Here is a 111,824-nt window from a genome sequence, read left to right as displayed (position 1 = left end):
TCTGGCTGCCGTCGCGCCAGCGCACGATGTAGTTGCCGGTGTAGCGGGGTGCCGGGCGGGTGGCGGCCGGGGTGGCCGATGGCGCCGATGCGGACGCAGCAGCCGGCTCCGCCTGGGCGGCGGGGGCCATGCCCAGCATCGATCCAAATAGCACCAGCAGCGCTGGCACGCCTGACCGGGTGAGTGAGTTCAGCTTGGGGCGCGGCATCTGTGCTCCTGTGGAGTCGTGGTGATGCGAACTGCGGGTTGCTGCCTGAACTGCTCCTGTGCTGCGGGTGCTTCGGATGCTGCGGGCTCTGCGGGTACTGCGATCGTTTACTGCTTGGGCATGTCCTGGCTGACCGGCATGTCCCGGCTGGCCGGCATGGCGCGATGCGGCCGCAGCGTGCGGTCGGCCGTGGCCGATTCCACGCGCTGCGCGGTCTGCAATGTGGCCACGGCCTGGTCCATCGTCACGTCGGCCGATGTGGTAATGGCCGTCACCAGCCAGACGCCAGCAGACATCGGACGCTTGACGACATAGCGCACCGGACCGGCCACCTGGGCCAGCAGCTTGCCCGCGTCCTCGGACGCCGTCACCTCGGGCGGCGTGAACTTGACCAGGATGTCGCCCAGCGCGCGGTCGTCGGTGATGCTGCCGCGCGGCGGCGCGAACGACTCGGATTCCGACGCGCAGCCGGTCAAGGCGGTCAGCACGGTCAGGCTTGCCGCCACCAGCGCGGATGTGGCCGCGTGGCGGCCGAACCGGCGGGCAACCGCGCGGCGCTTCGATGGCAGGTTGCCATGTGTCATCGGTTTGAAACTCCTGTTGCTATGTTCGTGACGGCCTGGCTCAGCCTGCCGCTCGGCGTGACTTGCGGCCAGCTTCGCGTCCGGCATTGGCCGCCTGCGCCGATGCGCGGGCGCCTTGCGCCAGCATCTCCTCGGCGTGTTGCATGGTCGTGGCAGTCACCGTGGCGCCGCCGAGCATGCGCGCCGTCTCGTTGACGCGGCCGTCGGCGTCGAGCATGCGAATGCGCGAGCGCGTGACCGCGCCGGACTTGTCCGTCTTGCTTTCCTTGCTGACCAGCAGGTGCGTGCCGGCCTGCGCGGCCACCTGCGGCAGGTGCGTGACGCACAGCACCTGGCGCGAGCGGCCCAGTTCCTGCAGGCGGCGGCCCACCACCTCGGCCACCGCGCCGCCGATGCCGGTATCGACCTCGTCGAAGATCAGCGTCGGAGTGGGGGCGGCCTCGCTGGTGATCACCGAGATCGCCAGGCTGATACGGGCCAGTTCGCCGCCCGATGCCACGCGGGCCAGCGGCCGCGCACTGACGCCGGCATGCCCGGCCACTAGGAATTCCACCTGTTCCAGCCCATGGCTCTGGCCTTCGTCCAGCGGGTTCAGCGCCACGGCAAACGCGCCGCCAGCCATCGACAGCCCCTGCATGGCGTCGGTCACGGCGGCCGACAGCGCCTCGGCGGCCACCTTGCGCGCGGCCGACAGGTGCTTGGCCAGCGTCAGGTAGGCAGCGCGCGCCGCGGCTTCGCGGGCCAGCACCTTGTTCACGTCCTGGGCGGCCTGCAGGTCGTCGAGTTGCTGGCGGCGTGCCAGCAGTTCGTCGGACAACTGCTCGGGCGGCAGGCGGTACTTGCGTGCGGTGTTGTGCAGCACCTGCATCCGCGCTTCCACTACCTGCAGCCGCTCGGGGTCGAGTTCGAGCCGGTCGACGTAGCGGTTCAGGGAATGCGCGGCTTCCTCGACCTGTACCAGCGCGGGATCCAGCGCAGCCAGCACGTCGCTCAGGGCCGGGTCGACATCGGCCAGTTGCCGCAGCCGGTGCACCACGCCGTTGAGCACCGACGTCACCGAGCCATCAGATTCGGACAGCGCGTCGAGCGCGGCGCGGCTGCCGTCGATCAGGCTGGCCGCGTGCGACAGGCGGTTGTATTCGGACTGGATCTCTTCCCACTCGCCGGGCTGCGGCGCCAGCTTGTCCAGCTCGCCAACCTGCCATTCCAGCCGCTCGCGTTCGAGTTGCATCTCGCGGGATTGGTGCTCGACGGCCTCGCGCTGCTTCACGCAGGCACGCCAGGCGCGCCAGGCTTCGGCCACGGCGCCGGCCTGTTCGGTCAGTCCTGCGTGGGCGTCGAAAAGCTGGCGCTGGGCGTCGGGGCGCAGCAGTTGCTGGTGGGCGTGCTGGCCGTGGATGTCGACGAGCTGGTCGCCCACTTCGCGCAGTTGCGCCAGCGTGGCGGCCGCGCCGTTGATGAACGCCTTGCCACGGCCCGAGGCGTCGACGGTGCGGCGCAGCAGCACGGTGTCGCCTTCATCGTCGCCGGCGCCGGCCAGTTCGCGCTCGGCCAGCCAGACGTCCAGAGCAGGGTGGGTCTGGAACGTGGCGCTGATGCTGGCGCGTGCCGCGCCTTCGCGCACCACGCCGGCATCGGAGCGTTCACCAAGCACCAGGGCCAGCGCGTCGATCAGGATCGACTTGCCCGCGCCGGTTTCGCCGGTGAACACGGTGAAGCCGGCCGAGAAATCCAGGTCGAGCGTATCGACAATGACGAAATCGCGGATGGACAGGCTGCGCAGCATCTTGAGCGGTGGGTGGCGTCAGGCGGAAACGGGAAGGGTTGGGGGCTCAGAGCCGGTTGTCTTCGGTCGGATATTCGTGCCAGTGCAGCTTCTTGCGCAGCGTGGCGTAGTAGTTGTAACCCACCGGATGCAGCAGGTTCACGGTCTTGGCCGAACGGCGCACGACGATGCGGTCGCCCGGCAGCAGCGACGCCAGCGACTGCATGTCGAAGTTGACGCTGACATCGCGCGCGCTGGCCACCTCGATCGTGACCTCGGCGTCGTGCGGCAGCACGATCGGACGGTTCGACAGCGCGTGCGGGGCAATCGGCACCAGCACCAGGCCCGACAGCGTGGGATGCAGGATCGGGCCGCCCGACGCCAGTGCATAGGCCGTGGAGCCGGTGGGCGTGGACACGATCAGGCCGTCCGAACGCTGGTTGTACATGAAATGGCCGTCTACAGAGACGGCCAGTTCCACCATGCCCGAGATACCCGAACGGTTGACCACCACGTCATTGAAGGCCAGGGCCGAGAAAATCACGGCATCGTCGCGGATCACGCTCGATTCCAGCAGCATGCGCGATTCGGCTTCGTAGTGCCCGGCCAGCATTTCGGGCAGCGTCGTCGTGACATCGTCGAGCGGGATGTCGGTCATGAAGCCCAGCCGGCCATGGTTGACGCCAATTACCGGCACGTTGTGGCCGGCCAGCTGGCGCGCCAGGCCCAGCAGCGTGCCGTCGCCGCCCAGCACCACCGCCACGTCGGCCTGGCGGCCGATTTCCTCGGGCGTCAGCACCGGGTAGCCGGTCAGGCCGGTGGCCATGGCGGTCTCGCGCTCGAACACCACGTCCTGCCCGAGCCGGGAGATGCAGGATGCCAGTTCCTCCAGCGGACCTTCGATCCCGGCGGTCGAGTGCCGGCCCACCAGGGCAATGGTCTTGAACGGAGCGCGCGGGGCGCTGGTCTTTGAGGGGGCAGACATGGCGGGATTAGAACATACCGGCATGACCATTGCCAGCTTCGGCCGGATGGGCGCCCGCCGCACCATCGGATGGCGTGGCCGGCGCCCGAACCGGCCAGTTTTGATTAAAATCCCTGCATCATGGACGAACGTTCAAAAACGCTTCTCAAGACCCTGATCGAGCGGTACATCGCCGAAGGGCAGCCCGTGGGCTCGCGGACCCTGTCGAAATATTCGGGTCTGGACCTGTCGCCGGCCACCATTCGTAATGTGATGTCCGACCTCGAGGAGATGGGTTTCATCGCCAGCCCGCATACGTCGGCCGGCCGCATTCCCACGCCGCGCGGCTACCGGCTGTTCGTCGACACGATGCTGACGGCGCGCCCGCTGGAAGGGGTGCCGGGCCTGTCCGCCGAGCTGGCCGAGCTCAAGGACCAGATCCAGGGCCAGATGGCCAGCCAGCAGCTGGGGCCGCAGCGCATGATCACGGCGGCGGCGCACACGCTGTCGAACCTGTCGCACTTTGCCGGCGTGGTGATGACGCCACGGCGCGCCCAGGCATTCCGGCAGGTGGAATTCATGCGGCTGTCGGACAAGCGCATCCTGCTGATCATCGTCAGCCCCGAGGGCGACGTCCAGAACCGCATCATCCAGACGGAGTTGTCGTACACGCCGGCCCAGCTCATCGAGGCGGCCAACTTCTTCAACACCCACTACGCGGGCATGAGCTTCAATGCCGTGCGCGACCACCTGCGCGGCGAACTGCAGGCGTTGCGGCACGACATGTCGACGCTGATGCAGGCGGCCGTGGAGGCGGGCAGCAACGCCATGGCCGAGGACAACAGCGAGCAGGTGGTCATCTCGGGCGAGCGCCGGCTGCTGGAAGTGGATGACCTGTCGTCCAGCATGGACAAGCTGCGCCGGCTCTTTGACGTGTTCGAGCACAAGACCAGCCTGCTGCAGTTGCTGGACGTTTCCAGTCACGCGCAGGGCGTGCAGATCTTCATTGGCGGCGAAAGCCAGCTTGTGCCGCTGGAGGACATGGCCGTGATCACGGCGCCGTACGGCGTGGATGGCCAGATCGTCGGCACGCTGGGCGTGATCGGCCCCACGCGCATGGCCTACGAGCGCGTGATTCCGATCGTCGACATCACGGCAAGGCTGCTGTCGAGCGCACTGAGCCAGAACTCCTGAGGCGTGGCCGGTGTCTGTCCTGTATTGGACGGCCCGGCCGCGCCTTGCCAGAATGACCTCCCGGATTGATTTCCCATTGATTCCCCGAGTGCCAGCGCCCCGGCATCCGACACCGGAAACCCCATGACGTTTTCGCCCGAACCGGCGTACCAGCACGGCCAGCCGCCGCGCACCGCGATCCTGCTGATCAACCTCGGCACCCCCGACGCGCCCACGCCCAAGGCCGTGGGCCGCTACCTGAAGGCATTCCTGTCGGACCCGCGCGTGGTGGAGATCCCGCGCCTGGCCTGGCTGCCGATTCTGCACGGTCTGATCTTGCCGTTCCGCTCGCGTGCATCGGCCATGAAGTACGAATCGATCTGGCTGCGCGAGGCGCATATGACCGGGTCGCCGCTGCTGGTGCATACCGAGCGCCAGGCGCACGCGCTGCAACTGCATATGCAGAAGCTTGGGCACGACGTGACCGTGGCCTGTGCCATGCGCTATGGCAACCCGTCGATCGGGTCGGTCATGGAGGCGCTGCGCCGGCAGGGGACCGAGCAGGTGCTGGTGCTGCCGCTGTATCCGCAGTTCTCGGGCACCACCACGGCCACGGCTTTCGACGAGCTGTTCAGCGTGCTGGCGGGCTGGCGCAACCAGCCGGAACTGCGGCTGGTGAAGCATTTCCACGATCACCCGGCCTATATTGCGGCGCTGGCCGCGCGGGTCGGCAGCTACTGGGCCCAGCATGGCGTGCCCGACTTCGCGCGTGGTGACAAGCTGATCCTGTCCTTCCACGGCCTGCCGCGGCGCCTGCTGGACCTGGGCGACCCCTATCACTGCGAATGCCTGAAGACCGGGCGGCTGCTGGGCGAGGCGCTAGGCCTGCAGCCGGGCCAGTACCAGGTGACGTTCCAGTCGCGCTTCGGCAAGGCCGAATGGCTGCAGCCCTATACGGCACCCACGCTGACGGAACTGGGCAAGGTGGGCACCCAGCGCGTGGATGTGTTCTGCCCGGGCTTTCCGGCGGACTGCATCGAAACGCTGGAGGAAATCGCCATGGAAGGGCAGAGCGAGTTTCGCGTGGCAGGCGGCAACGACTTCCATTTCATTCCTTGCCTGAATGATTCGGAGCCCTGGATTACCGGTCTGGCAGCTATTGCCTTGCAGCATCTGCAGGGTTGGCCGCTCGACCAGCCGCACCCGCATGAGCTGGAGGCGCGGCGCAGCCGGGCCCAGACCCGGGGCGCGGCGGCCTGAGCCGGGCATGAGAACGGCGCGGAGGATTTGACGATGCAAGTGGATTTCGAGGCGGATGCGCGCATGCGCATCGACAAGTGGCTGTGGTGCGCGCGGTTCTTCAAGACGCGCTCGCTGGCCGCCGACGCGGTGGAGCGCAGCCGGGTGACCGTCAACGGTCAGCCGGTCAAGAATTCACGCGAGGTGAAGCCCGGTGACACCGTGGTGCTGGAAGCCCATCAGCAGCGCTGGGAGGTGGTGGTCAAGGGCGTGCCGGCGTCGCGCGGGGCGGCGCCCATCGCGCAGAGTACCTACGAGGAAACGCCGGAAAGCCAGGCCCGGCGCCAGGTGGAGGCTGATCGGCGGCGCATGCAGCCGGAGCCCACCGCGCAATTGCAGGGGCGGCCGACCAAGCGCGACCGGCGCCGCATCGACAATTTCAGGGAATAGACCGGCCGGGAAAAAGCAGAACGACAGCGCGCCGCCGCGGCAAGGCTGCCGCGGCCCCGGTATGCCAATGGCGCGGGTCAGCGCACGAACGGCACGATGTAATGCTTGAATACGGCCTTGCCGCTGCCATACTCGGTGTCGCGCGGTGACACCGCTTCAGACAGGCAGATAAAGGTCGTCATCGCCGACAGTGCGGCGATCACACATAAGGTCACGACAGGCAGCTTGTGCATGGTGAAGCGTCCTAAAGATGCACCGAATTGATCCACCTTTTTGCTCCCGTTATTTTTGTCATTTTTTCCTGCTTTGAATCTTAGTGTTTGCGTTGCAGCAAATCAATGAACACCAGATTTCATAAAACAGGCCTTTGTAACGGCGTATTTCTGAGTCTCTGAACCCGCACACTTGAAAAACTGGAACGGTGTCGCCATGTGCGGCTAGACTTGGCCGTTTGGCATCCGATCCACCCCTGGTCCGCAGGCGGCACGAAGCTGGCGCGGACCCGTGAATTTGCTTTTTAGATACGAATCGACATGGAAGAACAGAATCAGACGCCCGACATGAACACGCAGCAGGCAGCCAATGCCGGCGCTGCGCAGGCGCCCGAGGCTGCGGCAGCCGGTGCCGACGACATCGCACGCCTGACCCAGCAAGTGGCCGACCTGGAAGCCAAGGCCAAGGAACATTACGACATGTTCCTGCGTGCCACGGCGGAGGGCGAGAACATCCGCCGCCGCTCGCAGGACGAAGTGTCCAAGGCCCACAAATTCGCCATTGAAAGTTTTGCCGACAACCTCGTGCCCGTGATGGACAGCCTGCAGGCTGCGCTGGCCGACAACACCGGTGACCTCAAGAAGCTGCGCGAAGGTGTGGAGCTTACGGCACGTCAGCTGTCGGCTGCGTTCGAACGCGGCAAGATCGTCGAGGTGAACCCGGTCGGCGAGAAGTTCGATCCGCACCGCCACCAGGCCATCTCGATGGTGCCGTCGGAGCAGGAGCCGAATACGGTGGTTGCGGTACTGCAGCGTGGCTACACGATTGCCGACCGCGTACTGCGCCCGGCGCTGGTGACCGTCTCGGCACCGCGCTAAGCGTACTGGTTGTTTTGGTTTGAACAACGCCCGGTGGCCGCAAGGTCTCCGGGCGTTGTTGTTTCCGGGAGGACACGATGTCCGATGCGCAAGAACCCCACCTCGACCACCGCGCCTTCGACGCGCTCGACATGCAGCCGGTGGACCCCGACACGATCGACGCGGCGATTGCCGGCGCCGGGGACGACCTGGTCTGCGTCTTTTTCTGGGGCGTGGACTGCTTCAACTGCGAGATGGCCAAGAAGGCGATGCTGGCCGATCCAGACAAGCTGCGCGCATTGAACCTGCGCTGGCTGCACACCAACGTCTACGCCCATCCCGAACTGGGCCGGCGCTTCGGCCTGCATGGCATCCCCGTGTTCATGTTCTTCCACAAGGGCAAGAAGCTGGGGCGCGCCACGGGCTGGCACGGTCACGGCCAGTTCGCGGCGGCGGTGGGCAATGCCCGGCTCAAGGCCGAGGGCAAGCCGCTGGCCGGCTGATCAGCGCGACAGCGCGTAGCCGATCCGGAACTGCCACGGCGTCTTCTGGTTGTAGTACAGCAGGCTCTCGCCGTAGCCGTAGAAGAAGCCAGCCATCAGGAAGCCCGCAGTGCCGGGCAGCAGGCGCGCCAGCGGGTAGGTGAGCTGGGTATCGACGCTGCCATAGCCCTTGCGCGTGCCCTTGCGCAGCGTGGCGGCCAGCTCCCAGGAATCGGGCCGGCCGTAGGCGATGTTCAGGTCCATGTAGCCGCGATAGTGCGCGATGTCCTCGTTGTCGCTCTTGCCGACGTAGGCGTAGACCTTGGGCGCCACGCGCCAGTGCCAGTCGGTCTGGTCGCCAAAGTACATCGTTGGCTTCACGAATACCGTGTTGACGGCGCGCGAGTCGTCGCCGGCGCGGCCGTTCGATTCGTGCTCGAAGCCGGTGGCAATCGACATACGGCTGATCAGGCTGTTCTTCACTCCCGTATCCGACAGGTAGTAGTACAGGCTGGGCCGGTAGTTGGTGTCCTTGAACGGGCGCGAATCGCCGGCCAGGTCCCACAGCGAGAACTGCGTGTAGGCGAAGTAGAGGTTGTCCAGCACCGACTTCGAGTTGGGATCCTCGCCCTCGAAGATCCGGTACTTGAAGCTGATCTGGAACTTGGCGTTGGCGCCGTCGTGTGCGCCGAACATGATGTACATCGGCTCGTTGAACGACAGGCGCTGGGCGTCGCGCAGGTCGGCCGGCGCAGGCGGCGGGGGCGTGTTGCCGGCCGCGACGATCGGGGTGACCGGAGCTGCATCGGTTGGCGTTGCCGCAGGCGTGGCGTCGGTGGCCGGGGTGGCGGGCTTTGCCGCCACGGGTGGTGCGATCTCGCCGGGCAGCGGCGCGCGATTGAGCGAAATCAACACCGGAGCGGCGTCGATGCCGGTGACATCGAGGCGCACCTGGCCGCGCAGGCCAGCCGGCCACGCGGCGCTGTAGCTGATCGTACGGTTTTCGCCCGGGCGCAGGTTCAGCACCGACGGGCCGCTGCCCACGCGCTTCAGTTCCATGCGGACCGGCGCGGCGAGGTCGCCCGATGCGTTGACCTGCAGCGTTTCCGGTACGGCGTAGCGGCGCGTGTCGGCATCGGCGCTGACCAGCAGCGTCAGGGTCAGCGGACGGGTGCCGTCGATCTGGCGTGGGGGCTGCAGCAGTGAGACCGCGCCCTGCGCGGCGCTGGGCACGGTCACGGCACAGGCGATGGCCAGCGCGGACAGCAGCGGGGCGACAACGCGCCGCTTGCCGGGGCGCGCGTGAAGGGTGAGAGGCATGGAGCGACGTCACGCCGCACCGGAAGGCACTACCGAGAGAGGACCCGGTGGTGCTGACGTGACAGGAAGTTGCGACCGGGACAGATTAGCATGCGTCGCAGCCGTCGCTTGTCAGTGTTCGTCGGACAGCGGCTAGCCTGCCGCGCGCCTGCGGATGTCGTCCACGTAGGCCTGTCCGTCGGGCGGCATGCCGTTGCGCTGTGCATTCCAGAGCATCTGGCCCAGGGCTTCCATGATTTCGTGCTGGGCCGAATGCGGGGAATCGAGCCGGCGGCTCAGTGCCTCGTAGGCGGCACGGATGCCCGGCGGCTGGTCGATCGACACCTGCTCGGAGATCGACAGGTGCATGGCCAGGTGCAGGAACGGATTGGTCTGGCCGGCTTCGGGCGTGTAGTCCCGGGCGACCGCGCCTTCCGTGTCGTCAAGCTGGTCGTGATATTCGGGATGCTGGTCGATCCAGTCGACCGCGATCGCCTCTAGCGGCGTGAGGACACTGCCCGCGACGCGCTTCTGCCAGGCTTCGCAGAAGAAACGGCGGACTTCTTCTCTTGAGGGATTGAACATGATGGCCGCTATTGTAGTGCAGTGGTCCGAACGCTGCCGGGGCCGGCGCGGCCCTGAGTAGAATGCGATCTTTCCGACCATTGTTGCCAAAATGACCGTCTCCGCTACCGGTACCCTGGGCCAGGCTCGCGACAAGCTCGCGGGCGTGTTGCTGATTGCGGTATCCGCCAGCGCCTTTGGCGCCATGGCCATCTTTGCGCGCTTTGCGTATGCGGCCGGGGCCGATGTCTATGGCCTGCTGGCCGTGCGCTTTGTGCTGGCAGCGATTGCCATGGGGTTTGTCATGCGTGCGCGCGGCATCGCGCTGCCGCCGTGGCGCCGGGTGCTGGCGCTGGCGGCGATGGGCGGCATCGGCTACGTCGGCCAGTCATATTGCTTCTTCACGGCGCTCAATCACGCGCAGGCCAGCCTGGTGGCGCTGCTGCTCTATCTCTATCCGCTGTTCGTGACGCTGCTGGCGGCGGTCTTCCTGAAGGAACGGCTGACCACGCCGGCCGTGATCGCGCTGGTGCTGTGCTCGGTGGGCGCCGGGCTGACCGTGGGCGGCGGGGAGGGCGAGCCGCTCGGTATCGCGCTGGGCTTGGCGGCGGCGGTCATCTATTCGATCTACATCGTGGTGGGCGCGCGGGTGACGGCGGGCGTCAATGCCATCGCCACGACCACCGTGATCTGCTCGGCCGCGGCGCTGGTCTATGTGACGGTGGGCATCGTGCGCACCGGCGCCGGCGTGGCGCCGCAGTTCCCGGCTACGGCCGGCGGCTGGCTGGCACTGGTGGCGATTGCGCTGGTGTCGACGGTGCTGGCGATCCTGACGTTCTTTGCCGGGCTGCAGAAGCTGGGCGCCGCCAAGGCGTCGATGCTGTCGACGCTGGAGCCCGTGGTGACCGTGGTGCTGGCGGCCGCGCTGCTGGGCGAGCACATCGGCCCCACGCAGGCGGTGGGCGGCGGCCTGATCCTGCTGGGTGTGCTGTGGCTCACACGCCGCGCCAGCGGCACGCCCGCCCCGGATGGCGCCGACGAACGGAATTGAACGGCTTCATCAAAGTGCTTGTGGGTGACGGCTGGCGGCTTGGGTACAATCGCGCTTTCTTCCATCACAGAACCCGGAAACCGCGCAATGAAATCCGTCGATCAGGCTCACATCGCACAATTGTTCACCGAAGCCCGTACCCATAGCGTATGGCAGGACAAGCACGTGGACGATGCGCCGCTGACGCAGATCTACGAAGCGATGAAGTTCGGCCCCACCGCCGCGAACAGCTCGCCGGCCCGCATCGTGTTCGTGAAGTCGGCCGAGCAGAAGGCCCGCCTGGTGGATTGCGTGTCTGCAGGCAACGTGGACAAGACCCGTTCGGCACCCGTGACCGCGATCATCGCCTTCGACAACGCGTTCCACGACCAGCTGCCCAAGCTGTTCCCGCACGCCGACGCGCGCGCCTGGTACGCCGGCAACGACGCGAAGATCGCGCGCGATGCGCTGATGAACAGCTCGCTGCAAGGCGGCTACTTCATCCTGGCCGCCCGTGCGCTGGGCCTGGACTGCGGCCCGATGGGCGGTTTCGATGCAGACAAGGTCAACGCGGCGTTCTTCCCGGACGGCAAGTGGTCGGTCAACTTCCTGATCAACCTGGGCTACGGCGTGGCCGAGAAGCTGCATCCGCGCCTGCCGCGCCTGTCGTTCGACGAGGCTTGCCGCATCGTCTGATCGGGATCGGGACTTCCCGGCAGAAACAAAAAAGCGACCCGCAGCGGTCGCTTTTTTTCATGGCCGATCGGCTGGAAGGTCAGGCCGTCCACTCCTGTACCGGATTGCAGGCCATGTAGCGCACCGGCTCGGTGATGCCCAGCCGGGCGCGTGCAGCCTCGATCGGCTCGTGCAGCAGCTTTTCGTAGTCCTCGCCCAGCAGCCAGACGGCGCGGCGGCCCATCCGGTAGCCTTCGAGCACCGCGCGGGCAAAGGCCAGACTGTGCGTCACGCGCCAGCTTTTCAGCGACGCGGCAAGGGCGATGAAGGCCCAGCCCTGGCCGCCCGTCTGCGCGTAGCTGAACGCCACCAGCGCGGCTTCACCGAGGCTTTCGTCAGCGCGATAGCCGGTCAGTACGTGCCAGATATCGTGGATGTCGCGTGTCCGGCGGCCAAACCACATGTAGGCGTCCTCGACGATCGGCTCCTGGTTCAGGTTCGACACCTTGGCCAGCCCGTCGGCGCTATAGCCAGTCTTCTCCAGGAACGCGCGATAGACCGCGCCCACCGTGCCCGGTGCGAAGCTGGCGATGTAGGCCGGGTCCGTCAGCTTTTCCGCCAGTTCGATGCGCTGGTAAGCCATGCGCCGGCCATCGGGCGTGCTCAGCAGCCGGCTGTAGTTGCGGGGCATCGACGGGCCGTTCAGCGCGCGCATGATCTTGAACACCTGCTCGGTGTCGTTGCCGTCGGCCAGCAGGCGGCGAATGGCGCGGAACGCGGTAGGCAGGTCGCGCCTGTAGGGATTGAAACCGGTGGAGGAAGCCATGGGCAGGGTCCTTTCGGTAAGAGCGTGTCTGACGGATCAGGCGGTGGCCGGTTCGCGTAGGCTGGCGGCCGCGGTGCGGACAAAATCGATGCTGGTCTGGATCGCGGTGACTGGCAGCATATGCCCGCCCGTGACCAATGTCAGCCGGGTGCCCGGCACGCGGGCGACAAAGTCCTCGCCATTTTGGCGGTAGTCGAGAATGCGGTCTTCCCGGCCGAAGAGAATGCTCACCGGCACGCGCAGTTCGCCGTAGCGCGCCACCACGGGCGGCAGGCTGTGCGCGGCGCCCATCAGGTCTTCGGACGCGCCCAGGAAATGGCTGGGGCGCAGCGCCAGCAAGCCGCCGCCGCGCACGGGAAAGTCGGCCGGCACGGCGTCCGGGCCGAAGACGATATCCATGACCTGTTCCCGATTGCGGATTGACATCGGAATCAACAGCGTCCACGCGACGAGCTTGCGCATGGCCGCGCTGGGGATCGTCATTGCCTTGAACACCGGCGAAATGGCTTCGGGCGGATGGGTGAGCGGGGCGATCAACGCCAGCCCGCCCACGCGCTCGGGGTGATAGGTGGCCAGCGCCAGCGCGATGGCACCGCCCAGCGAATGGCCCACGACCAGCGGCTTTTCCAGTCCGAGGCGGTCGATCAGCGCGGCCAGCGTATCGGCCTGCGCGCGCAGGTCGGCCGGCGCGCCGGGCTCGCGGGTGGACCAGCCCGCGCCGGGCCGGTCCACAGCGACCACGCGGAAGTCACGGGCCAGCGGCTCGACCATCCCATAGGCGAAGTTGGCAAGCTGGCCGGACAGGCCGTGCACCAGCAGCAGCGGCTGGCCCTGGCCTTTCTCGACCACATGCAGGCGCGCGCCGGGCACATCGACGAAGCGGCCCGTGGGCGGCAGACCGGCTTCGATCTTGCGCACAGTCTGGCGCGTGAACAGGGCGAGCAGGATCAGCGCGGCGACGGCCAATGCCGCCACGGCGGCGATCAGCGTGAGGAAGATGGTCAAGGTTGGGCCTCGGCAATCGGATCGTTGGTGGGCACGGTGGCGGCGGCGACGCGGTCGAACTGCAGCACGCCGTCGTCAATGCGGCCATGGCGAATGGTCAGCATGTCCATCAGGTAATTCTGGTACACGCGCCACGGTTTGCGCAGGCCCTGTTTGGGCAGCACCGACGCGGCACGCTGGACGTAGCCCGAGGTGAAGTCCAGGAACGGCACGGTTTGCACGGATGGGTCCAGCGTCGGCATGGCCATGCGGTAGCCGCGCCGGTCCATGAACCGCAGCAGGCGGCAGACGTATTCGGCGGTCAGGTCGGCCTTGAGCGTCCACGACGCATTGGTGTAGCCGAACGCCAGCACCAGGTTCGGCACGTTGCCCAGCATCATCCCCTTGTACGCCAGCGATTCCGACGGCCGGCGCGGCTGGCCGTCCACGGTCAGCGCGATATCGCCCAGCATGTTCAGCTTCAGGCCGGTGGCCACGACCACCACATCGGCCGGCAGTGTCTGGCCGGATTTCAGCACGATGCCGTCAGCCGTGAAGCGTTCGATCTGGTCGGTCACCACCGACGCACGCCCGCTACGGATCTCGCGGAACAGGTCGCCATCGGGCACCAGGCAGACGCGCTGGTCCCACGGGTTGTAGCGCGGCGTGAAATGGGTGTCGACGTCGAAGCCCGGGGCCAACTGAGCCGCCGCCATGCCGACGATGCGTTCCTTGACCTTGGCCGGCCGGCGCCGTGCCAACTGGAAGAAGAACATGCCCAGCAGCACGTTTTTCCAGCGCGTGGCGCGATAGGCCATGCGCTCGGGCAGCACGCGGCGCAGCTTGTGGGCGATGGCATCCTCGCCGGGGCGGGTCACGATGTAGGTGGGCGAGCGCTGCAGCATGGTCACGTGCGCGGCGGTCTCGGCCATGGCTGGCACCAGCGTCACGGCGGTGGCGCCGCTGCCGATCACCACCACGCGCTTGCCGGTGTAGTCCAGCGAGGGGTCCCAGAACTGCGGATGCACCATGCGGCCCCGGAAATCCTCTTCGCCCGGGAACGTGGGCCGATGGCCTTCGGCGTAGCTGAAGTAGCCGGCGCAGACGTACAGCAGCCGGGCGCGCAGGCGCTGGCGGCTGCCATCGGCGGAGCGTTCGGCGTCGATGGTCCAGCAGGACTGGTCGCTGTGCCAGGCGGCGCCCACGACCTTGTGGCCAAAGCGAATGTGCCGGGCGATGTCGCCTTCCTCGGCGGTTTCGCGGATATAGGAAAGGATCGACGGACCGTCGGCAATGGCCTTGGCGCCGCGCCAGGGCTTGAAGCGATAGCCCAGCGTGTACATGTCGGAATCGGAGCGGATGCCGGGGTAGCGGAACTGGTCCCAGGTGCCGCCAATGGCGTCGCGGGCTTCCAGGATGGCGAAACGCTTGTCGGGGCAGCGTTGCTGCAACTGCCGGGCGGCGCCGATGCCGGACAGGCCGGCGCCAACAATCAGTACATCCAGGACAGCGTCATCGGAACTCGGGGCGCTCATGACGGAACCGGGGGCGAGTTGGTATTCTGACAACATAGGTTGTCAGAAGCCATCTGACAATAGGGAATGTCATAATGGCCGCCATGACCACCGAGCTTTCTCCCGCCCGCCGCTATCGCGGCGCCGAAGCCGACGAACGCCGCGCCCAGCGGCGCGAGCAGCTGATTGCTGCCGCCGTGCAGGTCTACGGCGAGCGGGGTTACCAGAGCGCCACCGTCAAGGCCGTGTGCGAAGCCGCCGGGCTGACCGAGCGATATTTCTATGAATCGTTCGCCAACAGCGAGGCATTGCTGCTGGCGTCGTATGAAACGGTGACCCACCGCCTGCTTCATACGCTGGAGCGGGCGGCGGAAGAGGCCGGCGGCGACAGCCAGCACCGCGTGCTGGCCATGCTGCGCGCCTATTTCGGGGCGCTGCAGTGCGAACCGCGCTCGGCGCGGGTGTTCCTGGTGGAAATCCGTGGGGTCAGCAAGCTCGTGGACGAGGCGCTGGCCGTGTCGCTATGCGATTTCGGCGCCTTGCTGGCGCGGACGCTGGGTCCGGCCAGATCGACGCCCGACCCGATGCTCGCGGCCGGCGTGGCCGGTGGCATCGTCCATGTGGCGCTGTACTGGATCCGCAATGGCTATGCGCCCGATGTCGATACCGTGGCGCGCACCGCGCTGCAGCTTGCGCTGGTACTGAACCAGCGCTGATTCCTGACTTTCAGACGCTCGGCGCCGGGGTTTTCGGCTTGAACTCGCAGAGCGGCTCGATGGCGCAATGCCAGCATTCGGGCTTGCGCGCCTTGCACACGTAGCGGCCGTGCAGGATCAGCCAGTGGTGGGCGTCGTGCAGGAATTCGGTCGGCGTCACCTTCAGCAGCTTCTGTTCCACGGCGTCGGGGTTCTTGCCGGGCGCCAGGCCAGTGCGGTTGGCCACCCGGAAGATATGCGTGTCCACCGCGATGGTCGGCTGGCCGAACGCGACGTTCAGCACCACGTTGGCCGTCTTGCGGCCCACGCCCGGCAGCGCTTCCAGCGCCTCGCGCACGGGCGGCACCTTGCCGTCGTGCTGCGTCACCAGGATGCGGCAGGTCTCCATCACATGCTTGGCCTTGGTCTTGTAGAGGCCAATGGTCTTGATGTACTCGATCAGCCCGGCCTCGCCAAGATCCAGGATCTGCTGGGGGGTGTGGGCCACCGGATACAGCTTGCGCGTGGCCTTGTTCACGCCCACGTCCGTCGCCTGGGCGGACAGCAGCACGGCGATCAGCAATTCGAACGGCGAGCTGTATTCGAGCTCCGTCTCCGGAGTCGGATTGACCTCACGCAAGGTTTCGAAAATGGCAAGGCGCTTGGCGGGATTCATGAGCGGTGACCGTCGTTATCGCTGTTATCGTTCTGGTCGGCCTTGTCCGTCAGGCCAAGTCTGGTGCGGCGTTCCTCGGCGGCGTCGATCTGGGCCTGCACGGCCGGCGAGACGTCCTCGGTATTGCGAGGCTTGACCGCCGCGGCCTTCTGCCGCGCGCGCTCGATGGCGGCCTGGATGATCGCTTTCTTGCGGGCCTGGGCGGCCTGTTCGGCTTCGCTGGCGGCGGCTTCGGCCTGCAGCGCTTCGAGCTTGGCAGCGGCCTTGGCGGCCAGGCGCGCGTCGTTCTCCTCGCTCTCGCGCACCAGACGAGCCTTGCGCGCAACGTAGCGCGCCTGTGCGGCGTCGGCCTGTTCCTGCGACCACGCGGCCCAGCCGGTCTTTTCGCCGGTGACCGGAATCATGGCGATGCAGTCGACCGGGCAGGGCGCCACGCAGAGATCGCAGCCTGTGCACCAGTCGGGCAGCACGGTGTGCATCTGCTTGGGCGCGCCGACGATGGCGTCCACCGGGCAGGCCTGGATGCAGAGCGTGCAGCCGATGCACAGCGATTCGTCGATCAGGGCCACGGCGCGCGGCTGTTCCACGCCGCGTACCGGGTCCAGCGGCTGGGGCACGGTTTCGAGCAATGCCGACAACCGGACGATGCCCTCGGCGCCACCAGGCGGACAGCGGTTGGGCGCGGCTTCGCCGGTGGCCATGGCCTCGGCATAGGGACGGCAGCCGTCGAACCCGCACTTGGTGCACTGGGTCTGGGGCAGCAGGGCTTCGAGACGATCTGCCAGGCGACTGGCGTCGGCGGCGGTTGGGGAACGGGTCACGACGGCGAAACGGAATTCAGGGGGGGACGGCTGGAATAATGCGCGCCTCTGTGGGCGTGTGTGCGGCAAGGATTATCCCCGATTTCGCCGCGCTGCAGAAAAGGGGATCATGCGGCGTCATCCATTCGGGAAGAGGGGCCCGGGGCGGATGACGGGCTGTGCCATAATCCGCGCAACTGACAGATCAGATATTCATGTCGAACGAGCCAAAAACCAAGCGGGATCCTGAAGGCACGCGCCGGCGCATCATGGCGGCTGCTACCGAGGAGTTTGCCAAGGGCGGGCTGGCCGGCGCACGCGTCGACCAGATCGCGCGCCGGGCCGAGACCAACGAGCGCATGCTGTATTACTACTACGGCAGCAAGGAAGGCCTGTTCCTGGCCGTGCTCGAAAAGCAGTACGCCGAGTTCCGTGCCGCCGAGGAGCAGTTGCATATCACCGACGAAGATCCGGAGGCGGCGGTGCGCAAGCTGGCCCGCTTTGTGTGGGACTGGTATTACGCCCATCCCGAATTCATCCGGCTGGTGAACAGCGAGAACCTGCACGAGGCGCGCCACCTGAAGAAGTCGGCACAACTGCATCAGCTGATCAATCCCATCGTGGACGTGCTGGCGGAGATCATCCGGCGCGGGCAGCAGCAGGGCAAGTTCCGCGACAACATCGACGTGCCCCAGTTCTATCTGACGATCTCGGCGCTGGGCTACTACGTGCTGTCGAACCGGTACACCATCAGCGCGGTCATCGGCCGCGACGTGGCGTCGGAAGAAGAACATGCGCGCTTTGCCGACCTGCACACGGACATGCTGCTGTCCTACCTGACCAACCGGTAGTCTGATTCGCCTCCCCAAATGAAAAACGCCCGCGAGAGTCTCGCGGGCGTTTTCCTATGGCTGCCAGTCCGGATCAGTACTTGCGGATGAAGTCGCGCAGTTCCGGATAGATGTTCTCGCGCCAGCGACGGCCCGAGAAAATCCCGTAGTGGCCGCACTTCGGCGCGGTGATATGTTGCTTGCGCGCCTTGGCGATGCCGGCGCACAGGTCATGCGCCGCAGCGGTCTGGCCGGCGCCCGAGATATCGTCGAGCTCGCCTTCGATGGTCAGCAGCGCCGTGCTCTTGATGTCCTGTGGACGCACCGGATCGCCGTCGATTTCCCACGTGCCGTTGGCCAGGCGGAATTCCTGGAACACCTCGCGGATCGTGTCGAGGTAGTACTCGGCAGCCATGTCCAGCACCGCGTTGTACTCGTCGTAGAAGCGCACGTGCGCTTCCGCGTCGTCGGCGTCGCCCTCGATCAGGTTCAGGTAGTAGTCGTAGTGCGACGACAGGTGGCGGTCCGGATTCATCGCCACGAACCCTGCGTGCTGCAGGAAGCCCGGGTAGACCTTGCGGCCATGCCCCGGATAGTTCGCGGGTACCGTGTAGATCACATTATTTTCGAACCATTCGAACGACTTGTTCGTCGCCAGCGAATTGACAGAGGTCGGGCTCTTCCGGGCATCGATCGGGCCACCCATCATCGTCATGGTGCGCGGCGTCTTCTCGCCGGCCGAGGCCATCAGCGAAATCGCCGCCAGCACCGGTACGGTGGGCTGGCAGACCGAGACCACGTGCACGTTTTCGGCGCCGATATGGCGGATGAATTCCTGGATGTAGTAGATGTAGTCCGACAGGTGGAAAACGCCGTCTTCCACCGGGACCATGCGGGCATCCACCCAGTCGGTCACATAAACCTTGTGATCCTGGAGCAACGTGCGCACAGTGTCGCGCAGCAGCGTGGCATGGTGGCCGGACAGCGGCGCGCAGACCAGCACCACCGGCTCGTCCTTGAGCAGCTTGATGGTTTCCGGATCGTCGGCGTAGCGCTTGAAGCGCACCAGCTTGCAAAACGGCTTTTCCAGCACGGTTTGCTCGACGATGGGGATGTCCCGGCCGTTGGACCGAACCGCCTTGATGTCGAAGGACGGTTTTTCGTACTCCTTGCCGAGCCGGTACAGCAGCTCATATCCGGCTGCCATGCGGGGCGCGCCCGGCAGCAGGGAAAGGGGGCTGAGGGGATTCGTAAATGTCTTGGCGGTCGCCTGGGCCCACGCGGTCAGCGGGTTCAGCATCGAGCGCTGGAATTCATGCAGTTGATAAAGCATGCTGGTACCTGTCTAACCTTTCATGTCGCGAGTGCTTGTCGCGCAACCGATTATGCACGCAATCGAACGATCGTGCTTTGCAGCATATTCTTCAAAGTTACTTCGCCAAGCGCTGAAAACAATAGGACATTGGCGCTAAATCCGGATGACACCGGTCTGCAGGAACAAAAAAGGCGACCGGAGTGGCCTCCAGGTCGCCTTTGGCACCGCCCCGTGGGGGCAGGTGTTGCTTTTTAGTACACGGCGGCGATGGCGTTCACCACGGCGTCGATGTTGCGGCTGTTCAGCGCGGCCACGCAGATGCGGCCCGTGCCCACGGCATAGATGCCGTGTTCGTTACGCAGGATATCCACCTGGGCCGACGTCAGGCCCGAGTACGAGAACATGCCGCGCTGCGCCTTCACGAACGAGAAGTCGCCCGGCACGCCCTTGGCAGCCAGCTTGTCCACCAGTGCGTTGCGCATCAGCTTGATGCGGTCGCGCATTTCGCCCAGTTCCTGCTCCCACATGGCGCGCAGTTCCGGGCTGTTCAGCACGGTGGCCACCACGGTGCCGCCATGGGTCGGCGGGTTCGAGTAGTTCGTGCGGATCACACGCTTGATCTGCGACATCACGCGCTGGGCTTCTTCCTTGCCCGTCGTGACGATCGACAGCGCGCCCACGCGCTCGCCGTACAGCGAGAAGCTCTTCGAGAACGAGCTCGACACGAAGAACGGCAGGCCCGATTCGGCAAACAGACGCACGGCGGCGCCGTCCGGCTCGATGCCCTCGGCAAAGCCCTGGTAAGCCATGTCCAGGAACGGGATCAGGTTGCGTTCCTTGACCAGTTCCACCACTTGCTTCCACTGGGCGTCGTTCAGGTCCACGCCGGTCGGGTTGTGGCAGCAGGCGTGCAGCACGACGACCGTGTTGGCCGGGTACGACTTCAGCGATTCCACCATGCCGGCGAAGTTCAGGCCGTGCGACGGGGCATCGTAGTACGTGTAGTTGACGACCGGGAAGCCGGCGGCTTCGAACAGCGCGCGGTGGTTTTCCCAGCTCGGGTCGCTGATGGCGACCGATGCGTTCGGGTACAGGCGCTTCAGGAAGTCGGCGCCGATCTTTAGGGCGCCAGTGCCGCCAAGTGCCTGAGCCGTCACAACGCGGCCTTCGGTGATCAGGGCCGAATCCTTGCCGAACAGCAGGGTCTGCACGGCCTGGTCGTAGGCGGCGATGCCCTCGATCGGCAGGTAGCCACGCGGGGTGGCAGTGGTCAGGCGGGCCTTTTCGGCTTCCTGGACGGCGCGCAGCAGCGGAATTTTCCCTTCGTCGGTGAAGTACACGCCAACGCCCAGATTCACCTTGGTGGGACGCGTATCGGCATTGAATGCTTCATTCAGGCCCAGGATCGGGTCGCGCGGGGCCATCTCGACGGCAGAAAACAAACTCATTTGGGATCTCGTGGTCAGCTGTGTAACAAAACGGAGGGCGTAGAATGCTTCGAACTGCGCTGTGGCTGCGCCGGCACCGGCGGCTACTGACACTACTGACAAAACCTGACAGTACCCTCAGGCAAACTGGGCTTGAACCGGTGCGCGCAACCCCAAGATTCTAGCGCAAGCCGCCAGCATTCCTCAGGTTTTTCCCTACGTTTATGACGAATCTCGCCGAAGTCGCCCCGCCCCTGGACGAAGACAAATTCGTCACGTTTCCAGGGTCGCCGTTCCAGCTCTACCAGCCGTACCTGCCCGCGGGTGATCAGCCCGAAGCCATCCGCCAACTGGTGGAAGGGGTGGAGGACGGGTTGTCGTTCCAGACGCTGCTGGGCGTGACCGGATCCGGCAAGACCTTCACGATGGCCAATGTGATCGCCCGCATGGGCCGGCCGGCCATCGTTTTCGCGCCAAACAAGACGCTGGCGGCGCAGTTGTATTCGGAATTCCGCGAGTTCTTTCCGCGCAACGCGGTCGAGTATTTCGTCAGCTATTACGATTACTACCAGCCCGAGGCCTACGTGCCGCAGCGCGACCTGTTCATCGAGAAGGACTCGTCGATCAACGAGCATATCGAGCAGATGCGGCTGTCGGCCACCAAGAGCCTGCTGGAGCGGCGCGACACGATCATCGTGGCGACGGTGTCGGCGATCTACGGTATCGGCAATCCCAGCGAATACCACCAGATGATCCTGACGTTGCGCACTGGCGACAAGATCAGCCAGCGTGACGTGATCGCCCGGCTGATCGCGATGCAATACACGCGCAACGAGACCGACTTCCAGCGCGGGTCGTTCCGCGTCCGTGGCGACACACTCGACATCTTTCCGGCCGAGCACGCCGAGATGGCGGTGCGCGTGGAGCTGTTCGACGACGAGGTGGATTCGCTGCAGTTCTTCGATCCGCTGACCGGCCGCGTGCGGCAGAAGATTCCGCGCTTCACGGTCTATCCGTCGAGCCACTACGTGACGCCGCGCGAGACCGTGCTGCGCGCGATCGAGAACATCAAGCTGGAACTGCGCGAGCGGTTGGACTTCTTCTACAAGGAGAACCGGCTCGTGGAGGCGCAGCGCCTGGAGCAGCGCACGCGCTTCGACCTGGAAATGCTGTCCGAGCTGGGTTTCTGCAAGGGCATCGAGAACTATTCGCGGCACCTGTCGGGCGCCCAGCCCGGCGAGCCGCCGCCGACGCTGGTGGATTACCTGCCGCCCGACGCGCTGATGTTCCTGGACGAATCGCACGTGCTGATCGGGCAGTTGAACGGCATGTACAACGGGGACCGCGCGCGCAAGACCACGCTGGTGGAATACGGCTTCCGCCTGCCGTCGGCGCTGGACAACCGGCCGCTGAAATTCGACGAATACGAGCGCAAGATGCGCCAGGCGGTGTTCGTGACAGCCACGCCGGCCGCGTACGAGCGCGACCATGCGGGGCAGGTGGTGGAGCAGGTGGTGCGGCCCACGGGGCTGGTCGATCCGATCATCCACGTGCGCCCGGCCACGACGCAGGTGGACGACCTGCTCAGCGAGATCCACACCCGCGTGCAGGTCAACGAGCGCGTGCTGGTGACCACGCTGACCAAGCGCATGGCCGAGCAGTTGACCGAATTCCTGTCGGAAAACGGCATCAAGGTGCGCTACCTGCATTCCGATATCGATACCGTGGAGCGCGTGGAGATCATCCGCGACCTGCGGCTGGGCACGTTCGACGTGCTGGTGGGGATCAACCTGCTGCGCGAGGGCCTGGACATTCCCGAGGTGTCGCTGGTGGCCATCCTCGATGCCGACAAGGAAGGCTTCCTGCGTGCGGAACGGTCGCTGATCCAGACCATCGGCCGCGCGGCCCGTAACGTCAATGGCACGGCCATCCTGTACGGCGACCGCATGACCGATTCGATGAAGGTGGCGATCCACGAAACCGAGCGGCGCCGCGTGCGGCAGATGGCGTTCAACGAGGCCAACGGCATCATTCCGCGCGGCGTGGTCAAGCGCATCAAGGACATCATCGACGGCGTCTACGATGCCGACGAGGTCAAGGCCGAGCTGTCGGCCGCGGCCGAGCGGGCAAAGTACGAGGACATGAGCGAGAAGCAGGTGGCCAAGGAAATCAAGCGCCTGGAGAAGCAGATGCTCGACCACGCCAAGAATCTCGAATTCGAGAAGGCGGCCCAGGTACGCGATCAGCTGGCCAAGCTGCGTGCCCAGGTGTTCGGGGCCGGGGCGGAAGGCGACCATCTGCTGCCGCCGTCAAGCTGAGGGAAGACCTGACCGGCGCCCGATGCACATGGTGCGCCACGGCATCCTATAGTGTTTAGGCAGTCCGCCCAGCGCGGGACGCCGGATCACGATCAGGGAGTGTGCCATGGTGACACAGTTCGAATATGGTGGTTATACGGTGGTGGCCCGCGCAATCGCGCATGCGGGCGGTGGCTTTGCCGGGGTGTTGACGATTGCCGACGCCTTTGGCGAGCCAGGCGGACCGACTTTTGAAACGGAAACAGGCACGGCGGAAACGCCAGAGGCGGCGCTTGCCCTGGCTGAAGCCGAAGCCATGCGAACCATAGATGCCGGCGAGGTCAACTAGCCCCCGAAAACAGCCGGCACGTCAGGAGACACACTGATGTCGTACAGCAGTGATTGGAAGAAGAGGGTTTTCGAGACGCACGAGATCCAGGTGCAGGTGAAACCCCGGTCGCCCATCGAGTGGGACTACACGGTGCGTGTCTGTCGCAAGGGCACGAATATCCGCGCCGCCGACACGCTCGTCGAATCGTCACCGCCGAGCGAGCACTACAAGACTCCCGAAACCGCCGAGGCCGCCGGCTTTGCGCGTGGCAAGCTGCTGGCGGAACGGCTCTAGCGACACTGCGCACCGGCGTATGGAAGCGAGGCGGTAGAATCGCGCCGATGAAGAAATACGCCATCCTGATGTGCTGCATGGGAAACATCTGCCGTTCACCGACGGCGGAGGGCGTGCTGCGCGCCAAACTCGAGGCGGCCGGCCTGTCCGACCGCGTCGAGCTGGACTCCGCCGGCACCCATGACTATCACGTGGGCCGCGCGCCCGACCCCCGCAGCCAGCGCGCCGCGCTGCAGCGCGGCTATGACCTGTCAGCCCTGCGCGCCCGGCAGGTGGTTGTCGCCGATTTCGATCGCTTCGACCTCATCCTGGCCATGGACCTTCACAACATGTCGACGCTGCGGCGTCTGCGTCCCGAGGTCGATCCGGCCAGATTGCGCCTGCTGATGAGTTTCGCCACGCAACATCGCGTCGAGGAAGTACCCGACCCGTATTACGGCGAGGGAGATGGCTTCGAGACCGTGCTCGATTACGTCGAGGACGCCTGCGATGGCGTGATTGCCCTGGTGCGGCGCGAGTTGGCCTGAACGTGGCCTGACGAAGATCCGGCACGCCTGCTGTGTCGGAGATCGACAAGCGTCACTCCGAATAGTTGTTTCCTCAGCACTGGGGGCGCCCATCGTTATTGGGCATGGAATAGTGCGTTGCATCAGTTGGTACTTGACTGATTTAGTCGGGATATCTTAAACTCGACCGAAATTCTCAAGTATTTTCCTCTCCCCGAGCATCATGAGACTGACCACCAAAGGCCGTTTCGCGGTAACCGCCATGATCGACCTGGCCATGCGCCAGGATCAGGGACCTGTCACGCTGGCAGGCATCAGTCAACGTCAGAAGATTTCCCTGTCGTACTTGGAGCAGCTGTTTGGCAAGCTGCGCCGTCACGAGATCGTGGAAAGCGTGCGCGGTCCGGGCGGTGGATACAGCCTCGCGCGCAAGGCCGAGGACGTCACGGTGGCGGACATCATCATCGCCGTGGACGAACCGCTCGACGCCACCCAATGCGGTGGGAAGGGCAATTGTAACGGAGACGACGGATCCGGGCGCTGCATGACCCACGAGCTATGGGCCACGCTGAACCAGAAGATGGTCGAGTACCTGGACTCCGTGTCGCTGAAGAATCTCGTTGACCAGCAACGCGCCCGCCAGCCGGCGGTGCTGCACGACATGCGCGAGGACGCCGCGCAGCAACCGGTGACGGTGTCGCGCGGCAAGGGCGAAAAGCAGGAAAAGCCGGCGCGCGCCCGCGTGGTCAACTCGGTGTTCAGCCTTGCACAGTCGTAAGCAAGATTGAAGCACCTGCATTAAACTATCGGTAGGCAGTACGCGATTAGCGATCCCTATAAGGCAGTCATAACGATGAGCACCCCACATTTCCCGATCTACATGGATTATTCGGCCACCACGCCGGTGGACCCTCGCGTAGCGGACAAGATGATTCCGTACCTGCGCGAGCAGTTTGGCAATCCGGCGTCGCGCAGCCACGCTTACGGCTGGGACGCCGAGCGCGCCGTGGAAGAGGCCCGCGAGCAAGTGGCGGCGCTGGTCAATGCCGACCCGCGCGAGATCGTGTGGACGTCGGGCGCGACCGAGTCGGACAACCTTGGCATCAAGGGCGCGGCCAACTTTTATTCGGGCAAGGGCAAGCACATCATCACCGTGAAGACCGAGCACAAGGCCGTGCTGGACACCACGCGTGAGCTGGAGCGCCAGGGCTTCGAGGTAACGTACCTCGACGTCAAGGACGACGGCCTGATCGACATGGACGTGTTCAAGCAGGCGCTGCGCCCGGACACCATCCTGGTGTCGGTGATGCTGGTGAACAACGAGATCGGCGTGATCCAGGACGTCGAACAGATTGGCGAGATCTGCCGCGAGAAGGGCATCATCTTCCATTGCGACGCCGCACAGGCAACCGGCAAGGTCAAGATCGACCTGGCCGCGCTGAAGTGCGACCTGATGTCGTTCTCGGCCCACAAGACGTATGGCCCGAAGGGCATTGGCGCGCTGTACGTGCGCCGCAAGCCGCGCGTGCGCATCGAAGCGCAGATGCACGGTGGCGGTCACGAGCGCGGCATGCGCTCGGGCACGCTGGCCACGCACCAGATCGTGGGCATGGGCGAAGCATTCCGCCTGGCGCGCGAGGAAATGGCCACGGAAAACGAACGTATCCGCATGCTGCGTGACCGTCTGTGGAACGGCCTGTCGACGATGGAAGAGGTGTACCTGAACGGTTCGCTGGAACATCGCGTGCCGCACAACCTGAACGTCAGCTTCAACTTCGTCGAAGGTGAGTCGCTGATCATGGCCATCAAGGACGTGGCCGTGTCGTCGGGTTCGGCGTGCACGTCGGCGTCGCTGGAGCCGTCGTACGTGCTGCGCGCCCTGGGCCGCAACGACGAACTGGCACACAGCTCGATCCGCTTCACGGTCGGCCGTTTCACGACCGAAGCCGAAGTCGACTACACCATCGAACTGCTCAAGAACAAGATCGGCAAGCTGCGCGACCTGTCGCCGCTGTGGGAAATGTTCAAGGACGGCGTCGATCTGAATTCGATCCAGTGGGCAGCGCACTGATTGCGGCCCACGGCAAAAACAAGAACCCCATAAAAATTCGTCAGAGGTAACCAAAATGTCTTACAGCAACAAGGTTCTCGACCACTATGAAAATCCGCGTAACGTCGGTTCGTTCGACAAGAACGACGACGCGGTGGGTACCGGCATGGTCGGCGCCCCGGCCTGCGGCGACGTGATGAAGCTGCAGATCAAGGTGAACGAAGCAGGCGTGATCGAAGACGCCAAGTTCAAGACCTACGGCTGCGGCTCGGCAATTGCCTCGTCGTCGCTGGTTACCGAATGGGTCAAGGGCAAGACCGTGGATCAGGCGCTGGAGATCAAGAACACCCAGATCGCTGAAGAACTGGCGCTGCCGCCGGTGAAGATCCACTGCTCGATCCTGGCGGAAGATGCCATCAAGGCAGCCGTCGAGGATTACAAGAAGAAGCACGGCGGCGCCGAGCAACAGGCTGCCTAAAGCGGCATTTTCCGCTTCAGATGGTGAGTGAGTCCACGCGGGGCGGCGTTCGCCGCGCGTGGCGTTCGACAGCAAGGCAAAGATGATCACAATGACCGAAAAGGCGGCGAAGCACGTCGCCCGCTACCTGGAACGTCGCGGCAAGGGCGTGGGCCTGCGCCTGGGCGTGAAGACCACCGGCTGCTCCGGGCTGGCGTACAAGCTCGAGTATGTGGACGAGGTGCTGCCCGAGGACCAGGTTTTCGAGTCGCATGGCATCAAGGTGATCGTGGATCCGAAGAGCCTGGCGTATATCGACGGTACCGAACTCGATTTCGCGCGCGAGGGTTTGAACGAGGGCTTCAAGTTCAACAACCCGAACGTCAAGGACGAGTGCGGCTGCGGCGAGTCGTTCCGGGTCTGATGGCCGGTGCCGCGCCCGGATCGGCAACCGATGCGAGGGCGGCAACACGACAAGGGGCGGCATGACCGCTCCTTTTTGTTGTGATTGTTTTGGAAAGACGCGCTTTGAAAGACGATTTTTTCTCGCTGTTCGGGCTGCCTGCCCGGTACGAAGTGGACGAGGCCGCGCTGGATGAGGCGTACCGCACCGTCCAGTCGCAGGCGCACCCCGACCGCTTTGCCAATGCCGGCGATGCCGAGCGGCGCGTGGCCATGCAGTGGGCCGCGCACGCCAACGAGGCATACCGCACGCTGCGCCAGCCGCTGAAGCGCGCGATCTACCTGCTGCACCTGCGTGGCGTCGACATCCAGGCCGAGAACAACACGGCCATGGCACCCGCGTTCCTGATGCAGCAGATGGAATGGCGCGAGGCGCTGCAGGAGGCCGTGGAAGCGCGCGCTGTCGACCAGCTCGACGGCCTGCTGCGCGAGCTGCGCACCGAAAAGCGCGAGCGCCACGCCGCGCTCGGCAAGCTGCTCGACGACGCCGAAAACGAAGCCGCCGGCGCCGCCGCGCGTCAGCTGATGTTTATCGAGAAGATCGAACACGACGCCAGCGAGGCGATCGATCGGCTCGAAGATTAGAAGATTCTCATGGCACTGCTCCAGATTTCCGAACCCGGCATGTCGCCGGCGCCGCATCAACGCCGGCTGGCGGTGGGTATCGACCTTGGCACCACCAACTCGCTGGTGGCGGCCGTGCGCAACAGCATTCCCGAAGTCCTGCCCGACGAGAACGGCCGCGCGCTGCTGCCGTCGGTGGTGCGCTACCTGCCTGGTGGCAATGCGCACATCGGCTACAAGGCCCAGGACGAGGCGGTACGCGATCCCAAGAACACCATCATCTCGGTGAAGCGTTTCATGGGACGTGGCCTGCGCGATGTGGCCAATATCGAACACAGCCCGTACGACTTTGTCGATGCGCCGGGCATGGTTCAACTGAAGACCGCCGCCGGCATCAAGAGCCCGGTCGAGGTATCGGCCGAGATCCTGGCCACGCTGCGCCAGCGCGCCGAGGATTCGCTCGGTGACGACCTAGTGGGTGCCGTGATCACGGTGCCCGCGTACTTCGACGACGCCCAGCGGCAGGCCACCAAGGATGCGGCCCAACTGGCCGGCCTGGACGTGCTGCGCCTGCTGAACGAGCCGACGGCGGCTGCCATCGCCTACGGTCTCGACAACGCGGCCGAAGGCATCTACGCGGTCTATGACCTGGGCGGCGGTACTTTCGACATCTCGGTGCTCAAGCTGACCAAGGGCGTGTTCGAGGTGATGTCGACCGGCGGCGATTCCGCGCTGGGTGGCGACGACTTCGACCAGCGCCTGCTGTGCTGGGTCGTCGAGCAGGCCAGCCTGCAGCCGCTCTCGGCCGAAGACACGCGCCTGCTGATGATGCGTGCCCGTGCCGCCAAGGAAGCGCTGTCGGCCAGCGACACCACGGTGATCGACGCCGTGCTGACCACAGGCGAGATCGTGCACCTGCCGCTCGACGCGCAGACGTTCATCGAGATCACCGCGCACCTGGTGCAGAAGACGCTGGCGCCGGTACGCAAGTCACTGCGCGACGCGGGCGTGACGCCCGAGGAGGTCAAGGGCGTGGTGCTGGTGGGCGGCGCCACGCGCATGCCGGCCATCCGCAAGGCCGTGGGCGAATATTTTGGCCAGCAGCCGCTGACCAATCTGGACCCGGACAAGGTAGTGGCGCTGGGCGCGGCCATGCAGGCCAACCTGCTGGCGGGCAACCATGCGCCGGGCGAGGACTGGCTGCTGCTGGACGTGATTCCGCTGTCGCTGGGCGTGGAGACGATGGGCGGCCTGGTGGAGAAGATCATCCCGCGCAACAGCACGATCCCCGTGGCGCGCGCGCAGGAATTCACCACGTTCAAGGATGGCCAAACGGCCATGGCCATTCACGTGCTGCAAGGCGAGCGCGAGCTGGCCAGTGACTGCCGGTCGCTGGCGCGCTTCGAGCTGCGCGGCATTCCGCCGATGGTGGCGGGCGCCGCCCGCATCCGCGTGACCTACCAGGTGGATGCCGATGGCCTGCTGTCGGTATCGGCACGCGAGACCAATTCCGGCGTGGAAGCCTCGGTATCGGTCAAGCCGTCGTACGGCCTGGCCGACGACGATATCGCACGCATGCTGCAGGACAGCTTCCGCGAAGCCGAGCACGACATGAAGAGCCGTGCGCTGGCCGAGGAACGCGTGGAGGCCGAGCGTCTGGTGGAAGCCACCACGCGCGCGCTGGAAGTCGACGGCGACCTGCTGTCGGCCGACGAGCGCACTGCCGTGGAAGCGCAGATGGTCCGGGTGCGCGAGATTGCGCGCGGCGAGGATCACCACGCCATCAAGGCTGCCGTCGAGCAACTGTCGCACGGCACCGACGAATTTGCCGCCCGCCGCATGGACCGCTCGATCAAGAGCGCGCTGGCCGGCAAGAAGGTGCAGGAGATCGGCTGAACGCCGGCGCTGCAAACTGAAAACAGGAAAGAAATGCCACAGATCATCGTTTTGCCCCACGTCGAATTGTGTCCGGAGGGCGCCGTTTTCGAAGCCAACACCGGCATCAGCATCTGCGACGCGCTGCTCAAGAACGGTATCGATATCGAGCACGCCTGCGAGAAGTCGTGCGCCTGCACCACGTGCCATGTGGTGGTGCGCGAAGGCTTCAGATCGCTCGAGGATGCCGAGGAAAAGGAAGAAGACCTGCTGGACAAGGCGTGGGGCCTGGAGCCCAATTCGCGCCTGTCGTGCCAGGCTATCGTGGCCGACGCCGACCTGACCGTCGAGATTCCGAAATACACGATCAACCACGCCAAGGAAGGTCACTGAGCCATGAAATGGACCGACACTTTTGACATTGCCGCCGCGCTGTACGACAAGTTTCCCGACGTGGATCCCGTGAGCGTGCGATTCACGCAGCTGCGCCAGTGGGTGCTGGAGCTCGACGGCTTCACTGACCTGCCCGAGCGCTCCGGCGAGAAGATTCTGGAAGCGATCCAGCAGGCCTGGATCGAGGAAGCGCAGTAAGTGCAATAACTGCAGTAAGCGCTGTTCCGCATACCCTCTCCCGCCCGGGGGAGGGCACCCCCGCAGCCCCTAGAACCGGTATCCCACGCCCGCCAGGAACACGTCGGTATCCCGGTCATATCCGGTCACGGTCCTGTTCCAGGACACCCGCGCCAGCCAGTGCTGGTTGATGCGGTAGCTGGCCGACATCGTCAGTAGCCCCGACCACCGCGACGGCGCCTCCGATGCGTTGCGCCCCCGCTCGCTGAGGTCGATCGCATAGTACGGCCCGGCCCCCACCCCCAGCGTCACCGTATCCCGGAAGAAGGCGCGCTCCAGCCATAGCTGCGCGGCCACGCCATTGCGGCGCAACGCCGAGTTCTCGCCTTCGTTGATATAGCTCACCGTGCCCGACACGTAGCGGGCCAGGCCGCGCCGGTATTCCACAGCCTTGGCAAACGCCGTTTCGGAGTCGAACGTGTTCACGATGGTCTGGCCCAGGAACACGGTGATTTCGTTCTGCGTGACGTTGTCCGCGCGCGACGGCGGCGGCACCACCGGCCCGCCACGGTCCCCGCGATCGAGCTGGTAGCCCACGCCGATCAGCAATGTGTTGGTCTTGATGCTCGATGGCGTCTGCGCGCGGTTGAAGCGCGCCTGCAGGATCCACGGGCCGCCATTGACATACCAGGTGGCGGCCACGCTGGCCAGTACGCCCCAGCCATGGTGATCGTCGGAGCTGCCGTCGTTGTTGCGGTCGGTGGTGTCGAAGTAGCGGTAGGGGCCGGCGCCGATCGCTATGTTGAAGCGCCGGTCATCGAACGGGTAACGCCACCAGAGTTGGACGCTGTGGCCGTCGCGATGGTGGTTCGTGACATGGCCTTCGTTCAGGTATGAGAACGAGGCATACCAGTTCTCGGCCAGGTTGTGCTGGTAACTGTAGGTGTAGCCGTAGCTGGTTTCGCCGCCGACGTCGGAGCGCTGCAGGCCGCCCAGCACCAGCAGTTCCTGCGCGTGCAAGGGCGCGGCCCAGGCTGCGGCGCTGATGAGCAGGGCCGGGATGCGCAGGCGGCGCGTCGCGGTGACAAAGGCGGGGCGAAGGGGCATGGCGATGGCCGGCAGGGAGGCTGCGCCATCTTAGCAACAAGGGCCGGCCGATGGCCGGCCCTTTGTGTGGGCTTGGTAACCGACCCTGTTTCGGCCGGTTGCACAGGTATCAGCCCGTTACAAGGACGCCGCGCTCAAGATGCACGCGCTGGCCAACTTCCACCCCCGGCGGATTCTGGTACGTGAAGGTGCGGCGCGAGCCGTCGTCCATCTTCACGCTCACACGGTACGACTTGTTCGTGTTCAGCTTCTTCTCGGCATAGTTGCCGCCGAACCCGCCGGCCGCGGCGCCTGCCACCGTGCCCAGGATGCGGCCATTGCCGTTACCGATCTGGTTGCCCACCAGCCCGCCAACGACCGCGCCGCCAAGCGCGCCCAGGCCACTGGTCGGCTTTTCGGCTTCCACGACCTGCACGCCTGTCACGTGACCAGCGGTATGGCTCGGTTGCGCGGCGGGCTTCTCCTGCGGCTGGGCCTGTGCCTGGACCTGCGGGGGAGGCGGGGCGGTGTTGCGCGCCTGCTGCGCATCATAGGCAGGCGGTCGCGTGGTCGATCCCGGCGGCGCCGTCTCGGCTGTCACCGGAGCGGGCCCTTGCGGCGCGTTGTACGAGGCTTCGGTGGCCGGTCCCTGGTTGGCCTTGGTGATCGGCAGCACGCCGGTCACGGCAGCCACCGCGGTCAGGCTGGCTACGACCACGGCAACCGCGGCTGCGCCCACCAGCGGATGCAGGCGGCGTTGCGACGGCAGGGAAGGAAGGGTTTCCGGACCAGACATTGTTGTTCTCCGAGTCACCACGAGGGTGGATGCCTCCAGTCTGGCGGAATTACGATCCGTTTTCCGTTTGATTTTGTAAGGATCTGTAGCCGCGAAAGGGCTTTGGAATCAGTGGGTTACGGCGCGGGAGGGTGGGTGGCGACGAATGTCTGTAACAACCCGGGGGTAGTGCTCCCCTCTCCCGCACAGCGGGAGAGGGGTTGGGGGTGAGGGTCAGCAGTTCTGCTTGCCGACTAATCGCAATTAGGACCGCCATGCCCTCACCCCCGGCCCCTCTCCCACGTTGTGGGAGAGGGGAGAACTTCAAAACATTCAGCCGAGCAATCAGTCTTCCCGGCGCAGGTGCGGGAACAGGATGACGTCGCGGATGTTCGGGCTGTCGGTCAGCAGCATGACCAGGCGGTCGATGCCGATACCGCAGCCGCCGGTCGGGGGCATGCCGTATTCGAGCGCGCGGATGTAGTCGGCGTCGAAGTACATGGCTTCCTCGTCGCCGGCGTCCTTCTGCTCCACCTGCTTGCGGAAGCGGTCAGCCTGGTCTTCCGGATCGTTGAGCTCCGAGAAGCCGTTGGCGATTTCGCGGCCCGTGATGAACAGTTCGAAGCGTTCCGTGATGCCCGGCTGCGTGTCCGATGCGCGCGCCAGCGGCGACACTTCCACCGGATAGTCGACGATGAAGGTCGGCTCCCACAGTTGCGACTCGGCGGTTTCCTCGAACAGCACCAGTTGCAGCGTGCCCAGACCGGCGTTCAGGAACTGCGGCGCGCTGGTGTTGATCTTGAACTTGCCCTTCAGTTCGGCGCGCAGGAAGTCGGCGTCGGCCAGTTGCGCATCGGTATATTCCGGCGCGAACTTCTGGATGGCCTGGCAGATCGTCAGACGGTGGAACGGACGGCTCAGGTCCAGCTCGCGGCCCTGGTAAGTCAGCACGGCGCTGCCGCTGGCGTCGATGGCGGCCTCGCGGATCAGGTTTTCGGTGAAGTCCATCAGCCAGCGGTAGTCCGTGTAGGCCGCGTAGAACTCCATCATCGTGAACTCGGGGTTGTGGCGCGGGCTCACCCCTTCGTTACGGAAGTTGCGGTTGATCTCGAACACACGCTCGAAGCCGCCCACGATCAGGCGCTTCAGGTACAGCTCGGGCGCGATACGCATGAACATCTGCATGTCCAGCGCGTTGTGGTGCGTGATGAACGGCTTGGCCGCCGCGCCGCCCGGAATCGGGTGCAGCATCGGCGTTTCCACTTCCATGAAGCCGGCGTCGGCCATATGGCGGCGCAGCGACGACATGGCCTTGGTGCGGGCGCGGAACGTGTCGCGCGTCTCGGGCGATACGATCAGGTCCACATAACGCTGGCGGTACTTCGTTTCCTGGTCGGCCAGGCCATGGAACTTGTCCGGCAGCGGGCGCAGGCTCTTCGACAGCAGGCGCAGTTCGCGCACCTGCACCGACAGCTCGCCCTTGTTGGTACGGAACAGTTCGCCGCGCGCGCTGATGATGTCGCCCAGGTCCCAGTGCTTGAACGCCGCGTAGACGTCCTCGCCGACCTTGTCGCGGGTGATGTAGAACTGGATCTGGCCGCTGCCGTCCTGCACGGTGGCAAAGCTGGCCTTGCCCATCACGCGCTTGAGCATCATGCGGCCGGCGATCGATACTTCCACCGGGTTGGCTTCCAGCGCGGGCTGGTCGGTCTCGCCATACTGCGCGTGCAGCGTGCCGGCCTGGTGCGTCGGGCGGAAATCGTTCGGGAAGGCCACGCCCTGCTCGCGCAGGGCCTGCAGCTTCTCGCGGCGCTCGGCAATGATCTTGTTCTCGTCTACGGCAGGCGCGTCGGCGGCGGGCGCGGCGGCAGGCGTGCGGGTCGGTTCGGTCATGGTGTCAGCTTCAGTCGCGCCGGGCGGCGGCCCGGCGCGATGTTTCGGTTCAATAGTTGCGGATGTCGTCGAGTTCGGTCTTGCCGAAGTCGGCGCGCTCCATGTAAGCGGCAATGCGTTGCGCCACGTCGTCGGGCGATGCCAGCTGGTCGTTGGCCTTCAGGTCGCGGAACCGCTGCACCTGGGCAAAGTCGGCACCGCGGATGACTTCCTGCATGCCCGTGTCCACCACGCCCGGCGCCAGTGCCACGGCGCGCACCGCGCGGTCCTCGGCCAGGCCGGCGTACTCGGCGTTGACCGAGCGGATGAACATGTCCAGCCCCGCCTTGCCGGCGCAGTAAGCGCTCCAGCCCGGCACCGGGTTGCGTGCCGCACCCGACGAGATGGCCAGCACCTTGCGCGGGCAATCGAAGCGCGCGGTGGCATCGAGGAACGCGGCGGTCATCGTCATCGGCGTGACCAGATTGGTCTGCAGATGCGGCACCAGCGAGTTCTCGTGCAGTTCGGTGATCGGGCCGATCGGCTCGACCACGCCCGCGTTCAGGATCAGCGTCACGCTGGCCGGCGCGTTGTCCACGGCCTCCAGCACGCTGGACAGCCAGCCCGCCGACGGGCCCGGCTGCGACAGGTCCTGCAGGTGCCAGGCCACCGGCACGCCGCTGGCCGAGGCTTCACGTTCGAGTTCGGTGTTGCGGCTGCGGGCCACACCGATCACGCGGTTGCCGGGCTTGAGCAGCGCGCGCACGAGCGACGCGCCCAGGCCGCGCGAGGCGCCGGTGACGATGTAGAGGTGAGTGGTGCGGGACGTTCCGGTGGTCATGACATGGACCTTCTTTTGGGAGCGGCGAGTTCGGGATGAGGACTTGTTGGTATCCGGCGCACCGTCGCGCCGGCGATGTTGCCGGCATGACGGTGCGCCCGGGTCAGGCGGGTATTACAGGCCCTGTTTCAGGCTGGCCTCGATGAACGGATCGAGGTCGCCATCGAGCACCTTTTGCGTGTTGGACATTTCCACGTTGGTGCGCAGGTCCTTGATGCGGCTCTGGTCCAGCACGTACGAGCGGATCTGGTGCCCCCAGCCCACATCGGTCTTGCCGGCTTCGAGCTTGTCGGCCTCGGCCTGGCGCTTGCGCATCTCATGCTCGTACAGGCGCGACTTCAGCATCGACATGGCCTCGGCACGGTTGCGGTGCTGCGAACGGTCGTTCTGGCACTGCACGACGATGCCGGTCGGGATGTGCGTGATACGCACGGCCGAATCGGTCTTGTTGATGTGCTGGCCACCGGCGCCCGATGCGCGGTACGTGTCCACGCGCAGGTCGGCGGGGTTGACCTCAACCTCGAACGAGTCATCCACCTCGGGGTAGACGAACACCGACGAGAACGACGTATGGCGGCCGCCCGACGAGTCGAACGGCGACTTGCGCACCAGGCGGTGCACGCCGGTTTCGGTACGCAGGTAGCCAAACGCGTAGTCGCCCTCGATCTTGATCGTGGCGCTCTTGATGCCGGCCACGTCGCCCTCGGACTCTTCCAGCACCTCGGCCTTGAAGCCCTTGCGCTCGCAGTACTTCAGGTACTGGCGCAGCAGCATCGATGCCCAGTCGCACGCCTCGGTACCGCCGGCGCCGGCCTGGATGTCGATGAACGCGTTGGCCTGGTCCATCTCGCCCGAGAACATGCGGCGGAATTCCATATCGGCGACGATGGCCTCGAAGCCCTGTACATCGGCCTCGATCGATTCCAGCGTCTCGTCGTCACCTTCCTCGCGGGCCAGCTCGAACAGTTCGTCCGTGCCCGTCAGGTCTTCGGTGAGCTTGCCGAGCGTCTGGACGACGGCTTCCAGCGCCTTCTTTTCCTTGCCCAGGTCCTGGGCACGCTTGGGGTTATTCCAGACCGCAGCGTCTTCCAGCAGTCCGTTGACTTCGTCTAGGCGGTTTTCTTTGACATCGTAGTCAAAGATACCCCCGTAGATCTTCCGTTCGCGAACGGAGATCAGAGATGGCACCGGAGATGGCGTTGAGGCGTTCTGCTTCCATTGATATTTCCTGAAAATTCTGCGCTTGCAAAACGGGGAATTATAGCGGATTGGCGCCGCTAATCCGGCCCCAATGCTGAACTGTTCGCAACGCGAACGGTCCATTACGTGACTTTTGCCGCTTTTCCGTGGCATGTTCCCTTGTGACTTCGGCGACAATAGCGTCCACGATCAGGAGTTATCCCGCACGCATGACAGGAATTCACGCAATCCAACACGACCCGTCGCGCCCCGAGGGCGCCCGCCGGCGCACGCTGGGGCGCCTGGCCGCGATCTCGCTGGCCGCCATGCTGGCCGCCTGTGGCACCACGCCCAGCGAGCCGGCGCCGGAGGGCTACTACCGCGTGGAGCGGGGCGATACGCTCTATTCGATTGCCCGGCGCCATAACCGCTCGGTGAGCGACCTGGCGCGCTGGAGCAACATTTCCGATGCGGGCCAGATCGAGGTGGGCCAGCTGATCCGCGTGACGCCGCCCGCCGGCGCCGGCATTTCGGCCGCCAAGGCCGCCGACAAGCCAGCCGCCACGCCGGCCCCGCGCACCACCACCCCGGACACCCCGCCGTCAAAGCCGCCCGCCAGCGCCATCCGCCTGCAATGGCCGGCCGACGGGCGCGTCGCGGGCAGTTTCGCGCCGCCCGCGGAGAAGGGGCTGCGCATCGAGGTGCCGGCCGGCGGCAAGGTGCGCGCGGCCGCCGCGGGCTGGGCCATCCACGTCGGCACGCTGCGTGGCTATGGCCAACTGGTCATCGTCAAGCACAACGACGACTGGCTGACCGTGTACGGCAACCTGGACCGCCTGCTGGTCAAGGAAGGCGATCGCATCGCGGCCGGCCAGGACATCGGCAGCATGAGCCGTGCCAGCGAACTGCATTTTGAAGTGCGTGGGAATGGCAAGCCGGTGAACCCGGCGAGTTATCTGCCGTCGCGTTGAGGGTTTGATCTACCTCGGGGTTTGCTCCCCTCTCCCTCCGGGAGAGGGGAGCCAAATACACAAGACGCGCTCGCGCGCCTTACTGCGCGTGCTCCACCACCAGCTGCACGCGCGTCACGCCGTTGAACGTGTTGTTGTCCAGCCGATAGGCCACCAGCGCGCTGGCGCCGTCCAGCGCGTCGGCGTGGTTGAACCAGATGGCGTCAAAGCGCTGGCTGCCGCGCCCCAGTTGCAGCTTCAGGTGCTTGCCCTTGAGCACGGTCTGGCGCAGCACCTCGAACTCGCCCGAGAACGTGGGCGGCGGAAATCCCTGGCCCCAGACCTGGCCTTCCAGCATCGTCACGAATTCCGGGCTGAAGCAGCCGTCGTCGATATCGCCGTCGGTCTCGATCACGCGGGCCAGTTGCTCTTCGTTCAGCCATTCCCGACCCACGGCCTCGAACGCCTCGACGAAGGTGTCGAAATCCTTGGCGCGCACAGTCAGGCCGGCCGCCATCGCGTGGCCGCCAAACTTGACCAGCAGGCCCGGGTGGCGCTTGGAAACCAGGTCCAGCGCGTCGCGCAGGTGGAAGCCGGGAATCGAGCGGCCCGAGCCCTTGATATGTTCCTCGTCGCCCGGTGCGAAGGTGATGGTCGGGCGATGGAATTTTTCCTTCAGCCGCGAGGCTACGATGCCGATCACGCCCTGGTGCCAGGTTTCGTGGAACACGCTCACCGTGTAGCGCGACGCCGGATCGAGCCCGGCCAGCGGCTGCTCCAGGATCTGCAGCGCTTCCTGCTGCATGCCGGCTTCGATATCGCGCCGCTCGCGGTTCATGCCGTCCAGTTCCTGGGCGATTTCCCAGGCGCGGTTGGCGTCGTCGGTCAGCAGGCATTCAATGCCCAGCGACATGTCGGCCAGGCGCCCGGCCGCATTGAGACGCGGCCCCAGGCCGAAACCCAGGTCGAACGTGTTGGCACGCGGCGCCTCGCGGCCGGCGGCGCGGAACAAGGCCGCCACGCCGGCATGCATGCGGCCCATACGCATGCGCTTCAGGCCCTGGGCCACCAGGATGCGGTTGTTCGCATCGAGCTTGACCACGTCGGCTACAGTACCCAGCGCCACCAGGTCCAGCAGCGTCTGCAGCGGCGGCTGCGTTTCCTTGGTGTAGACCCCGCGCTGACGCAACTCGGCGCGCAGCGCCAGCAGCACGTAGAACATCACGCCCACGCCCGCCAGGTTCTTGCTCGGGAATTCACAACCGGGCTGGTTCGGATTCACGATCACGGCGGCATCGGGCAGCACGGCGCCCGGCAGGTGGTGATCGGTCACCACCACGTCGATGCCGCGCGCATTGGCCGCCGCCACGCCGTCGACGCTGGCAATGCCGTTGTCGACCGTGACGATCACGTCGGGCCGCTGTTGCGCTGCCAGTTCGACGATCTCGGGCGTCAGGCCGTAGCCGTACTCGAACCGGTTCGGCACGATGTAGTCCACCTGCGCGCCCAGCATGCGCAGCCCGCGTACGCCCACGGCGCAGGCCGTGGCGCCGTCGCAGTCGTAGTCGGCCACGATCAGCAGCTTGCGCCGCGCGGCGATGGCGTCGGCCAGGTAGGCGGCGGCGTGGTCGATGCCCTTCATCGCGGAAGGGGGCACCAGGCCGGGCAGCTCGGTGGCCAGTTCGGCCGGGTCCAGCACGCCGCGCGCGGACAGGATGCGCGCCAGCGTGGGATGCAGGCCAGCCGCCGCCAGCACGCTGGCGTGGTCATCGGAATAGGTGCGGATGGCAATCCGGGTCATGATCTGTCTTTCCGTGCGCTCAGGCGGCCATGGCCAGGTTGGACAACAGCGCGCGCCAGTCGCCGCGCGTGCCCAGGCCGCGCCAGAACTTGCGCAGGTCGGTGCGCGTGACCTTGAATTCGGCAAAATGGTTTTCGCCGCCCAGTACCAGCGTGACGGCCTGCACCTGGCCGGCGGCCAGCGCATCGAGCACGGGCTGGAACCAGTCGGCGTCCAGGGCGTGCATGCGGTCTAGCCACAGGCCCCAGTCGGACACGATATGGGCTTCGGTGGCGTTGTCCAGCAGGGACAGGACGCCGCCGTCCACGTTCGCCACATCGGCAAAGCGGGCCGGTTGCGGGCCGACGCGGCTGCCGGCGGCTAGCGCCAGGCCGGCCAGGAACGGGTCGCCGGTCAGTACTGTATCGGCCAGCTTGCGCGCGTCGGCACGCTTGCCGCCGCCGTGCAGCCAGACCGAATTGACCGGCAGGTTGCCCTCGGCCTCGCGGGCCTCGTTGACCGGATGACCGTGCCAGGTCATCTGGATCTCGTTCTGCAGCCGGCGCCAGTCGCGGGCACGCGGCCCGGCCTGCATCCAGATATCGATATTGCGGCCCGTGGCGCGCACCGGCGTGGTGGCTTCCAGTTCGCCAAAGGTATCCTCGGCCACGTACCAGCGGGCGGGGTGGGGCGCTTCGAGCACGATGCCGGACTCATCCAGCAGCTCGGCGATGGCGGCACGCAGCGTGTCGGCCTCGTCGGCACGGATGGCAAGCTGGTCGGGGTGCATCAGCACCAGATGGTCGCGCGCGGCGTGGATATGCACCGGTTGCAGGCAGGCCCAGCCGGCGCTGGCGTCAGCATCGGCCGATTCTGCCGGCAGGCCGGCGGCGGCGCGGTCGGCCAGGCGCATAAAGGGCGCAGTCGGCACCCGGGTGGTGTCCAGGCCGGCCCGGCCAGCCAGCCAGCGCTCGTGCGGCAGGGTGCGCAGGTACGGATCGTCGTGCGTTTCGCGGGGTCCCGGGGTGGCGCGCGTCAGCAACTTTCCGAGCGCGGGCAACTCCAACTGGCGCAGCAGCGCGCCAGGGACGACATCGTCCGTGGCGTCGTCGCCGGCGCCAGGCGGGACGGAAAAAGGCACAATCAGGGTCAGGTGCGTCATCATGGTTGCCGAGATTGTAAACTTCCGGCTGGCCGGCGCCAGTTTTCCGTCACCGATGGCGGCAAAACCGGCGTACCGGCATTTCCAGAACAACAGGATTCCTCTTGAACTTTCCTTACGAGTGGCAGATTGGCTGGCGATATACCCGCGCAAGCAAGCGCGCCAGCCGCAACACGTTCATTTCGTTCATTTCGATGATCTCGATGCTTGGCATCGCGCTGGGTGTGGCCGCGCTGATCGTCGTGCTGTCGGTCATGAACGGTTTTCAGAAGGAAGTGCGCGACCGCATGCTGTCGGTGCTTTCGCACATCGAAGTGATCGGGGCGGGCCCGCTGCAGGACTGGCAGAAGACCGCCGCCGAGGCCGAGCGCAACAAGGAAGTGATCGGCGCCGCGCCCTACGTGTCGGCGCAGGCCATGCTCACGCGTGACGATGCCGTGCGCGGCGTGCTGCTGCGCGGCGTGGACCCGAGCCAGGAACCCAAGGTGTCCGACGTGGGCAGCCAGTTCCGCGCGGGCAGCATGAACGCGCTGGTGCCGGGCGGCTTCGATATCGCGCTGGGCAGCGAGCTGGCCAATGCGCTGGGCGTGCGCGTGGGCGACAAGGTGACGCTGGTGGCGCCCCAGGGCACCATCACGCCGGCCGGCATCCTGCCGCGCCTGAAGCAGTTTACGGTGTCCGGCATCTTCTCGTCCGGCCACTATGAATTCGACAGCGCGCTGGCGCTGATCAACATGCAGGACGCCGAACTGCTGTTCCGCCAGAACGGCCCCAGCGGCGTGCGGCTCAAGCTGCAGGACATGCAGCGCGCGCCGCAGGTGGCGCAGGAGCTGGCCGGCACGATGTCCGGCGACCTGTACCTGCGCGACTGGTCCAAGCAGAACCGCAACTGGTTTGCCGCCGTGCAGACCGAGAAGCGCATGATGTTCATCATCCTGACGCTGATCATCGCGGTGGCGGCATTCAACCTGGTGTCGACGCTGGTCATGACCGTGACCGACAAGCAGGCCGACATCGCCATCCTGCGCACGATGGGCGCCCAGCCGCGCTCGATCATGAAGATCTTCATCGTGCAGGGCGTGGCCATCGGCTTCATCGGCACGCTGCTGGGCGTGCTGGGCGGCACGCTGATCGCCACCAATATCGACGTGATCGTGCCCTTCATCGAACGGGCGCTGCACGTGCAGTTCCTGCCCAAGGACATCTATTTCATTAGCGAATTGCCTTCGGACCCCCGCGTGAACGACATCGCCACCATCGGCATCATCTCCTTCGTTTTGGCCACGCTGGCCACGATCTACCCAAGCTGGCGTGCCGCCCGCGTGAATCCCGCGGAGGCCCTGCGCTATGAGTGATACGACGCTGATCCAGGAGGCGGTGGCGGTGACGCCCGCCGCGGTGCCTGCCGGCTCGCCGGTGCTCGTGGCCGAAGGCCTGACCAAGCGTTTCCGCCAGGGTGGGCTCGACGTGGAGGTGCTGCGCGGCGTGGACGTGCGGGTGAACGCGGGCGAGAAAGTGGCCATCGTGGGCGCTTCGGGCTCGGGCAAATCGACGCTGCTGCATGTGCTGGGCGGCCTTGACAATCCCGACGCGGGCCGCGTGGCGCTGCTGGGCAAGCCGTTCACGGCGCTGCGCGAAAAAGAGCGCAACATCGTGCGCAATCGCTCGCTCGGCTTCATCTACCAGTTCCACCACCTGCTGCCCGAATTCACGGCACTCGACAACGTGGCGATGCCGATGCGCATCCGTGGCCTGAACGAGCAGCCGGCGCGCGAGGCCGCGCAGGCCATGCTGGATCGGGTGGGGCTGGGTGGCCGCGCGAAGCACCGGCCAGGCGAGCTGTCGGGCGGCGAGCGCCAGCGGGTGGCCGTGGCGCGCGCGCTGGTGGGGCAGCCGGCCTGCGTGCTGGCTGACGAGCCGACCGGAAACCTCGACGACCATACGGCCGGCGGCGTCTATGACCTGATGCTCGAACTGTCGCGCACGCTCGGCACGAGCTTCGTGATCGTGACGCACGACATGGACCTGGCCGGACGCTGCGACCGCATTTTCCGGCTGCGCGACGGCCATCTGCACCCGGAACACTGACCCACCTGCGCCCCCATGTGGATCGATACCCACTGTCATCTTGACGCCAGCGAATTCGATGCCGACCGCGCGGGCGTGATCGCAGCCGCTGCGGCGGCCAACGTCTCCGGCATCGTGCTGCCGGCCGTGGCGGTGTCGAATTTCGACGCCGTGCGCGCGCTGGCCGGCGAAGGGTCGCGCTGCGTCTACGCGCTGGGCATCCACCCGCTGTGCACGCCAGGCGCGGGGCAAGCCGATCTGGACGCCTTGCGGCGCGAGGTGGCTGCGTCTATCGACGATCCGCGCCTGGTTGCCATCGGCGAGATCGGGCTCGATTTCTTCGTGCCGGGCCTGGACGCCCAGCACCAGACCTGGCTGTACACCGAGCAACTCAAGATCGCACGCGAATTCGACTTGCCTGTGCTGCTGCACGTGCGCAAGTCGCAGGACCAGGTCTATGCGCAACTGCGCCGCGTGGGCGTGAAGCAGGGCATCGCGCACGCGTTCAACGGCAGCCACGAGCAGGCCCGGCGATATGTCGAGCACGGCATGAAGCTCGGGTTTGGCGGCAATGTCACGTTCTCGCGCGCCAAGCAGATCCGGCGCCTGGCCAGCGAGCTGCCTATCGAGGCCATCGTCCTGGAAACCGACGCGCCCGACATCGCGCCTGCCTGGCTGTCCGACGACCAGTTCGGCGAGCAGCACAAGGCGCGCAACACGCCGGGCGAGGTGGCCGGCGTGGCGCGCGTCATGGCCGAACTACGAGGTGTGCCGGAGCCCGAACTGGCCAGGGTCATGTGGCGCAATTCGGTAGCCGCGCTGCCCCGGCTGGCCGCGTTCGCGGACGTCATGGCGCCGATTTAACGTATTGACACACCGACGCAACGTTCGGACACGTTTTTCCCTTCTTTCACGCGGTACAACACCCCCTTCGTGCAATGTCGTGACATGGCTCCGGAGGTGGGATGCGCCTGGTTCTGCTGGCGTTCGTGGCGGGTGGCTGGCTGCTGCAGCAACAGGCGGCGTTGCCGGACCGCGCGCAGTGGCTCGGCGCCTGCGGCGTGGCGCTGGCCTGCGCGGCCGCGCTGCTGGGCCGATGGCAAAGGGCCAGGGTCGGTGCACCGGCCGCGCTGGGTGCCGCGATTGCGCTGGCCGCGCTGGTCGGCTTTGGCTGGTCGGCATGGCGTGCCGATACCCGCCTTGAGCGCTGGCTACCACCGGAGATGGCGGGCCGCGATCTCGTTGTCGATGGCATCGTGGCCGGGTTGCCCGACCAAGGTCCGCAAGGCAGCCGTTTCCTGTTCCGCATCGAACGCTGGCATGGCGATGCCGCCGCGCTTTCCTCATCCGAAACACTGCTCCTGACCTGGCGCGACCCGGCGTCAAATGCCTTGCAGCCCGGTCAGCGCTATCGGTTGACCGTACGCCTGCGGCGGCCGCGCGGTCTGGCGAATCCGCATGGATTCGACTACGCGTACTGGCTGCTGGCCGAAGGCGTGCATGCCACCGGCCATGTACGAGTCGGCACGCGGCTCGATGATGCCGGCCCGTTGCCATGGTCGGTGCGCGTGGCGATGTGGCGGGCGGCGATACGCGACCATCTGCGCGCCGCGTTGCCCGCCGACGCCCGCTACGGGCCAGTGCTGATCGCGCTGGTAATCGGCGACCAGCGGGGCATCGCCCAGGCGGATTGGGAGATATTCCGGCGTACCGGCATTTCACATCTGGTCAGCATCTCGGGTCTGCATATCACGATGATCGCGGGCGCCGCCGGCGCCTTGATGCGTGTGCTGTGGCGGCATTCATTCGGGCTGGCGCGGGTGTTGCGGCGGCCGTTGCCGCTGTGGTGGCCCGCGCAGCAGGCGGGGCTGGTGGTGACAGTGCTGGCGGCGCTTGGCTATGGGCTGATTGCCGGCATGCAGATTCCGGCGCTACGCACGGTGACGATGCTGGTGGTGGCGGCCATGGCGTTGTGGAGCGCACGGGCGCCGCCCGTGTCGGTGATGCTGGCATGGGCCGCTGGCGTGGCGGTGGCCATCGACCCGTGGGCCGTACTGCAGCCGGGGTTCTGGTTGTCGTTCGGCGCGGTGGCGGTGATCTTTCTCCATGCGCAGGACGATTCGATCGATACCCAGCCCGGCGTGCGGCCAGCGACGCCGGGCTGGCTCGCCAGGCTACGCGACGGACTCTGCGACGCGGCGCGGGCGCAGTGGGCGGTGACCATCGGGCTCGTACCGCTGACCTTGTTGCTGTTCGGGCAGGTATCGGTGGTGTCGTGCGTGGCCAATGCCGTGGCGATCCCGGTCGTGAGCCTGTTGGTGACACCGCTGGCGTTGGCCGGCGCCGCGCTACCGGTGGCGCTCGCCGCGCCGGTGCTGGAACTGGCCCACGCAGTGCTGTCGTGGCTGGCGGGCGGTCTCACATGGCTTGCCGCGCCCCGCTGGGCCGTCTGGGAAGCCGCGCACCCGGGCTGGTGGCGGACGGTGCTGGCCATCGCCGGTGTATGGCTGTTGCTGGTGCCGCGCCGGCCAGCGTGGCTGCGGTCCGCGCGGCGGGTGCCCCGCTGGGCGGGCGTCGCGCTCATGGTGCCGATGCTGATGGCGGGCCGTGCGCCCGTTGCCGATGGCGAGATCCGCATGACGGCGCTGGACGTGGGGAAGGGCACGGCGGTGCTGGTGGAGACGCGCCGCCATGCGTTGCTCTACGACGCGGGGCCGGCATACATCTCGGGGACCAGCGCCGGCGGGCAGGTCATCGTGCCATTTCTGCGCGCGGTGGGCGTGCGTGGGCTGGACATGCTGATGGTCAGTCATGAAGACGCCGATCACGCCGGGGGCGTGCGCGACGTCATGCATGCTGTCCCCGTCGCCGCGCGCCTGACAGCGGCGTCGGGCGAACATCGCTTGCTGGCGGGGCAGCGCTGGGATGCCTGCGTGGCGGGCGATGGCTGGGAATGGGATGGAGTTCGGTTCGACGTCCTGCATCCGTCTGAAGAGGACTTGCAGGCCGGGCACCTGTCGAGCAATGCGCGAAGCTGCGTGCTGCGCGTGGCCACCGCGCAGCGTAGCGTGCTGCTGACTGGCGATATCGGGGTGCGTGAGGAAATGGTGTTGATCGGCAGAGTGCCGGCGGACCAGTTGCGCGCCGACGTCCTGCTGGTGCCGCACCATGGCAGCGGCACGTCGTCGCATGTGACTTTCCTGCGGGCGGTGCGGCCAGAGCTGGCGATCTTCCAGCTGGGCTTCGCCAACCGCTACAGGCATCCGCGTGCGGATGTCTGGCGGCGTTACGAGCGGGCCGATGTGGATCGCTACCGGACCGATGAAACCGGAGCGGTCGCGGTGGAAACGGCTGGCGATGCGCTGGCGGTGACGCCGTTCCGGCAGCGGAATCGCCGATATTGGCGCGATGCGCCGCCAGCGCCGATCTGAGTCAAGCGGAGCGAATCAGCTCGCGCGGGCGGGTGTTTTTGCCGGCTTTGCCTGCTTGGCCGCCTTGGCTGGTGTTTTGGACCTGGTGCCGGTGCGCGCCTTGCTGGCAGCCTGCGCCTGCGTCCGCACACCTGGCGTCGCCGTGTCGACAGCTTTGCCGGTATCGCTGGCGCCGTCCTCGTCGCCGACCTTGTCGGCCCCGGGCAGCGGCGCCCGGTCCGCGCCGGCAATGCGGCGCTCGCGCAGATGAGCCTTGGCGCGCTGCAGGCCGGCGGCGACCGACTCCGCACGCTCAAGGGCCACGCCAGCGGCCAGCACATCGCCCAGCACGAGGTGGCAGATGCGGGACGTCATCGGCGTGTAGACCTCGCTGTCTTCCTCGACGTCGGAAAACACGCAGACGTTGGCCAGCTTGGCCAGCGGCGATCCGCTGTGGGTCAGTGCCAGCACGCTGGCGCCGCTGCCGCGTGCCAGCGTGGCGGCGGACAGCATGTCCCAGGTGCGGCCGCTGTTCGACACCAGCACGGCCACGTCGCCAGGGCGCAGCAGCGCGGCGGACATGCTGAAGACGTGCGAGTCGGAGTACGCGGTGGTGGGAATGCCCAGGCGGAAGAACTTGTGCTGGATATCGAGCGCGACGATGCCGGAGTTGCCGCAGCCGTAGAACTCGATGCGGCGCGCGCCGGCCAGCAGGCGGATCGCGTGCTCGATCTGATCGGCGGACAACGCGTTGCGCACCGTCATCAGCGTGGCGATGGTGCGGTCGAATACCTTGCCGGCGATGTCGGCGGGGCGGTCGTTCGCCTCGACGTCCTGGTGCACGAACGGAGTGCCGCCGCCCACGTTCTGGGCGAACTGGAGCTTGAACTCCTTGAAGCCGTCGTAGCCGAGCGCCGCGCAGAAGCGGGCGATCGTCGGCTGCGATACCCCGGCGCGCTCCGCCAGTTCCGGCATGGTCAGCCGGATGACGCTGGCGCCATGGCGGGCCACATAGTCTGCCAGCCGGCGTTCGGACGGGCGTAGCGTGTCGTAGACGGCAAGAATTCTGTCGCGCATGGTGAGGGTCGGGCGGAAAGCGTGGGAGTCTGGCGGTGGGCCGTGGAAGGCCGGCGTCCTGAATTTTGTAGAGATTCTACACACTCGCATCCCGATTTCGCAGTCCCGGAATAAGGTTTGCACCCTAGGATTTACCCCGATTTTCGCGGATTAAGCCATATACGCTGCCAGTTGAGACTTCCGGCGCTGCATGGCCCGTGGCTATAATGTAGAAAATCTACAGATTCTGGCACCTGCCTCGCGCCGGTCCGGATCGCCCCACGAGGACCCAATCCGCCATGACCCAAGCCGCAAAGGGCAATGTTCGGGCCGACATTTCGGCCGTCACGCAGCGCATCGTTGAACGCAGCCGCACCAGCCGCGCCGCCTATCTGGCGCGATGCGAGCGTGCGCAGCAGGAACTGGGGCCGCTGCGCGGCATGTCCTGCGCCAACCTGGCCCACGGCTACGCCGCGCTGCCGGCCGACGACAAGCTCAAGCTGCGCGTGGAGCATGCGCCGAACCTGGGTATCGTGACGGCCTACAACGACATGCTGTCGGCGCACCAACCGTACGAGCGCTATCCGGCCGTGATTCGCGAGGCCGCGCGCGCCGTGGGCGCGGTGGCCCAGGTGGCGGGCGGCGTGCCGGCGATGTGCGACGGCATCACGCAGGGCAACGCGGGCATGGAGCTGTCGCTGTTTTCGCGCGATGCCATTGCCATGGGCACGGCCGTCGCGCTGTCGCACAACACGTTCGACGCGGCGCTGATGCTGGGCGTCTGCGACAAGATCGTGCCGGGCCTGCTGATGGGCGCGCTGCAGTTCGGGCACCTGCCGGTGGTATTCGTGCCGGCCGGCCCGATGGCGACTGGCCTGTCGAACAAGGAAAAGGCGCGTGTGCGCCAGCTCTACGCCACCGGGCAGGTGGGGCGCGATGCGCTGCTCGAAGCCGAGTGCGAGGCTTATCACGGCGCCGGCACCTGCACGTTCTACGGCACCGCCAACAGCAACCAGTTCCTGATGGAAATCATGGGCCTGCATATGCCGGGCGCGGCGTTCGTGCATCCGGACAGTGGCCTGCGCGATGCGTTGACCACCGCCGCGGCCCAGCGCGCGCTGGCGCTGATTGCACGCGGGCGCGAGTACACGCCGCTGGCGCAGATCGTCGACGAGCGCGCCATCGTCAACGCCATGGTGGGCCTGCTGGCCACGGGCGGCTCGACGAATCACACGATCCACTTGGTGGCCATGGCGCGCGCGGCGGGGATCATCATCGACTGGAACGACTTTGACCGCCTGTCGGCCGTGACGCCGCTGCTGGCGCGCGTCTATCCGAATGGCTCGGCCGACGTGAACCACTTCCACGCGGCCGGCGGCGTGGCATATGTGATCGGGCAACTGCTGGAAGCGGGCCTGCTGCACGAGGACGTCAATACCGTGGTGGGTCGTGGCCTGGCACGCTACACCGAGGAACCGGTCATGACGGACGGCGCGCTGCGCTGGCGCGACGGCCCGACCACCAGTGGCGACGCAGCGGTGCTGGCGCCGGCTTCGGCGCCGTTTTCGGCCGAAGGCGGCCTGCGCCTGATGTCGGGCAACCTGGGCCGTGGCGTGATCAAGATCTCGGCGGTGGCCGCCGAACACCGTGTGGTGGAGGCGCCGGCGCGTGTTTTCGATTCGCAGGAGGCCCTGCAGGCCGCCTTCGAGGCCGATGAACTCAATCGCGACGTGGTGGCCGTGGTGCGTTTCCAGGGCCCCAATGCCAACGGCATGCCCGAACTGCACCGGCTGACCCCGGCGCTGGGCGCGCTGCAGGATGCCGGCCACAAGGTGGCGCTGGTGACCGACGGCCGCATGTCCGGCGCATCGGGCAAGGTGCCGGCCGTGATCCATGTGGGCCCCGAGGCGCTGGCAGGCGGTCCGCTGGCCCGGGTATGTGACGGCGACATCATTCGCGTCGATGCCGACGCCGGCACGCTGGAACTGGTGGGCGATGCCGCAACCCAGTCCGCATTTGCCGCGCGTACGCCGGTGCCCGCACCGGTGGACGACTTCGCGAACTTCAGCATGGGCCGCGGCCTGTTCGGCCTGTTCCGGCGCCACGCCCGCATTGCCGAGGAGGGCGGCAGCGCACTGGACCTGTCCGAGGCCGATGCGGCTGTCCAAACGCCTGCCGCCGTCGCACAATAGGCGGCGTCAGGACTCCGGTTTTCTCCGATTACTTCGTATTCCCCGGCATCCCGGTGCCGGGGCACCGCCGCGCCGCGCAAGGCCGGCGGCTACCGACAAGGGTGACAACACCACCCGATACCATGTTCGATGGAGCAGACATGATCTATATCCTGATGGGCGTTTCCGGCAGCGGAAAGACCACCGTTGGCCAGCTGCTGGCGCAGCAGCTGCACTGCGGCTTCCACGACGCCGACAGCTTCCATAGCGAGGCCAACAAGGCCAAGATGCACGCCGGCGTGCCGCTGACCGACGATGACCGCTGGCCGTGGCTCGACGCCATGCGCGCGGCCATCGACACCGCCCGCGCCGAGGGGCGCACCCACGTTTTCACCTGCTCGGCGCTGCGCCAGACCTATCGCGACCGCCTGACCCCGTCCGACGGCGGCGTGACGTTCGTATTCATGAAGGGCGACGCCGCGACGATTGGCGGCCGGCTGTCGGTCCGCTCGGACCACTTCTTCAACCCGGCACTGCTGCAAAGCCAGTTCGAAACGCTGGAAGAACCGGCGGACGCGCTGGTGCTCGATATCCGCCGCTCGCCCGAGGCGCTGGTCGGGGACATCCTGGCCAAATGCCCGCCGGAATCGGCGTCGTGCTCGGGGAAGGCCTAGTTTTTGTTTCTTGCTGATTGTTTTCTCCCCTCTCCCGCACGGCGGGAGAGGGGCCGGGGGAGAGGGCCCAGCGGTTCAAATTGCCAACGATCGGCAAGCAAAACCTCCGGCCCTCAACCCCAACCCCTCTCCCACCTTGTGGGAGAGGGGAGCCTGAAAGCGGGGGGGTCGAATACCCCGCTGGCAAGCATCTTGCTAAACCGTTTTCGCGTATCGGCGCATGTCTCGGGCATGCAACCCCTTGCGGGTTTTGCCGGTGCGGATATGCTGGAAGCGTCGACTCGACGAGGCATCGATAAACGGGTGGCCGGCGGTATCGTCAGGCAGCAAGCCGGGGAGTAGGCAGGCGGGAGACGGTACGCGGCAGGGGCGCCCACATCCACGAAGGAGCGGCCATCATGGCGGCGCGGTTTTTCGACGAGATGCTGGAAGGGCGAGAGGACGGCACGGTGACGGCCATCGAGGCTGGTCAGATGTTGCCGCCCGGGGCAGTTCGGCCCCATTACCGGAGCTTTGCGGACTGGCTGGGCCGGCAGTCCGCGGCGACGATGGACAACAAACGCGCCGAGGCGGACCTGATATTCCGGCGCGTGGGCATCACCTTTGCCGTCTACGGCGACAAGGACGAGTCCAACAGCGGCACCGAGCGGACCATTCCGTTCGACGTGATTCCGCGCGTGTTCCCGGCCAGTGAATGGGCCACGCTGGAACGCGGGCTGCGCCAGCGCGTGGCGGCCCTGAACCGGTTCATCCACGACATCTACCACGGGCAGGACATCATCCGTGCTGGCGTGATTCCGCCCGACCAGATCTACAACAACGCCCAGTACCGGCCCGAGATGCTCGGCATCGACGTGCCGCGCGACATCTATGCCCATTTGGCGGGCATCGATGTGGTGCGCGCCGGACAGGGCGAGTTCTACGTGCTGGAAGACAACCTGCGCGTGCCGTCGGGTGTGTCGTACATGCTGGAAAACCGCAAGATGATGATGCGGCTGTTTCCCGAGCTGTTCGCGCGCAACCGCGTGGCGCCGGTGGCGCACTATCCCGACCTGCTGCTCGACATGCTGCGCAGCGTATCGCCGCAGAACATCGCCGATCCCACCGTGGTAGTGCTCACGCCGGGCATGTACAACTCGGCTTACTTCGAGCACGCGTTCCTGGCCCAGCAGATGGGCGTGGAACTGGTGGAAGGCAGCGACCTGTTCGTCGAGGACGAGCATCTCTACATGCGCACCACGCAGGGGCCGCAACGGATCGACGTGATCTACCGCCGCGTGGACGACGACTTTCTCGATCCGCTCGTGTTCCGGCACGATTCCACGCTGGGCGCGGCCGGGCTGCTGTCGGTCTACCGCGCCGGCAACGTGACGATCAGCAATGCCATCGGTACCGGCGTGGCCGACGACAAGTCGATCTACCCGTACGTGCCCGACATGATCCGCTTCTACCTGGGCGAGGAGGCCATCCTGTCGAACGTGCCCACGTATATGTGCCGGCGTCCGGACGACCTGCAGTACGTGCTGGACAACATGGCGGACCTGGTGGTCAAGGAAACGCATGGCGCCGGCGGCTACGGCATGCTGGTGGGCCCCGCGGCCACCAAGGCGGAGATCGAGCAGTTCCGCGAAGTGGTCAAGGCCAGGCCCGAGCAGTACATCGCGCAGCCCACGCTGGCGCTGTCGACGTGCCCGACCTATGTGGAATCGGGCATCGCACCGCGCCATATCGACCTGCGGCCGTTCGTGCTGTCCGGCAAGGAGGTGCGCATGGTGCCGGGCGGCCTGACGCGCGTGGCCTTGCGCGAAGGGTCGCTGGTGGTGAATTCGTCGCAGGGCGGCGGTACCAAGGACACCTGGGTACTGGAGCGCTGATGTCGACCATGCCTGCCCCCATGCCTGTGCCTGAGCCCACGCCGGATTGCCGGGAGAACCGATCATGCTGAGCCGTACCGCCGACCACTTGTTCTGGATGGCCCGCTACACCGAGCGCGCAGAAAACACCGCGCGCATGCTCGACGTCAACTACCAGACCTCGCTGCTGCCGCAGTCGGCCGAGGTGGCCGAGCAGGGCTGGTGGGCCATGCTCGACATCTCCGAGCTGACCAGCGCCTACGATCACAAGTACGGCCTGCTGCACCGTGACGACGTCATCGACTTCATGGTGCGCGACATGACCAACCCGTCGTCGATCATGAGCTGCCTGCGCGCGGCGCGCGAGAACGCGCGTGCGGTGCGGGGGTCGCTGACGACCGAGGTCTGGGAAACCATCAACACCACGTGGCTCGACGTGCAGCGCATGATCGCTGAGGGCGAGCTGCGCGACGATCCGTCTCGGTTCTTCGAGTGGGTCAAGTTCCGCTCGCATCTGGCGCGCGGCGTGCAGTTCGGCACGATGCTCAAGGACGACGCGTTCCACTTCATGCGGCTGGGCACGTTCCTGGAGCGCGCCGATAACACCGCGCGGATCCTGGACGTCAAGTTCCAGGCGTCGGGGCGGGCCAGCAATGACGATAGCGATCCGAATCGCGAGCAGAACGATTTCTACCACTGGGCGGCCGTGCTGCGGTCGGTGTCGGGTTTCGAGGTCTACCGCAAGATCTACCGGGCCGTGATCACGCCGCAGCGCGTGGCCGAACTGCTGATCCTGCGGCCGGACATGCCGCGCTCGCTGGTGTCGAGCATGGACGAGGTGGTCGCCATCCTGGCGCTGGTGGCCAACCAGCAATCGTCGGAAACCGAGCGGCAGGCTGGTAAACTCCACGCCGACCTCAAATACGCGCGCATCGACGACATCTTTGCCGTCGGGCTGCACGCCTACCTGACCAGCTTCCTGGAGCGCATCGGCGATCTCGGCAATGGCATCAGCCGGGACTTCTTGGTTCCGCTGCTGGCCGCCTGATTGCTGCCCCGGGCGCCCGATGCTTCACGCGTCGGGCGCATGAAGCCCTGGCAGGTGCCGTGCTGTGTGCGCGATACGCATCGTGAAATACAGGATCCACCACAAGACCGTCTACCGATACACCGAAGCGGTGCGCCGCAGCGTGCACGAACTGCGCCTGGCACCACGCTCGGGGCCGCTGCAATCGGTAGAGACCTGGCAGTTGTCCGCCCCGGGCAACCTGTCGGAAGCACGCGACGGCTTCGGCAATATCGTGCACAACTTCACCATGGCCGGGCCGGCCCATACGATCGCCATCACCGCCACGGGAGAAGTGGAAGTGAAGGCCGGCGAGGGCGACCATTGCGGCTTCGTTGACACGCCCGAGGCGGGCGAGTCGCGCGTGTCGCCGCTTTACTTCATGGCGGCTACGCCGCTGACGCAGGCGCCTGCCGACATGCGGGCATTCGCCGCGCCATACCTGGCCGCCGGGCACGACGCCCCGGCGTTGCTGGCGCTGGCCGGCGGCATTGCCGACCGCGTCCGCTACGAGGCCAATACCACCGATGTCGGCACGTCCGCCGCCGAAGCGTTCCGCAAGGGCAGCGGCGTGTGCCAGGACCAGGCCCAGGTCATGGTGGCCGCCTGCCGCGCGCTGGGCGTGCCGGCCCGCTATGTCAGTGGATACTTCTATGACCCCGCCGCGACGGCACTGGCCAGCCATGCCTGGGCGGACATCTGCCTCGACGCCGACCAGGGGCTCTGGTGCAGCATCGACGTCACGCACCGATGTGTGACAGATGCGCGCCATGTACGGCTCGCCGTGGGGCGCGACTATGCGTCGGCTGCACCGATCCGGGGCATTCTCGAAGGCGGCGCCGGCGAGACGCTGGAAGTCGATATCGCGATCACACCCGCTGCCTGACGGGTTTTCAAACAGTTTCCGTTTCCCCCGAGCGGCTAGAATGCAATCTTGCCGTCGCCAATAACACACAACATGACGTACTGCGTAGCCATGCGGCTGGATGCCGGCCTGGTATTCCTGTCGGATTCCCGAACCAATGCCGGTGTCGATGCCATCTCCACCGCGCGCAAGATGACCGTCTTCGAAGAGGCCGGCGACCGCGTGCTGGTGCTGATGACGGCCGGCAACCTGGCCATCAGCCAGTCGGTGCGCCAGTTGCTGGTGGACTCGCGTGACGAGAAGCGCTCGTTGTGGACCGCCCGCGACATGTTCGAGGCCGCCACCATCGTCGGCGACGCCGTGCGCGCCGTGCACAAGCGCGATGCCCATGCGCTGCGCGAGGCCGGCATCGACTTCAACGTCAGCATGATCTTTGGCGGCCAGATCCGGGGCGAGCGCACGCGGCTGTTCAATATCTACGCGGCCGGCAACTTCGTCGAAGCCACGCCCGAGAACTGCTACTTCCAGATTGGCGAAGCCAAGTACGGCAAACCGATCATCGACCGCGTGGTGGCGCCGAACCTGCCGCTGGGCGAGGCGGCCAAGTGCGCGCTGATCTCGATGGACTCGACGCTGAAGTCGAATATCTCGGTGGGCCTGCCGCTGGACCTGCTGGTCTACGAAGCCGAAACGCTGCAGGTGACCCGCTTCGTCAACATCGACGAGAAGAACGCCTATTTCCGCATGATCCGCGATACCTGGGGCCAGCGCCTGCGCCAGGTTTTCGGCGAGATCAACAACCCCGAATGGGATGCCGGCCAGCCGGCCGAGTTTCCGCTGGCGCGTGACGAGGCCGACCGCTGGGGCCAGCCCGTGCGGGCACGGCGCGACCACCGCTAGGCAGGCCTGGTAGAGGAAAACGTCTACGCGCATGGCCCCGGCGCGGCGCCGAACGGGCCGATCGCCGCAGTACACTTTGCGGCGATCCGATCTTCACCTTGCCCCCGACCCATGCGCGACATCCTGCTGTTCTCCCACGCCAACGGTTTTCCAGTACCCACGTATCGCAAGCTGTTCGGCGCTCTGGAAGACGATTTCGAGTTGCGCGCGGTCGAACGCTATGGCCACGATCCGAAGTACCCGGTCACGCGGGAATGGCCCAACCTCGTGGATGAACTGCTGCGCGAGATCGGCCGTGCGCGGCGTGAAGGTGCCGATGACCGCAAGGTCTGGCTGGTGGGGCATTCGCTGGGCGGATTCCTGTCGCTGATGGCCGCGCTGCGCGAGCCGCAGCGCGTGCGCGGGGTGGTCATGCTCGATTCGCCGATCATCGCCGGCTGGCGGGCTTCGCTGCTGCGTGCGTCGCAGGTGCTTGGCCTCGACGAAAAGCCAAGCCCCGCCGCCGTGACCAAGAATCGGCGCACGCACTGGCCCGACACCGAATCGGTGTGGACCCATTTCCAGGCCAAGCGGAATTTCCAGGTCTGGGACCCCGAGGTGTTGCGCGACTACGCCGAACTCGGCACCGAGCCCACCGGCCGCGCTGCCGAGCGCCGCCTGCGCTTCGACCGCGACGTCGAATACCGCATCTATCGTACGTTGCCCACCAGCCTGGGCCGCCGCGTGGCGCATGGCGCGCCGGTGCCGGTCAGCTTTGTGGCAGGCACGAAATCGCGCGAAATCCGCCAGGTAGGGCTGGGCGCCACGCGCAAGCTCGTGGGAGACCGCCTGCGCTTTGTGGAGGGCGGGCACCTGTATCCGATGGAGCGGCCGCTGGAGACCGCCGGCGTGGTGCGCGACCTGATCGCGCAGATGCGCCAGGGCGGGCACTGAGTCTACCTACCTGCCTGCCGGACGCTTGAGCGGCGCATGCGCCGCAGCGGCGGGGAGGGCGCGCAGGCGGGGACGCAGAGGCACTACGGGGGGCCGGCGTCAAGCCGTCCATGTCACAAAATCCGGGTCGGCGGCGGGCGGGGTCTCATGTATAATCCCGATTTCCCCGGCAAGCTCGGTTTATGACCAAATTCGTCTTCGTCACCGGTGGCGTCGTCTCTTCTCTCGGCAAGGGCATCGCTGCTGCTTCGCTCGCGGCTATTCTCGAGTCGCGCGGCCTCAAAGTCACCCTCCTCAAGCTCGATCCCTACATCAATGTCGACCCCGGCACGATGAGCCCTTTCCAGCATGGCGAGGTGTTCGTGACCGAGGATGGCGCCGAAACTGACCTGGATCTGGGTCACTACGAGCGCTTTGTTTCGGCCAAGATGCGCAAGTCGAACAACTTCACGACTGGCCAGATCTATGAGTCGGTGATCCGCAAGGAACGTCGCGGCGAGTATCTCGGCAAGACCGTGCAGGTGATTCCGCATATCACCAATGAAATCCAGGCATTCGTGGAACGCGGCGCGGCCGCTTCGCACGACGGCAAGGCCGACGTGGCGCTGGTTGAAATCGGCGGCACGGTGGGCGATATCGAATCGCTGCCGTTCCTGGAAGCCGCGCGCCAGATGAGCCTGCGCATGGGCCGCAACCATTGCGCGTTCGTGCACCTGACGCTGGTGCCGTTCATCGCCAGCGCTGGCGAGCTCAAGACCAAGCCCACCCAGCACTCGGTGCAGAAGCTCCGTGAAATCGGTATTTCGCCGACCGCGCTGCTGTGCCGCGCCGACCGTCCGATTCCGGACGACGAGCGCGCCAAGATTTCGCTGTTCGCCAACATCCCGCAAGACGCCGTGATTTCGGTGTGGGATGCCGACAGCATCTACAAGATCCCGCAGATGCTCAACGAGCAGGGCCTTGACCGCCTGATCTGCGAGGAACTGCGCCTGGATCCGAAGCCGGCCGACCTGTCGATGTGGCAGAAGCTGGTGAACGCGCAGGAAAACCCCGCGCACGAGATCAAGATCGGCATGGTTGGCAAGTACGTCGACCTAACCGAGTCGTACAAGTCGCTGATCGAGGCCTTGCGCCACGCCGGCATGCATACGGCCACGCGCGTCAATATCGAGTACATCGATTCCGAGGAACTGGAATCGGGCCATCTCGAAGTGCTGCAGCCGCTGGACGCCATCCTGGTGCCGGGCGGTTTCGGCAAGCGCGGCACGGAAGGCAAGATCCGCGCGATCCAGTACGCCCGCGAGAACAAGGTGCCGTACCTGGGCATCTGCCTGGGCATGCAGCTGGCCGTGATCGAGTTCGCGCGCCATGTGGCAAGCATGGGCGATGCCAATTCGACCGAATTCAACGTCGAAACCGAACACCCGGTGGTCGCACTGATCACCGAGTGGGTGGACCGCGAGGGCAAGGTGGAACAGCGTTCGGCCGAATCCGACCTGGGCGGCACGATGCGCCTGGGCGCGCAACGCGTGCCCATCCAGTCCGGCACCAAGGCCGCGCAGATCTACGGCGCCGAAGTCAACGAGCGCCACCGTCACCGTTACGAGGTCAACAATCACTACGTGCCGCAGCTGGAAAAGGCGGGCATGGTGATTTCGGCGCGCACGCCGACCGAGAACCTGCCGGAAATGATGGAATTGCCCGAGTCGATGCACCCGTGGTTCGTCGGCGTGCAGTTCCACCCGGAATTCACGTCCACGCCGCGTGACGGTCATCCGCTGTTCAAGGCCTACGTGGAAGCCGCGCTGGCCGCGCAGCAGCGCAAGGGCGCCTGACGCGTCGCGACGAAGGAGATAAGCCATGAAACTGTGCGGATTCGATGTCGGTCTCGACAAGCCGTTCTTCCTGATCGCCGGCCCGTGTGTCATCGAGTCCGAGCAGATGGCGCTCGACACGGCTGGCGAGCTCAAGGCGATTACCGGCGAGCTGGGCATCCCGTTTATCTACAAGTCGTCGTTCGACAAGGCCAACCGGTCGTCGGGCAAGTCGTTCCGTGGTCTCGGCATGGAAAAGGGTCTGGAGATCCTGGCCACCGTGAAACGCGAGATCGGCGTGCCCGTGCTGACGGACATCCACGAGATCGACGAGATCAAGCCCGTCTCCGCCGTGGTGGACGTGCTGCAGACGCCGGCGTTCCTGTGCCGCCAGACCGATTTCATCCGTGCGTGCGCCCAGAGCGGCCGTCCGGTGAACATCAAGAAGGGGCAGTTCCTGGCGCCGCACGACATGAAGAACGTGATCGACAAGGCGCGCGATGCGGCCCGCGAGGCCGGTCTGCCCGATGACGTGTTCATGGCCTGCGAGCGCGGTGCCTCGTTTGGCTATAACAACCTCGTCTCGGACATGCGCTCGCTGGCGATCATGCGGGAAACCGCAGCGCCCGTCGTGTTCGATGCCACCCACTCGGTGCAGTTGCCGGGCGGGCAAGGCACCAGCTCGGGCGGCCAGCGCGAATTCGTGCCGGTGCTGTCGCGTGCCGCGGTGGCCACTGGCGTGGCGGGTCTGTTCATGGAAACCCATCCGGACCCGAGCAAGGCGATGTCCGACGGCCCCAACGCGGTGCCGCTGTCGCGCATGAAGGAACTGCTGGCCGTGCTGAAGGACCTGGACACCATGGTCAAGCGCGCCGGCTTCCTGGAAGACAACTTCGGCTGGCCGGCCTGCGCCTGAGCCACCTGCAGTACCCGCCGCCCGCGCCTGTCGCGGGCGGATTCGCTTCTGGACGTTGCGCCGCAGGTGAATGCCTGCCGGCAATGACGCACCAGTATCGAAAGACAATACAAAAGATTCGGAGATAGCGTATGGCCACCGGCCTTATCATCGCGTACGTCGACGTGACGGATCCCCAGCAGTACGAAGAGTACAAGGTGCTTTCCACGCGGGCCATGCAGGCCCATGGCGCGGAAGTCCTGGTGCGTGGCGGCAAGACCGAACGGCTGGAAGGCGACCTGGCGCCGACGCGTGTGGTGGTGCTGAAGTTCCAGAGCTACGAGGCCGCGAAGGCGTTCTACGACAGCGAGGAATACCTAGCGGCGCGCAAATCCCGCGAGCATTCGGCAAAGATGAACATGATCGTCGTGGAAGGCGTCTGAGACTTTCATCCGTCATCTGGCACGTAGAAGATTCACGAAGATTCAACAGTCCTGAGAGGAAATATGAGTGCAATCGTAGATATCATCGGTCGCGAGGTGCTGGACTCGCGCGGCAATCCCACTGTCGAGTGCGACGTGCTGCTGGAGTCGGGCGTGATGGGCCGTGCCGCCGTGCCGTCGGGTGCATCGACCGGCTCGCGCGAAGCCATCGAACTGCGTGACGGCGACAAGGCCCGTTACCTGGGCAAGGGCGTGCTGAAGGCCGTCGAGCACATCAACACCGAGATCTCCGAAGCGATCATGGGCCTGGATGCGTCCGAGCAGGCGTTCCTGGACCGCACGCTGATCGAACTGGACGGCACCGAGAACAAGGCACGCCTGGGCGCCAACGCCATGCTGGCCGTGTCGATGGCCGTGGCCAAGGCTGCCGCCGAGGAAGCCGGCCTGCCGCTGTACCGCTACTTCGGCGGTTCGGGCGCGATGCAGATGCCGGTGCCGATGATGAACATCGTCAACGGTGGCGCGCACGCCAACAACAGCCTGGATATCCAGGAATTCATGATCATGCCCGTGTCGCAGACCAGCTTCCGTGAAGCCCTGCGTTGCGGCGCCGAGGTGTTCCACGCGCTGAAGAAGATCCTGGCCGACAAGGGCATGTCGACGGCCGTGGGCGACGAAGGCGGTTTCGCGCCGAACTTCTCGTCGAACGAGGAATGCCTGAACACGATCGTGCAAGCCGTCGAGAAGGCCGGCTACAAGATGGGTGACGACGTGCTGCTGGCGCTGGACTGCGCCGCGAGCGAGTTCTACCACGAAGCCGAAGACGTCTACGCGCTGGAAGGTGAAGGCCTGAAGCTGTCGTCGACGCAATTCGCCGACTACCTGGCCAACCTGTGCGACAAGTTCCCGATCGTGTCGATCGAGGACGGCATGGCTGAAGGCGACTGGGAAGGCTGGAAGACGCTGACCGACAAGCTGGGCAAGCGCGTGCAGTTGGTGGGTGACGACCTGTTCGTGACCAACACCAAGATCCTGAAGGAAGGCATCGAGAAGGGCATCGGCAACTCGATCCTGATCAAGATCAACCAGATCGGTACGCTGACCGAGACGTTCGCCGCCATCGAGATGGCCAAGCGCGCTGGCTACACCGCCGTGATCTCGCACCGTTCGGGCGAGACCGAGGACAGCACGATTGCCGACATCGCCGTGGGCACCAACGCTGGCCAGATCAAGACCGGCTCGCTGTCGCGTTCGGACCGTATCGCCAAGTACAACCAGCTGATCCGCATCGAGGAAGACCTGGGCGATATCGCCACGTACCCGGGCAAGAGCGCGTTCTACAACCTGCGCTGATGCCTTGAGCCAGCAGGCGGTCTGACCGCAAGCTGGCCATGAAAAACGCCGCCACCGGTTGCTGCCGGGGCGGCGTTTTTCGTTTCAGGTGTGGCGATTGTGCCGATATCGTGCGCTCGATGCACCGTTGTTGCGCTTTGTAGCGTCTTTTGCTTTGCAATCCGCGCCCGCTTGATGGATCATTGGTGCCCATTGGATTTGCCCGCCCGGGCAGCCGTTTCCATTGCGCCTATTGCCCCGATGCGCCTGATTTCGCTGCTGTTGTTCGTGCTGTTGCTGGCCATTCAGTACCCGCTCTGGCTGGGCAAGGGCGGCTGGCTGCGTGTTTGGGACCTGAATCGCCAGGTCGGCGAGCAGGCTACCCACATTCAGGCGCTGAAGTTGCGCAATGCCAAGCTGGAAGGGGAAGTAAAGGACCTCCAGGACGGCACCGGCGCCATCGAGGAGCGCGCCCGCTACGAGCTGGGCATGGTCAAGGACGACGAGGTTTTCGTCCAGTTCGTGGCTCCGGCCCCGAAGGTCAGCGCCACGCCGCCGTTGCCGCCGCCCGCCAATTCCGTCGCCGGACGCGGCGGCCACTAGGCTTCATCGGCCAAACGCCGGCTACCACCAGCCGCCGTAGGGGTACCCGCCGTAGCCATAGGCCGGGAATCCCAGACCCACACCGGCACCCCAGCCACTACCACCCCATCCGCCGCTGCCCCAGCCGCCATAGAGGCTCAGGCTCGTGTTCGGATAGTAGGCAGCTCGGCTCCATGCGGCGGCCGACTGCTCGCTGGCCATCACCGCGGCCTGTTCCTGAAGGATCTGCTGATTGAGTGCGCCTAGCCGCTGGCGCTGCGCGTCATTGAGCGGAGCGGGAGGAATCGCGTTGTCGGGCAACCGCGCCGTGGCGGGCACACCGTTGACGTCACGCGGGACTGGCGCCGCGCAGCCCGTTGCCAGGGCAGCCACTGCCAGCGCGCTGGCCAGTGCAAGGGCGGATCGGGAACGAATGGTCGCTGTCATGTCGGACTCCGTTCGAACGGCTACAAGCATGCCATTGGACCCCGCGACGGGTGTGTGTGGTTCCGTACGGAGGGGTTTTTCCATCGGACCCCGTAGTCTTTCCCCTCTCCCTCTGGGAGAGGGGCAGGGGTGAGGGCAGGCGGCTCAAACTGTGACGAATCGCAATTTGAACCGCTGCGCCCTCACCCCCAACCCCTCTCCCGCGCGGGGGGAGAGGGGAGCAAAACCAGGCAAATCAAGCCAAACCAGGCAAACCTAGGCCAACCAGCCAGCCTCAATGCTGCTGCTTCGCGCCGTCACCCGCACCCGTGGCCACCGGGGCGGTGAACAATTGAGCCGCATCCACCGGATCAAACGCATAGCGCTGGCCGCAGAAATCGCAGTGGATCTCCACGTCGCCGCGCTCGGCGATGATGCTTTCGATTTCTTCCTGGCCCAGCGTCTGCAGCATGCCCGCCACTTTTTCGCGCGAGCACGAGCACTGGAAGTGCGGCGTCATCGGCTCGAACACACGCAGGCCGGCGTTCTCCACTTCTTCCCAGAACAGGCGGCGCAGCAGCGTTTCCGGCGTCTCCGCCAGCAGTTCTTCTTCCTTGAGCGTGGCACCGAGCTGGCAGGCACGGTCCCAGGTGTCCAGGTCCTGCGCTTCGCCTTCGTCGGTTAGTGCGGCGCCGGTTTCGCCCACTTGCGCGCCGGCCGTGCCGCCGTACGACGGCAGCTTCTGCAGCAGCATGCCGGCCGCCACCTGGTCGTTCGAACCGAGCCAGAGGCGGGTGTCGAGCTGCTCCGACGCCAGCATGTAGTGCTCAAGCACCTCGGTCATCGTGGCCAGCGGGCCGTGTTCGTCGGCCAGCGGCACGATGCCCTGGTAGGGCTGCTGGCCCGGCAGCTTGTCCTTTGGATCGAGCGTGATGGCAAAGCGGCCCTTGCCGTGCACGTTGACGAGCTGTCGCAGCGTGGCGTCGTCGGCGATCTCGGCGTCCTCGGCAATCTTGGCCGTGGCGCGCATCGACAGGTCGGACAGGCATTCCACCACCAGCATGCGCACCGGGCCGTCGCCATGCAGCTGCATGACCAGGGCGCCGTTGAACTTGAGGTTGGCCGACAGCAGCGCCGCGGCCGCCATCATCTCGCCCAGCACGCGCCGTACCGGCTGCGGATAGGCGTGGCGGCTCAGCACCTCTTGCCAGGTGGCCTCCATGCGGACGAATTCGCCACGCACGGGGGCAGCATCAAAGAGGAATTTCTGGAGCGTATCGGGATTCGAGGAAGCAGTCACGGTTCTGTCTGGCGGTTAAGTCGGCGCAATCGACGGCGGCAATCAGCCGATGCGCTTGAGTTCGGTCTTGTACACGGCCTGCCGCTTCGCATACGTCTCGGCGTTGCGATAGAGGTTGGCCACATCGTCATCGGTCAGTTCGCGCACCACCTTGGCGGGCGCGCCCAGGATCAGGGATCGGTCCGGAAACACCTTGTTCTCGGTGACCACGGCACCCGCGCCCACCAGGCATTCCTTGCCGATCACGGCCCCATTGAGCACCACGGCCTGGATGCCGATCAGCGAGCCTTCGCCCACCGTGCAGCCGTGCAGCATGGCCTGGTGGCCTACCGACACCTTGTCGCCCAGCGTCAGCGGCCGGCCCGGATCGGTATGCAGCACCGAGCCTTCCTGGATGTTGGTGTCTTCGCCCACCACGATCGGCTCGTTGTCGCCGCGCATCACGACACCCGGCCAGGCGCTTGCACGCGCCTTGAGCGTCACGTTGCCGATGATGGTGGCTTCCGCCGCCACGTAGGCATCCTCGTGAATTTTCGGGGCAATATCGCCGAGCTGGTAAAGCGCCATGGGGTCTCCTGCTGAATGTGCGTAATTGGGGATGGCCGCCCGGATTAAAAGAGCCTCTGGAACGGGCTGGGCAATCGGCCGAGCCAGGCTCGGGCATCGGGCCGGCGAGGCTCTACAATGGCGGCTTCCCGAATTTTACGCCTTATGCCCGTGATCGCATCTGCCGATATCGCGCAAACGCCACTCGGCGCGCCTTTTTCCGCACGGCAGCGCGCGCTCGATGTGCTTTGCATGACCGATGCCCGCGCCAAGGCCGCCGCGGCGCGCGCGCTCCATGCCGATGTGCTGGCGGCGTTGCAGGCCGGACAGGACACGGTAGTCGATGCCGATGAAGAACTCGTGGCGGAGCCCGATGCAGTGCCGGGCCGTCCCGCGCGCCCCGAGCTGGTGCCGCCGATGCGCGTGGAGCGGCGCCGGTCCATCCACACCACGACAGGCCGGGCCAACATGATTCACGCGCTGTGCCATATCGAGTTCAACGCGATCAACCTCGCGCTCGATGCGGTCTGGCGTTTTTCCGGCATGCCGGCGGCCTACTACCGCGACTGGCTGCGTGTGGCCGACGAAGAGGCTTATCACTTCACGCTGCTGGCCAATCATCTGCAGACGCTGGGCGCCGCGTATGGCGATTTTCCGGCGCACAACAGCTTGTGGGAGATGACTGACAAGACGTCGGGCGACGTGCTGGCGCGCATGGCGCTGGTGCCGCGCACGCTGGAGGCGCGCGGGCTCGACGCCTCGCCGCCGGTGCGCGCCAAGCTGGCCGATGCCGGCGACCAGGCAGCCGCCGAGATCATCGACATCATCCTGCGCGACGAAGTGGGGCATGTGGCCATCGGCAACCGCTGGTACCGCTGGCTCTGCACGCAGCGCGGACTCGAACCCGTGGCCACCTACGCGCAACTTTCCGATCAGTACAAGGCACCGAAGCTGCGCGGCCCGTTCAACCTCGATGCCCGGCGCGCGGCCGGGTTCGACGAGGATGAACTGGCCTGGCTGGAGGCGTCGGCCGGCTAGGCGGCCAGCCTCCCTTAACCCGCTTTTGCCGCGCGCTCCTGTTCCATGAGCCGCAGCACGCGGCGCTGGATCTTGCCCGTGGTGGTCATCGGCAACTGGTCGATGAATTCGATGGCCTTCGGGTATTCGTACGGCGCCAGTTGGCCGCGTACATGCTGCTGCAGTTCGGCAACCAGCGCCGCGTCGTTGTCGAACGAACGTGCCACGGCCGGCGTCAGCACCACGAATGCCTTGACGATGGCGCCGCGCTCGGGGTCCGGCGACGGCACTACCGCGCAGTTGGACACAGCCGGATGCTTGAGCAGGCAGTTCTCGATCTCGCTCGGCCCGATGCGATAGCCCGACGACTTGAACACGTCGTCGGCGCGACCCTGGTACCAGAGGTAGCCGTCGTCGTCCATGCGCGCCAGGTCGCCCGTGCGGCACCACCGCAGCCCATTGAACTCCGAATACTTGCCCGCCGTGGCGGCATCGTTCTTCCAGTAGCCCAGGAAGAAGACCGGATCGGGATGACCGTGGATATCGGTGGCGCAGACCGCCACCTCGCCGTCCTCGCCCGGAGCGCAGGGCTTGCCGTCATCGTCGATCACGGCCACGCGGTGACCAGGGTAGGGCCGCCCCATCGATCCCGGCCGTGCCGGCCAGCCCAGACGATTGTCGTCGTACTGCGCGGTGCAGTTGCCGACGATGTAGTTGATCTCGGTCTGGCCGAACATCTCGTTGACGATCACGCCCAGCGCGTCGCGGCACCACGTGAACACCGTTTCGCCCACGGCCTCGCCGGCGCTCATGATGGCGCGCAGCTTGAGGTCGTATTTCTCTGAAGGCGCGGGGCACGCCTTCATCATCTGCTTCAGCGCGGTGGGGAACAGGAACGTGTTGGTGACGCCGTAGCGTTCCAGCAGTTCGAACGCGCGCTCCGCCGAAAAGCGGCCCTGATAGCCGACGATCGGCCGTCCAAAATACAGGGCCGGCATCAGTGCGTCCCACAGGCCACCGGTCCAGGCCCAGTCGGCGGGGCTCCAGAACACGTCGTCGTCCTGCGGGTACCAGTTCTGCGAACAGACAAAGCCGGTCAGGTTGCCGATCAGCGCACGGTGCGGAATCACCGCGCCCTTGGGCGGCCCCGTGGTGCCGCTGGTGTAGATCAGCACCGCGGCTTCGTCGGCCTTGGTCTGCTCGGCCGTGAAGGTGGGCAGTTGCGCGGCCAGCAGCGTGTCCCAGTCCAGATCGCCGCGCCCGATGGCTTCGCCCACGCCGACGATGGTCTTCAGCGTCGGGCATTCGGGACGGGCGGCCAGCAGGTTGTCGATCGAGGTTTCGTCGGCAATGGCCACGCGTGTTTCGCTGTGGTCGATGCGGTAGGACAGGGCCTCGGGCCCGAACAGCATCGACAGCGGCATGGCCACGGCGCCAAGCTGGTACACGGCCATGCCCGCGATGACGGTTTCGATGCGCTGGGGCATGACGATCGCCACGCGGTCGCCGCGTTGCACGCCCAGGTCGCGCAAAGCGCAGGACAGGCGATTGGCCTCGGCCTGGATATGCGCATAGGTGTACGACGCGCGCCGACCGTCTTCGTGCTCGGTATGAACGGCAATGCGGTTCGCCGTGGCCGGATCGCGGGCCCAGCGGCCGCAGCAGACATCGGCCAGGTTGAAGTGCTCGGGCACGTTCCAGCGGAACGATTCGTGCAACGCGTGATAGTCGTCACGGCGGGTGGCCGGCAAGGCGGTCATGCAATTGTCTCCAATGTTCTTGCCCGCTGCGGATAGCCATATGGCTATAATCCAGCAAACGAACGATCGTTCTATTTTTATCCGGGCTGCCGCGTGGTCGTTACCATGGATTGCGCGCGCATCATCAAAAGACAGAAGACCCGGGCACAGAGGGTAGACACCATGACCATCACGGAAACTTCGCACGCCGAATTTATCACGCTGCGCGGCCTGCGCACGCACGTACGCCACTGGGGACAACCCGGCGCCCAGAAGCTGTTCATGCTCCATGGCTGGATGGACGTGGCCGCGTCGTTCCAGTTCCTGGTCGACGCGTTCCAGCGCGACTGGCATGTCATCGCCATGGACTGGCGCGGCTTTGGCGAGTCCGATTTCCCGACGCAGTTTCCGGGCACGCGCTCGTACTGGTTTCCCGACTATGTGGCTGACCTGGAAGCGCTGCTCGACCACTACCAGCCCGAAGGGCAGGTTGACCTGGTGGGCCACAGCATGGGCGCCAACGTGGTCTGCATCTACGCCGGTGTACGGCCCGAGCGTGTGCGCCGCGTGGTGGATCTGGAAGGATTCGGGCTCACGCGCACGCGTCCGGACCAGGCGCCGGGCCGTCTGGCGCGCTGGCTCGACGAACTGCGCACCCCGCCCGAACTGAAGACCTACGAGAGCGAGGCCGCCGTGGCGGCGCGTCTGCAGAAGACCAATCCGCGGCTACCCGATGACCGCGCCGCGTTCCTGGCCGCGCACTGGTCGCGCCGCAACGAGGCGGGTCGTTGGGAGATCCTGGGCGATGCCGCGCACAAGATGACCAACCCCACGCTGTACCGCATCGACGAGATCATGGCCATCTGGGCCAAGGTCACCGCGCCCGTGCTGCACGTGGAAGCGCGCGATTCCGCCACGCTCAAACATATCGCGCACAAGCAGGACATCGCCGAATTCAGGGAGCGCTTCCGCGCCTTCCCGGACTTCCGCGAGGTGTTCGTGGACGATGCCGGGCATATGCTTCACCACGACCAGCCGCAGGTGGTGGCGAATTTGATCGAGGAGTTTTTGGGGTAGGGGTTGGATTCTCCCTGGTGGTTTTCTCCCCTCTCCCGCGCGCGGGAGAGGGGAGCGAAGCAGCGGCAGGGGTGACGCTCAATGCGTCAGCTTTTCCTTCAGCGCCGGATTGTTGCTCGTATGCATATGCACGAGCGTCTTTTCCGGGAACGCATAGTGGTAGGCGCGCCGCAGCGCCAGCGCGGCCTCGTGGAAGCCGGACAGGATCAGCTTCTGCTTGTTCGGATAGACCGCGATGTCGCCGGCCGCGAAGATGCCGCGGCGGGACGTTTCGTAGGTGGTGGTGTCGTCGATCTGGATGCGGCCGGCGCGCATGTCGAGGTCCCATTGGGCGATCGGGCCGGGCTCAGACACCAGGCCGTACAGCGCCACCAGCTCGTCGGCCTCGACGGTGCGGTCGCCATCGCGAGTCTTGATGCCGGCGTGCGTGAGCGTGCCCGCTTCGCCGGTCTGCAGGCTGCCGAGCATGCCGACCACGAAATCCATCTCGCCCGCTTCGACGGCGGCGCGCATCGCGTTGACCGTATGATCGGCCGCACGGAAACCCTCGCGCCGATGCAGCAGTGTCACGCGTGCCGCTACCTTGCGCAGCGCCATCGCCCAATCCAGCGCCGAGTCGCCGCCACCGGCCACGATCACGCGCTTGCCCGCAAAGCGCGAGACGTCGCGCACGGCGTAGTGCACGTGGCGGTCTTCCAGCGCGGCGGCCTCGGGCAGTGACACGCGCTGCGGGGCAAACGCGCCGGCGCCGGCGCAGATCAGCACGGCGGCCACGTCGAACCGCTTGCCGCCATCGGTGGTCACCAGCAGGCGCGGATGGCCGTTGGTGCCGGCGCTATCGGAAACCGACTGCGCGCGCTGGCCGAAGTGCATCGGAAACGCAAACGGTGCGCATTGTTCGAGCAGCCGGTCCACCAGATCCTGCGCCAGGCAGCCCGGCACGGCCGGGATGTCGTAGATCGGCTTTTCCGGATACAGCTCGGTGCACTGGCCGCCCGCGCGGTCCAGCACGTCGATGAGTTCGCACTTGAGCCCCAGCACACCCGCCTGGAACGCCGCGAACAGGCCCACGGGGCCGGCGCCGACGATCAGCACGTCGGTCTGGATGGTTTCCGGGGTCGGGGTAGCGGGGGTGGTGGGTGTGGCGGACATGGCGGGGAGGGCAAAAACGCGTTCGGGACAGGCGCCATCATACCTTGCGCCCTCCTGCAATCCGGACACGCCACCTATGCCGGCAGGGCTAAAAAACCCTGCCGGGAGTAGAATACGCCCATGCCAAATGCCCATGCCATCAACGCCGACCTGCACTGCCATTCCACCGTGTCCGACGGGATGTTGCCGCCGTCCGAGGTGGCCGCACGCGCGCATGCTGGCGGCGTGGCGTTCTGGGCCCTGACCGATCACGACGAAGTGGGCGGCCAGACCGAGGCCCGCAAGGCCGCCGAGGCGCTGGGCATGCGTTATGTGCCGGGCGTCGAGATTTCCGTGACCTGGGCCGGGCAGACCGTCCATATCGTGGGCTTGCAGATCGATCCGTTCAACGCGGACCTGATCGACGGCCTGGCCAGGACCCGCGACGGCCGTGCGCGCCGGGCCCAGGACATTGGCGAGGCGCTGGCCCGCGTGGGCATCACCGGTGCCTATGAGGGCGCGCTGCGCCACGTGGGCAATCCTGACCTGATCTCGCGCACGCATTTTGCACGCTGGCTGGTGGACGAAGGCCGCTGCGACACCATTAGCGACGTATTTGCCAAATACCTGTCCGAGGGCCGTCCGGGCTTTGTGCCGCACCGCTGGTCGGCGCTGTCCGAGGCGGTCGGCTGGATTCGCGGTGCCGGCGGCATCGCCGTGATGGCGCATCCGGGCCGCTACAACTATACGGACACCCAGCACGACGCGCTGTTCGACGAATTCACGCAACTGGGCGGAAGCGCGGTCGAGGTGGTGACCGGTAGCCATACACCGGACCAGTTCCGCCGCTACGCCGACGTGGCCCGCCACTATGGTCTGCTGGCGTCGCGCGGGTCGGACTTCCACGGTCCCGGCGAAGGCCGCGTGGAACTCGGCACGCTGCCGCCGCTGCCCTCGAACGTCACGCCGGTCTGGCACGACTGGTAAGCCGCTCCCCAGGCTCCGCAACCCCGGCGACCCCGGCAACTCCGCGCCCCCATGTCCCAGTATTTCGATATCCATCCCGACAATCCGCAGGCGCGACTGGTCAAGCAGGCCGCCCAGATCGTGCAGAAGGGCGGCCTGATCGCGTTGCCCACCGATTCCAGCTACGCGCTGGCCTGCCAGCTCGACGACAAGTCGGCGGTGGAGCGGCTGCGCCGTCTGCGCGACATTGACGAAAAGCACCACCTGACGCTGATGTGCAGCGACCTCTCGGAACTCGGCAACTTCGCGCGGGTCGATAACCGCCAGTACCGCTGGATCAAGGGCGCCACGCCGGGGCCGTACGTGTTCATCCTGGAAGCCACCAAGGAAGTGCCGCGACGGCTCTCGCACCCGGCGCGCAAGACCATCGGCGTGCGCGTGCCCGATCACGCGATTCCGCTGGCGCTGCTGGCGGAACTGGGGCAGCCGCTGATTTCGGCCACGCTGCAGATGCCGGGCGACGACGAGCCGATGAACGAACCGGCGGAGATTCGCGCGCGGCTGGAAAAGCAGCTCGACCTGGTGATTTGTGGCGGCCCGGCGCCGGCGCAGCCCACCACGGTGATCGACCTCAGTGGCGGCGAACCGGAACTGGTTCGCGCCGGCCGGGGCGATGTGGAACGATTCGGACTGACCTCCAACGCCTGACCCAGCCCATGACATTCGCCGCGGTTTCTGATACATACCGCACACATTCCGAACATCCACGGACATGCCGGACAGCCTTGGCCGCCGGCGGCCCGATAGAATAGCCCGCATGGATTCCTCGATCGTCCAGACCCTTGCCGTATATGCGCTGCCCGTGCTGTTCGCCATCACGCTGCACGAGGCCGCGCACGGCTACGTGGCGAAGTATTTCGGCGACGACACCGCCTGGCTGCTGGGGCGTGTCAGCCTGAATCCGGTGCGCCATATCGATCCGATCGGCACGGTGGCCGTGCCGCTGCTGCTGTACTTCCTGACTGCCGGCCAGTTCGTGTTCGGCTTTGCCAAGCCCGTGCCGGTGGTGTTCAGCCACCTGCGCAATCCGCGCTGGCACGGCATGTGGGTGGCGCTGGCGGGGCCGGGCAGCAATATCGTGCAGGCGTTCCTGTGGGGGCTCGTGCTGGTGGGCCTGACCCTGGGGCATGTGCAGGAGCCGTTCTGGCATCAGATGGCCCGCGCCGGCGTGCTGGTCAATACCGTGGTGGCCGCGTTCAACCTGTTCCCGATCCCGCCGCTGGACGGCGGTCGGGTGCTGACGGCATTCCTGCCCCAGCGCATGGCGGCGGCGGTGGCACGTATCGAGCCCTACGGCATCTTCATCGTGCTGGCGCTGGTGGCCGCCGGGGTCATCACGCGCATCTGGATGCAGCCGGTGATGACGGTGCTGCTGTCGATCGTGGAAGCCATGCTGCATCCGATCCTGATGATGCTGCAGTAGTCAGGCGCACCCGCCGGCCCGATTTTTCGCCCTTGTCCGTCCTTCGTACGATTCCCCGCGCATGACCCTGCCGCACTCCACGCTATCCCCGCCTTCCGCCTGGCTGACCCGCTGGGCCCATCTGATCCGGCCCGGCGGCCGCGTGCTCGATCTGGCCTGTGGTAGCGGGCGCCATGCCGCGTGGCTGGCGGCGCAAGGGTTTGCCGTGCTGGGCGTGGATCGCGACGCCGAGGCCATCGCCGGACTGCCAACGGGCGTGCAAGGCCGTATGGCTGACCTGGAGCAGGGCACCTGGCCGCTGGCGGATGCCGGGCAGTTCGACGCCGTGGTGGTGACCAATTACCTGCATCGCCCGCTGTGGCCGCATCTGCTGGACGCGCTGGCGCCGGGTGGCGTACTGGTCTACGAGACGTTCGCGGCCGGCAACGAGACGGTGGGCAAGCCGTCGCGGCCCGATTTCCTGCTTCGTCCGGGCGAACTGCTGGACGTCACACGCGGCGTGCTGCGCGTGGTGGGTTACGAGGACGGCACCGTGGAAAAACCGCGCACCGCGTTCGTGCAGCGCATATGTGCCGTCCGCGAGGCGCGGGACGCGGATGCACAGGATGCGCCGCCGCGTTACAAACTGCCCGGGTGAGGCGCCGACGGCGCAGCTTGGGGGCCTCTGGCTGGCCTTGGCGCCACACGTTACGCCCGCTAACGTTTTCCCTCACTGATAGGGGGGGCGGAGGCCCTGACGGTTCCGGTACAATCCCGTTTGTTCGAAATTCCGACTTCCCTGAGATATGACACAGATTACCGGCAGCATCGTGGCCATCGTCACCCCGATGCATGAGGATGGCAGCCTGGATTATCCGGCCCTGCGCAACCTCATCGACTGGCATGCGGCGGAAGGCACCGATGGCATCGTGATCGTGGGCACCACGGGCGAGTCGCCGACGGTCAATGTCGAGGAGCACTGCGAACTGATTCGCGTGGCGGTCGAGCAATCGGCTGGCCGGGTGCCCATCATCGCCGGTACCGGCGGCAATTCCACGCGCGAGGCAATCGAACTGACCGCCTTTGCCAAGAAGGTGGGTGCCGATGCTTCGCTGCAGGTCGTCCCCTACTACAACAAGCCGACGCAGGAAGGCATGTACCGCCATTTCCGCACCATCGCGGAAGCCGTGGACCTACCGGTGCTGCTCTACAATGTCCCCGGCCGCACCGTGGCGGACATGAACAACGACACCATCCTGCGCCTGGCGCAGGTGCCCGGTATCGTCGGCGTCAAGGAAGCCACCGGCAACATCGACCGTGCCGCGCAGCTGATCAAGGACGCACCGGAAAGCTTTGCCATCTACAGCGGCGATGATCCCACCGCCGTGGCGCTGATCCTGCTGGGTGGCAAGGGCAACATTTCGGTGACGGCCAACGTGGCGCCGCGCAAGATGCATGAGATGTGCGTCGCCGCATTGAAGGGCGATGTCGTCACGGCCCGCCGCCTGCACATGGAACTGATCGACCTCAACCGCGCGATGTTCGTCGAGGCCAATCCGATTCCGGTGAAGTGGGCGCTCCAGCAAATGGGCAAAATGGCAGGTGGCATCCGCCTGCCGCTGACGCCGCTGGCCGAAGGCCAGCACGAAACCGTGCGCCGCGCGCTGGCAGCGGCCGGCCTGCTGGGCTGAGATTCGCCGGCTGAACGTTCGGCTATTCGCCGATTCTTGAAACCAGGATTACGTGTCAATGAAACAGAAGCTTAACCGTCGCGGCGCGACGCAGGTCCGCCGTGTCGCCGTGGTTGCGCCCGTGCTGGCGCTGACGCTGATTGCCGGCTGCAGCAGCATCAACGAGGCCATGCAGCCCGACAAGATCGACTACAAGTCCCAGGGCAAGAAGACCGCGTCGCTGGACATTCCGCCGGATCTGACCAAGCTGGAAGGCGATCGCCGCTACACCGTGCCCGATGCATCGGGCACGTCGACGCTGTCGAACTACCAGCAGGCCAACAAGACGCGCGAAGCCGAGCCGGCCACCAACGTGCTGCCGTCCTCGCAAGGCATCCGCATGGAGCGCGACGGCAACCAGCGCTGGCTCGTGATCAGCAACGGCATGCGTGCCGACCAGCTGTGGGAGTCGCTGCGCGGCTTCTGGCAGGAAAACGGCTTCCTGCTGACGCAGGATTCGCCGCAGACCGGCATCATGGAAACGGACTGGGCTGAAAACCGCGCCAAGATTCCGCAGGACTTCATCCGCAACACGATCGGCAAGGTGTTCGACGGCCTGTACTCCACGTCCGAGCGCGACAAGTTCCGCACGCGCGTGGAGCGCGCCCAGAACGGCCAGCTCGAAGTGTTCATCAGCCACCGTGGCGCGCAGGAACAGCTGACGGGCGTGGACAAGTCGACGACGGTGTGGACGCCGCGTCCGGCCGATCCGGAACTGGAAGCCGAATTCCTGTCGCGCCTGGCCCAGCGCCTGGGCGTGCAGAAGGATCAGGCCACCCAGATGGCCAAGAACCCGACGCCGGTTGGCAATGGCGCCGCAGCAGCCGCCACCGCTCCTGCGCCGTCGGGCAACGCCACGGGTATCGGCGCTGCCGCTGCCACCGGTGCGGCCTCTGCCGCCGACAACAAGTCGTTCCTGGCCCAGGTCAATGGTGCACCGGCGCTGCAGCTGCCCGAGCCGTTCGACCGCGCATGGCGCTCGGTTGGCCTGTCGCTGGATCGCGTGAACTTCACCGTTGAAGATCGCGACCGTGCACAGGGCCTGTACTACGTGCGCTACGTGGATCCGAAGCAGGCGGTGGATGATCGTGGCTTCTTCTCGAAGCTCTTCACCAAGGCCAACGACGGCAAGACCGCGAAGAAGTATCGTGTGTCGCTGAAGGGCAACGGCACGGGCACCACGGTGACCGTGCAGAACGATGCCGGCCAGCCGGAGAACACCGAGGTCGGCAAGCGTATCCTGTCGCTGCTGGACGAACAGCTGCACTGATGATCGTCTGTAGCAGACTATCGATGTCGACGGCGCCCGCCGTCGGGCATCACTCCCGGCGAGCGCATCGATGATGCGCTTTGCTTTTTTGGGAAGCGGCAGCGAGGGCAATTCGTTGCTGATCGAGGCCGGCGAGGGCGCGTCCGTGACGCGTGTGCTGCTCGATTGCGGTTTCGGTATTAAGGAAACGGCGAGGCGCCTGGAACGGCTGGGCGTACTGCCAAGCGATCTGGACGCGGTGCTGGTGACGCACGAGCACGGCGACCATGTCGGCTCGGCATACGCGTTCGCCGCGCGCCACAAGCTACCTGTTCACACGAGTCACGGCACCTGGCTGGCAACGTCCCACATGCGTGGGGCAGACCTGGCCGACGTGCGCGTGTGTTGCGCCGACCATGTGTTCTCGGTGGGCGGTCTGGAGATTCATCCGTACACGGTGCCGCATGATGCGCGTGAGCCCTTGCAGTTCGTGCTGACCGATGGTGACGCACGGCTCGGTGTGCTGACTGACGCTGGCATGGAAACGCCTTACGTCACGGCGCGTCTGGTCGGTGTGCATTCCCTGGTACTGGAGTGCAACCACGATCGCGACATGTTGCAGAACTCCGCCTATCCGTGGTCGCTGAAGCGGCGCATCGGTGGTGATTTCGGCCATCTGGCCAACGATATCGCGGCCAGCATCCTTGCGCAGGTGACCCATCAGGGCCTGTCGCGCGTGGTGGCCGCGCATCTGAGCAAGCAGAACAATACGCGCGAACTGGCGTCGGGGGCATTGGCTGCGGTGCTGGGCACGCTGCCAGAAGACATTCTGATTGCGGATCAGGAAGAGGGACTGGGCTGGCAGCCGGTGCGGGCATAATCGGCCGGCATGCTGCCTGTCGAAAATGACAGCTCGACGAGATAATCGCCCAAACAAAAAAGCCGACCCGAAGGTCGGCTTTTTTGTTATCGGAAAGATCCGATTACTGCTTTGCAGCCGGAGCCGAAGCGTCAGCAGCCGGAGCCGAAGCGTCGGCAGCAGCGGCCGGAGCCGAAGCGTCAGCGGCCGGAGCAGCGGCGGCGGGTGCCGATGCGTCAGCCGGAGCAGCAGCGGCCGGAGCCGAAGCAGCCGTGTCAGCTGCGGGTGCAGCGGCTTCTTCCTTCTTGCCGCAGGCGGCCAGAGCAACAGCAGCCAGCAGGGATGCGATCAGGAGAGACTTCTTCATTGTTCGTCCTTTAACTTTTAATAAAACGAAAACAGGCGATGAATAATTACCGGTAATTATCGCTCTTGTACTGCAAATATGAGGCTCTCCCGGGTGCCGACAGTGCAGTGGTCCACAGTACTAGCCAGCGGGCGATTATATCCGCGTTTTCCCGCCTTGTGTACAGGCAAAATATGCCGGTTCATTCTGTTACGCAAAATTACACACCTACAGGCGCGATCTGCAACCAGCCTTCCAGCGTCCAGTCATGAAACGTGTCCATCAGATCTGGTAGCGCCGCGCACGCCGCTACCTCTTGCGCCGTGAGTTGACGCACATCAGCCAGCCGGCGCAGCCACTTGGCAAGCGTCGCGGGCGGTTCGTATGCTTCGCCGTTCAGGAAGAAGTGCGTGCGGTCATAGAGCGCCACGGAAGCAGGAGCAAGTACCACGCCATGCGTTTTGGCGAGCTTCGTGTACTGCTTCAGGCTGATCTCCTCGACCTCCTCGAACTGCACCGACGGCTTGGGCTCCGACAAGTACGAGCCCAGGAATTCCGACACCATGCCAGCGTTCCACTTGAGCGCCTGCAGGCGGTCGGCCACGGCGCGGGCCAGGCCGGCGGGCAGCATTGCAGGCGTTGCAGTGGCCGTTTCGCCAGGATCGGCATAGCGGCCCTCGAGTCCCTCGTTATGCTCGACCGTTTCAGACAGCCAGGCCAGGAAATGGCCTGCCAGCTCACGGTATGCCGGTGCGCGGAAACCAATCGATGCCGTCATGCACTCGCCCTCGGCCACGCCGTCGTGCGCGTACTGCGGGGGCAGGTACAGCATGTCGCCCGGCTCCAGCACCCATTCCTCTTCGCCGCTGAAGTCCGACAGGATCTTGAGGGGCATGTTCGGGATCAGGTCGAGCTTGGTCTGCGACGAAATGCGCCAGCGGCGGCGGCCCGATACTTGCAACAGGAACACGTCATAGGAATCGAAGTGCGGTCCCACGCCGCCGCCATCGGTGGCGTAGCTGATCATCACGTCGTCGAGCCGTGCATCGGGCACGAATCGGAACTGGCTCATCAGCTCGGCTGTCGCCTGGTCGTGCAGGTTCACGCCCTGCACCAGCAGTGTCCACTTACCAGTCTTGCGTGACGGCAGGTTGTCTTCGGCAAACGGACCGTGTTCGAGCTTCCAGCGGTTGCGAAAGTACGACACCAGGCGCGATTCCACATCGTCCCGGTCGGCCAGTTCGAAAAGCGCTTCGCGCGACACTGGGGGCACGATTCCGGGCACGGCCTGTCGAATCAGCAACGGTTTGCGGTGCCATATGTCACGCATGAAGGCGGCGGGCGTCATGCCCCCGAGCAACGTGAGCGGTGCGTCGGGATCAATGGGGCCCGCAGGCAGGGCCTGCGCGTATAATGCGGAATCGCTCATGGAGTCAAGAATTGAAAATCGCTAAGAACACGGTGGTGTCCGTGATGTACAAGCTGTCGGACGCGCAGGGCAACCTCATCGAGGAATCCGATGAGCCCATGGTCTATTTGCACGGCGGGTATGATGGCACGTTCCCCAAAATCGAGGAAGCGCTGGACGGCCACGAGGCCGGCTTCGATACCGAACTGCAGCTGGAGCCCGAAGAGGCATTTGGTGACTACGATGCCGACCTCGTGAAGGTCGAGCCGCGCGATCGTTTCCCCGAGCCGCTGGAAGTGGGCATGCAGTTCGAGGGCGTACCCGAAGACGGCGATGACGAGGATTCGATCATCTACACGGTGACCGACGTCGCCGAAGACAAGGTGGTGCTCGACGGCAATCACCCGCTGGCCGGCATGGCGCTGCGCTTCTCGCTCAAGGTGTCCGAAGTGCGTGAAGCCACCGCCGAGGAAGTCGAACACGGTCACGCGCATGGCGCATCCGGCATCGAAGTCGTCGACGAAGACGAGGACGACGCCGAGGGCGAAAGCCCGCGCACGCTGCACTGATTCGATACCGAATCGCAGAAAGCCATTTGAGCGAAACGCGACCAGGTCATCGCGAAACTGAAAAAGCCGGCGAAAGCCGGCTTTTTCTTTATCTTTTCTTTGGTTGTCCGGGTCACGCATCCATGACCTGTGTCAACTCTGCCGGGTCGGTGCCAGCTAGTTCCTGGGCCCGTCCTGCAGTTGCACCTGGAAGACCGAACGCGTGCCCGGGGTGATCGTCAGTTCGACCCAGTGCGATGGGCTGCCAATCGGCAATGCCACGCGCGTGAAGTTGCCCACCACCTTGCCCGCCGCGTCACGCAGTGGCTTGTCGACGCTGAAGCCACTGTCGCTTGCATGTACCAGTAACACCTGTCCCGGAAATTTCACGGTCAGGTCACGCAGCTGACGCTTGAACTCCTGATAGCCATCCCGCGTGCCCCGATGCAGGAAGCCATCGAGCAGGGAAGGCTTGCCACGCTTTTCCCAACCGTTGCCAAACGCGGGGTCGGCATGCGCGACCACCAGGATGCCGGGCAGGTCGCGTTGCGCAGCCACCGAGAACGCGCGGGCCAGCCACTGGCGGTTGGCTTCGCGCCGGTCCTCGAATTCGCCATTGCGGCCGCCTTCGCTGCGGTAGTGATTGTTGTCGCCCGGCAGGTTCAGTCCCACCACCATCACGTTGCCGGCCACGAGCCGCACGTTCTCGCGAAAGCTGCGGAACATCGCCTGGTCCGACTGGCGTACCACCGGCAACGTGCGTCGCCCCAGCGTGGTATCCACCGGAAAGTACAGTTCGCGCAGCCGGTTGAGGCGCTCCACGGCGTCGAACTTGCCGTTGATGGGCTTCTGGCATTCGGCCCAGTCCGTTTCGCCGGGTACGAACAGCAATGGCGCGGGCGAGTCGTCAAGCACGCGCAGCCGTGCGCCAAGCACGGCATCGCCGCACGACTCCGTGTCGCCCTTGATGCCGCCCGCATGCACGATCAGCGCCACCTGCTGCGCGCTGATCTGATCGAACAGTGCGGACGTGTCGGCTTCCGCCGTGGGCCACTGCGGCACATCTGCAACCAGCGCGATGCGCGTGAGTTGCGCCGTGGGTGTCGGCGGCGGTGTCACCTTGCTGGCGCGCGCCGCATGCGCGGCGGCTGCCACCATGAGGCAACAGGCCAGGACGGCCGCTGCCACGGCCACGCGCGCGGAGCCGTGACTGCCGGTCATGCCTGACGCACGGGTTCCGCAAGGATCTTGAGCCGATACAGCGCTTCCAGCGCTTCGCGCGGCGAGAGGCTGTCCGGGTCGATATCGGCCAAGGCCTCGAGTGCTTCGCGTGCCGCCGTCTGCTCGGCCGTGGCGCCTCGTGCCACGGGCTCATCCGCGTCATCGTCCAGTGGTGTGGTGGGCGCCGCGAACAGATCCATCTGCGGGGTCGGCGTGGCATCGGCCGATTGCTGCTCCAGCCATGCCAGGTGCTTGCGCGCGGCGCGGATCACCGGTTGCGGCACCCCGGCCAATTGGGCAACCTGCAGGCCATAGCTCTGGCTGGCGGGACCATCCTCCACCGAGTGCAGGAACACGATCCCGTCGCCATGCTCCACTGCGGACAGGTGGACGTTGGCCGCCTGCGGAAACTCCTGCGGCAGCTGCGTCAGTTCGAAATAGTGCGTGGCGAACAGCGCATGGCTGCGATTGTGCGACAGCATGTGACGCGCAATCGCCCAGGCCAGCGCCAGGCCATCGAACGTCGACGTGCCGCGCCCGATTTCGTCCATCAGCACCAGGCTCGAAGGTGTGGCGTTGTGCAGGATGCCCGCCGCTTCGGTCATTTCAACCATGAACGTCGAACGTCCGCCGGCCAGGTCGTCGGCGGCGCCGATGCGCGTGAAGATGCGGTCGATCGGCCCGATCACGGCGTTGCGCGCCGGCACCCATGCGCCCACGCAGGCCAGCAGCACGATCAATGCCGTCTGGCGCATGAACGTCGATTTACCACCCATGTTCGGGCCGGTGATCAGCAGCAGCTTGCGTGCTTCGTTGAGCTGGCAGTCATTGGCGATGAAGGCGACCGATTCGGCGGCCAACTGGCCTTCCACAACCGGGTGCCGGCCCTGCGAGATGTCGATCACGTTCTCGGTCACGCGCTCGGGCTGGTTCCAGTCGAGCGTGCGGGCGCGTTCGGCCAGCGTGGCCAGCACGTCGAGGCGGGCCAGGGCACCCGCCACGCGCTGCAGGCTGCCGATATGCGGCAGCAGCGCCTGGAGCAATGCTTCGTAGAGTTGCTTCTCGCGCGCCAGCGCGCGGTCCTGCGCGGACAGTGCTTTGTCCTCGAAGGCCTTCAGTTCAGGCGTGATATAGCGCTCGGCGTTCTTGAGCGTCTGGCGGCGCCGGTAGTCGTCGGGCACCTTGTCGGCCTGGCCGTTCGTGACCTCGATGTAGAAGCCGTGCACGCGGTTGTACTCGACGCGCAGGTTGGCGATGCCGGTGCGCTGGCGCTCGCGGGTCTCCAGGTCGATCAGGAACTGGCCGCAGTTCTCGGAGATGTCTCGCAACTCGTCCAGATCCGCGTCGTAGCCGCGCGCGATCACGCCGCCGTCGCGCAGCACCGTCGAGGGTTCCTCGGCCACGGCCCGTGTCAGTAGCGACAGGCATTCCGCCGGCACTTCCAGCTCGTCCATCGTCTGGGCCAGCAGCGGCGACTGCTGCGCGGCGACGACGCTCTCCTGCACCGATGGCAGCGCCTTGAGCGTGTCGCGCAGCGAAGACAGGTCGCGCGGCCGCGCCGACAGCAGCGCCAGGCGCGCCGTCACGCGTTCCACGTCGCACAGCTTGCGCAGCGTGGCGCGCACGGTGTCGGGGTCTTGCCCGATCAGGACGCCGATGGCTTGCTGGCGCGCGCGGGGCAGTGCGGGATCGCGCAACGGGTGGTGAAGCCAGTGGCGCAGCGCGCGGCTGCCCATCGTCGTCGAGCAGGTATCGAGCAGCGAGAACAGCGTGGGCGATTCGCCGCCGCGCAGGGTTTCGGTCAGTTCGAGATTGCGCCGTGTTGCGGTATCGAGCCCGATGAACTCGGACTCGCGCTCCACGGTCACGCCCTGCACGTGGCGCAGCGACTGGCCTTGCGTGGTGGCGGCATAGTTGAGCAGCGCACCCGCTGCGCCAAGCGCAGCACCGAGCCCGGCGCAACCGAACGGCTCCAGGCTCGCCACGCCGATCTGCTCGCGCAGCCGACGTGTGCCGGCTTCCTGGTCGAAATGCCATTCCGGCAGGCGCGTCCGGGCGCAGGTCAGCGCGGGTAGGTCGATGCCGTCGGCATAGAGCACCTCGGCCGGACGGATGCGTTCCAGCTCGCGAGACAGCAGGGCGGCATCGCATTCCATCAAGCGCAGTTCGCCGCTGGCCAGATTCAGCCACGCCAGGCCGGTCTTGCCGACGCCCCGGCGCGTGGTTTGCTGGTGCACGGCCAGCAGGTAGCTGTCGGATTTGTCGGGCAACAGTGCCGCATCGGTAAGCGTGCCCGGCGTGACGATACGGACCACCTTGCGTTCGACGGGCCCCTTGCTCGTGGCGGGATCGCCAATCTGCTCGCAGATCGCCACCGATTCGCCCAGCTTGACCAGGCGCCCAAGATACTGGTCCACCGAATGGAACGGAATGCCGGCCATGCGGATCGGCACACCGCCCGACTGCCCGCGCGACGTCAGCGTGATGTCGAGCAGGCGCGCGGCCTTCTCGGCGTCGTCGTGGAACAGTTCATAGAAGTCGCCCATCCGGTAGAAGAGCAGGGTGTCCGGATGGTCCGCCTTGATGCGCATGTATTGCAACATCATGGGCGTCTGTTTTTCAGCTTTGTCGGCCTTCTCGGCCTTGCCCGCCTTGCCGGTTCCCCCGCTGCGTGGCGTGCCTTCCGCGGCAGCCAGCGTTTCGGCGGACACGGTACCGTTGCCGGCTTCGACGATGTCATGCTCCACCGGCGTGTCGCCGGCGGTGGTCGTGGACAGGTTGGGAAGGGCTTCTGCGGACATGCATTCCTCTCGGGCGGCCCGCCATCGGTGCCGCCGGTATATCGGTTGCCGCCGGTCCGGCAGGTCGTCAGAGGCTACCGGTGACGACCTGCGCGGCCAGGACCGCGGCGCAAAGCGGCATTTTACTGCCTGGGCGCGCGCTGGCCCTGTGCCCGATTCTCATTTTTGCCTCGGATTTGCGCTTTTGTCGCGCCCTCATCCCTTGCTGCTCATCGTCTCCATCGCGGCCCGGGCCAGAAAGCCGCTGCGCGTCTCGTGCCGGGCGCCGACGAACATGTCGATCTTGTGCAACACGAAGCGGGGCAGGCTGATATTGATGCGCTCCGCGGTGGCATCCAGCTTTTCCATGTCGACGTCTGCCAGAGCCCAGACTGCGCCCGCGAACTCCGCGCGCGCGGACAGCGTGGCAATCGGCGTGGGCCTGGCCTCGATCTTCTCTTCCAGCGACAGCAGTACTTCGAAGTGGCTGGTAATGGCCTCGCGTGCATTGCGAATGGCGTCCTCGATGGTCTCGCCCGCCGAGTGGCAGCCGGGCACATCAGGCACCGTCACGCCGTAGACGCTGCCGCTGTCCTTGTGGATGGCAATCGGAAATTCCATGTGATTCTTCTCCATAGGTTGCATGCGCCTCAGATGCCTGCCGTGCGCAGGATGCTGCGAACCGTGCCCATGGGCAGGTCCTTCCTGGGATGGGGCACGGTGACGATCTGGGTGCGCTTCGGATGCTTGTAGGTGAGATGGCTGCCCTTGTAGCGAACCAGGCGCCACCCCTCCTGTTCGAGTTGGCGGATCAATGCCGTTGAATGCAAAACGCCTCCTTCGGTAGATCCGTGTGTAAAAATACACACGGTGATTAGGGGGCGCAAGCAATTGGGTATACGAAGCACACCTTATGTGGCGCAAGTCAAAAGATCCGTGCCGGATTCTCAAAATCGCGGGCAATGCGACGACTTTTGTCAGTTGCGGGGCCAATAGCGACAAAACTGTCACCCGCAGGCACCTGTAACCAGATGTTTCCGACAAAAAGTGTCAATTCAGGGGGCAATTTGGCCTGGCACGGTCCTTGGATAAGTCAGTGCGTATCCGGCACGCAGAGGCTGGCAACAAGACGGGTCGCGAAATGAAAAAAGCACGGACGGGAAGATGGCCGGGGAGGGCCGCAGTGGGGGCTCCGGTGTGGCGCATGGCCTGGCGGCCAGCGCCACACCGTGGGTTCACGCTGATCGAGCTGATGGTCGTGGTGGCAATCGTGGGCATTCTGGCCGCGATTGCCATTCCCACGTATCAGAATTTTGTCGTGAAGTCCCAGATCCAACGCGCGTTCTGGGAGGCGTCGGCCTACAAGATCCCGGTCGAGGAACGCCTGCAACATGGCGTCAACGAGTTCCCGGATCCGGCCGATACGCTGGGCTATATCAAGTCGCAACTGACCGCCACGGCCAACACGTTCGTGTTCAATGCCAATGGCTCGGGCAGCATCGTGGTCGTGCTCGACGGCGACGTGCATCCGGCGGTCAAGGGCACCCGCATCACTGTGGGGCGCCTGGTGGACGGCACATGGAACTGTGCCGTGCGGGGCGGCACCGAGGGGCTGACGGGGCAGGTACTTCCCGCCGCGTGCTCCCTCGATACCAGCAGCTGATGCTGCGTTTGCCTGATTACTCGCCGATCGGCTTCAGGGTGGGCTTGGCGTTGTCCAGCGAGAACGGCGACAGCAGGCGCACCATCTGCGCGAAAGCCTTCGGGTTGCCCGCCATCACTTCGCCTTGTTCCATCTGGCGCGATTCGCCAGCGTAGTTGCCCACCAGACCGCCTGCTTCGGTGATCAGCAGCATGCCGGCAGCCATGTCCCACGGCTTCAGGCCGCGTTCGAAGAAGCCGTCCAGGCGGCCGCAGGCCACGTAGGCCAGGTCCAGCGCGGCGGCGCCCGGGCGACGCAGGCCGGCGCAGCTACGCGTCATCAGCGAGAACATTTCCAGGTATTCATCGACGCCTTCGAGGTCGCGGAACGGGAAACCCGTGCCGATCAGGCAGTCGGCCAGCTTGTCGCGGCGCGTCACGCGGATGCGGCGGTTGTTCAGGAACGCGCCAGCGCCCTTGCTGGCCGTGAACAGTTCGTCGCGCGTGGGATCGTAGACCACGGCCTGCGACGGCACGCCCTTGTGCAGCAGGCCGATCGACACCGCGTATTGCGGAAAGCCGTGGATGAAGTTGGTGGTGCCGTCCAGGGGGTCGATGACCCAGGTGAATTCGCTCTGCTCGTCGCCTTCAGCCCAGGACTGGCCGGACTCTTCCGCTAGAATGGCGTGCTCGGGGTAGGCGGTGCGGATGATCTCGATGATGGCCGCTTCGGCAGCGCGATCGACTTCGGTCACGAAATCGTTGTGCTGTTTCCGCGTAACGCGGATCAGGTCGACGTCCATCGACGCGCGGTTGATGATGGATCCCGCCTTGCGGGCCGCCTTGACGGCAATATTGAGCATCGGATGCATGAATCTCTCCAGGGGCCGCGCGGGCAGCATTCGCACAGCGGCGTCCGCCACGAAATGGCGGTCGGCGCGCGATGAAGCCCGGCAATGGCCGAACAGCACAACAGATTGTAGAAGAACGAGGGGCGTCGCCGGATTGGGCGCCGCCCCGCAAATGGAAGGCTGCATTGTATAGGAACCCGGCCCGCTGCACGAGTCGATGGCGGCAAACGTCCCCAGTGGGGCACTCCAGATGACTGACGCACTGAATACGCAGGCCGGGCCAGATCCCGTGGATACCGCCGCCAGTGGCGCTTTCGGCATTTTTTCGCGTGTCCGGGTGGTGCTGGTGGAAACCAGCCATCCCGGCAACGTCGGTTCCGTCGCGCGGGCGATGAAGACCATGGGCTTTGGCGACGCGCCGGGCAGCATGGTGCTGGTGTCGCCGCGCGAGGCCGCGGTGCTGACCCATCCCGACGCGGTGGCCATGGCCAGCGGCGCCGACGACGTGCTGGCCGGAGCACGCATCGTCGACTCCATCGAAAGCGCGCTGGCTGGCACGGCGTTCACCGTGGCGATGACCGCGCGCCAGCGTGAATTCGGCCCGCCGCGCCTGTTGCCGCGCGCTGCCGCGGCGCGGGGCCGAGAGGTCCTGGCGGCCGACGACGACGGCGTCATCGCCTTTGTCTTCGGCAACGAGCGCTACGGATTGCCCAACGAAGCGGTGCTGCAATGCTCGGCCGTGACGCATATTCCGGCCAATCCGGCCTATGCGTCGCTGAACCTGGCGCAGGCGGTGCAGTTGATCGCCTACGAGATGCGCCTGGCGCTGCTGGAGGCGCAGGATGGCACGGGCGACGTTCCGGACGGTACGCCGAATATCGGCTATGCTGGTGAGCCCGCCACGACGGAGCAGGTTGAGTCGATGTTCGGCCATCTGCAGGCGGGGCTGGTGGCCATCGGATTTCTCGATCCGGACAATCCGCGCAAACTGATGCCGCGCCTGCGGCGCATGTTTGCCCGGGCCGGACTCGAACGCGAAGAGGTCAATATCCTGCGCGGCATCGCCAAGCGCATGATGCTTGCGGGCGGCAGCGCCGGCAGGCAAGACGCCCACAATGGGCAGGCAGAAGACGGCAACAAGGAAAACCAACCGTGATGTTCAACCCGGCACAAGACGCGCGGCATCCCGCGCGCCACGCATCGCCCCAACTGGCTGCACGCCAGGTGGCCGCGCGCGCCGGCGTTGGCCAGCCGTCGCGATGTTGAAGCCGCCGCGACACGAAAGCCCCTGATGGCCTCAGGGCTCGGCGGCAGGCGTACAAATCTCTTACACTCGCTGCTCGCACGCGCCCAGGCCGTCCCCCAATTCAAGAAGTACACGACCGGCTAATGACCGCGCCGGCGACCATTCGCACGCGTTTGCACGCTCAGTGAATGGCGCATCGGCGCGGCAACACGACACGACCAAGATGTTCACTCGCCTGAAGGAAGATATCGATGCCATCATGCGGCGCGACCCCGCCGCACGCAGCCGCCTGGAAGTACTGACCTGCTATCCGGGGCTGCACGCGGTGATATTCCACCGCCTGGCGCACGCGTGCTGGGGTGGCGGTTTTCACTGGCTGGGACGCTGGATCTCGCACTGGTCGCGCTGGCTGACCGGTATCGAGATTCATCCGGCGGTACGGCTCGGGCGCCGCGTATTCATCGACCACGGCATGGGCGTGGTGATTGGCGAAACGGCTGAAATTGGCGACGACTGCACGATCTACCAGGGCGTGACGCTGGGTGGTACGTCGCTCTACAAGGGCCAGAAGCGCCATCCCACCCTGGGTGCGGGCGTGGTGGTCAGTGCCGGCGCCAAGGTGCTGGGCGGCTTCGTGGTCGGTGACGGTGCGCGCGTGGGATCGAATGCCGTGGTGCTCAAGCCGGTGCCGCCGGGCGCTACCGCGGTGGGCATTCCGGCCCGCATCATCATGCCCGACGCGCCGGCCGCGCAGCAGGGCGCCAGGCAGGAGTTCTCGGCCTACGGCATCACGCCGAATGCCGACGATCCGGTATCGCTGGCGCTCAAGAGCCTGATCGACAACGCGGCCAAGCAGCATGACCGCATCGAGGCCGTGCTGGCCGCGCTCGACCGGCTCGGCGAGCATCTCGAGAACACCCCGAATGACCGTTTCGACGCGAGCGAGCTGCGTCGCCTGATGAAATAGGCGTCCAGGCCGTGGCCCGGCACGCTGCGCGGCGTGGTCCGGTTTGCCGAATGGGGGGCATGGTCATTCCACCTGCGGCAGCAGGCTGAAGCCGCCGGCGTCCAGTTGCAGCACGGCTGCGCGCGGATGGCGGCCATCGAGGTCCCAGTCGGTCAGTACCCAGCGATCGCCATGGGCATGGGCGTGGCGGGCAGGGCGGTGCGTGTGGCCATGCACCAGCGTGCGCGCGTTGTTCGCTGCCAGCAGTGCGTCGACCTCGGCAGGATCGGCATCGCCATAGTCGGGCAGGGCGGCGCCGTCGTCCCGGCTGTCATGGCGAGCGCGGCCCGCCTCGCTGTCGGCCCGCAGCCGGCGCGCGATCTTCAGGCGCGTGGCAAGCGGCAGCATCAGGAACAGTCGCTGCACCCAGCCCTTGCGCGTCCACCGGCGGAAGCGGTTGTAGCGCGGATCGTCGATGCACAGCATGTCGCCATGGCTCAGCACCACACGTTGGCCGTTGCAGACGATGATCGACGGATCGGGCAGCAGCGTGGCGCCGGCCGCCCTGGCAAAACGCCGGCCAATCAGGAAATCGCGATTGCCGTGCATCAGGTAGATGGTCACACCGGACTGGGCCAGTCGCTGCAATGCCGCGGCCACGCCTGCCGCGAACGGCGTCGCGGTCTCTTCGTCGCCCACCCAGAACTCGAAGAAGTCACCCAGGATGAACAGCGTGCGCGCCTGGCTGCCGGCCTGCGCCAGCACGCGCTCGAACGCGGCCAGCGTGCGGGGCATGCCGGGCGTGAGATGCAGGTCTGAAATGAACCACGCCGGCGCCTGCACCTCGATTGGTGCGGCCGCCGGCGTGCGGTCGAATGCGGTCATGCGTTTCGGTCAGGTGGGTTCACCCGGCGCGGCATGCCGCAGTCGGATTGGAACGTTGCCGTCGGATTACTCGATGATGGTGGCCTTCTGGATCACCACGTCGTCCATCGGCACGTCCTGGTGGAAGCCCGAGCTGTTAGTGCGCACGCCCTTGATGGCGTCCACGACGTCGGTGCCTTCCACGACCTTGCCGAACACGGCGTAGCCGAAGCCTTGCGGCGTGGGCGAGCTGAAGTTCAGGAAGTCGTTGTCCACCACGTTGATGAAGAACTGGGCCGTGGCCGAGTGCGGGGCGTTGGTGCGGGCCATGGCAACCGTGTAGCGGTCGTTCTTCAGGCCATTGCCGGCTTCGTTCTCGATCGGCGCGTCGGTGTCCTTCTGCTTCATGCCCGGCTCGAAACCGCCGCCCTGGATCATGAAGTTCTTGATCACGCGATGGAAGATCGTGTTGTCATAGTGGCCCTTGCGCACGTACGACAGGAAGTTCTCCACCGACTTCGGGGCCTTTTCGGCGTCCAGTTCGATGGTGATGACGCCTTGCGTCGTTTGGAGTTGTACCTTGCTCATGGGTTACCTCTGTACGGTGACGGTTAGGCCCGCGCGGGGGCGGGCGCAGAGTTACTTGGTGACGACGGTGGCAGACTCGATCACGATCGGCGCGGCCGGTACGTTGCGCATGGCACCATAGGCCGTGGTCGGCGAGGTCTTGATCTTGTCGATCGTGTCCATGCCTTCCACCACCTTGCCGAATACGGCATATCCGTTGCCATCGGGCTGCGGGTAGTCGAGGTTCGGATTATCCACCACATTGACGAAGAACTGCGCGGTGGCGGAGTTCGGGTTCGACGTGCGTGCCATGGCAACCGTGCCGGCCTTGTTCTTCAGGCCGTTCTGCGATTCCAGGGGAATCGGCGCGCGCGTGGCCTTTTCCTTCATGTCGCGGTCGAAGCCGCCGCCTTGCACCATGAAGCCGTTGATCACGCGGTGGAAGATCGTGCCGTTGTAGAACCCGCTCTTCACGTATTCCATGAAGTTGGCCACGGTCTTGGGCGCGGCATCGGGGTACACCTCGATGGTGAACTTGCCGGCGCTGGTGGCGAACTGTACACGCTCGGCCTTCGGTGCGGCGGCGGCCGGGCTGGCGCCCTGCGCCATGGCGGCCAGCGGGGACAGGGCGGCGGCGGTGGCCATCAGGCCGGCCAGGACGATGCGGCGGGAAAGGGTCATGTCTGGAACTCCGTCTTTCAATACAGGTAAGGCAGATCGGGGTGCGGCAGCGCCGGTGCCGGCGCCGCCGCGTGACTTAGCGGGCCGCCGGTGCGCTGGCCGGCGCCTTGCGCCTGGCGGGCGCGGCGGCCGGGGCACTGGCCGGAGCCGGGGCTGCCACGCCTAGCTGGCGCAGGCTGGCCGCGGCGCGCGTGTCGCCCGGATTGCGGCGCAGCGCGTTGCCGTAGGCGTTTTCGGCCAGGCGGCGGTACACGTCGCCCAGGTTGCTGTAGGCAATCGCGTAGTCGGGTTTGGCATCGATGGCCAGCAGTAGTTCGGCCTCGGCGCGCTTCAGGTCGCCACGCTTGGCGTAGAGCAGGCCCAGGTTGTTGTGCGGCTCGGGCAGCTCGGGAAAGTCCTGCGCCATCTCGGAGAAGGCGCGGATCGAGTCGTCGTCGTGACCGGCCTGCGCCATGGCCCACGCGCGCTGGAAGCGGGCCTGGGCGTTGCGCGGGTTGCTGGCCAGCACCTTGTCGTACTGCTTGATGGCGTCTTCGTAGCGCTTGTCGTTGACGGCCTTCTGCGCCGGCACCATGCCGGGGTCCGCCGAAGCCACGCCGCTGACGGCGGCCGGCGCCGCCGGCACGGTCATCGGTCCGTTCTGTGCCGAGGCCGGCATGGCTGCCAGGGCGGCAACCAGCGCGGCCGTGGCCAGCGCGCCGGCCACGGCGAAACGGGCGGCGCCCCGGCGGCTGGTCGCGGAAATCGGGAAAGGCAGGTGCAGGCTCATGTAAGGGCGGTCCGTTATACTCCGCGGCATTCTAGCAAAGCGGCGCGGCGTGCAGGACAGGCCGCAATGCCGAACCGCGTCCCGGGCCGGACCCGCAACGTTCCGGTAAGATATGGGGCCCGTGCGCCATGGCGCGCACCGCACCATCACCCACTCACATCGCTCCATGCAGCAACTCAACATCTACAACACGCTCGCGCGTGAGAAGCAGCCTTTCGTGCCTATCGAACCCGGCAAGGTCCGCATGTACGTGTGCGGCATGACCGTGTACGACTACTGCCACGTCGGCCATGCGCGCGTGATGGTGGTGTTCGACATGGTGCACCGCTGGCTGCGCACCGCCGGCTACGATGTGACGTACGTGCAGAACATCACCGATATCGACGACAAGATCATCCGTCGCGCCGCCGAGAACGGCGAAACCATCGGTCAGCTCACCACCCGCTTCATCCAGTACATGCATGAGGATGCGGCGGCGCTGGGCATCATCCGGCCCGACTACGAGCCGCGCGCCACCGAATTCGTGCCGCAGATGCTCAACATCATCGAGAAGCTCGAAGCCAAGGGTCTGGCCTACCAGGCCGCCGACGGCGACGTGAACTACTCGGTGCGCAAGTTCGACGGCTACGGCAAGCTGTCCGGCAAGTCGCTGGAAGACCTGCGCGCTGGCGAACGCGTGAGCGCCAACGACGCCAAGCAGGACCCGCTCGACTTCGTGCTGTGGAAATCGGCCAAGGAAAGCGAGCCGCCCGAGAGCAAGTGGGATTCGAAGTGGGGCAGCGGCCGGCCGGGCTGGCACATCGAGTGCTCGGCCATGAGCTGCACGCTGCTGGGCGAGCATTTCGACATTCACGGCGGTGGCGCGGACCTGCAGTTCCCGCACCACGAGAACGAGATTGCCCAGTCCGAAGGCGCCAGCGGCAAGCCGTTCGTGAACCTGTGGATGCACAACGGCTTCGTGCGCATCAACGACGAGAAAATGTCGAAATCGCTCGGCAATTTCTTCACGATCCGCGAAGTGCTGAAGGAATACGACCCCGAGGTCGTGCGCTTCTTCATCCTGCGCGCACACTACCGTAGCCCGCTGAACTATAGCGACGCCCATCTGGACGATGCCCGCCATGCGCTGACGCGCCTGTACACGGCCCTGAAGGAAACGCAGCCCGGCGGTTGCGCGGTGGATTGGGAAGATCCGCACGCCAAGCGCTTTGCCGAGGCCATGAACGACGACTTCAACACGCCGATCGCCATGTCGGTGCTGTTCGACCTGGCCAGCGAAGTCAATCGCACGGCTTCGGTCCAGGCTGCCCACCAGCTCAAGGCGCTGGCCGGCACGCTGGGCCTGCTCGAGCGCGACCCGCATACCTTCCTGCAGGGTGGCGTGGCCGTGGATGGCCTGAGCGGCGAGCAGATCGAAGCACAGATCGCTGCGCGCCGGGCCGCCAAGGCCGAGCGCAACTTCGCCGAAGCCGACCGCATCCGCGCGGAACTGCTGGCGGCGGGCGTGGTGCTGGAAGACAAGCCGGGCGGTGCCACCGAGTGGAGGCGTGCTTGAACGCTGCCGCGCGCAAGCCGAAGCCTGCAGCCGTGGCGCCCAAGCCTGCCGGCAAGACGGCGGGCAAGCAGGCGCCCCGGGTGGCGGCCAAGGATGTGGCCAGGACGCCTGCGGCCAAGATTCCGGCAGCCAAGGTTCCGGCGGCCAAGGCCGCCAAGAGTCGCAAGCCCGACCTGCCCGAAGCCCAGGCCGTACCGCTGCCCGTGGAAACGGTGGTCGACGCCGTGCGCCCGGCCTATTGGGACGAGGCCTGCGCCGACCTGATGAAGCGCGACCGCATCCTGCGCAAGATGATTCCGACGTACGGGCCCGCGCACCTGGTGTCGCGCGACGACCCGTTCATCACGCTGGCGCGCTCCATCGTCGGCCAGCAGATCTCGGTCAAGGCCGCGCAGTCGGTGTGGGAACGTCTGGTGACGCTGTGCCCGCGTGTGACGCCGGCCCAGTTTCTGAAGGCGGGCACGGAACAACTGGCGGGGTGCGGGTTGTCCAAACGCAAGGCCGAGTACATCATCGACCTGGCCGAGCATTTCAAGGCCGGCACGGTGCACGTCAAGGAATGGGCGGGCATGGACGACGAGGCCGTGATCGCCGAGCTGACGCAGATCCGCGGCATCGGGCGCTGGACGGCAGAGATGTTCCTGATGTTCAATCTGATGCGGCCGAATGTATTGCCGCTGGACGATGTCGGGCTGATCAACGCGATCTCGGCCAACTATTTCAGTGGGGAACCCGTCACACGCAGCGAGGCGCGCGAGGTAGCGGCCAACTGGGAGCCCTGGCGCACCGTGGCCACCTGGTACATGTGGCGTAGTCTCGACCCGCTTCCAGTGACGTATTAGTAACCGAAGCAGACAGAATTCCGTAGTGAGAGCGTTGATTCCTGCCAAAAATGCATAGGAATCAACATATTGGGTAGCAGTACCGTGGATTTTTTCCGGTAGAATGCGCCCCTTCACAGACAGGTCCGCGTCTTTATGAAAACCACCTTCCTAGATTTCGAGCAGCCGATTGCCGAGCTCGAGGCAAAAATCGAAGAACTGCGCTTTGTGCAGGACGATTCGGCTGTCGATATTTCCGAAGAGATTTCGCGGCTGGCCGGCAAGAGCCAGCAGCTGACCAAGGATATCTACGCCAGCCTGACCCCGTGGCAGGTTGCGCAGATCGCGCGTCACCCGCAGCGTCCGTACACGCTGGACTATGTGCGCGAGATCTTCACCGACTTCCATGAGCTGCACGGCGACCGTGCGTTTGCCGACGACCTGTCGATCGTCGGCGGCCTGGCCCGCTTCAACGGGCAGGCGTGCATGGTCATCGGCCACCAGAAGGGTCGTGACACGAAGGAACGCGCGCTGCGCAACTTCGGCATGTCCAAGCCCGAGGGCTACCGCAAGGCCAAGCGCCTGATGGAACTGGCCGACAAGTTCGGCCTGCCGATCTTCACGTTCGTCGATACGCCGGGCGCATTCCCCGGCATCGACGCCGAGGAGCGTGGCCAGTCCGAGGCGATCGGCCACAACCTTTACGTGATGGCTGGCCTGAAGGTACCGCTGATCGCGACGATCATCGGCGAGGGCGGTTCGGGCGGTGCGCTGGCGATTGCCGTGGGCGACGTCGTGCAGATGCTGCAATTCGCCACGTATGCCGTGATCTCGCCGGAAGGCTGCGCGTCGATCCTCTGGAAGACCGCCGAGAAGGCACCGGAAGCCGCCGAGGCGCTGGGCCTGACCGCGCACCGTCTGAAGGCGCTGGGCCTGATCGACAAGATCGTCAGCGAGCCGCTGGGCGGCGCGCATCGCGATCCGAAGGGCATGGCCACGATGCTCAAGCGCACGCTGGCCGAATCGCTGCGTCAGTTCCAGGGCATGAGCGTCAAGGAACTGCAGGCGCGCCGTCACGAGCGCCTGATGGCTTATGGCAAGTTCAAGGAAACCGGCGCCCAGGAATGATGTGAGTGCCGATGATCCGACGCCCCTGACCGCGCGTCTGACCGACAAGGTCGCACAGGCTCTACAGGCCAGTGCGGCCTTTGTCGTTTCTGGCGATGCGCAACCGGCCACCGTCGCGGTGGCGCTGTCCGGCGGGCGCGATTCCGTCGCGCTGCTGCACGCGGCGCGTGCCGCGCTGGCGTCGACCTGGCCGCTCGCGCGCCTGGTGGCGCTGCACGTGCACCACGGCCTGCAGGCGCAGGCCGACGAGTGGGACGTGTTCTGCGCCGGACTGTGTGCCGGGCTGGGCGTCACGCTGACCACCACGCGCGTGAGCGTGCAGCCGAAGGCCGGCGAGGGCCTGGAGGCCGCGGCGCGCCGCGCGCGCCATGCGGCGCTGGGGCGCATGTGCCGCGAGCAGGGCGCGCAGCTATTGCTGTTTGCCCATCATCGCGACGACCAGGTGGAGACGGTGCTGCTGCGGCTGTTCCGTGGCACCGGAGTGGCAGGCATGGCGGGCATGCCTGCGCGCCGCGCGCTGGACGCGCAGGGCGACGTGCAACTGCTGCGGCCATGGCTCGATGTCTCGCGCGCTGAGATCGATGCCTATTGCGCGCTCCATGCCCTGCGCTGGATCGACGACCCCTCGAATGCCGATACCCGCTTCGCCCGCAACGCACTGCGCGCGCATCTGCCGGCGCTGCTGCAGGCATTCCCGGCCCTCTACGACAACGTGACCCAGGCCGCCGCGCATTTTGGGCAGGCCGCCGGCATGCTCGATGCGCAGGCCGCGCAATCGCTGGCCAGGCTGGTCGGCGCGGGGCGCGATGCCGACACCATTTCAGAACTGAACCTTGCGGGCCTGCGCGCCCTGGCTCCTGAACACGCCGACGCGGTGCTGCGTCACTGGCTGCGTGATCTCGGCGCCCAGGCCCCGTCGACGGCCCGTCTGGCCGCGATGCGAGGCCAGTTGATCGAACACGAGGGCGGCGAACCAGCAATCGCGCATGACGGCCTGGTCCTGCGACGCTTTCGGGACCGTGTGCTGGCCTGTCATGCGGTGCCAGCCGCCATGCCCGCACCGTTCCTGTTCGAATGGCGCGGCGAGGCACGCATCGTGGTGCCGGCATGGCGCGGCGAACTGCACTTCGCGCGCGATGACGATTTCGGCGTGCCGGAATCGGTGCTGCGACGTCCGCTGCGACTGGCGGGCAGGGAAGGGGGCGAGCGCATCGTCCTGCGTCCCGGAGGCCCGGCACGCGCGCTCAAGCAGGCCTATCAGGAAGCGGCGATTCCCGCCTGGCGGCGCGCGCATCTGCCGCTGCTATGGAGCGAGGATGGGCTGGTGCTGGCCGCTGGGCTGGGCATGCATCGACGCTGGCCGGCACCGATAGATCACGCCCCGCGATGGCGCGTGGAGTGGGTTGGCCGACCCCTCCCGAGCCCGTAAATCGCCCCAGCAAGGACGCGGCGCCGACGTAATTAGGGACAGATCTATTTTCGCTTGTGAATATTTTTCACAAGAAAACGGCGTCATTTACACCACGTTTTGCGGGTTTTTTCGCCTTTTTGCCTTTACGCAGCGCGGCCCTTGGTGTAATTTCGTGTGCTTTGCACAACCGCTGGCGTCGACAAGAAGATGGCTCTCATCGTTCACAAATACGGCGGCACTTCGATGGGTTCCACGGAACGCATCAAGAATGTCGCCAAGCGCGTGGCCAAGTGGCACCGCGCAGGTCACCGCGTAGTCGTGGTGCCTTCGGCCATGTCGGGCGAAACCAATCGCCTGCTGGGCCTTGCCAAGGAAATCTCCGCGCAGCCCGATCCGCGCGAGCTGGACATGCTGGCCTCGACCGGCGAGCAGGCCAGCGTGGCCCTGCTGGCCATCGCGCTGCACGGCGAAGGCATCGACGCGGTCAGCTACACCGGCTGGCAAGTGCCGGTGAAGACCGATTCGGCCCACACCAAGGCACGTATCGAGTCGATCGACGACGAACGCATCCTTGGCGATCTCGACGCTGGCAAGGTGGTGGTCATCACCGGCTTCCAGGGTATCGATACCGAAGGCAACATCACGACCCTGGGTCGCGGTGGTTCGGACACCTCGGCCGTGGCTATCGCCGCCGCCATCGAGGCGGACGAGTGCCTGATCTACACCGACGTGGACGGCGTGTACACGACCGATCCGCGCGTGGTGGAAGACGCCCGTCGCCTGGACCAGATCACCTTCGAGGAAATGCTGGAAATGGCCAGCCTGGGCTCCAAGGTGCTGCAGATCCGCTCGGTGGAATTCGCCGGCAAATACCGCGTGAAGACGCGCGTGCTGTCGTCGCTGACCGACCCCCTGACGCCGCTCGAGCAGGAAATGCACTCGGGCACGCTGATTACTTTTGAGGAAGATTCTGAAATGGAAGCAGCCGTCATCTCCGGCATCGCGTTTGCCCGTGACGAGGCCAAGATCACCGTGCTGGGCGTGCCGGACAAGCCGGGCATCGCCTACCAGATCCTGGGCCCGATCGCCGACGCCAACATCGACGTCGACATGATCATCCAGAACCAGTCGGTGGACGGCAAGACCGACTTCACGTTCACCGTGCCGCGCGGCGACTACCAGCGCGCGCTGACCATCCTGAACGATAGCGTCAAGGCCCATATCGGCGCCGCCAGCGTGTCGGGCGACCCGAAGGTGTCGAAGGTGTCGGTGGTGGGCGTGGGCATGCGCTCGCACGTGGGCATCGCCAGCAAGATGTTCCGCACGCTGTCGGAAGAGGGCATCAACATCCAGATGATCTCCACCTCGGAAATCAAGATCTCGGTGCTGATCGACGAGAAGTACATGGAGCTCGCCGTGCGCGCGCTGCACAAGGTGTTCGAGCTGGATCAGGCGTGATCCGCTTCTGATTCTGGCGCGGCGGGATTGACGTGATTTTTGTCACGGGTCACGAGAAATTCGTTGACCAGTCGAAACTGCCTCGCTAGAATACGCGCTCTGTTGTGCAGCCTCCCTTGCACAACAAAAGTTTGGGAGACGTGGCCGAGAGGTCGAAGGCACTCCCCTGCTAAGGGAGCATCCGGGCCAAAACCTGGATCGAGGGTTCGAATCCCTCCGTCTCCGCCAATACATCTGTATAGGCGGCGAACCCCGGAAGATCGCGGTCTTCCGGGGTTTTGTTTTTTCTGGGGTCGGTTTCCCGGCGGTGCACTGCCCGGTGTCTGTGACACCAACGGGCACGCGGCGAAGATGCCGGTATGAGGCAGCGCCGCGCCGTTGGCGTCGATCAGGACTTACTTGTGACGATAGTTGATGCGGCCCTTCGTCAGGTCGTACGGCGACATCTCGAGCGTGACGCGGTCACCAGCCAGAACACGGATGCGATTCTTCTTCAGTCGCCCCGACGAATACGCCCAGACCTCGAAGCCATTTTCCAGGACGACACGGAAGCGGTTGTCCGGGAGTACTTCCGAGACCTTGCCACCGAATTCCACCAGTTCTTCTTTAGCCAAGATTGCTCCTTTCTGTAGTCGTAGTCGTGACGCTGCGTGACGCGATGATGCGATGGTGTGCGTGTGCTGGCTGCTGTAGCCGCATGCGGACGGCAACGCTTTCACCCGCGCGACGGGCGGCTTGCTTGGCCTTTGCTTCGGAGCCATGCGTGGCATGCCGCATCGAGACGTTGGCGACGACGCGCTCGGCGCCGTTTCTGTACTCCGAGATCATGTAGTTCGCGAACCATACGCCCGGGGCTTGTTGGATGGGGTACACCGAAACGGTGAACGGAGTGGTACCTGTATTCAAGTTGTTCCTGATTGAGGCCACGACCTGCCAGCGTCATCTGGCAACACACGGTACGTGCGGCGCGCGCTGACGGCTTGTCGATAGCCATTGGAAAAAATGCCGCTCTCGCGCGTCGGCGGAGACGGAAATCCGATGTGAGATGGACCTTGCTTTCGCAACCCGACGCCTTGAAACATGCGCGACGGTTGCGGAGCGGACGTTGCCGCAGGTCAGTAATGGTTGTGGGCGCCTGTCACCCCGAAAGGATCGTGGGTACGCCCGAGAGGCCGCGAATGCTCTTCTACTGATTATGTCTGGCGGCCGTTACCTTGGCGTCGAGAGGTGTCGACGCATGGCAAGGGGGCGAATGATACCACTACCGGCGGTTCCCCGCTGGCGAGAGCCACGGCGGGACGCATTGGCGTTAGTAAAAGCGCCCAGGCATCGGACTCCCTCGGGGTGTGTCACCCAGGGGTCCGAGGCCGGGCGCGGTACGGACTAGCGTTGTGCGACGGATGCGTCGGACGGTGCGGGCGGGGTGCCCGTCGCACCATCCCAGCCACCGCCAAGGGCGCGGACGAGATTCACCGTGGCCGCCGCTTGTACGCTTTGCAGTTGCACCGCGCTTCGGCGCGTCTGCAGCGCGGTACGCTCGGCATCGATCACGTCCAGGTAGTTCACGGCGCCTTCCGTGTACTGGGTCCGCGAAATGGCGGCGGCGCGCGAGGCGGCTGCCACCGCATCGGACTGCGTGCGCGTCTGGCTTTCCAGGATGCGCATGTCGGACAGGCTGTCCTCCACCTCGCGGAATGCCGTCAGCACCTGCTGGCGATACTTGGCCACTTCCTCTTCGTGCCGTGCTCGGGCATTGGCCAGGTTGGCCGTGCGCCGGCCGCCATCGAAGATCGGAATATTCAGTGAAGTGCCGGCCAGAGGCCCCAGCAGGAATGCACGGCTGCTCCACTTGAAGAGGTCGCCAAGCGTGGCGGATTCAAAGCCACCGACACCGGTCAGGGTCAGCGACGGGAAGAATGCCGCCTTGGCGATGCCGATACGGGCGTTCGCAGCGGCCATGGCGCGCTCGGCGGCGGCGACGTCGGGGCGACGCTCCAGCAGCGAGGAGGGGAGGCCGGCAGGAATCCGCACGTTCACGGCCTGCAGCGGCATGGCCGGCATCGAGAACTCCGCCGGTGCCTTGCCAAGCAATACCGCGAGGCTGTGTTCCGACGTGGCGCGCAGGCGCTGTACGGTCATCGCGTCGGACTTTGCGGTCGCCAGTTCGGCGCGAGCGCGAGAGGCGTCCAGTTCGCTGATGTCGCCTTCGGCAAAGCGGCGCTCCACCAATTGCAGCGCTTCCTCGCGCAGCTTCACCGTGGTGGTGAAGACCTCGGATTCGGCGTCCAGGCCGCGCAGTGCGAAGTAGTTCTGGGCAACGTCGGCTTGTAGGGCGAGTTGCACCGAGCGGAACAGTGCGTCGCTCTGCTGGGCTTCGGCCTTCGATGCGTCGACGGTCGAGGCCACGCGTCCGAAGAGATCCACTTCATACGAAGCGCTGGCCTGTGCCCGCCATAGCGTCTGCTGCGGAATCGCGGTGCCGTCCGGTTGGAATTGGGAAGCGGCCGATGTCTGCTGACGGGTCGGGCCGAAGCCCGCGTCCAGCGTCGGGAACCAGCCCGCCTTGGCTGCTTGCACCATGGCACGCGCTTCCTTCAGGCGGGCGGCGGCGGCCTTGAGGTTCTGGTTGGCCTCCGCCGCCTGCTGCTCCAGTTCGTTGAGCTTCTGGTCGCCAAAGATCGTCCACCATTCACCGCGCGACAGCGCCTCGGACGGATTGGCGGTCTGCCAGCTACCTGCCTCTTCCTGCTTGAGTGCCGTCCGCGACCAGTCCGATGAGGCTTCCTTGAAGGCCACCGCTTGTCCGGGGGCTTCCGGCACCTCGTAGGTGGGTGCCAGCGAGCACCCAGCCAGGACGAGGAGGGAAGCCAGCAGCATCGAACCCTTTGCCAGCCATTGCGAGCCTGGCTTGAAAGTGATCTTGTTCATCATGTTTCTCCTAGCTTCCCGGGCTTACTCGGCCGACGGTGCGACAGGTGCTGCGCCATGCAGCGGTTGCGTGTGCGAGTGATGCTTGTCGAGAATCGGCTTGCCACCGGTCAGCTTGCGCAGTGCCACGTAGAACACCGGGGTCAGCATCAGGCCGAATAGCGTCACGCCCAGCATCCCGAAGAACACGGCGATGCCCATGGCACGCCGCATCTCGGCGCCTGCGCCCGTCGACATCACCAGCGGCACCACACCCATGATGAAGGCGATCGACGTCATCAGGATCGGGCGCAGACGCAGCCGGCTGGCCTCGATGGCAGCCTGGACGATGGTGCGACCCTGCATTTCCAGTTCGCGCGCAAACTCCACGATCAGGATGGCGTTCTTTGCGGACAACCCGACCAGAACCATCAAGCCGATCTGGGTGAAGATGTTGTTGTCACCACGGGTGATCCACACCCCCAACAGCGCCGACAGAATCGACATCGGCACGATCAGCAGGATGGCCAGCGGCAGCGTCAGGCTTTCGTACTGGGCGGCCAGCACCAGGAACACCAGCAGCACGCTGATCGGGAACACCCAGAACGCGGCGTTACCGGCCAGCACTTCCTGGTAGGTCAGGTCCGTCCACTCCATCTTGATGCCGCGCGGCAGGGTCTCGGCCGCGATGCGCTCGATCGCTGCCTTGGCCTGGCCCGACGAGTAGCCCGGTGCCGGGCCGCCGTTGATGTCGGCGGCGGTGAAACCGTTGTAGCGGACCACCATTTCCGGGCCGTAGGTCGGCGAGACCGTGACCAGCGACGACAGCGGCACCATTTCGCCTGCGGCGTTACGCGTCTTCAGTTGCAGGATGTCGGCAGCCGTCGCACGGAACTGCGAGTCGGCCTGGGCGCGTACCTGATAGACGCGGCCGAACTGGTTGAAGTCGTTCACGTACAGCGAGCCCAGATAGATCTGCATCGTGTCGAAGACGTCGGTAACGTTGACGCCGAGCTGCTTGGCCTTGGTGCGGTCCAGATCGACGTCGAGCTGCGGCACGTTAATCTGATAGCTCGAAAACATCGGGCCGAGTTCCGGCGCCTTCGACGCGGCCTTCATGAACGCTTGCGTCGCATCATTGAGCGCTTCGTAGCCCAGGGAGCCACGATCTTCCAGTTGCAGCTTGAAGCCGCCGAGCGTGCCCAGACCCTGCACCGGCGGAGGCGGGAAGGTACCCGTGACGGCATCCTTGATGGCTTCGGCGTACTTGGCGTTCAGCGCTGCGGCGATCTCGTTGGCCGATTCGCCCGGGCCGCGTTCCTTCGACGGCTTCAGCACCGGGAATATCAGGCCGCTGCTCGACGAGTTGCTGAAACCGTTGACCGACAGGCCAGGGAAGCCCGGCACACCAATCACGCCTGGCTGTTTAAGGGCGATCTCAGTCATCTTGCGCACGACTTCTTCGGTACGTTCGAGCGAGGAGCCCGGCGGAAGCTGGGCGATGCTGACCAGATAGTCCTTGTCCTGGGCGGGCACGAAGCCGCCGGGCACAACCTTGCCCATCAGGATGGCACCGGCCAGCAGCAGGCCGTAGATGACGAACATCACGGCCTTGCGCTGGATCGCGCCACCCACGCCCTTGCCATACGACTCGGAGCCGCGATTGAAGACCTTGTTGAAGCGTGCAAAGAATGGGCCGAGGATCTTGTCCATGCCGCGCGTCAGGGCGTCCTTCGGTGCGTGGTGATCACGCAGCAGCAGGGCAGCCAGCGCGGGCGACAGCGTCAGCGAGTTGAACGCCGAGATCACCGTCGAGATGGCGATGGTCATGGCGAACTGCTGGTAGAACTGGCCGGTCAAGCCCTTCATGAACGCCAGCGGCACGAACACGGCGACGAGCGTCAGCGCAATCGCGACAATCGGGCCGCTCACTTCCTGCATGGCCTTGTAGGTTGCCTCCCGGGGCGTCAGCCCTTCGGAGATGTTCCGTTCGACGTTCTCGACCACCACGATGGCATCGTCCACCACGATACCGATGGCAAGCACCAGCCCGAATAGCGAGAGCGCGTTGATGGTGAAGCCAAAGCCGAGCAGCAGGGCGAACGTACCGATGATCGACACCGGCACGGCCAGCAGCGGGATCAGCGAAGCGCGCCAGGTTTGCAGGAACAAGATCACCACCAGCACCACCAGTGCAATGGCTTCGAACAGCGTGTGAACGACGGCGTCGATGCTTTCCTTCACGAAGCGCGTCGGGTCGTAGATGATCTGCGCTTGCACGTCCTCCGGCATGTCCTTCTGCAACTCGGCCATGATGGCGCGCACGTCATCGGAGATTTGCAGCGAGTTGGCGTTCGGCTGCTGGAAGATGATGATCTGGACGGCTTCCTTGTTGCTGAGCATCGCGCGCAGCGCAAACTCGGCGGAAGACAGTTCGATACGGGCAACATCGGACAGATGCACCACGCCACCGTCCGGATTCGTCCTGAGGATGATGTTGCGGAACTGCTCCTCGCTCTTGAGGCGCCCCTGGGCATTGATCGAGAGTTGCATCGGGATGTTGGTCGCCATTGGCGCACCACCCACGATACCGGCCGCAACCTGCACGTTCTGCTCGCGGATGGCCTTGACCACATCGCTTGCCGTCATGTTCTGACGCGCAACCTTCTGCGGATCAAGCCACACGCGCATCGAGTAGTCGCCGGCACCCCACAGCACCACCTCACCGACGCCAGGCACGCGGGCGAGCCGGTCCTTGACGTTGATGAGCGCGTAGTTGCGCAGGTAGGTCAGGTCGTACTTGCCTTTCGGCGAGACGAGGTTGACACCCATGGTCAGCGTCGGCGACGACTTGACGGTTGTCACGCCAAGACGCTGCACATCCTCGGGAAGACGCGGCAGGGCCTGGTTCACGCGGTTCTGGACGAGCTGTGCGGCCTTGTCCGGATCGGTGCCAAGCTTGAACGTGACCGTGGTGGTCATGTTGCCGTCGCTGTTGGCCTGGGACTGCATGTACAGCATGTCCTCGACGCCGTTGATCTTCTCCTCGATGGGAGAGGCCACCGTCTCGGCGATGACCTTGGGGTTTGCGCCGGGATACTGCGCGCGGACCATGACCGACGGGGGCACGACTTCCGGGTACTCGGCGGTGGGAAGCTGCACCAGCGCGATGATGCCGGCCAGCAAGACCACCACCGAGAGCACGCCCGCGAAGATCGGGCGGTCGATGAAGAATTTGGAGATATTCATGATGAACTCCGGGAACGGGGCCTGATCATGCCGCCGGCTTGCTCACGCGTGCAGCGTCAACCATGTTGACCGGATGCGGCTTCACCGCGTCGTTGGGGCGTACGCGCTGCATGCCGCTGACAACGATCTGGTCACCTGCCTGCAGGCCGTTTTCGACAATGCGCAGGCCGTCATGGAGATTGCCGATCTTGACTTCGCGGTACTGGACGCGGTTGTCCTTGCCCACCACCAGGACGTACTTCTTGGCCTGATCGGTGCTCACCGAAGCGTCGTAGATCATGACGGCGTCGCGTGCCTGGCCACCGCCCACCTTGACGCGGGCGAACAGTCCAGGGACCAAGGCGCCGTCGGCATTGTCGAAGCGCGCACGCACGCGGATCGTGCCGGAGGTGACATCCAGGCGGTTGTCCACCGAGACGATGGCGCCGGTGCGCAAATAGCCGGCCTCGTCGGCCAGGCCCAATTCAACGGGTACTTCCTTCTTGCCAGTGCTGCGCAGGTACCGCAGGTAGGTCTGTTCGTCGACCTCGAACGACGCGTACATGGGCGACACGGAGACCACCGTGGTGAGCAGCGGCGCGCTGGCGCCAGTCGAGACGATGTTGCCGACCGTGAGTTCGGCACGCGAAACGCGCCCCGCAACGGGGGCCGCGACATCCGTGTACGACAGGTTCACGCGTGCGGCGTCGAGTGCGGCGCGCGCGGCCTTCACGCTGGCACTGGCTTCGCGGGAGGCATTCTGTTTCTCGTCGTAGTCGCGCTTGGCGATGGCGTTGCTGCCGATCAGACGGTCCGCGCGGGCGGCGTCGCTCGACGCATAGGCAGCGCGTGCTTCGGCGGCAGCCAGTTGCGCGGCGGCGCGATCGACTTCAGCCTGATACGGACGCGGATCGATCGTGAACAGCGACTCGCCCTTCTTGACGAGCTGACCGTCCTTGAAATGCACGGCGACGATCTTTCCGGGCACGAGCGGACGGATATCGACCTTGTCGATGGCTTCGAGCCGGCCCGAATAGCTTTGCCATTCGGTGATCTGCTGCGCGACCACGGTAGCAACATCGACGTCGGCGGCCGGGGGTGTATTGCCGTCGGCTTGCGCACTGGCGACGGGGCTGGCTTCAATGCCGAAATGGTGAGTGGCTGCGCCGATGGCACCCAGGACGAACAGCGTACCCAGTGCGACGGAAAGCCTCTTGCGGTTGGCGTTCATGTCAAAAGCTCCAATCAATTGTTCACAGAGTCAGGGGCGAACAGTTCTGTCTGGCTCGCCGTTGAAAGCAGTATGGTTGTCATTGTTTTGGGGATAAAGATCGAGAATGTGGTTTGACTGTGTCCGTGTTGGAGACAATTGGCGCTGCGCAGGGGCGTAGGGATGCGGTCGGGGATTTGGGGGCGTCGGTTACAGGGGGACGGGAAAAATCGGCGCGACCGCGCGCGATTCACGCGGCAATCGATTCAACTGGATTCGCGCTGTGCTGGATTCTTGCCTTGCCGCCCTTGGCGTTTCCTGTCGCGTTGCCGTCGCTCGTTTGCACCGATGGGCAGCGCGCAAACAGCTCGGCTGTCCAGTCGACGAACGCGCGCACTTGTGGAGACAGGTGCCGGTTTTGCGGGTAGACGACGGAGATGGGCAGGGGCGCGGGCCGATACGCCGGCAGTACCTCGACAAGCGTGCCGGCGTCCAGGAACGGCTGGGCAATGACGCGGGACACTTGAATCAGGCCAAGGCCCATGACGCCGCACTGCAGGTGCGCATCGCCATCGTTTGCCGACAGCCGGGAGTTCGCATGGACATTGACGACTTTGCCGTCCACGCTGAAGTTGAGGTTCACGACGCGTCCCGTCCGCGTGGAAACGAAGTTCACGGCGAGATGATCCCGGAGCGAATCAAGGGTCATCGGCGTGCCATGCCGCGCCAGATAGGCGGGGCTGGCCGCGGTGAGCAGTTGAAACACGCCAAGCCGGCGGGCGACCATCGTCGAGTCATCCAGCTCGCCGATGCGGATCACGCAATCGATACCTTCCTGAACCAGGTCGACCAGCCGGTCGCCAAAGCCCAGGGTCAGGTCGATGTCGGGGTAGCGGGCATGGAAGTCATTCAGTGCCGGGACGACGATGAACTTGCCGAGCGAGCCCGACATGTCGACCCGCAGCCTGCCGCGAGGGGCGCGCGTAATGGCGGCGAACTCGGCCTCCGCGGCATCGACGTCGGCAAGAATGCGCACGCATTTCTCGTAGTAGGCGGCGCCTTCTGACGTCACGCTGAGGCTTCGGGTGGTGCGATTCAGCAATCGCACGCGCAGGTATGCCTCCAGTTCCTGGATCACCCGCGTGACGGATCCGCGCGGCATGCCGAGCGTGTCGGCGGCGCGCGAGAAGCTGTCGGTATCCACGACGCGCGTGAATACCTGCATCGCATGGAACTTGTCCATGTCACGCCTCCGCACGCAGGCGCCGCAGTTCGGCGGCCAGGGCATCGATGTACGGATCGCGCAGGCCACACTCGTGCAATGCCGCTTCGAGCTGGAAGACGTAGTCGGCATTGCTGCCAAAGGAACCGTGAGCCCGGTGAATGACCGGCGCCACGGTCGCGACCGACGTATCGCGCTCGAACAGGGGGCGAGTGGGATCGACGACGAACGCAATAGCTTGCGTTTGCGTTCCATTGCCGAAGGTGACTCTTGCCCACGTCGGCCGATATGCGCCACCAACCATCTCGCGCCGCCAGACCATCCGCAGTTCATCGTCGCGATGTGATGGCGCCAGACGCAGCGCAACGCCTTGCGTCGATCCGCCGGGTTCGAGGCCGAGCATCCGGCCGGGGCGTTCCGCACTGCCGCGACCCGCGATGCTCCGCAAGGCAAAGCTGCGGTGCCAGCCGTGCAGGGTAGCGAAGGCGCGACGGTCGAAATCGAGCAATGGGTTCCACATCAGCGACCCATACCCAAAGATCCAGAGGTCGTCATCGCTGTCGGGGCGAGCCGAAAGGGTACCGGCGAGCGAGGCATCGATCAGGTCCTGGGACCACCGGTGTTCGACCGGTAGTTCCAGCGCGTCGAGATAGTGGCCGGACTGGAGAGATTCTCTTGTCAACATGGGGTTGCGGGGCGGAATAACTTGGTGGTGACACCATTGTGGTTGCTGCAACGTGGCTGATAAACTGCCCAAATTGATTTTCTTTGTCGCAGCAGGGGACACAATGGTCGAGCGTGTTGAGGCGCAGGTTCAGGACATCGAGTCATTTCTTGCGGTGGCCAAGACCGGCAGTTTTACGCGCGCCGCCGAAGCGCTTGGCACCAGCAAATCCAATGTGGGCAAGGCGGTGCAGCGCCTGGAGAAGCGTCTGGGCACGCGTCTGTTCCAGCGCACTACGCGTGCGGTACGGCTGACCGAGGACGGTGAAACCTACATGCTTGCCGCGCAGGCCGCGCTTGAAGGGCTGCGCGAAGCCGAGCAGGCGCTGGCCGCGCGCCGGGCCGAGCCGATAGGCCGGGTTCGCCTGGACGTACCGGCCGGCTTTGGTCGATTGCTGCTGCCTTATCTTGCGGCGCTGCACCGCCGCTATCCGAAAGTCACGCTGGATATGGCGCTGACGGATCGCATGTCCGATCCCGTCGCCGAAGGCTGGGACATCGTCGTGCGTATTGGCGAATTGCCTGCCGAAGGCGATATGACAGTGCGCAAGCTGTGCGACCTGCGCAATGGGCTGTACGCATCGCCCGAGTACCTGCAGCGCAAGGGCGCCATTCATACCATTGCCGATCTGGGCAACCATGACGCCGTCATCTTTCGAGGGCCGACCGGCCGTCACCGCCCCTGGACCGTTTCAGACAACGGGCACAACCGGGACATCGTCATGGAGCCGGTGCTTGTGCTCGCCGATGGCCAGGCGCTTGTCGACGCCGCCATCAGCGGATTCGGCATCGCACAGATCTACGACCTCGTGGCGAATCCACACGTTGCAGCGGGGCGGCTGGTACACATCCTGCCGGGTGCCGACGTCGACGGCCCGCCGGTGCACGCCATCATTCCAGTCGGGCGGCGCATGGCCGCCAAGACGCGCGCCGTCCTGAATCACCTGGCAGACAGCCTGCGCGAAGAGGGAGCCTGACGCTAGTCCGTCAGGCCACCTGCAAGATCAGGCTGCTGCCTTCACTGCGTCGTGCCGGGCGACCATCTCGGCTTCGTCCTTGAGTGCCTTCTTCACCGAGACGCGCGCTTCGATGCGAGCGATGTAGTCGAACAGATTCTTCAGATGCGTGATCGGGGCACCCGAGCGCTCATGCCAGAGCGTGGCCCAGACGTACGCATCGGCCACCGTGAACTTGTCACCGGTCAGGTAGGCACGGCCATCGGCCAGTTGTGCGTCCAGCTTCGCGTAGGCGGTCACCAGCTTGTTGCGGGTCCACTCGGCGCCGGCTTCGGTCTGCAGCTTGCGCATCAGGGGGATGTGCTTCTGCGCGATTTCCGTGGCCAGGAACGTCAGCAGCTGATCGAACTTCACGCGCTGCAGCGTGCCGTGCGGCGGGATCAGGCCGGCAGCCAGATGCTGGTCAGCCAGGTACGACGTGATGATCGTCGTCTCGGTCAGATGCGTCTGTTCCTCGTCATCAAGGACCAGCACCGGCACGTAGGCGAGCGGATTGACCTGGCTGAAGTCGTCGTTGGCGGACGTGCTCTTGCCGAAGACGTCGTAGTGCACCAGTTCCGGTTCCAGACCCAGTTCGTTGGCAATGACCTGAACGGCGAGCGAGCAAGTGGCGTGGGCGATGTAGAGCTTCATGGCGGAGTTCCTGTGGGTTGAATGATCGGGTGCGTCTGGCCTGTCTGGGGTTTGGGCGTCGGCATCACGGTTCCCACTGTACTAACGGCGAATGAGGCGATAAAGGTGCGAAATGGAGTCGCACTGTATCTTTAATGGATACAAAATCCGCGTGCTTCAGCAGCGGGCAGCAGCGGGCAGCAGCGGGCAGCAGCGTGTGCGTCAACCCGGCCTCCCGACCATTCGGATGCATATATTCCAGAGCCGGATAAATATATGAACACAATTCGCTTGTTGTGATGAATGGTCAGGCGCGATGATCGGGTCATTAGACGAGGAGACAGCCAATGAAGACCCTGATTGCCGCAGTTGTGACCATGTCGGTCATGGCGCCGAGCGCCTTTGCACAAGGCGACGCCTACCCGAACCGTCCGATCAAGCTGGTTGTCCCGTTCACCGCGGGTAGCGCTTCGGATACCGCGGCGCGGATCGTCGCAGAGGAAGTGCGCAGCTCGCTCGGGACCATTGTCGTGGACAACCGTCCGGGTGCGAACGGGATTATCGGGTCCAGCTACGTGGCAAAGTCGCCCGCCGACGGATACACATTCCTGCTGACCAGCAGCGCCACGCATTCCGGCATCGAGGCCCTGTACAAGCGGCCTGGCTACGATCCCATCAAGGACTTCGTGCATATCTCGCGCATCGCCACCATCCCGATGGTGCTGGTGACCCGTCCGGACGCGCCGTACAAGTCAGCCACCGAGATGTCGGCCTACGGCAAGAAGAGCGCGCTGCGCTATGGCTACGGCAGCGGATCGGCGCAGATTGCCGCGGCGACGTACTCGCAAATGGCGAACGTGCCGGCCGATGCCATTCCCTACAAGAGCCAGCCGCCCGCCGTGACAGACCTGCTCGGCAGCCAGATCGACTTCATGGTGGCCGATACGTCGGTGGTGATGAGCTTCCTGCATGGCGGCAAGCTCAACGGCCTGGCCATCACGAGCCCGAAACGGCTGCCGGAGCTGCCGAATGTGCCGACGATGGCCGAAGCCGGCTACAAGGATTTCGACCTGGTCGTCTGGGTGGGTCTGGCGGCGCCTGCCGGCACGCCGGCGGCGATCGTCGAGCGATGGAACAAGGAGGTCAACGAGGCCGTTGTGCGTCCGGCTGTGGTGGAGAAGCTCGCCAAGCTGGGCATGGTCGCCGCGCCGGCGAGCACGCGGGATTTTGCATCGTTCACCGTGGCGCAGCGTGGCATCTGGACATCTCGCGCGGCCAAGGCCGGTGTGGAGCAGCAGTGATGCATCAGGTTAAGCAGAGTGCCGGACCTCTGACTGGTATTCGCGTGCTGGACCTGACCTCGGTGATCATGGGGCCGGTTTGCACGCAGATCCTGGCCGACTACGGTGCCACCGTCGTGAAGATCGAGCCGCCGGAAGGCGACGTCATGCGTCACGCTGGCGCCAAGCGCCAGGCCGGCATGGGGGCGATGTTCCTGCATGCCAATCAGGGCAAGCAGTCGGTCGTGCTCGACCTCAAGGCCGAAGCGGACATCGCGCGATTGCGAGACATGCTGCCGTCATTTGACGTGCTGGTCCATAACGTACGGCCGCAGGCCATGCGTCGCCTGGGACTGGACGATGCAACGGTACGGGCGCTGCATCCGAAGCTTGTGTACGTGGAACTGACTGGCTACGCCGAGGGCGGGCCGATGCACGGTCGCGCGGCCTATGACGATGTCATCCAGGCGCAGACCGGGCTGGCGGAACTCTTCGCACGGCAGACCGGCGGCGCGCCGCAATACGTTCCCACGCTGATCGCCGATCGCGTAACGGGTCTTACGGCGGCGCACGCCGTCATCGCCGCGCTGTTCGGTCGTCAGCATACGGGACAAGGCGAGACGATTCGTGTGTCGATGTACGAGACGATTGCCGCGTTCGTTCTGGGTGATCACCTGGGCGGCGCGTCGTTCGAGCCTGCTGGTGGCCCCATGGGCTACAGCCGGTTGCTCACGCCACATCGCAAGCCGTATCGGACACGCGACGGCTATATCGCTGCCGTGGTCTACAACGACAAGCACTGGCGCGCGTTCTTCGAAGCCATCGATGACCTTGGCACCTTCGAAGCCGACGCGAGATTCCAGACCGCTGCTGCTCGCGCGGACAACTACGACACGATCTACGGATTTCTCTCCGACGTCATGGCAACGCGCACCACGGAACAATGGATCGCCTTGCTGGAGCGCGCCGATATTCCTCACGCCCGGGTCAATCGCGTGGAAGACCTGGTCGACGATGCGCAACTGCGCGCCGTCGGCTTCTTCGACGAGCACGACTACGGCGACGCCGGTCAGCGTCGGATCGCCGCGCGATTCCGCTCGCCGGCTGCCACCCACGACACGCCGCCCGCGCCGAAGCTGGGTGATACCACACAAGGACAATGACCATGGACGCACCGAAACATCTGACGCTGGACGTGTCGGAGCAGGGTGTTGCAACGCTGACGATCGCGAACGGCACCAGCCTCAATATCCTGGATTCCGACACCATCGTCGAATTCACCACCACGCTGCGACGTCTGGCGCGGCGTGAGGACGTGAGGGTGCTCGTGTTGCGCGGCACCGGAGACAAGGCGTTCATCGGCGGCGCGAACATCAAGGAACTGGCGCGGCTCGACCCGGAGACGGCAGTGGCGTTCATCACCCGCCTGCACGATCTTTGCGAGGCGGTGCGTGATTTTCCGGTGCCGACCATTGCGCGCCTGTCGGGCTGGTGCATGGGCGGCGGGATGGAATTTGCTGCCGCCTGCGACATTCGCATCGCGGACGCGCACGCCAATTTCGCGATGCCGGAAGTCCGGATCGGCATTCCTTCTGTCATCCACGCCAACATCCTGCAACGGCTGATCGGCGAGGGGAACACGCGCTGGATGTTGCTGACTGGCGCCGCCATCAACGCCGAGCGGGCGCACCAATGGGGCTTTGTGCACGAGGTGGTGGCAAACAGCGCGCTGGATGATGCCGTGGCGCACACGGTGTCGGAGATCCTCGATTGCGGCCCGCAGGCCGTGCGCGCGCAGAAGGCATTGCTGCGTGCCTGGGAGGACCCATCCATCGAACGTGGCCTGAAGCACAGCATTGCCGTGTTCGGCGAATGCTATGCGGGTGCGGAGCCCGATGCCTACATGACGCGGTTCCTGGAGCGCAAGAAGCAGCGGTGATGCGACGGCGGCGCGGTGCGGTATGATCGGCCGCTCCGCCATGCCTGTACCGCCCATGAACTTCACGCTCCGGGAGTTTCGTGTTTTCCGCGTCGTCTACGAGCTGCGCAGCTTCAGCGGGGCGTCGCAGGCCATCCACATGACGCAGTCGGCGGTCAGCAAGGTATGCCAGGAGATGGAGTCGAAGGTGGGGCAACGGCTGTTCGAGCGCTCCACCCGAAAGGTCATTCCCACGCAGCTGGCCGACCAGCTCTACGCGCACGTCTGCGAAGTGCTGGGGACCATGGATGCCGCCGAACGGAGCGTGCGGAGCCTGCTGAACCTGGAAGCCGGCGAGGTCAGCGTGGCCGCGTCGCCGATGCTTTGCGTGGGGATACTGCGCAGGCCGGTCGCTGCGTTTCATGAAGCCCATCCCGCCATTCGTATCGGCCTGCACGAGTTGTCCACCGACGATACGATCGACTACGTGGTCAACGGCAGAGCCGACTTCGGCCTGGCATCGATCGAGGAAGCCCACCCCAAGCTGTCGATCGAGCCGCTCTATAACGAGCGGATGTTCGTGGTCTGCGCCGCCGACCACCCGATGGCACGCAAGCGCGCGGTAAGCTGGGAACAGCTTGCCACGCACCCGCAAATCTCGTTGCACGGAACCTTCAGCACCCGCAGAACCATCGACCGCGTCTTTGCCTCGCGGGGTTTGACCTATACCAGTGCGATAGAAGTGGGCACCGTGCTGTCGGCCATCAGCTTCGCCAAAGCCGGCCTTGGCGTGACGGTGCTGCCGGGCTATGTCACCGAGTTCGTGGGTGAGCTTGGCCTCGTCGCCAAGCCCTTGCCTGCGGAGGGCGTCGAACATCCCATCGCGCTCATCACGCGATACAACGCGATGCTGTCGGCGCCGGCGACGGTGCTGATCGATAGCGTGCGGCGATCGGTGGGCTGATTTCCGGCGCCTGTTGCGTCAGCGGGCCATACCGCTCAGCTTGCGTCGAGTTCAGCGAACAACAGCTTGGCAACGCGCGTGGCTTCGCTGCCTGCGGGGATGCCGCAGTACATCGCTGCCTGCAGGAACACTTCGCCGATCTCGGCACGCGTGACGCCGTTGTTCAGCGCTGCGCGGATATGCGTCTTCAGTTCGCCAGTACGGCCCTGGGCCGTCAGGATCGACAGCACGCCAATGCTGCGCGCGCGGCGATCCAGCCCCGGACGATTCCAGATGTCACCCCACAGGTTCTTGATGGCGAATTCGCGCATCGGCTCGCTGAAGGCGTCGGTGCCCTTCGTCGAGGCAACGACGTATTCCTCGCCCAATACTTCACGGCGAATCTGCTCACCCTTGTCAAACAGTTCCTTGCTCATGCTTTGCTCCCTTTGCATTGGATGTCGCGGTGGCGGTTGCCAGCCGATGCGGCAAAGTCTGGAGCGGGGCGCTGTAGAAGAAAAGATGCCTGCATAGTTCTCATGTTCACGAAAAGTGATTGCAGGGTAGGGGGAACCCGCGTGAGAACAAGAAGTGAACATGAGAACAGAAATTGCATCTTCTGCAGGACCCGGTTCCGCTCATAGACTTGCTTCACATTGGCAGGCCGGACTGACCGGTTGCCCCTCTCGGAAGGTCGTGAGCATGGAAAACTCTTCGTCGGAATTCAACTCGCTGGTGCAGTCCCTGATTGGTGCCGAGGCGATGGGTTCCTACATTGCTGGCGAGATGGTGCCCGGTGATGGTGCAACGCTGTCGCTGGTGGACCCAGCCAGCGAGCAGACGCTGCTTCAGTTCGCGGATACCAATGCAGACGTGGTGGGTGCCGCTGTCCGGAGCTGCCACGACGGTCAGAAGCACTGGGCCGCATTCTCTGCCCAACGCCGGGGCGAAGTCATGGCGCAGCTCGGCAAGCTGATTCAGCGCGATGCCGAACCCCTGGCCCGTCTGGAAGCGATTACCAGCGGCAAGGCCATCAAGGCGGCGCGCGCACAGGTGGCGGCCGTCGCTGAAATCTTCCGCTACTACGCGGGCTGGACCGACAAATTCCTGGGCAACGTCATCCCCGTGCCCGGTGGCCAGTTGAACTACACACTGCGCGAGCCGCTGGGTGTGGTGCTGGCGATTACCCCCTGGAATTCACCGATCTACCTGGCCGCGTGGAATGTCGCGCCGGCGCTTGCCATGGGCAACAGCGTACTGCTCAAGCCGTCGGAGCTCACACCGCTGACCGCACTGGCGATGGCCAGGCTTGCTCGCGAGGCGGGGATGCCAGCGGGCACGCTGAACGTCGTCAACGGCCTGGGCAAGACGATTGGTGATGCGGCCATTTCGAATCGGCTGGTGAAGAAGGTCGTCTTCGTCGGCTCGACGCAGACCGGACGCGCAGTCAATGCGGCCGCCGCGCAGCGTCCGATTTCCTGCTTGCTGGAACTCGGCGGCAAGTCGGCCAATATCGTGTTCGACGATGCCGACCTGGTGCGGGCCGCTCAAGCCGCCGTCATCGCGGCATGCGCCAACACGGGGCAGAACTGCGCCGCCGGGTCGCGCCTGCTGGTGCAGCGCGGCGTCTACGATGAGTTCGTGGCGGCAGTCGGAGAAGCCATCGCCGACTATCGCATTGGCCATCCGCTGGATGAGTCGGCGGAGGGTGGTCCCATCAACAATCGCGCCCAGTTCGACCGCATCAACCGCATGGTCGAGATGGGCCTGTCCGAAGGCGCCGAGCTGTTGACCGGCGGTGTGAGCGAAGCCACGGGCAACGGCTTCTACGTGAAGCCGACGGTGCTCAAGCACGTGCGCAACGACATGCGGATTGCGCGCGAAGAAGTATTCGGGCCGGTCGTGGTGGCGATTCCGTTCGATACCGAAGCGGAAGCCATCGCCATTGCCAACGATAGCGAGTTCGGCCTGGCTGGCGCCGTCTGGACGCGCGATGTGGCGCGCGCCCATCGCGTGGTCGCCAAGGTCAATGCAGGACTCCTGTGGGTCAACATGTACCGGGACATGCATGTGGCCACGCCATTCGGTGGCAACGACAGCAGCGGTTATGGCCGGTCCAGCGGCGCGGAATGCCTCTACGAGTACACCAGGACCAAGAGCGTCTGGGTGCCGATTGCCGAAGGCTGCTGAGAGCCAGCCTTCCTGTTCTTCATTCTTCTATCAGGTTCCAAAATGGAAAACTTCAAGACGGTTGGTGTGATTGGCCTGGGCAACATGGGTCGCGGCATGGCCCTGACCCTGCAACGTTCGGGCTACGCAGTGCTGGGCCTGGACAAGTCGGAACAGGTCTCCGCGGTCGCGCGCGACGCTGGCATTCCGCTGGCATCGAGCCTGCCGGAACTGGCCAAGGCATGCTCGGCGATTGTGCTGTCGCTGCCGACCTCGGCCATTGTTCGCGCCGTGCTGGAAGGGGAGGAAGGCTTGCTGGCCAACGCCGCGCCAGGCACGCTGCTGATTGACACGACGACAGCCGACCCGCAGATCACGCGTGAACTGGCGGTTGCGCTGAAGGAGAAGGGCTTCCGCTTTGTCGACGCACCGGTGAGTGGCGGCCCGACGGGTGCGATGAAGGGCGAACTGACGATGTTTATCGGCGGTTCGGAAGAGGACGTGGCGTATGCGAATCCGATTCTGTCGGCCCTGGGTACCAAGCGCTTCCATATCGGCGAAGTCAGCGCCGGCCACGTGGCCAAGCTCATCAACAACCTGCTGACGGCTTCGCACCTGGTGACCGCCAGCGAGGCGTTCCGCCTGGCCAACGCAGCAGGCATCTCGACGGACCAGCTGATCGAGGCCGTCAATGCCGGCTCGGGTCGTAGCGGTGTGACACTGTTCAACTACCCGACCCGCATCCTGAACAACACGTACAGCTCCGGCTTCACGATGCAACTGATGCGCAAGGACGTGAACCTTGCCGTGTCGCTTGGCGATGCACTCGGCCTGAGCCTGCCGACGGTGTCGGTCATCGGAGACATCTGGAAGTCGAGCGCCTCGGCCCTGGCCGATGGCGAGGACTTCAACCGTATCGTCAACTTCGAACGCGACAAGTCGCCTGCCAAGGCTTGATCGCAGGATGCGGGCGCGCCTTTGACTAGCTGCTGCCCCGGATCTTGCTTTTGCTTTAGCGCCGTACCTATATAGAGGTGGAAACCACCCGGAGGTACGGCGTCGATTCCCAGCGTCTCTTTCCGCCAACCACCGCCTGGTCAAGCCAGCCGGAGAACCCTGAAGCTCGTATGCAAGCACCATCCCACTGATATTTGGAGTGAAAGATGTCGTT

The 111,824-nt window shown here is 65.4% G+C and carries 111 protein-coding genes and 1 tRNA gene (2 of these 112 only partly in view); 65 read left to right on the top strand and 47 right to left on the bottom strand.

The genetic code is table 11. The annotated features are described in order from the left end of the window. The 4 genes from mprA to MFF62_RS01985 all read right to left on the bottom strand — a co-directional run. Positions 1-208, bottom strand: the 5' end (the start) of a protein-coding gene (gene mprA, locus MFF62_RS02000; RefSeq protein WP_238259253.1) for an MprA protease, GlyGly-CTERM protein-sorting domain-containing form. The gene continues 1,430 nt to the left of window position 1, outside the view; only the first 208 of its 1,638 coding nucleotides appear in the window; the start codon lies at positions 206-208; its stop codon lies off the left edge, out of view. Between the two features lie 107 nt (positions 209-315). Beyond that, positions 316-792 (bottom strand): hypothetical protein, encoded by a 477-nt coding sequence (locus MFF62_RS01995; RefSeq protein WP_238259252.1) that lies wholly within the window; start codon positions 790-792, stop codon positions 316-318. A 40-nt stretch (positions 793-832) separates the two neighbouring features. Continuing rightward, a complete protein-coding gene (recN, locus tag MFF62_RS01990) occupies positions 833-2,578 on the bottom strand; it encodes a DNA repair protein RecN (protein ID WP_238259251.1) in 1,746 nt (581 codons plus the stop codon). A gap of 46 nt (positions 2,579-2,624) precedes the next feature. Continuing rightward, positions 2,625-3,542, bottom strand: a complete 918-nt coding sequence (locus MFF62_RS01985) for an NAD kinase (RefSeq protein ID WP_238259250.1) — start codon at positions 3,540-3,542, stop codon at positions 2,625-2,627. 120 nt (positions 3,543-3,662) lie between these two features. On the opposite strand from MFF62_RS01985, the gene hrcA reads away from it, so the two are divergent. From hrcA to MFF62_RS01970, 3 genes are all read left to right on the top strand, one after another. Then, a complete protein-coding gene (hrcA, locus tag MFF62_RS01980; RefSeq protein ID WP_238259249.1) occupies positions 3,663-4,715 on the top strand; it encodes a heat-inducible transcriptional repressor HrcA in 1,053 nt (350 codons plus the stop codon). A gap of 123 nt (positions 4,716-4,838) precedes the next feature. Next, positions 4,839-5,954: a ferrochelatase gene (gene hemH, locus MFF62_RS01975; RefSeq protein ID WP_238259248.1), complete on the top strand. Its 1,116-nt coding sequence runs from the start codon at positions 4,839-4,841 to the stop codon at positions 5,952-5,954. Positions 5,955-5,987: 33 nt separating this feature from the next. Next, positions 5,988-6,383 carry an RNA-binding S4 domain-containing protein gene (locus MFF62_RS01970; protein WP_238259247.1) on the top strand — a complete coding sequence of 132 codons (396 nt, stop codon included), beginning with the start codon at positions 5,988-5,990 and terminating at the stop codon, positions 6,381-6,383. A gap of 77 nt (positions 6,384-6,460) precedes the next feature. On the opposite strand, the gene MFF62_RS01965 is transcribed toward MFF62_RS01970, so the two are convergent. Then, positions 6,461-6,616: a hypothetical protein gene (locus MFF62_RS01965; RefSeq protein WP_238259246.1), complete on the bottom strand. Its 156-nt coding sequence runs from the start codon at positions 6,614-6,616 to the stop codon at positions 6,461-6,463. Positions 6,617-6,916: 300 nt separating this feature from the next. Between MFF62_RS01965 and grpE the strand changes: the two genes are divergently transcribed. Together grpE and MFF62_RS01955 are read left to right on the top strand one after the other, a co-directional pair. After that, positions 6,917-7,474: a nucleotide exchange factor GrpE gene (gene grpE / locus MFF62_RS01960; RefSeq protein ID WP_238259245.1), complete on the top strand. Its 558-nt coding sequence runs from the start codon at positions 6,917-6,919 to the stop codon at positions 7,472-7,474. Between the two features lie 77 nt (positions 7,475-7,551). Next, positions 7,552-7,956 carry a thioredoxin family protein gene (locus tag MFF62_RS01955; protein ID WP_238259244.1) on the top strand — a complete coding sequence of 135 codons (405 nt, stop codon included), beginning with the start codon at positions 7,552-7,554 and terminating at the stop codon, positions 7,954-7,956. Here the strand turns inward: MFF62_RS01955 and MFF62_RS01950 are convergent, their stop codons facing one another. Then, positions 7,957-9,255: a phospholipase A gene (locus tag MFF62_RS01950; RefSeq protein ID WP_238259243.1), complete on the bottom strand. Its 1,299-nt coding sequence runs from the start codon at positions 9,253-9,255 to the stop codon at positions 7,957-7,959. It lies immediately after the preceding gene. Positions 9,256-9,387: 132 nt separating this feature from the next. Further along, entirely contained in the window at positions 9,388-9,819 is a 432-nt protein-coding gene (locus MFF62_RS01945) for a DUF1841 family protein (protein WP_238259242.1), read from the bottom strand. Between the two features lie 91 nt (positions 9,820-9,910). On the opposite strand from MFF62_RS01945, the gene MFF62_RS01940 reads away from it, so the two are divergent. Next, positions 9,911-10,849, top strand: coding sequence for a DMT family transporter (locus MFF62_RS01940; RefSeq protein ID WP_238259241.1), 939 nt, complete (start codon positions 9,911-9,913; stop codon positions 10,847-10,849). A gap of 87 nt (positions 10,850-10,936) precedes the next feature. Further along, on the top strand, positions 10,937-11,524 hold the full coding sequence (locus tag MFF62_RS01935; RefSeq protein ID WP_238259240.1) for a malonic semialdehyde reductase: 588 nt from the start codon (positions 10,937-10,939) through the stop codon (positions 11,522-11,524). Positions 11,525-11,603: 79 nt separating this feature from the next. On the opposite strand, the gene MFF62_RS01930 is transcribed toward MFF62_RS01935, so the two are convergent. From MFF62_RS01930 to MFF62_RS01920, 3 genes are read right to left on the bottom strand one after another with little or no spacing between them, the layout of a single operon-like run. Next, positions 11,604-12,329, bottom strand: coding sequence for a ubiquinone biosynthesis protein COQ4 (locus tag MFF62_RS01930; RefSeq protein ID WP_238259239.1), 726 nt, complete (start codon positions 12,327-12,329; stop codon positions 11,604-11,606). Positions 12,330-12,365: 36 nt separating this feature from the next. Then, entirely contained in the window at positions 12,366-13,334 is a 969-nt protein-coding gene (locus MFF62_RS01925; protein ID WP_238259238.1) for an alpha/beta fold hydrolase, read from the bottom strand. Continuing rightward, on the bottom strand, positions 13,331-14,848 hold the full coding sequence (locus tag MFF62_RS01920) for a flavin-containing monooxygenase (protein ID WP_238259237.1): 1,518 nt from the start codon (positions 14,846-14,848) through the stop codon (positions 13,331-13,333). Before MFF62_RS01920 ends, MFF62_RS01925 begins: the two co-directional genes overlap by 4 nt. A gap of 74 nt (positions 14,849-14,922) precedes the next feature. Between MFF62_RS01920 and MFF62_RS01915 the strand changes: the two genes are divergently transcribed. Then, positions 14,923-15,543: a TetR/AcrR family transcriptional regulator gene (locus tag MFF62_RS01915; RefSeq protein ID WP_238259236.1), complete on the top strand. Its 621-nt coding sequence runs from the start codon at positions 14,923-14,925 to the stop codon at positions 15,541-15,543. A gap of 10 nt (positions 15,544-15,553) precedes the next feature. On the opposite strand, the gene nth is transcribed toward MFF62_RS01915, so the two are convergent. Together nth and rsxB are read right to left on the bottom strand one after the other, a co-directional pair. Further along, the gene (gene nth, locus MFF62_RS01910; protein WP_238259235.1) at positions 15,554-16,198 is read right to left on the bottom strand and encodes an endonuclease III; all 645 of its coding nucleotides are present in this window, start codon (positions 16,196-16,198) and stop codon (positions 15,554-15,556) included. Next, a complete protein-coding gene (gene rsxB, locus MFF62_RS01905; protein WP_238259234.1) occupies positions 16,195-17,019 on the bottom strand; it encodes an electron transport complex subunit RsxB in 825 nt (274 codons plus the stop codon). The genes nth and rsxB overlap by 4 nt, the downstream gene beginning before the upstream one ends. A 194-nt stretch (positions 17,020-17,213) precedes the next feature. Here rsxB and MFF62_RS01900 point away from each other — a divergent pair, with 194 nt between their 5' ends. Then, entirely contained in the window at positions 17,214-17,849 is a 636-nt protein-coding gene (locus MFF62_RS01900; RefSeq protein ID WP_238259233.1) for a TetR/AcrR family transcriptional regulator, read from the top strand. Positions 17,850-17,922: 73 nt separating this feature from the next. On the opposite strand, the gene MFF62_RS01895 is transcribed toward MFF62_RS01900, so the two are convergent. Both MFF62_RS01895 and MFF62_RS01890 read right to left on the bottom strand, forming a co-directional pair. Beyond that, complete coding sequence (locus MFF62_RS01895) at positions 17,923-19,161, bottom strand: polyhydroxyalkanoate depolymerase (protein WP_238259232.1); 1,239 nt, start codon at positions 19,159-19,161, stop codon at positions 17,923-17,925. Positions 19,162-19,394: 233 nt separating this feature from the next. After that, positions 19,395-20,591: an amino acid aminotransferase gene (locus tag MFF62_RS01890; RefSeq protein WP_238259231.1), complete on the bottom strand. Its 1,197-nt coding sequence runs from the start codon at positions 20,589-20,591 to the stop codon at positions 19,395-19,397. 203 nt (positions 20,592-20,794) lie between these two features. Between MFF62_RS01890 and uvrB the strand changes: the two genes are divergently transcribed. The 12 genes from uvrB (at position 20,795) to iscX (ending at position 29,997) form a co-directional block, all read left to right on the top strand. Then, a complete protein-coding gene (gene uvrB, locus MFF62_RS01885) occupies positions 20,795-22,888 on the top strand; it encodes an excinuclease ABC subunit UvrB (protein WP_238259230.1) in 2,094 nt (697 codons plus the stop codon). 106 nt (positions 22,889-22,994) lie between these two features. Then, a complete protein-coding gene (locus MFF62_RS01880) occupies positions 22,995-23,216 on the top strand; it encodes a hypothetical protein (RefSeq protein WP_238259229.1) in 222 nt (73 codons plus the stop codon). 36 nt (positions 23,217-23,252) lie between these two features. Then, complete coding sequence (locus tag MFF62_RS01875) at positions 23,253-23,492, top strand: hypothetical protein (protein ID WP_238259228.1); 240 nt, start codon at positions 23,253-23,255, stop codon at positions 23,490-23,492. A gap of 47 nt (positions 23,493-23,539) precedes the next feature. Next, the gene (locus MFF62_RS01870) at positions 23,540-24,019 is read left to right on the top strand and encodes a low molecular weight protein-tyrosine-phosphatase (protein ID WP_238259227.1); all 480 of its coding nucleotides are present in this window, start codon (positions 23,540-23,542) and stop codon (positions 24,017-24,019) included. A 202-nt stretch (positions 24,020-24,221) separates the two neighbouring features. Beyond that, a complete protein-coding gene (gene iscR, locus MFF62_RS01865) occupies positions 24,222-24,776 on the top strand; it encodes a Fe-S cluster assembly transcriptional regulator IscR (protein WP_238259226.1) in 555 nt (184 codons plus the stop codon). A gap of 69 nt (positions 24,777-24,845) precedes the next feature. Then, positions 24,846-26,069, top strand: coding sequence for an IscS subfamily cysteine desulfurase (locus MFF62_RS01860; RefSeq protein WP_283205306.1), 1,224 nt, complete (start codon positions 24,846-24,848; stop codon positions 26,067-26,069). Between the two features lie 55 nt (positions 26,070-26,124). After that, positions 26,125-26,526: a Fe-S cluster assembly scaffold IscU gene (gene iscU, locus MFF62_RS01855; RefSeq protein WP_215529660.1), complete on the top strand. Its 402-nt coding sequence runs from the start codon at positions 26,125-26,127 to the stop codon at positions 26,524-26,526. Positions 26,527-26,608: 82 nt separating this feature from the next. After that, positions 26,609-26,929, top strand: coding sequence for an iron-sulfur cluster assembly protein IscA (gene iscA, locus MFF62_RS01850; protein ID WP_238259224.1), 321 nt, complete (start codon positions 26,609-26,611; stop codon positions 26,927-26,929). Between the two features lie 104 nt (positions 26,930-27,033). Next, positions 27,034-27,552: a Fe-S protein assembly co-chaperone HscB gene (hscB, locus tag MFF62_RS01845; RefSeq protein WP_238259223.1), complete on the top strand. Its 519-nt coding sequence runs from the start codon at positions 27,034-27,036 to the stop codon at positions 27,550-27,552. A gap of 9 nt (positions 27,553-27,561) precedes the next feature. Next, the gene (gene hscA / locus MFF62_RS01840) at positions 27,562-29,427 is read left to right on the top strand and encodes a Fe-S protein assembly chaperone HscA (protein WP_238259222.1); all 1,866 of its coding nucleotides are present in this window, start codon (positions 27,562-27,564) and stop codon (positions 29,425-29,427) included. Between the two features lie 33 nt (positions 29,428-29,460). Beyond that, on the top strand, positions 29,461-29,799 hold the full coding sequence (gene fdx / locus MFF62_RS01835; protein ID WP_238259221.1) for an ISC system 2Fe-2S type ferredoxin: 339 nt from the start codon (positions 29,461-29,463) through the stop codon (positions 29,797-29,799). A gap of 3 nt (positions 29,800-29,802) precedes the next feature. Continuing rightward, positions 29,803-29,997, top strand: a complete 195-nt coding sequence (gene iscX / locus MFF62_RS01830) for a Fe-S cluster assembly protein IscX (protein ID WP_238259220.1) — start codon at positions 29,803-29,805, stop codon at positions 29,995-29,997. Between the two features lie 69 nt (positions 29,998-30,066). Here iscX and MFF62_RS01825 read toward each other — a convergent pair whose 3' ends face one another. The 5 genes from MFF62_RS01825 to prfB form a co-directional block, all read right to left on the bottom strand. After that, the gene (locus MFF62_RS01825) at positions 30,067-31,083 is read right to left on the bottom strand and encodes a porin family protein (protein WP_238259219.1); all 1,017 of its coding nucleotides are present in this window, start codon (positions 31,081-31,083) and stop codon (positions 30,067-30,069) included. 109 nt (positions 31,084-31,192) lie between these two features. Continuing rightward, positions 31,193-31,858: a glycine zipper 2TM domain-containing protein gene (locus tag MFF62_RS01820; RefSeq protein ID WP_238259218.1), complete on the bottom strand. Its 666-nt coding sequence runs from the start codon at positions 31,856-31,858 to the stop codon at positions 31,193-31,195. A gap of 324 nt (positions 31,859-32,182) precedes the next feature. After that, positions 32,183-33,730 carry a lysine--tRNA ligase gene (lysS, locus tag MFF62_RS01815; RefSeq protein WP_238259217.1) on the bottom strand — a complete coding sequence of 516 codons (1,548 nt, stop codon included), beginning with the start codon at positions 33,728-33,730 and terminating at the stop codon, positions 32,183-32,185. A 49-nt stretch (positions 33,731-33,779) separates the two neighbouring features. After that, on the bottom strand, positions 33,780-34,550 hold the full coding sequence (locus tag MFF62_RS01810; RefSeq protein WP_238259216.1) for an SDR family oxidoreductase: 771 nt from the start codon (positions 34,548-34,550) through the stop codon (positions 33,780-33,782). A 114-nt stretch (positions 34,551-34,664) separates the two neighbouring features. Beyond that, positions 34,665-35,769, bottom strand: a protein-coding gene (prfB, locus tag MFF62_RS01805) for a peptide chain release factor 2 (RefSeq protein ID WP_238259215.1) whose coding sequence is annotated in 2 segments (ribosomal slippage) — positions 34,665-35,687 and positions 35,689-35,769 — 1,104 coding nt in all. Because the reading frame shifts where the segments join, the coding sequence is not laid out codon by codon here. A gap of 190 nt (positions 35,770-35,959) precedes the next feature. On the opposite strand from prfB, the gene MFF62_RS01800 reads away from it, so the two are divergent. Further along, positions 35,960-36,700: a M23 family metallopeptidase gene (locus MFF62_RS01800; protein ID WP_404990537.1), complete on the top strand. Its 741-nt coding sequence runs from the start codon at positions 35,960-35,962 to the stop codon at positions 36,698-36,700. A 79-nt stretch (positions 36,701-36,779) separates the two neighbouring features. On the opposite strand, the gene recJ is transcribed toward MFF62_RS01800, so the two are convergent. After that, entirely contained in the window at positions 36,780-38,480 is a 1,701-nt protein-coding gene (recJ, locus tag MFF62_RS01795; protein WP_238259214.1) for a single-stranded-DNA-specific exonuclease RecJ, read from the bottom strand. A gap of 19 nt (positions 38,481-38,499) precedes the next feature. Beyond that, positions 38,500-39,624 carry a hypothetical protein gene (locus MFF62_RS01790; RefSeq protein ID WP_238259213.1) on the bottom strand — a complete coding sequence of 375 codons (1,125 nt, stop codon included), beginning with the start codon at positions 39,622-39,624 and terminating at the stop codon, positions 38,500-38,502. A 101-nt stretch (positions 39,625-39,725) separates the two neighbouring features. Here MFF62_RS01790 and MFF62_RS01785 point away from each other — a divergent pair, with 101 nt between their 5' ends. The 4 genes from MFF62_RS01785 (at position 39,726) to MFF62_RS01770 (ending at position 45,119) form a co-directional block, all read left to right on the top strand. Further along, positions 39,726-40,976: a lipoprotein-releasing ABC transporter permease subunit gene (locus MFF62_RS01785; RefSeq protein WP_238259212.1), complete on the top strand. Its 1,251-nt coding sequence runs from the start codon at positions 39,726-39,728 to the stop codon at positions 40,974-40,976. Next, positions 40,969-41,709 (top strand): lipoprotein-releasing ABC transporter ATP-binding protein LolD, encoded by a 741-nt coding sequence (lolD, locus tag MFF62_RS01780; RefSeq protein ID WP_238259211.1) that lies wholly within the window; start codon positions 40,969-40,971, stop codon positions 41,707-41,709. The genes MFF62_RS01785 and lolD overlap by 8 nt, the downstream gene beginning before the upstream one ends. Positions 41,710-41,724: 15 nt before the next feature. Continuing rightward, positions 41,725-42,552, top strand: a complete 828-nt coding sequence (locus MFF62_RS01775) for a TatD family hydrolase (protein ID WP_238259210.1) — start codon at positions 41,725-41,727, stop codon at positions 42,550-42,552. A 101-nt stretch (positions 42,553-42,653) separates the two neighbouring features. Then, entirely contained in the window at positions 42,654-45,119 is a 2,466-nt protein-coding gene (locus MFF62_RS01770; RefSeq protein ID WP_238259209.1) for a DNA internalization-related competence protein ComEC/Rec2, read from the top strand. A 15-nt stretch (positions 45,120-45,134) separates the two neighbouring features. On the opposite strand, the gene MFF62_RS01765 is transcribed toward MFF62_RS01770, so the two are convergent. Next, positions 45,135-46,175, bottom strand: coding sequence for a MurR/RpiR family transcriptional regulator (locus tag MFF62_RS01765; protein WP_238259208.1), 1,041 nt, complete (start codon positions 46,173-46,175; stop codon positions 45,135-45,137). Between the two features lie 278 nt (positions 46,176-46,453). Here MFF62_RS01765 and edd point away from each other — a divergent pair, with 278 nt between their 5' ends. The 12 genes from edd to ftsB all read left to right on the top strand — a co-directional run bounded on the left by edd (position 46,454) and on the right by ftsB (position 59,703). Beyond that, positions 46,454-48,346, top strand: coding sequence for a phosphogluconate dehydratase (gene edd, locus MFF62_RS01760; protein WP_238259207.1), 1,893 nt, complete (start codon positions 46,454-46,456; stop codon positions 48,344-48,346). A gap of 140 nt (positions 48,347-48,486) precedes the next feature. Further along, entirely contained in the window at positions 48,487-48,999 is a 513-nt protein-coding gene (locus MFF62_RS01755; RefSeq protein ID WP_238259206.1) for a gluconokinase, read from the top strand. A 398-nt stretch (positions 49,000-49,397) separates the two neighbouring features. Further along, complete coding sequence (locus tag MFF62_RS01750) at positions 49,398-50,873, top strand: circularly permuted type 2 ATP-grasp protein (protein WP_238259205.1); 1,476 nt, start codon at positions 49,398-49,400, stop codon at positions 50,871-50,873. A gap of 64 nt (positions 50,874-50,937) precedes the next feature. Beyond that, positions 50,938-51,900, top strand: coding sequence for an alpha-E domain-containing protein (locus tag MFF62_RS01745; protein WP_238259204.1), 963 nt, complete (start codon positions 50,938-50,940; stop codon positions 51,898-51,900). 82 nt (positions 51,901-51,982) lie between these two features. Then, entirely contained in the window at positions 51,983-52,804 is an 822-nt protein-coding gene (locus MFF62_RS01740) for a transglutaminase family protein (protein ID WP_238259203.1), read from the top strand. A gap of 72 nt (positions 52,805-52,876) precedes the next feature. After that, entirely contained in the window at positions 52,877-53,683 is an 807-nt protein-coding gene (locus MFF62_RS01735; protein WP_238259202.1) for a proteasome-type protease, read from the top strand. A gap of 111 nt (positions 53,684-53,794) precedes the next feature. Continuing rightward, on the top strand, positions 53,795-54,616 hold the full coding sequence (locus tag MFF62_RS01730; protein WP_238259201.1) for an alpha/beta fold hydrolase: 822 nt from the start codon (positions 53,795-53,797) through the stop codon (positions 54,614-54,616). Positions 54,617-54,798: 182 nt separating this feature from the next. Further along, entirely contained in the window at positions 54,799-56,451 is a 1,653-nt protein-coding gene (locus MFF62_RS01725) for a CTP synthase (RefSeq protein ID WP_238259200.1), read from the top strand. 25 nt (positions 56,452-56,476) lie between these two features. After that, the gene (kdsA, locus tag MFF62_RS01720) at positions 56,477-57,346 is read left to right on the top strand and encodes a 3-deoxy-8-phosphooctulonate synthase (RefSeq protein ID WP_238259199.1); all 870 of its coding nucleotides are present in this window, start codon (positions 56,477-56,479) and stop codon (positions 57,344-57,346) included. Between the two features lie 131 nt (positions 57,347-57,477). Then, on the top strand, positions 57,478-57,768 hold the full coding sequence (locus tag MFF62_RS01715; RefSeq protein WP_238259198.1) for a DUF1330 domain-containing protein: 291 nt from the start codon (positions 57,478-57,480) through the stop codon (positions 57,766-57,768). A 63-nt stretch (positions 57,769-57,831) separates the two neighbouring features. Beyond that, entirely contained in the window at positions 57,832-59,121 is a 1,290-nt protein-coding gene (eno, locus tag MFF62_RS01710; RefSeq protein WP_238259197.1) for a phosphopyruvate hydratase, read from the top strand. Positions 59,122-59,361: 240 nt separating this feature from the next. Then, on the top strand, positions 59,362-59,703 hold the full coding sequence (gene ftsB / locus MFF62_RS01705) for a cell division protein FtsB (protein ID WP_238259196.1): 342 nt from the start codon (positions 59,362-59,364) through the stop codon (positions 59,701-59,703). Positions 59,704-59,724: 21 nt separating this feature from the next. Here the strand turns inward: ftsB and MFF62_RS01700 are convergent, their stop codons facing one another. The 3 genes from MFF62_RS01700 to MFF62_RS01690 form a co-directional block, all read right to left on the bottom strand. Further along, positions 59,725-60,129, bottom strand: a complete 405-nt coding sequence (locus MFF62_RS01700; RefSeq protein ID WP_238259195.1) for a hypothetical protein — start codon at positions 60,127-60,129, stop codon at positions 59,725-59,727. 274 nt (positions 60,130-60,403) lie between these two features. Beyond that, positions 60,404-61,408 carry an Hsp33 family molecular chaperone HslO gene (gene hslO, locus MFF62_RS01695; RefSeq protein ID WP_238259194.1) on the bottom strand — a complete coding sequence of 335 codons (1,005 nt, stop codon included), beginning with the start codon at positions 61,406-61,408 and terminating at the stop codon, positions 60,404-60,406. 42 nt (positions 61,409-61,450) lie between these two features. Continuing rightward, a complete protein-coding gene (locus MFF62_RS01690; protein WP_238259193.1) occupies positions 61,451-61,975 on the bottom strand; it encodes a gamma carbonic anhydrase family protein in 525 nt (174 codons plus the stop codon). Between the two features lie 144 nt (positions 61,976-62,119). Here MFF62_RS01690 and MFF62_RS01685 point away from each other — a divergent pair, with 144 nt between their 5' ends. After that, entirely contained in the window at positions 62,120-62,992 is an 873-nt protein-coding gene (locus MFF62_RS01685; protein ID WP_238259192.1) for a ferritin-like domain-containing protein, read from the top strand. Between the two features lie 14 nt (positions 62,993-63,006). On the opposite strand, the gene MFF62_RS01680 is transcribed toward MFF62_RS01685, so the two are convergent. Continuing rightward, positions 63,007-64,731 carry an acetate--CoA ligase gene (locus MFF62_RS01680; RefSeq protein WP_238259191.1) on the bottom strand — a complete coding sequence of 575 codons (1,725 nt, stop codon included), beginning with the start codon at positions 64,729-64,731 and terminating at the stop codon, positions 63,007-63,009. 162 nt (positions 64,732-64,893) lie between these two features. On the opposite strand from MFF62_RS01680, the gene MFF62_RS01675 reads away from it, so the two are divergent. Beyond that, positions 64,894-65,787: an alpha/beta fold hydrolase gene (locus MFF62_RS01675; RefSeq protein WP_238259190.1), complete on the top strand. Its 894-nt coding sequence runs from the start codon at positions 64,894-64,896 to the stop codon at positions 65,785-65,787. Between the two features lie 78 nt (positions 65,788-65,865). On the opposite strand, the gene MFF62_RS01670 is transcribed toward MFF62_RS01675, so the two are convergent. Beyond that, positions 65,866-66,939 (bottom strand): NAD(P)/FAD-dependent oxidoreductase, encoded by a 1,074-nt coding sequence (locus MFF62_RS01670; RefSeq protein WP_238259189.1) that lies wholly within the window; start codon positions 66,937-66,939, stop codon positions 65,866-65,868. 120 nt (positions 66,940-67,059) lie between these two features. On the opposite strand from MFF62_RS01670, the gene MFF62_RS01665 reads away from it, so the two are divergent. The 7 genes from MFF62_RS01665 to MFF62_RS01635 all read left to right on the top strand — a co-directional run bounded on the left by MFF62_RS01665 (position 67,060) and on the right by MFF62_RS01635 (position 73,205). Beyond that, entirely contained in the window at positions 67,060-67,905 is an 846-nt protein-coding gene (locus MFF62_RS01665; RefSeq protein ID WP_238259188.1) for a 3',5'-nucleoside bisphosphate phosphatase, read from the top strand. 51 nt (positions 67,906-67,956) lie between these two features. Beyond that, complete coding sequence (locus tag MFF62_RS01660; protein WP_238259187.1) at positions 67,957-68,592, top strand: L-threonylcarbamoyladenylate synthase; 636 nt, start codon at positions 67,957-67,959, stop codon at positions 68,590-68,592. Between the two features lie 109 nt (positions 68,593-68,701). Beyond that, positions 68,702-69,367 (top strand): site-2 protease family protein, encoded by a 666-nt coding sequence (locus MFF62_RS01655; protein WP_238259186.1) that lies wholly within the window; start codon positions 68,702-68,704, stop codon positions 69,365-69,367. Positions 69,368-69,428: 61 nt separating this feature from the next. Next, on the top strand, positions 69,429-70,004 hold the full coding sequence (locus tag MFF62_RS01650) for a class I SAM-dependent methyltransferase (protein ID WP_238259185.1): 576 nt from the start codon (positions 69,429-69,431) through the stop codon (positions 70,002-70,004). A gap of 148 nt (positions 70,005-70,152) precedes the next feature. Then, positions 70,153-71,037, top strand: coding sequence for a 4-hydroxy-tetrahydrodipicolinate synthase (gene dapA / locus MFF62_RS01645; RefSeq protein WP_238259184.1), 885 nt, complete (start codon positions 70,153-70,155; stop codon positions 71,035-71,037). 58 nt (positions 71,038-71,095) lie between these two features. Further along, positions 71,096-72,346, top strand: a complete 1,251-nt coding sequence (gene bamC / locus MFF62_RS01640; RefSeq protein WP_238259183.1) for an outer membrane protein assembly factor BamC — start codon at positions 71,096-71,098, stop codon at positions 72,344-72,346. Between the two features lie 70 nt (positions 72,347-72,416). Beyond that, positions 72,417-73,205, top strand: a complete 789-nt coding sequence (locus MFF62_RS01635; RefSeq protein WP_238259182.1) for an MBL fold metallo-hydrolase — start codon at positions 72,417-72,419, stop codon at positions 73,203-73,205. A 103-nt stretch (positions 73,206-73,308) separates the two neighbouring features. On the opposite strand, the gene MFF62_RS01630 is transcribed toward MFF62_RS01635, so the two are convergent. Further along, positions 73,309-73,551, bottom strand: a complete 243-nt coding sequence (locus tag MFF62_RS01630) for a hypothetical protein (RefSeq protein ID WP_238259181.1) — start codon at positions 73,549-73,551, stop codon at positions 73,309-73,311. A 199-nt stretch (positions 73,552-73,750) separates the two neighbouring features. Then, complete coding sequence (locus tag MFF62_RS01625; protein ID WP_238259180.1) at positions 73,751-74,959, bottom strand: ribosomal protein uL16 3-hydroxylase; 1,209 nt, start codon at positions 74,957-74,959, stop codon at positions 73,751-73,753. An 11-nt stretch (positions 74,960-74,970) separates the two neighbouring features. On the opposite strand from MFF62_RS01625, the gene MFF62_RS01620 reads away from it, so the two are divergent. Beyond that, positions 74,971-75,507: an FKBP-type peptidyl-prolyl cis-trans isomerase gene (locus tag MFF62_RS01620; RefSeq protein WP_238259179.1), complete on the top strand. Its 537-nt coding sequence runs from the start codon at positions 74,971-74,973 to the stop codon at positions 75,505-75,507. Between the two features lie 156 nt (positions 75,508-75,663). Here MFF62_RS01620 and MFF62_RS01615 read toward each other — a convergent pair whose 3' ends face one another. The 4 genes from MFF62_RS01615 to MFF62_RS01600 form a co-directional block, all read right to left on the bottom strand. Continuing rightward, on the bottom strand, positions 75,664-76,707 hold the full coding sequence (locus tag MFF62_RS01615; RefSeq protein WP_238259178.1) for a hypothetical protein: 1,044 nt from the start codon (positions 76,705-76,707) through the stop codon (positions 75,664-75,666). Next, a complete protein-coding gene (gene mutS / locus MFF62_RS01610; protein ID WP_238260088.1) occupies positions 76,704-79,313 on the bottom strand; it encodes a DNA mismatch repair protein MutS in 2,610 nt (869 codons plus the stop codon). The genes MFF62_RS01615 and mutS overlap by 4 nt, the downstream gene beginning before the upstream one ends. Before the next feature lie 390 nt (positions 79,314-79,703). Continuing rightward, on the bottom strand, positions 79,704-80,108 hold the full coding sequence (locus MFF62_RS01605) for a type II toxin-antitoxin system HicB family antitoxin (RefSeq protein WP_238259177.1): 405 nt from the start codon (positions 80,106-80,108) through the stop codon (positions 79,704-79,706). A gap of 29 nt (positions 80,109-80,137) precedes the next feature. After that, a complete protein-coding gene (locus MFF62_RS01600; protein ID WP_238259176.1) occupies positions 80,138-80,317 on the bottom strand; it encodes a type II toxin-antitoxin system HicA family toxin in 180 nt (59 codons plus the stop codon). 374 nt (positions 80,318-80,691) lie between these two features. On the opposite strand from MFF62_RS01600, the gene MFF62_RS01590 reads away from it, so the two are divergent. Beyond that, positions 80,692-81,150 carry a pilin gene (locus tag MFF62_RS01590; RefSeq protein WP_283205299.1) on the top strand — a complete coding sequence of 153 codons (459 nt, stop codon included), beginning with the start codon at positions 80,692-80,694 and terminating at the stop codon, positions 81,148-81,150. 16 nt (positions 81,151-81,166) lie between these two features. On the opposite strand, the gene MFF62_RS01585 is transcribed toward MFF62_RS01590, so the two are convergent. Then, the gene (locus MFF62_RS01585; protein WP_238259175.1) at positions 81,167-82,000 is read right to left on the bottom strand and encodes an inositol monophosphatase family protein; all 834 of its coding nucleotides are present in this window, start codon (positions 81,998-82,000) and stop codon (positions 81,167-81,169) included. A 229-nt stretch (positions 82,001-82,229) separates the two neighbouring features. Here MFF62_RS01585 and MFF62_RS01580 point away from each other — a divergent pair, with 229 nt between their 5' ends. Continuing rightward, positions 82,230-83,135, top strand: coding sequence for an RNA methyltransferase (locus MFF62_RS01580; protein ID WP_238259174.1), 906 nt, complete (start codon positions 82,230-82,232; stop codon positions 83,133-83,135). 313 nt (positions 83,136-83,448) lie between these two features. Then, positions 83,449-84,192, top strand: coding sequence for a serine O-acetyltransferase (gene cysE / locus MFF62_RS01575; protein ID WP_238259173.1), 744 nt, complete (start codon positions 83,449-83,451; stop codon positions 84,190-84,192). A 63-nt stretch (positions 84,193-84,255) separates the two neighbouring features. On the opposite strand, the gene MFF62_RS01570 is transcribed toward cysE, so the two are convergent. The 4 genes from MFF62_RS01570 to MFF62_RS01555 form a co-directional block, all read right to left on the bottom strand. Next, the gene (locus tag MFF62_RS01570; RefSeq protein ID WP_238259172.1) at positions 84,256-85,056 is read right to left on the bottom strand and encodes a UDP-2,3-diacylglucosamine diphosphatase; all 801 of its coding nucleotides are present in this window, start codon (positions 85,054-85,056) and stop codon (positions 84,256-84,258) included. A 66-nt stretch (positions 85,057-85,122) separates the two neighbouring features. Further along, a complete protein-coding gene (locus MFF62_RS01565; RefSeq protein ID WP_238259171.1) occupies positions 85,123-85,623 on the bottom strand; it encodes a peptidylprolyl isomerase in 501 nt (166 codons plus the stop codon). A 51-nt stretch (positions 85,624-85,674) separates the two neighbouring features. Then, the gene (locus tag MFF62_RS01560; RefSeq protein ID WP_238259170.1) at positions 85,675-86,283 is read right to left on the bottom strand and encodes a peptidylprolyl isomerase; all 609 of its coding nucleotides are present in this window, start codon (positions 86,281-86,283) and stop codon (positions 85,675-85,677) included. 76 nt (positions 86,284-86,359) lie between these two features. After that, the gene (locus tag MFF62_RS01555) at positions 86,360-87,052 is read right to left on the bottom strand and encodes a tetratricopeptide repeat protein (protein WP_238259169.1); all 693 of its coding nucleotides are present in this window, start codon (positions 87,050-87,052) and stop codon (positions 86,360-86,362) included. Positions 87,053-87,218: 166 nt separating this feature from the next. On the opposite strand from MFF62_RS01555, the gene cysS reads away from it, so the two are divergent. The 6 genes from cysS to MFF62_RS01525 all read left to right on the top strand — a co-directional run bounded on the left by cysS (position 87,219) and on the right by MFF62_RS01525 (position 93,653). Beyond that, complete coding sequence (gene cysS / locus MFF62_RS01550) at positions 87,219-88,607, top strand: cysteine--tRNA ligase (RefSeq protein ID WP_238259168.1); 1,389 nt, start codon at positions 87,219-87,221, stop codon at positions 88,605-88,607. Next, on the top strand, positions 88,604-89,449 hold the full coding sequence (locus tag MFF62_RS01545; RefSeq protein ID WP_238259167.1) for a DNA-3-methyladenine glycosylase family protein: 846 nt from the start codon (positions 88,604-88,606) through the stop codon (positions 89,447-89,449). Before cysS ends, MFF62_RS01545 begins: the two co-directional genes overlap by 4 nt. 135 nt (positions 89,450-89,584) lie before the next feature. Next, positions 89,585-90,556, top strand: a complete 972-nt coding sequence (locus MFF62_RS01540; protein WP_238259166.1) for an acetyl-CoA carboxylase carboxyltransferase subunit alpha — start codon at positions 89,585-89,587, stop codon at positions 90,554-90,556. Beyond that, a complete protein-coding gene (gene tilS, locus MFF62_RS01535) occupies positions 90,522-91,985 on the top strand; it encodes a tRNA lysidine(34) synthetase TilS (protein ID WP_404990535.1) in 1,464 nt (487 codons plus the stop codon). Before MFF62_RS01540 ends, tilS begins: the two co-directional genes overlap by 35 nt. A gap of 189 nt (positions 91,986-92,174) precedes the next feature. Beyond that, positions 92,175-93,425, top strand: coding sequence for an aspartate kinase (locus tag MFF62_RS01530; RefSeq protein ID WP_238259165.1), 1,251 nt, complete (start codon positions 92,175-92,177; stop codon positions 93,423-93,425). Positions 93,426-93,559: 134 nt separating this feature from the next. Continuing rightward, positions 93,560-93,653: transfer RNA gene (locus MFF62_RS01525), tRNA-Ser, on the top strand. A gap of 167 nt (positions 93,654-93,820) precedes the next feature. Here MFF62_RS01525 and infA read toward each other — a convergent pair. The 7 genes from infA to MFF62_RS01490 form a co-directional block, all read right to left on the bottom strand. Further along, positions 93,821-94,039 (bottom strand): translation initiation factor IF-1, encoded by a 219-nt coding sequence (gene infA, locus MFF62_RS01520; RefSeq protein WP_238259164.1) that lies wholly within the window; start codon positions 94,037-94,039, stop codon positions 93,821-93,823. Continuing rightward, the gene (locus MFF62_RS01515) at positions 94,032-94,331 is read right to left on the bottom strand and encodes an isochorismatase (protein ID WP_238259163.1); all 300 of its coding nucleotides are present in this window, start codon (positions 94,329-94,331) and stop codon (positions 94,032-94,034) included. The genes infA and MFF62_RS01515 overlap by 8 nt, the downstream gene beginning before the upstream one ends. A gap of 477 nt (positions 94,332-94,808) precedes the next feature. Beyond that, on the bottom strand, positions 94,809-96,353 hold the full coding sequence (locus tag MFF62_RS01510; RefSeq protein WP_238259162.1) for an efflux transporter outer membrane subunit: 1,545 nt from the start codon (positions 96,351-96,353) through the stop codon (positions 94,809-94,811). Positions 96,354-96,377: 24 nt separating this feature from the next. Beyond that, complete coding sequence (locus MFF62_RS01505; RefSeq protein WP_238259161.1) at positions 96,378-99,581, bottom strand: efflux RND transporter permease subunit; 3,204 nt, start codon at positions 99,579-99,581, stop codon at positions 96,378-96,380. A 25-nt stretch (positions 99,582-99,606) separates the two neighbouring features. Continuing rightward, positions 99,607-100,791, bottom strand: coding sequence for an efflux RND transporter periplasmic adaptor subunit (locus MFF62_RS01500; RefSeq protein ID WP_238259160.1), 1,185 nt, complete (start codon positions 100,789-100,791; stop codon positions 99,607-99,609). Between the two features lie 229 nt (positions 100,792-101,020). Next, positions 101,021-102,013, bottom strand: coding sequence for a LysR family transcriptional regulator (locus MFF62_RS01495; RefSeq protein WP_238259159.1), 993 nt, complete (start codon positions 102,011-102,013; stop codon positions 101,021-101,023). A 1-nt stretch (position 102,014) separates the two neighbouring features. Further along, complete coding sequence (locus MFF62_RS01490) at positions 102,015-102,677, bottom strand: gamma-glutamylcyclotransferase (protein WP_238259158.1); 663 nt, start codon at positions 102,675-102,677, stop codon at positions 102,015-102,017. Positions 102,678-102,780: 103 nt separating this feature from the next. Between MFF62_RS01490 and MFF62_RS01485 the strand changes: the two genes are divergently transcribed. Further along, on the top strand, positions 102,781-103,692 hold the full coding sequence (locus MFF62_RS01485; RefSeq protein WP_238260060.1) for a LysR family transcriptional regulator: 912 nt from the start codon (positions 102,781-102,783) through the stop codon (positions 103,690-103,692). A 27-nt stretch (positions 103,693-103,719) separates the two neighbouring features. On the opposite strand, the gene MFF62_RS01480 is transcribed toward MFF62_RS01485, so the two are convergent. Next, positions 103,720-104,364, bottom strand: coding sequence for a glutathione S-transferase family protein (locus tag MFF62_RS01480; RefSeq protein WP_238259157.1), 645 nt, complete (start codon positions 104,362-104,364; stop codon positions 103,720-103,722). 326 nt (positions 104,365-104,690) lie between these two features. Here MFF62_RS01480 and MFF62_RS01475 point away from each other — a divergent pair, with 326 nt between their 5' ends. From MFF62_RS01475 to MFF62_RS01460, 4 genes are read left to right on the top strand one after another with little or no spacing between them, the layout of a single operon-like run. Beyond that, positions 104,691-105,644, top strand: coding sequence for a Bug family tripartite tricarboxylate transporter substrate binding protein (locus MFF62_RS01475; RefSeq protein ID WP_238259156.1), 954 nt, complete (start codon positions 104,691-104,693; stop codon positions 105,642-105,644). After that, positions 105,644-106,786: a CaiB/BaiF CoA transferase family protein gene (locus tag MFF62_RS01470; RefSeq protein WP_238259155.1), complete on the top strand. Its 1,143-nt coding sequence runs from the start codon at positions 105,644-105,646 to the stop codon at positions 106,784-106,786. The genes MFF62_RS01475 and MFF62_RS01470 overlap by 1 nt, the downstream gene beginning before the upstream one ends. A 2-nt stretch (positions 106,787-106,788) precedes the next feature. After that, positions 106,789-107,562, top strand: coding sequence for an enoyl-CoA hydratase (locus tag MFF62_RS01465; RefSeq protein ID WP_404990534.1), 774 nt, complete (start codon positions 106,789-106,791; stop codon positions 107,560-107,562). 22 nt (positions 107,563-107,584) lie between these two features. Continuing rightward, positions 107,585-108,505 (top strand): LysR family transcriptional regulator, encoded by a 921-nt coding sequence (locus tag MFF62_RS01460; RefSeq protein WP_238259153.1) that lies wholly within the window; start codon positions 107,585-107,587, stop codon positions 108,503-108,505. Positions 108,506-108,540: 35 nt separating this feature from the next. On the opposite strand, the gene MFF62_RS01455 is transcribed toward MFF62_RS01460, so the two are convergent. Further along, a complete protein-coding gene (locus MFF62_RS01455; protein WP_238259152.1) occupies positions 108,541-108,921 on the bottom strand; it encodes a carboxymuconolactone decarboxylase family protein in 381 nt (126 codons plus the stop codon). Between the two features lie 265 nt (positions 108,922-109,186). Between MFF62_RS01455 and MFF62_RS01450 the strand changes: the two genes are divergently transcribed. From MFF62_RS01450 to MFF62_RS01440, 3 genes are all read left to right on the top strand, one after another. After that, positions 109,187-110,674 carry an aldehyde dehydrogenase family protein gene (locus tag MFF62_RS01450; RefSeq protein ID WP_238259151.1) on the top strand — a complete coding sequence of 496 codons (1,488 nt, stop codon included), beginning with the start codon at positions 109,187-109,189 and terminating at the stop codon, positions 110,672-110,674. A 42-nt stretch (positions 110,675-110,716) separates the two neighbouring features. Next, positions 110,717-111,610 carry an NAD(P)-dependent oxidoreductase gene (locus MFF62_RS01445; RefSeq protein ID WP_238259150.1) on the top strand — a complete coding sequence of 298 codons (894 nt, stop codon included), beginning with the start codon at positions 110,717-110,719 and terminating at the stop codon, positions 111,608-111,610. A 206-nt stretch (positions 111,611-111,816) separates the two neighbouring features. Next, on the top strand, positions 111,817-111,824 hold the 5' portion of the coding sequence (locus tag MFF62_RS01440) for a Bug family tripartite tricarboxylate transporter substrate binding protein (RefSeq protein WP_238259149.1). 967 nt of this gene lie beyond the right edge of the window; only the first 8 of its 975 coding nucleotides appear in the window; it begins with the start codon at positions 111,817-111,819; its stop codon lies off the right edge, out of view.

The organism is Cupriavidus pauculus (assembly GCF_022179805.1).
GTDB classification, from domain to species: domain Bacteria; phylum Pseudomonadota; class Gammaproteobacteria; order Burkholderiales; family Burkholderiaceae; genus Cupriavidus; species Cupriavidus pauculus_E.
The sequence above is the reverse complement of the archived record's forward strand: the minus strand, read 5'-3'. Positions and strand labels throughout refer to the sequence as shown.

What these genes read in the sequence shown, in the direction of transcription:
- MFF62_RS01965 (WP_238259246.1), bottom strand. Translation starts at nt 6,616, where the DNA reads ATGCACAAGCTGCCTGTCGTGACCTTATGTGTGATCGCCGCACTGTCG.
- mutS (WP_238260088.1), bottom strand. Translation starts at nt 79,313, where the DNA reads ATGATGTTGCAATACATGCGCATCAAGGCGGACCATCCGGACACCCTG.
- MFF62_RS01615 (WP_238259178.1), bottom strand. Translation starts at nt 76,707, where the DNA reads ATGACCGGCAGTCACGGCTCCGCGCGCGTGGCCGTGGCAGCGGCCGTC.
- MFF62_RS01770 (WP_238259209.1), top strand. Translation starts at nt 42,654, where the DNA reads ATGCGCCTGGTTCTGCTGGCGTTCGTGGCGGGTGGCTGGCTGCTGCAG.
- MFF62_RS01540 (WP_238259166.1), top strand. Translation starts at nt 89,585, where the DNA reads ATGAAAACCACCTTCCTAGATTTCGAGCAGCCGATTGCCGAGCTCGAG.
- MFF62_RS01505 (WP_238259161.1), bottom strand. Translation starts at nt 99,581, where the DNA reads ATGAATATCTCCAAATTCTTCATCGACCGCCCGATCTTCGCGGGCGTG.
- MFF62_RS01485 (WP_238260060.1), top strand. Translation starts at nt 102,781, where the DNA reads ATGGTCGAGCGTGTTGAGGCGCAGGTTCAGGACATCGAGTCATTTCTT.
- MFF62_RS01605 (WP_238259177.1), bottom strand. Translation starts at nt 80,108, where the DNA reads ATGGAATTTCCGATTGCCATCCACAAGGACAGCGGCAGCGTCTACGGC.
- lysS (WP_238259217.1), bottom strand. Translation starts at nt 33,730, where the DNA reads ATGACCGAACCGACCCGCACGCCTGCCGCCGCGCCCGCCGCCGACGCG.
- MFF62_RS01715 (WP_238259198.1), top strand. Translation starts at nt 57,478, where the DNA reads ATGGCCACCGGCCTTATCATCGCGTACGTCGACGTGACGGATCCCCAG.
- MFF62_RS01895 (WP_238259232.1), bottom strand. Translation starts at nt 19,161, where the DNA reads ATGCTTTATCAACTGCATGAATTCCAGCGCTCGATGCTGAACCCGCTG.
- cysE (WP_238259173.1), top strand. Translation starts at nt 83,449, where the DNA reads ATGTTCACTCGCCTGAAGGAAGATATCGATGCCATCATGCGGCGCGAC.
- uvrB (WP_238259230.1), top strand. Translation starts at nt 20,795, where the DNA reads ATGACGAATCTCGCCGAAGTCGCCCCGCCCCTGGACGAAGACAAATTC.
- cysS (WP_238259168.1), top strand. Translation starts at nt 87,219, where the DNA reads ATGCAGCAACTCAACATCTACAACACGCTCGCGCGTGAGAAGCAGCCT.
- MFF62_RS01970 (WP_238259247.1), top strand. Translation starts at nt 5,988, where the DNA reads ATGCAAGTGGATTTCGAGGCGGATGCGCGCATGCGCATCGACAAGTGG.
- recN (WP_238259251.1), bottom strand. Translation starts at nt 2,578, where the DNA reads ATGCTGCGCAGCCTGTCCATCCGCGATTTCGTCATTGTCGATACGCTC.
- tilS (WP_404990535.1), top strand. Translation starts at nt 90,522, where the DNA reads ATGGCAAGTTCAAGGAAACCGGCGCCCAGGAATGATGTGAGTGCCGAT.
- MFF62_RS01765 (WP_238259208.1), bottom strand. Translation starts at nt 46,175, where the DNA reads ATGCGCGACAGAATTCTTGCCGTCTACGACACGCTACGCCCGTCCGAA.
- MFF62_RS01750 (WP_238259205.1), top strand. Translation starts at nt 49,398, where the DNA reads ATGGCGGCGCGGTTTTTCGACGAGATGCTGGAAGGGCGAGAGGACGGC.
- MFF62_RS01680 (WP_238259191.1), bottom strand. Translation starts at nt 64,731, where the DNA reads ATGACCGCCTTGCCGGCCACCCGCCGTGACGACTATCACGCGTTGCAC.
- MFF62_RS01685 (WP_238259192.1), top strand. Translation starts at nt 62,120, where the DNA reads ATGCCCGTGATCGCATCTGCCGATATCGCGCAAACGCCACTCGGCGCG.
- MFF62_RS01735 (WP_238259202.1), top strand. Translation starts at nt 52,877, where the DNA reads ATGACGTACTGCGTAGCCATGCGGCTGGATGCCGGCCTGGTATTCCTG.
- MFF62_RS01810 (WP_238259216.1), bottom strand. Translation starts at nt 34,550, where the DNA reads ATGACCACCGGAACGTCCCGCACCACTCACCTCTACATCGTCACCGGC.
- hscA (WP_238259222.1), top strand. Translation starts at nt 27,562, where the DNA reads ATGGCACTGCTCCAGATTTCCGAACCCGGCATGTCGCCGGCGCCGCAT.
- MFF62_RS01500 (WP_238259160.1), bottom strand. Translation starts at nt 100,791, where the DNA reads ATGAACGCCAACCGCAAGAGGCTTTCCGTCGCACTGGGTACGCTGTTC.
- MFF62_RS01475 (WP_238259156.1), top strand. Translation starts at nt 104,691, where the DNA reads ATGAAGACCCTGATTGCCGCAGTTGTGACCATGTCGGTCATGGCGCCG.
- MFF62_RS01450 (WP_238259151.1), top strand. Translation starts at nt 109,187, where the DNA reads ATGGAAAACTCTTCGTCGGAATTCAACTCGCTGGTGCAGTCCCTGATT.
- MFF62_RS01510 (WP_238259162.1), bottom strand. Translation starts at nt 96,353, where the DNA reads ATGAACAAGATCACTTTCAAGCCAGGCTCGCAATGGCTGGCAAAGGGT.
- MFF62_RS01650 (WP_238259185.1), top strand. Translation starts at nt 69,429, where the DNA reads ATGACCCTGCCGCACTCCACGCTATCCCCGCCTTCCGCCTGGCTGACC.
- MFF62_RS01490 (WP_238259158.1), bottom strand. Translation starts at nt 102,677, where the DNA reads ATGTTGACAAGAGAATCTCTCCAGTCCGGCCACTATCTCGACGCGCTG.
- MFF62_RS01530 (WP_238259165.1), top strand. Translation starts at nt 92,175, where the DNA reads ATGGCTCTCATCGTTCACAAATACGGCGGCACTTCGATGGGTTCCACG.
- MFF62_RS01635 (WP_238259182.1), top strand. Translation starts at nt 72,417, where the DNA reads ATGATGCGCTTTGCTTTTTTGGGAAGCGGCAGCGAGGGCAATTCGTTG.
- MFF62_RS01890 (WP_238259231.1), bottom strand. Translation starts at nt 20,591, where the DNA reads ATGAGTTTGTTTTCTGCCGTCGAGATGGCCCCGCGCGACCCGATCCTG.
- MFF62_RS01945 (WP_238259242.1), bottom strand. Translation starts at nt 9,819, where the DNA reads ATGTTCAATCCCTCAAGAGAAGAAGTCCGCCGTTTCTTCTGCGAAGCC.
- eno (WP_238259197.1), top strand. Translation starts at nt 57,832, where the DNA reads ATGAGTGCAATCGTAGATATCATCGGTCGCGAGGTGCTGGACTCGCGC.
- lolD (WP_238259211.1), top strand. Translation starts at nt 40,969, where the DNA reads ATGAGTGATACGACGCTGATCCAGGAGGCGGTGGCGGTGACGCCCGCC.
- MFF62_RS01940 (WP_238259241.1), top strand. Translation starts at nt 9,911, where the DNA reads ATGACCGTCTCCGCTACCGGTACCCTGGGCCAGGCTCGCGACAAGCTC.
- MFF62_RS01870 (WP_238259227.1), top strand. Translation starts at nt 23,540, where the DNA reads ATGAAGAAATACGCCATCCTGATGTGCTGCATGGGAAACATCTGCCGT.
- MFF62_RS01665 (WP_238259188.1), top strand. Translation starts at nt 67,060, where the DNA reads ATGCCAAATGCCCATGCCATCAACGCCGACCTGCACTGCCATTCCACC.
- hemH (WP_238259248.1), top strand. Translation starts at nt 4,839, where the DNA reads ATGACGTTTTCGCCCGAACCGGCGTACCAGCACGGCCAGCCGCCGCGC.
- MFF62_RS01730 (WP_238259201.1), top strand. Translation starts at nt 53,795, where the DNA reads ATGCGCGACATCCTGCTGTTCTCCCACGCCAACGGTTTTCCAGTACCC.
- MFF62_RS01790 (WP_238259213.1), bottom strand. Translation starts at nt 39,624, where the DNA reads ATGATGACGCACCTGACCCTGATTGTGCCTTTTTCCGTCCCGCCTGGC.
- fdx (WP_238259221.1), top strand. Translation starts at nt 29,461, where the DNA reads ATGCCACAGATCATCGTTTTGCCCCACGTCGAATTGTGTCCGGAGGGC.
- MFF62_RS01630 (WP_238259181.1), bottom strand. Translation starts at nt 73,551, where the DNA reads ATGAAGAAGTCTCTCCTGATCGCATCCCTGCTGGCTGCTGTTGCTCTG.
- MFF62_RS01445 (WP_238259150.1), top strand. Translation starts at nt 110,717, where the DNA reads ATGGAAAACTTCAAGACGGTTGGTGTGATTGGCCTGGGCAACATGGGT.
- iscA (WP_238259224.1), top strand. Translation starts at nt 26,609, where the DNA reads ATGATCACAATGACCGAAAAGGCGGCGAAGCACGTCGCCCGCTACCTG.
- MFF62_RS01920 (WP_238259237.1), bottom strand. Translation starts at nt 14,848, where the DNA reads ATGAGCGCCCCGAGTTCCGATGACGCTGTCCTGGATGTACTGATTGTT.
- MFF62_RS01555 (WP_238259169.1), bottom strand. Translation starts at nt 87,052, where the DNA reads ATGAGCCTGCACCTGCCTTTCCCGATTTCCGCGACCAGCCGCCGGGGC.
- kdsA (WP_238259199.1), top strand. Translation starts at nt 56,477, where the DNA reads ATGAAACTGTGCGGATTCGATGTCGGTCTCGACAAGCCGTTCTTCCTG.
- recJ (WP_238259214.1), bottom strand. Translation starts at nt 38,480, where the DNA reads ATGACCCGGATTGCCATCCGCACCTATTCCGATGACCACGCCAGCGTG.
- hrcA (WP_238259249.1), top strand. Translation starts at nt 3,663, where the DNA reads ATGGACGAACGTTCAAAAACGCTTCTCAAGACCCTGATCGAGCGGTAC.
- MFF62_RS01480 (WP_238259157.1), bottom strand. Translation starts at nt 104,364, where the DNA reads ATGAAGCTCTACATCGCCCACGCCACTTGCTCGCTCGCCGTTCAGGTC.
- MFF62_RS01655 (WP_238259186.1), top strand. Translation starts at nt 68,702, where the DNA reads ATGGATTCCTCGATCGTCCAGACCCTTGCCGTATATGCGCTGCCCGTG.
- MFF62_RS01935 (WP_238259240.1), top strand. Translation starts at nt 10,937, where the DNA reads ATGAAATCCGTCGATCAGGCTCACATCGCACAATTGTTCACCGAAGCC.
- MFF62_RS01570 (WP_238259172.1), bottom strand. Translation starts at nt 85,056, where the DNA reads ATGACCGCATTCGACCGCACGCCGGCGGCCGCACCAATCGAGGTGCAG.
- MFF62_RS01775 (WP_238259210.1), top strand. Translation starts at nt 41,725, where the DNA reads ATGTGGATCGATACCCACTGTCATCTTGACGCCAGCGAATTCGATGCC.
- MFF62_RS01565 (WP_238259171.1), bottom strand. Translation starts at nt 85,623, where the DNA reads ATGAGCAAGGTACAACTCCAAACGACGCAAGGCGTCATCACCATCGAA.
- grpE (WP_238259245.1), top strand. Translation starts at nt 6,917, where the DNA reads ATGGAAGAACAGAATCAGACGCCCGACATGAACACGCAGCAGGCAGCC.
- MFF62_RS01725 (WP_238259200.1), top strand. Translation starts at nt 54,799, where the DNA reads ATGACCAAATTCGTCTTCGTCACCGGTGGCGTCGTCTCTTCTCTCGGC.
- MFF62_RS01745 (WP_238259204.1), top strand. Translation starts at nt 50,938, where the DNA reads ATGCTGAGCCGTACCGCCGACCACTTGTTCTGGATGGCCCGCTACACC.
- ftsB (WP_238259196.1), top strand. Translation starts at nt 59,362, where the DNA reads ATGCGCCTGATTTCGCTGCTGTTGTTCGTGCTGTTGCTGGCCATTCAG.
- MFF62_RS01460 (WP_238259153.1), top strand. Translation starts at nt 107,585, where the DNA reads ATGATCGGCCGCTCCGCCATGCCTGTACCGCCCATGAACTTCACGCTC.
- MFF62_RS01660 (WP_238259187.1), top strand. Translation starts at nt 67,957, where the DNA reads ATGTCCCAGTATTTCGATATCCATCCCGACAATCCGCAGGCGCGACTG.
- MFF62_RS01495 (WP_238259159.1), bottom strand. Translation starts at nt 102,013, where the DNA reads ATGGACAAGTTCCATGCGATGCAGGTATTCACGCGCGTCGTGGATACC.
- MFF62_RS01950 (WP_238259243.1), bottom strand. Translation starts at nt 9,255, where the DNA reads ATGCCTCTCACCCTTCACGCGCGCCCCGGCAAGCGGCGCGTTGTCGCC.
- MFF62_RS01670 (WP_238259189.1), bottom strand. Translation starts at nt 66,939, where the DNA reads ATGTCCGCCACACCCACCACCCCCGCTACCCCGACCCCGGAAACCATC.
- MFF62_RS01985 (WP_238259250.1), bottom strand. Translation starts at nt 3,542, where the DNA reads ATGTCTGCCCCCTCAAAGACCAGCGCCCCGCGCGCTCCGTTCAAGACC.
- MFF62_RS01700 (WP_238259195.1), bottom strand. Translation starts at nt 60,129, where the DNA reads ATGACAGCGACCATTCGTTCCCGATCCGCCCTTGCACTGGCCAGCGCG.
- edd (WP_238259207.1), top strand. Translation starts at nt 46,454, where the DNA reads ATGACCCAAGCCGCAAAGGGCAATGTTCGGGCCGACATTTCGGCCGTC.
- MFF62_RS01930 (WP_238259239.1), bottom strand. Translation starts at nt 12,329, where the DNA reads ATGGCTTCCTCCACCGGTTTCAATCCCTACAGGCGCGACCTGCCTACC.
- dapA (WP_238259184.1), top strand. Translation starts at nt 70,153, where the DNA reads ATGACACAGATTACCGGCAGCATCGTGGCCATCGTCACCCCGATGCAT.
- MFF62_RS01470 (WP_238259155.1), top strand. Translation starts at nt 105,644, where the DNA reads ATGCATCAGGTTAAGCAGAGTGCCGGACCTCTGACTGGTATTCGCGTG.
- MFF62_RS01900 (WP_238259233.1), top strand. Translation starts at nt 17,214, where the DNA reads ATGTCGAACGAGCCAAAAACCAAGCGGGATCCTGAAGGCACGCGCCGG.
- MFF62_RS01825 (WP_238259219.1), bottom strand. Translation starts at nt 31,083, where the DNA reads ATGCCCCTTCGCCCCGCCTTTGTCACCGCGACGCGCCGCCTGCGCATC.
- MFF62_RS01820 (WP_238259218.1), bottom strand. Translation starts at nt 31,858, where the DNA reads ATGTCTGGTCCGGAAACCCTTCCTTCCCTGCCGTCGCAACGCCGCCTG.
- MFF62_RS01915 (WP_238259236.1), top strand. Translation starts at nt 14,923, where the DNA reads ATGGCCGCCATGACCACCGAGCTTTCTCCCGCCCGCCGCTATCGCGGC.
- MFF62_RS01560 (WP_238259170.1), bottom strand. Translation starts at nt 86,283, where the DNA reads ATGACCCTTTCCCGCCGCATCGTCCTGGCCGGCCTGATGGCCACCGCC.
- MFF62_RS01675 (WP_238259190.1), top strand. Translation starts at nt 64,894, where the DNA reads ATGACCATCACGGAAACTTCGCACGCCGAATTTATCACGCTGCGCGGC.
- bamC (WP_238259183.1), top strand. Translation starts at nt 71,096, where the DNA reads ATGAAACAGAAGCTTAACCGTCGCGGCGCGACGCAGGTCCGCCGTGTC.
- MFF62_RS01580 (WP_238259174.1), top strand. Translation starts at nt 82,230, where the DNA reads ATGACTGACGCACTGAATACGCAGGCCGGGCCAGATCCCGTGGATACC.
- iscX (WP_238259220.1), top strand. Translation starts at nt 29,803, where the DNA reads ATGAAATGGACCGACACTTTTGACATTGCCGCCGCGCTGTACGACAAG.
- MFF62_RS01800 (WP_404990537.1), top strand. Translation starts at nt 35,960, where the DNA reads ATGACAGGAATTCACGCAATCCAACACGACCCGTCGCGCCCCGAGGGC.
- MFF62_RS01875 (WP_238259228.1), top strand. Translation starts at nt 23,253, where the DNA reads ATGTCGTACAGCAGTGATTGGAAGAAGAGGGTTTTCGAGACGCACGAG.
- MFF62_RS01690 (WP_238259193.1), bottom strand. Translation starts at nt 61,975, where the DNA reads ATGGCGCTTTACCAGCTCGGCGATATTGCCCCGAAAATTCACGAGGAT.
- MFF62_RS01880 (WP_238259229.1), top strand. Translation starts at nt 22,995, where the DNA reads ATGGTGACACAGTTCGAATATGGTGGTTATACGGTGGTGGCCCGCGCA.
- MFF62_RS01755 (WP_238259206.1), top strand. Translation starts at nt 48,487, where the DNA reads ATGATCTATATCCTGATGGGCGTTTCCGGCAGCGGAAAGACCACCGTT.
- iscR (WP_238259226.1), top strand. Translation starts at nt 24,222, where the DNA reads ATGAGACTGACCACCAAAGGCCGTTTCGCGGTAACCGCCATGATCGAC.
- MFF62_RS01465 (WP_404990534.1), top strand. Translation starts at nt 106,789, where the DNA reads ATGGACGCACCGAAACATCTGACGCTGGACGTGTCGGAGCAGGGTGTT.
- MFF62_RS01590 (WP_283205299.1), top strand. Translation starts at nt 80,692, where the DNA reads ATGGCCTGGCGGCCAGCGCCACACCGTGGGTTCACGCTGATCGAGCTG.
- MFF62_RS01955 (WP_238259244.1), top strand. Translation starts at nt 7,552, where the DNA reads ATGTCCGATGCGCAAGAACCCCACCTCGACCACCGCGCCTTCGACGCG.
- MFF62_RS01585 (WP_238259175.1), bottom strand. Translation starts at nt 82,000, where the DNA reads ATGCATCCGATGCTCAATATTGCCGTCAAGGCGGCCCGCAAGGCGGGA.
- MFF62_RS01455 (WP_238259152.1), bottom strand. Translation starts at nt 108,921, where the DNA reads ATGAGCAAGGAACTGTTTGACAAGGGTGAGCAGATTCGCCGTGAAGTA.
- MFF62_RS01625 (WP_238259180.1), bottom strand. Translation starts at nt 74,959, where the DNA reads ATGAGCGATTCCGCATTATACGCGCAGGCCCTGCCTGCGGGCCCCATT.
- nth (WP_238259235.1), bottom strand. Translation starts at nt 16,198, where the DNA reads ATGAATCCCGCCAAGCGCCTTGCCATTTTCGAAACCTTGCGTGAGGTC.
- iscU (WP_215529660.1), top strand. Translation starts at nt 26,125, where the DNA reads ATGTCTTACAGCAACAAGGTTCTCGACCACTATGAAAATCCGCGTAAC.
- MFF62_RS01995 (WP_238259252.1), bottom strand. Translation starts at nt 792, where the DNA reads ATGACACATGGCAACCTGCCATCGAAGCGCCGCGCGGTTGCCCGCCGG.